At 66.9% G+C, this 110,541-nt stretch carries 111 protein-coding genes, 1 tRNA gene and 2 pseudogenes (1 of these 114 only partly in view); 61 read left to right on the top strand and 53 right to left on the bottom strand.

The genetic code is table 11. The features are described from left to right. The 8 genes from OVY01_RS21550 to budC form a co-directional block, all read left to right on the top strand. Positions 1-896, top strand: partial view of a hypothetical protein gene (locus OVY01_RS21550; protein WP_267849657.1) — the end only. It extends 1,678 nt beyond the left edge of the window; the window shows 896 of its 2,574 coding nt (coding positions 1,679-2,574); the start codon falls outside the window, past its left edge; it ends in the stop codon at positions 894-896. Between the two features lie 120 nt (positions 897-1,016). Continuing rightward, on the top strand, positions 1,017-1,517 hold the full coding sequence (locus tag OVY01_RS21545) for a hypothetical protein (protein WP_267849656.1): 501 nt from the start codon (positions 1,017-1,019) through the stop codon (positions 1,515-1,517). Beyond that, the gene (locus OVY01_RS21540; protein WP_267849655.1) at positions 1,495-1,914 is read left to right on the top strand and encodes a hypothetical protein; all 420 of its coding nucleotides are present in this window, start codon (positions 1,495-1,497) and stop codon (positions 1,912-1,914) included. The genes OVY01_RS21545 and OVY01_RS21540 overlap by 23 nt, the downstream gene beginning before the upstream one ends. After that, positions 1,911-2,168 carry a DUF7940 domain-containing protein gene (locus tag OVY01_RS21535; RefSeq protein ID WP_267849654.1) on the top strand — a complete coding sequence of 86 codons (258 nt, stop codon included), beginning with the start codon at positions 1,911-1,913 and terminating at the stop codon, positions 2,166-2,168. Before OVY01_RS21540 ends, OVY01_RS21535 begins: the two co-directional genes overlap by 4 nt. Next, positions 2,165-2,647: a glycoside hydrolase family 24 protein gene (locus OVY01_RS21530; RefSeq protein ID WP_267849653.1), complete on the top strand. Its 483-nt coding sequence runs from the start codon at positions 2,165-2,167 to the stop codon at positions 2,645-2,647. Before OVY01_RS21535 ends, OVY01_RS21530 begins: the two co-directional genes overlap by 4 nt. A 109-nt stretch (positions 2,648-2,756) precedes the next feature. Beyond that, complete coding sequence (locus tag OVY01_RS21525; RefSeq protein ID WP_267849652.1) at positions 2,757-3,146, top strand: hypothetical protein; 390 nt, start codon at positions 2,757-2,759, stop codon at positions 3,144-3,146. Then, complete coding sequence (locus OVY01_RS21520) at positions 3,109-5,814, top strand: hypothetical protein (protein WP_267849651.1); 2,706 nt, start codon at positions 3,109-3,111, stop codon at positions 5,812-5,814. The genes OVY01_RS21525 and OVY01_RS21520 overlap by 38 nt, the downstream gene beginning before the upstream one ends. A 568-nt stretch (positions 5,815-6,382) precedes the next feature. After that, positions 6,383-7,147, top strand: a complete 765-nt coding sequence (budC, locus tag OVY01_RS21515) for a meso-2,3-butanediol dehydrogenase (protein ID WP_267849650.1) — start codon at positions 6,383-6,385, stop codon at positions 7,145-7,147. Positions 7,148-7,315: 168 nt separating this feature from the next. Here budC and OVY01_RS21510 read toward each other — a convergent pair whose 3' ends face one another. The 4 genes from OVY01_RS21510 to OVY01_RS21495 all read right to left on the bottom strand — a co-directional run bounded on the left by OVY01_RS21510 (position 7,316) and on the right by OVY01_RS21495 (position 12,020). Beyond that, positions 7,316-8,623, bottom strand: a complete 1,308-nt coding sequence (locus tag OVY01_RS21510) for an aspartate carbamoyltransferase (protein WP_267849649.1) — start codon at positions 8,621-8,623, stop codon at positions 7,316-7,318. An 89-nt stretch (positions 8,624-8,712) separates the two neighbouring features. Then, entirely contained in the window at positions 8,713-9,831 is a 1,119-nt protein-coding gene (locus OVY01_RS21505) for an NAD(P)/FAD-dependent oxidoreductase (protein WP_267849648.1), read from the bottom strand. A gap of 6 nt (positions 9,832-9,837) precedes the next feature. After that, positions 9,838-10,533 (bottom strand): thiamine phosphate synthase, encoded by a 696-nt coding sequence (locus tag OVY01_RS21500; RefSeq protein ID WP_267849647.1) that lies wholly within the window; start codon positions 10,531-10,533, stop codon positions 9,838-9,840. Between the two features lie 29 nt (positions 10,534-10,562). Then, complete coding sequence (locus OVY01_RS21495; protein ID WP_267849646.1) at positions 10,563-12,020, bottom strand: FAD-binding oxidoreductase; 1,458 nt, start codon at positions 12,018-12,020, stop codon at positions 10,563-10,565. 208 nt (positions 12,021-12,228) lie between these two features. On the opposite strand from OVY01_RS21495, the gene OVY01_RS21490 reads away from it, so the two are divergent. Then, positions 12,229-12,816 carry a DUF4337 domain-containing protein gene (locus OVY01_RS21490; RefSeq protein WP_267849645.1) on the top strand — a complete coding sequence of 196 codons (588 nt, stop codon included), beginning with the start codon at positions 12,229-12,231 and terminating at the stop codon, positions 12,814-12,816. Positions 12,817-12,886: 70 nt separating this feature from the next. Then, positions 12,887-13,633: an SDR family oxidoreductase gene (locus OVY01_RS21485; protein ID WP_267849644.1), complete on the top strand. Its 747-nt coding sequence runs from the start codon at positions 12,887-12,889 to the stop codon at positions 13,631-13,633. Here OVY01_RS21485 and OVY01_RS21480 read toward each other — a convergent pair whose 3' ends face one another. Both OVY01_RS21480 and OVY01_RS21475 read right to left on the bottom strand, forming a co-directional pair. After that, complete coding sequence (locus tag OVY01_RS21480) at positions 13,634-14,221, bottom strand: lipocalin family protein (RefSeq protein WP_267849643.1); 588 nt, start codon at positions 14,219-14,221, stop codon at positions 13,634-13,636. A gap of 104 nt (positions 14,222-14,325) precedes the next feature. Beyond that, a complete protein-coding gene (locus OVY01_RS21475; RefSeq protein WP_267849642.1) occupies positions 14,326-14,952 on the bottom strand; it encodes a 3'-5' exonuclease family protein in 627 nt (208 codons plus the stop codon). A gap of 730 nt (positions 14,953-15,682) precedes the next feature. Between OVY01_RS21475 and OVY01_RS21470 the strand changes: the two genes are divergently transcribed. Next, positions 15,683-16,465, top strand: a complete 783-nt coding sequence (locus OVY01_RS21470) for a septal ring lytic transglycosylase RlpA family protein (RefSeq protein ID WP_267849641.1) — start codon at positions 15,683-15,685, stop codon at positions 16,463-16,465. Positions 16,466-16,526: 61 nt separating this feature from the next. Here the strand turns inward: OVY01_RS21470 and rsmI are convergent, their stop codons facing one another. Then, the gene (rsmI, locus tag OVY01_RS21465) at positions 16,527-17,462 is read right to left on the bottom strand and encodes a 16S rRNA (cytidine(1402)-2'-O)-methyltransferase (protein WP_267849640.1); all 936 of its coding nucleotides are present in this window, start codon (positions 17,460-17,462) and stop codon (positions 16,527-16,529) included. Between the two features lie 82 nt (positions 17,463-17,544). Beyond that, the gene (locus OVY01_RS21460; protein WP_267849639.1) at positions 17,545-17,892 is read right to left on the bottom strand and encodes a hypothetical protein; all 348 of its coding nucleotides are present in this window, start codon (positions 17,890-17,892) and stop codon (positions 17,545-17,547) included. Between OVY01_RS21460 and OVY01_RS23375 the strand changes: the two genes are divergently transcribed. The 5 genes from OVY01_RS23375 to OVY01_RS21435 all read left to right on the top strand — a co-directional run bounded on the left by OVY01_RS23375 (position 17,774) and on the right by OVY01_RS21435 (position 20,389). Continuing rightward, on the top strand, positions 17,774-18,268 hold the full coding sequence (locus OVY01_RS23375) for a YraN family protein (RefSeq protein WP_432422295.1): 495 nt from the start codon (positions 17,774-17,776) through the stop codon (positions 18,266-18,268). The genes OVY01_RS21460 and OVY01_RS23375 overlap by 119 nt on opposite strands. Before the next feature lie 142 nt (positions 18,269-18,410). Then, positions 18,411-18,998: a phosphoheptose isomerase gene (locus tag OVY01_RS21450; RefSeq protein WP_267849637.1), complete on the top strand. Its 588-nt coding sequence runs from the start codon at positions 18,411-18,413 to the stop codon at positions 18,996-18,998. A 19-nt stretch (positions 18,999-19,017) separates the two neighbouring features. Further along, positions 19,018-19,866, top strand: a complete 849-nt coding sequence (locus OVY01_RS21445) for a BON domain-containing protein (protein WP_267849636.1) — start codon at positions 19,018-19,020, stop codon at positions 19,864-19,866. Between the two features lie 38 nt (positions 19,867-19,904). Beyond that, positions 19,905-20,258, top strand: a complete 354-nt coding sequence (locus tag OVY01_RS21440; protein WP_267849635.1) for a c-type cytochrome — start codon at positions 19,905-19,907, stop codon at positions 20,256-20,258. A 55-nt stretch (positions 20,259-20,313) separates the two neighbouring features. Then, positions 20,314-20,389 (top strand) — tRNA-Ala (locus OVY01_RS21435). Positions 20,390-20,775: 386 nt separating this feature from the next. On the opposite strand, the gene OVY01_RS21430 is transcribed toward OVY01_RS21435, so the two are convergent. The 3 genes from OVY01_RS21430 to OVY01_RS21420 form a co-directional block, all read right to left on the bottom strand. Continuing rightward, positions 20,776-21,582 (bottom strand): DUF6216 family protein, encoded by an 807-nt coding sequence (locus tag OVY01_RS21430; protein WP_267849634.1) that lies wholly within the window; start codon positions 21,580-21,582, stop codon positions 20,776-20,778. 195 nt (positions 21,583-21,777) lie between these two features. Beyond that, positions 21,778-22,416, bottom strand: coding sequence for an RES domain-containing protein (locus OVY01_RS21425; RefSeq protein ID WP_267849633.1), 639 nt, complete (start codon positions 22,414-22,416; stop codon positions 21,778-21,780). Between the two features lie 17 nt (positions 22,417-22,433). Then, positions 22,434-23,063 (bottom strand): hypothetical protein, encoded by a 630-nt coding sequence (locus OVY01_RS21420; RefSeq protein WP_267849632.1) that lies wholly within the window; start codon positions 23,061-23,063, stop codon positions 22,434-22,436. 165 nt (positions 23,064-23,228) lie between these two features. Here OVY01_RS21420 and OVY01_RS21415 point away from each other — a divergent pair, with 165 nt between their 5' ends. Both OVY01_RS21415 and OVY01_RS21410 read left to right on the top strand, forming a co-directional pair. Next, the gene (locus tag OVY01_RS21415; RefSeq protein WP_267849631.1) at positions 23,229-24,710 is read left to right on the top strand and encodes an MFS transporter; all 1,482 of its coding nucleotides are present in this window, start codon (positions 23,229-23,231) and stop codon (positions 24,708-24,710) included. Between the two features lie 121 nt (positions 24,711-24,831). Then, positions 24,832-25,887, top strand: a complete 1,056-nt coding sequence (locus tag OVY01_RS21410) for a phytoene/squalene synthase family protein (protein ID WP_267849630.1) — start codon at positions 24,832-24,834, stop codon at positions 25,885-25,887. 84 nt (positions 25,888-25,971) lie between these two features. Here OVY01_RS21410 and OVY01_RS21405 read toward each other — a convergent pair whose 3' ends face one another. Both OVY01_RS21405 and OVY01_RS21400 read right to left on the bottom strand, forming a co-directional pair. Further along, complete coding sequence (locus OVY01_RS21405) at positions 25,972-27,123, bottom strand: epoxide hydrolase family protein (RefSeq protein ID WP_267849629.1); 1,152 nt, start codon at positions 27,121-27,123, stop codon at positions 25,972-25,974. 22 nt (positions 27,124-27,145) lie between these two features. Further along, positions 27,146-28,186, bottom strand: coding sequence for an NAD(P)-dependent alcohol dehydrogenase (locus OVY01_RS21400; protein ID WP_267849628.1), 1,041 nt, complete (start codon positions 28,184-28,186; stop codon positions 27,146-27,148). A 151-nt stretch (positions 28,187-28,337) separates the two neighbouring features. On the opposite strand from OVY01_RS21400, the pseudogene OVY01_RS21395 reads away from it, so the two are divergent. Together OVY01_RS21395 and OVY01_RS21390 are read left to right on the top strand one after the other, a co-directional pair. Continuing rightward, positions 28,338-29,574 (top strand): annotated as a pseudogene (locus OVY01_RS21395) (DUF2252 domain-containing protein). Further along, a complete protein-coding gene (locus OVY01_RS21390) occupies positions 29,571-29,963 on the top strand; it encodes a DoxX family protein (protein ID WP_267849627.1) in 393 nt (130 codons plus the stop codon). The pseudogene OVY01_RS21395 and the gene OVY01_RS21390 overlap by 4 nt, the downstream one beginning before the upstream one ends. 147 nt (positions 29,964-30,110) lie before the next feature. On the opposite strand, the gene OVY01_RS21385 is transcribed toward OVY01_RS21390, so the two are convergent. Further along, the gene (locus tag OVY01_RS21385) at positions 30,111-30,419 is read right to left on the bottom strand and encodes a DUF4148 domain-containing protein (protein WP_267849626.1); all 309 of its coding nucleotides are present in this window, start codon (positions 30,417-30,419) and stop codon (positions 30,111-30,113) included. A gap of 262 nt (positions 30,420-30,681) precedes the next feature. Between OVY01_RS21385 and OVY01_RS21380 the strand changes: the two genes are divergently transcribed. Continuing rightward, on the top strand, positions 30,682-31,779 hold the full coding sequence (locus OVY01_RS21380; protein WP_267849625.1) for a malate/lactate/ureidoglycolate dehydrogenase: 1,098 nt from the start codon (positions 30,682-30,684) through the stop codon (positions 31,777-31,779). 6 nt (positions 31,780-31,785) lie between these two features. Here the strand turns inward: OVY01_RS21380 and OVY01_RS21375 are convergent, their stop codons facing one another. Next, a complete protein-coding gene (locus OVY01_RS21375; protein ID WP_267849624.1) occupies positions 31,786-33,387 on the bottom strand; it encodes a methyl-accepting chemotaxis protein in 1,602 nt (533 codons plus the stop codon). 282 nt (positions 33,388-33,669) lie between these two features. On the opposite strand from OVY01_RS21375, the gene OVY01_RS21370 reads away from it, so the two are divergent. Next, positions 33,670-34,302 carry a glutathione S-transferase family protein gene (locus OVY01_RS21370; protein ID WP_267849623.1) on the top strand — a complete coding sequence of 211 codons (633 nt, stop codon included), beginning with the start codon at positions 33,670-33,672 and terminating at the stop codon, positions 34,300-34,302. A 103-nt stretch (positions 34,303-34,405) separates the two neighbouring features. Then, the gene (locus OVY01_RS21365; protein WP_267849622.1) at positions 34,406-34,867 is read left to right on the top strand and encodes a GNAT family N-acetyltransferase; all 462 of its coding nucleotides are present in this window, start codon (positions 34,406-34,408) and stop codon (positions 34,865-34,867) included. 3 nt (positions 34,868-34,870) lie between these two features. On the opposite strand, the gene ltaE is transcribed toward OVY01_RS21365, so the two are convergent. From ltaE to OVY01_RS21350, 3 genes are read right to left on the bottom strand one after another with little or no spacing between them, the layout of a single operon-like run. Next, on the bottom strand, positions 34,871-35,911 hold the full coding sequence (gene ltaE / locus OVY01_RS21360) for a low-specificity L-threonine aldolase (protein WP_267849621.1): 1,041 nt from the start codon (positions 35,909-35,911) through the stop codon (positions 34,871-34,873). Positions 35,912-35,934: 23 nt separating this feature from the next. After that, positions 35,935-37,161 (bottom strand): multidrug effflux MFS transporter, encoded by a 1,227-nt coding sequence (locus OVY01_RS21355; RefSeq protein WP_267849620.1) that lies wholly within the window; start codon positions 37,159-37,161, stop codon positions 35,935-35,937. After that, the gene (locus tag OVY01_RS21350; RefSeq protein ID WP_267849619.1) at positions 37,158-37,637 is read right to left on the bottom strand and encodes a MarR family winged helix-turn-helix transcriptional regulator; all 480 of its coding nucleotides are present in this window, start codon (positions 37,635-37,637) and stop codon (positions 37,158-37,160) included. Before OVY01_RS21350 ends, OVY01_RS21355 begins: the two co-directional genes overlap by 4 nt. A 318-nt stretch (positions 37,638-37,955) precedes the next feature. Between OVY01_RS21350 and OVY01_RS21345 the strand changes: the two genes are divergently transcribed. From OVY01_RS21345 to OVY01_RS21335, 3 genes are all read left to right on the top strand, one after another. Further along, a complete protein-coding gene (locus OVY01_RS21345) occupies positions 37,956-38,681 on the top strand; it encodes a gluconate 2-dehydrogenase subunit 3 family protein (RefSeq protein WP_267849618.1) in 726 nt (241 codons plus the stop codon). Between the two features lie 182 nt (positions 38,682-38,863). Further along, positions 38,864-40,630, top strand: a complete 1,767-nt coding sequence (locus OVY01_RS21340; RefSeq protein ID WP_267849617.1) for a GMC family oxidoreductase — start codon at positions 38,864-38,866, stop codon at positions 40,628-40,630. Between the two features lie 12 nt (positions 40,631-40,642). Beyond that, complete coding sequence (locus tag OVY01_RS21335; protein ID WP_267849616.1) at positions 40,643-42,100, top strand: c-type cytochrome; 1,458 nt, start codon at positions 40,643-40,645, stop codon at positions 42,098-42,100. Positions 42,101-42,184: 84 nt separating this feature from the next. On the opposite strand, the gene OVY01_RS21330 is transcribed toward OVY01_RS21335, so the two are convergent. Then, positions 42,185-43,657 (bottom strand): aminotransferase-like domain-containing protein, encoded by a 1,473-nt coding sequence (locus OVY01_RS21330; RefSeq protein ID WP_267849615.1) that lies wholly within the window; start codon positions 43,655-43,657, stop codon positions 42,185-42,187. 199 nt (positions 43,658-43,856) lie between these two features. Here OVY01_RS21330 and OVY01_RS21325 point away from each other — a divergent pair, with 199 nt between their 5' ends. Then, on the top strand, positions 43,857-44,246 hold the full coding sequence (locus OVY01_RS21325; protein WP_267849614.1) for a hypothetical protein: 390 nt from the start codon (positions 43,857-43,859) through the stop codon (positions 44,244-44,246). 1 nt (position 44,247) lies between these two features. Here OVY01_RS21325 and OVY01_RS21320 read toward each other — a convergent pair whose 3' ends face one another. After that, positions 44,248-44,685, bottom strand: coding sequence for a GNAT family N-acetyltransferase (locus tag OVY01_RS21320; protein WP_267849613.1), 438 nt, complete (start codon positions 44,683-44,685; stop codon positions 44,248-44,250). Positions 44,686-44,760: 75 nt separating this feature from the next. On the opposite strand from OVY01_RS21320, the gene OVY01_RS21315 reads away from it, so the two are divergent. Continuing rightward, positions 44,761-45,429 (top strand): HAD-IA family hydrolase, encoded by a 669-nt coding sequence (locus OVY01_RS21315; protein ID WP_267849612.1) that lies wholly within the window; start codon positions 44,761-44,763, stop codon positions 45,427-45,429. Between the two features lie 61 nt (positions 45,430-45,490). Further along, on the top strand, positions 45,491-46,369 hold the full coding sequence (locus OVY01_RS21310; RefSeq protein ID WP_267849664.1) for an NAD(P)-dependent oxidoreductase: 879 nt from the start codon (positions 45,491-45,493) through the stop codon (positions 46,367-46,369). 47 nt (positions 46,370-46,416) lie between these two features. On the opposite strand, the gene OVY01_RS21300 is transcribed toward OVY01_RS21310, so the two are convergent. After that, positions 46,417-47,517 carry a methyl-accepting chemotaxis protein gene (locus tag OVY01_RS21300; protein ID WP_284700964.1) on the bottom strand — a complete coding sequence of 367 codons (1,101 nt, stop codon included), beginning with the start codon at positions 47,515-47,517 and terminating at the stop codon, positions 46,417-46,419. A gap of 393 nt (positions 47,518-47,910) precedes the next feature. Between OVY01_RS21300 and OVY01_RS21295 the strand changes: the two genes are divergently transcribed. The 5 genes from OVY01_RS21295 to OVY01_RS21275 all read left to right on the top strand — a co-directional run bounded on the left by OVY01_RS21295 (position 47,911) and on the right by OVY01_RS21275 (position 50,540). Continuing rightward, entirely contained in the window at positions 47,911-48,627 is a 717-nt protein-coding gene (locus OVY01_RS21295; RefSeq protein WP_267849611.1) for a hypothetical protein, read from the top strand. A 219-nt stretch (positions 48,628-48,846) separates the two neighbouring features. Further along, complete coding sequence (locus tag OVY01_RS21290; protein WP_432422293.1) at positions 48,847-49,155, top strand: CsbD family protein; 309 nt, start codon at positions 48,847-48,849, stop codon at positions 49,153-49,155. A gap of 196 nt (positions 49,156-49,351) precedes the next feature. After that, on the top strand, positions 49,352-49,603 hold the full coding sequence (locus OVY01_RS21285) for an AbrB/MazE/SpoVT family DNA-binding domain-containing protein (protein ID WP_267849610.1): 252 nt from the start codon (positions 49,352-49,354) through the stop codon (positions 49,601-49,603). Continuing rightward, the gene (locus OVY01_RS21280) at positions 49,600-49,998 is read left to right on the top strand and encodes a type II toxin-antitoxin system VapC family toxin (RefSeq protein ID WP_267849609.1); all 399 of its coding nucleotides are present in this window, start codon (positions 49,600-49,602) and stop codon (positions 49,996-49,998) included. The genes OVY01_RS21285 and OVY01_RS21280 overlap by 4 nt, the downstream gene beginning before the upstream one ends. Before the next feature lie 56 nt (positions 49,999-50,054). Further along, positions 50,055-50,540: a LysR substrate-binding domain-containing protein gene (locus OVY01_RS21275; RefSeq protein WP_349293547.1), complete on the top strand. Its 486-nt coding sequence runs from the start codon at positions 50,055-50,057 to the stop codon at positions 50,538-50,540. 7 nt (positions 50,541-50,547) lie between these two features. On the opposite strand, the gene rbsD is transcribed toward OVY01_RS21275, so the two are convergent. From rbsD to OVY01_RS21235, 8 genes are all read right to left on the bottom strand, one after another. Then, a complete protein-coding gene (gene rbsD, locus OVY01_RS21270) occupies positions 50,548-50,946 on the bottom strand; it encodes a D-ribose pyranase (protein WP_267849608.1) in 399 nt (132 codons plus the stop codon). Next, on the bottom strand, positions 50,943-51,944 hold the full coding sequence (rbsK, locus tag OVY01_RS21265) for a ribokinase (protein ID WP_432422292.1): 1,002 nt from the start codon (positions 51,942-51,944) through the stop codon (positions 50,943-50,945). Before rbsK ends, rbsD begins: the two co-directional genes overlap by 4 nt. Continuing rightward, entirely contained in the window at positions 51,941-52,951 is a 1,011-nt protein-coding gene (locus tag OVY01_RS21260) for a LacI family DNA-binding transcriptional regulator (RefSeq protein ID WP_267849606.1), read from the bottom strand. Before OVY01_RS21260 ends, rbsK begins: the two co-directional genes overlap by 4 nt. A gap of 55 nt (positions 52,952-53,006) precedes the next feature. Continuing rightward, the gene (locus OVY01_RS21255; RefSeq protein ID WP_267849605.1) at positions 53,007-54,047 is read right to left on the bottom strand and encodes an ABC transporter permease; all 1,041 of its coding nucleotides are present in this window, start codon (positions 54,045-54,047) and stop codon (positions 53,007-53,009) included. After that, positions 54,044-55,684 (bottom strand): sugar ABC transporter ATP-binding protein, encoded by a 1,641-nt coding sequence (locus tag OVY01_RS21250; RefSeq protein WP_267849604.1) that lies wholly within the window; start codon positions 55,682-55,684, stop codon positions 54,044-54,046. The genes OVY01_RS21255 and OVY01_RS21250 overlap by 4 nt, the downstream gene beginning before the upstream one ends. Continuing rightward, positions 55,681-56,640: a sugar ABC transporter substrate-binding protein gene (locus OVY01_RS21245; protein WP_267849603.1), complete on the bottom strand. Its 960-nt coding sequence runs from the start codon at positions 56,638-56,640 to the stop codon at positions 55,681-55,683. The genes OVY01_RS21250 and OVY01_RS21245 overlap by 4 nt, the downstream gene beginning before the upstream one ends. Before the next feature lie 552 nt (positions 56,641-57,192). Next, the gene (locus OVY01_RS21240; protein ID WP_267849602.1) at positions 57,193-58,530 is read right to left on the bottom strand and encodes an MFS transporter; all 1,338 of its coding nucleotides are present in this window, start codon (positions 58,528-58,530) and stop codon (positions 57,193-57,195) included. A gap of 103 nt (positions 58,531-58,633) precedes the next feature. Then, a complete protein-coding gene (locus OVY01_RS21235) occupies positions 58,634-60,091 on the bottom strand; it encodes a sugar porter family MFS transporter (RefSeq protein WP_267849601.1) in 1,458 nt (485 codons plus the stop codon). Positions 60,092-60,531: 440 nt separating this feature from the next. Here OVY01_RS21235 and OVY01_RS21230 point away from each other — a divergent pair, with 440 nt between their 5' ends. Next, positions 60,532-61,236 carry a glutathione S-transferase family protein gene (locus OVY01_RS21230; RefSeq protein WP_267849600.1) on the top strand — a complete coding sequence of 235 codons (705 nt, stop codon included), beginning with the start codon at positions 60,532-60,534 and terminating at the stop codon, positions 61,234-61,236. A gap of 50 nt (positions 61,237-61,286) precedes the next feature. On the opposite strand, the gene OVY01_RS21225 is transcribed toward OVY01_RS21230, so the two are convergent. Then, positions 61,287-62,306: a hypothetical protein gene (locus tag OVY01_RS21225; protein WP_267849599.1), complete on the bottom strand. Its 1,020-nt coding sequence runs from the start codon at positions 62,304-62,306 to the stop codon at positions 61,287-61,289. 1 nt (position 62,307) lies between these two features. Further along, the gene (locus OVY01_RS21220; RefSeq protein WP_267849598.1) at positions 62,308-63,696 is read right to left on the bottom strand and encodes an MFS transporter; all 1,389 of its coding nucleotides are present in this window, start codon (positions 63,694-63,696) and stop codon (positions 62,308-62,310) included. Between the two features lie 113 nt (positions 63,697-63,809). Here OVY01_RS21220 and OVY01_RS21215 point away from each other — a divergent pair, with 113 nt between their 5' ends. The 5 genes and pseudogenes from OVY01_RS21215 to OVY01_RS21195 all read left to right on the top strand — a co-directional run bounded on the left by OVY01_RS21215 (position 63,810) and on the right by OVY01_RS21195 (position 70,522). After that, positions 63,810-64,769, top strand: coding sequence for a LysR substrate-binding domain-containing protein (locus OVY01_RS21215; RefSeq protein WP_267849597.1), 960 nt, complete (start codon positions 63,810-63,812; stop codon positions 64,767-64,769). A 97-nt stretch (positions 64,770-64,866) separates the two neighbouring features. Then, a complete protein-coding gene (locus OVY01_RS21210; RefSeq protein ID WP_267849596.1) occupies positions 64,867-67,080 on the top strand; it encodes a TonB-dependent siderophore receptor in 2,214 nt (737 codons plus the stop codon). Between the two features lie 9 nt (positions 67,081-67,089). Then, positions 67,090-67,650 (top strand): annotated as a pseudogene (pnuC, locus tag OVY01_RS21205) (nicotinamide riboside transporter PnuC); the annotation flags it as partial. A 369-nt stretch (positions 67,651-68,019) separates the two neighbouring features. Further along, positions 68,020-69,150 (top strand): phosphotransferase enzyme family protein, encoded by a 1,131-nt coding sequence (locus tag OVY01_RS21200; protein ID WP_432422294.1) that lies wholly within the window; start codon positions 68,020-68,022, stop codon positions 69,148-69,150. A 211-nt stretch (positions 69,151-69,361) separates the two neighbouring features. Next, a complete protein-coding gene (locus tag OVY01_RS21195; protein ID WP_267849595.1) occupies positions 69,362-70,522 on the top strand; it encodes a porin in 1,161 nt (386 codons plus the stop codon). 44 nt (positions 70,523-70,566) lie between these two features. Here OVY01_RS21195 and OVY01_RS21190 read toward each other — a convergent pair whose 3' ends face one another. Genes OVY01_RS21190 through OVY01_RS21175 form a run of 4 tightly spaced genes read right to left on the bottom strand, consistent with a single transcriptional unit; the run spans position 70,567 to position 74,665 of the window. Next, positions 70,567-71,718: a sulfate/molybdate ABC transporter ATP-binding protein gene (locus OVY01_RS21190; protein ID WP_267849594.1), complete on the bottom strand. Its 1,152-nt coding sequence runs from the start codon at positions 71,716-71,718 to the stop codon at positions 70,567-70,569. Next, positions 71,715-72,716, bottom strand: coding sequence for a sulfate ABC transporter permease subunit CysW (gene cysW, locus OVY01_RS21185; RefSeq protein ID WP_267849593.1), 1,002 nt, complete (start codon positions 72,714-72,716; stop codon positions 71,715-71,717). Before cysW ends, OVY01_RS21190 begins: the two co-directional genes overlap by 4 nt. Beyond that, positions 72,713-73,603, bottom strand: coding sequence for a sulfate ABC transporter permease subunit CysT (gene cysT, locus OVY01_RS21180; RefSeq protein WP_267849592.1), 891 nt, complete (start codon positions 73,601-73,603; stop codon positions 72,713-72,715). Before cysT ends, cysW begins: the two co-directional genes overlap by 4 nt. A gap of 27 nt (positions 73,604-73,630) precedes the next feature. Further along, the gene (locus OVY01_RS21175; protein ID WP_267849591.1) at positions 73,631-74,665 is read right to left on the bottom strand and encodes a sulfate ABC transporter substrate-binding protein; all 1,035 of its coding nucleotides are present in this window, start codon (positions 74,663-74,665) and stop codon (positions 73,631-73,633) included. 284 nt (positions 74,666-74,949) lie between these two features. Between OVY01_RS21175 and OVY01_RS21170 the strand changes: the two genes are divergently transcribed. After that, positions 74,950-75,510: a YggT family protein gene (locus OVY01_RS21170; protein WP_267849590.1), complete on the top strand. Its 561-nt coding sequence runs from the start codon at positions 74,950-74,952 to the stop codon at positions 75,508-75,510. Positions 75,511-75,571: 61 nt separating this feature from the next. On the opposite strand, the gene OVY01_RS21165 is transcribed toward OVY01_RS21170, so the two are convergent. From OVY01_RS21165 to OVY01_RS21150, 4 genes are all read right to left on the bottom strand, one after another. Continuing rightward, positions 75,572-76,576, bottom strand: a complete 1,005-nt coding sequence (locus OVY01_RS21165) for a hypothetical protein (RefSeq protein ID WP_267849589.1) — start codon at positions 76,574-76,576, stop codon at positions 75,572-75,574. Then, entirely contained in the window at positions 76,573-77,466 is an 894-nt protein-coding gene (locus tag OVY01_RS21160; protein ID WP_267849588.1) for a glycosyl transferase, read from the bottom strand. The genes OVY01_RS21165 and OVY01_RS21160 overlap by 4 nt, the downstream gene beginning before the upstream one ends. Before the next feature lie 52 nt (positions 77,467-77,518). Beyond that, complete coding sequence (locus tag OVY01_RS21155; protein ID WP_267849587.1) at positions 77,519-79,249, bottom strand: Na+/H+ antiporter; 1,731 nt, start codon at positions 79,247-79,249, stop codon at positions 77,519-77,521. Positions 79,250-79,466: 217 nt separating this feature from the next. Continuing rightward, positions 79,467-80,432 carry a glycosyltransferase family 9 protein gene (locus OVY01_RS21150; RefSeq protein WP_267849586.1) on the bottom strand — a complete coding sequence of 322 codons (966 nt, stop codon included), beginning with the start codon at positions 80,430-80,432 and terminating at the stop codon, positions 79,467-79,469. A 392-nt stretch (positions 80,433-80,824) separates the two neighbouring features. Between OVY01_RS21150 and OVY01_RS21145 the strand changes: the two genes are divergently transcribed. After that, the gene (locus OVY01_RS21145; RefSeq protein ID WP_267849585.1) at positions 80,825-81,061 is read left to right on the top strand and encodes a hypothetical protein; all 237 of its coding nucleotides are present in this window, start codon (positions 80,825-80,827) and stop codon (positions 81,059-81,061) included. A gap of 45 nt (positions 81,062-81,106) precedes the next feature. Here OVY01_RS21145 and OVY01_RS21140 read toward each other — a convergent pair whose 3' ends face one another. The 3 genes from OVY01_RS21140 to OVY01_RS21130 all read right to left on the bottom strand — a co-directional run bounded on the left by OVY01_RS21140 (position 81,107) and on the right by OVY01_RS21130 (position 83,286). Further along, entirely contained in the window at positions 81,107-81,403 is a 297-nt protein-coding gene (locus OVY01_RS21140) for an acylphosphatase (RefSeq protein ID WP_267849584.1), read from the bottom strand. 68 nt (positions 81,404-81,471) lie between these two features. Continuing rightward, a complete protein-coding gene (locus OVY01_RS21135; RefSeq protein WP_267849583.1) occupies positions 81,472-82,449 on the bottom strand; it encodes a DnaJ C-terminal domain-containing protein in 978 nt (325 codons plus the stop codon). Positions 82,450-82,557: 108 nt separating this feature from the next. After that, complete coding sequence (locus OVY01_RS21130; protein WP_267849582.1) at positions 82,558-83,286, bottom strand: queuosine precursor transporter; 729 nt, start codon at positions 83,284-83,286, stop codon at positions 82,558-82,560. A gap of 201 nt (positions 83,287-83,487) precedes the next feature. On the opposite strand from OVY01_RS21130, the gene acuI reads away from it, so the two are divergent. After that, positions 83,488-84,513 (top strand): acrylyl-CoA reductase (NADPH), encoded by a 1,026-nt coding sequence (acuI, locus tag OVY01_RS21125; protein WP_267849581.1) that lies wholly within the window; start codon positions 83,488-83,490, stop codon positions 84,511-84,513. Here acuI and OVY01_RS21120 read toward each other — a convergent pair. Both OVY01_RS21120 and OVY01_RS21115 read right to left on the bottom strand, forming a co-directional pair. Continuing rightward, positions 84,502-86,853 (bottom strand): ATP-dependent DNA helicase, encoded by a 2,352-nt coding sequence (locus tag OVY01_RS21120; protein ID WP_267849580.1) that lies wholly within the window; start codon positions 86,851-86,853, stop codon positions 84,502-84,504. The genes acuI and OVY01_RS21120 overlap by 12 nt on opposite strands. Continuing rightward, complete coding sequence (locus tag OVY01_RS21115) at positions 86,850-87,098, bottom strand: hypothetical protein (RefSeq protein WP_267849579.1); 249 nt, start codon at positions 87,096-87,098, stop codon at positions 86,850-86,852. The genes OVY01_RS21120 and OVY01_RS21115 overlap by 4 nt, the downstream gene beginning before the upstream one ends. A gap of 31 nt (positions 87,099-87,129) precedes the next feature. Here OVY01_RS21115 and OVY01_RS21110 point away from each other — a divergent pair, with 31 nt between their 5' ends. Then, entirely contained in the window at positions 87,130-88,104 is a 975-nt protein-coding gene (locus OVY01_RS21110; protein WP_267849578.1) for a threo-3-hydroxy-L-aspartate ammonia-lyase, read from the top strand. A 130-nt stretch (positions 88,105-88,234) separates the two neighbouring features. Here OVY01_RS21110 and OVY01_RS21105 read toward each other — a convergent pair whose 3' ends face one another. Next, positions 88,235-89,095: an SDR family oxidoreductase gene (locus tag OVY01_RS21105; RefSeq protein WP_267849577.1), complete on the bottom strand. Its 861-nt coding sequence runs from the start codon at positions 89,093-89,095 to the stop codon at positions 88,235-88,237. A gap of 145 nt (positions 89,096-89,240) precedes the next feature. Continuing rightward, on the bottom strand, positions 89,241-90,755 hold the full coding sequence (locus OVY01_RS21100) for an aminotransferase-like domain-containing protein (RefSeq protein WP_349293546.1): 1,515 nt from the start codon (positions 90,753-90,755) through the stop codon (positions 89,241-89,243). Between the two features lie 234 nt (positions 90,756-90,989). Between OVY01_RS21100 and OVY01_RS21095 the strand changes: the two genes are divergently transcribed. The 9 genes from OVY01_RS21095 to OVY01_RS21055 all read left to right on the top strand — a co-directional run bounded on the left by OVY01_RS21095 (position 90,990) and on the right by OVY01_RS21055 (position 100,328). Further along, positions 90,990-91,472 carry an MSMEG_0572/Sll0783 family nitrogen starvation response protein gene (locus OVY01_RS21095; protein ID WP_267849576.1) on the top strand — a complete coding sequence of 161 codons (483 nt, stop codon included), beginning with the start codon at positions 90,990-90,992 and terminating at the stop codon, positions 91,470-91,472. A 7-nt stretch (positions 91,473-91,479) separates the two neighbouring features. Beyond that, on the top strand, positions 91,480-92,451 hold the full coding sequence (locus tag OVY01_RS21090; protein WP_267849575.1) for a Nit6803 family nitrilase: 972 nt from the start codon (positions 91,480-91,482) through the stop codon (positions 92,449-92,451). After that, on the top strand, positions 92,448-93,638 hold the full coding sequence (locus OVY01_RS21085) for an MSMEG_0568 family radical SAM protein (protein ID WP_267849574.1): 1,191 nt from the start codon (positions 92,448-92,450) through the stop codon (positions 93,636-93,638). Before OVY01_RS21090 ends, OVY01_RS21085 begins: the two co-directional genes overlap by 4 nt. Before the next feature lie 50 nt (positions 93,639-93,688). Further along, entirely contained in the window at positions 93,689-94,828 is a 1,140-nt protein-coding gene (locus OVY01_RS21080; RefSeq protein WP_267849660.1) for a sll0787 family AIR synthase-like protein, read from the top strand. Then, positions 94,825-96,144, top strand: coding sequence for an MSMEG_0565 family glycosyltransferase (locus OVY01_RS21075; protein ID WP_267849573.1), 1,320 nt, complete (start codon positions 94,825-94,827; stop codon positions 96,142-96,144). The genes OVY01_RS21080 and OVY01_RS21075 overlap by 4 nt, the downstream gene beginning before the upstream one ends. After that, complete coding sequence (locus OVY01_RS21070) at positions 96,137-96,421, top strand: MSMEG_0570 family nitrogen starvation response protein (RefSeq protein WP_267849572.1); 285 nt, start codon at positions 96,137-96,139, stop codon at positions 96,419-96,421. Before OVY01_RS21075 ends, OVY01_RS21070 begins: the two co-directional genes overlap by 8 nt. An 80-nt stretch (positions 96,422-96,501) precedes the next feature. Then, positions 96,502-97,818, top strand: coding sequence for an MSMEG_0569 family flavin-dependent oxidoreductase (locus tag OVY01_RS21065; protein ID WP_267849571.1), 1,317 nt, complete (start codon positions 96,502-96,504; stop codon positions 97,816-97,818). After that, positions 97,812-98,357 carry an MSMEG_0567/Sll0786 family nitrogen starvation N-acetyltransferase gene (locus tag OVY01_RS21060; protein ID WP_267849570.1) on the top strand — a complete coding sequence of 182 codons (546 nt, stop codon included), beginning with the start codon at positions 97,812-97,814 and terminating at the stop codon, positions 98,355-98,357. The genes OVY01_RS21065 and OVY01_RS21060 overlap by 7 nt, the downstream gene beginning before the upstream one ends. Before the next feature lie 6 nt (positions 98,358-98,363). After that, on the top strand, positions 98,364-100,328 hold the full coding sequence (locus OVY01_RS21055; RefSeq protein ID WP_267849569.1) for an AMP-binding protein: 1,965 nt from the start codon (positions 98,364-98,366) through the stop codon (positions 100,326-100,328). Here the strand turns inward: OVY01_RS21055 and OVY01_RS21050 are convergent. Then, positions 100,279-100,917, bottom strand: coding sequence for a peroxiredoxin (locus OVY01_RS21050; RefSeq protein WP_267849568.1), 639 nt, complete (start codon positions 100,915-100,917; stop codon positions 100,279-100,281). The two genes, OVY01_RS21055 and OVY01_RS21050, sit on opposite strands and share 50 nt — an antisense overlap. A gap of 350 nt (positions 100,918-101,267) precedes the next feature. Here OVY01_RS21050 and OVY01_RS21045 point away from each other — a divergent pair, with 350 nt between their 5' ends. Both OVY01_RS21045 and OVY01_RS21040 read left to right on the top strand, forming a co-directional pair. Continuing rightward, positions 101,268-101,447 carry a DUF6726 family protein gene (locus OVY01_RS21045; RefSeq protein ID WP_267849567.1) on the top strand — a complete coding sequence of 60 codons (180 nt, stop codon included), beginning with the start codon at positions 101,268-101,270 and terminating at the stop codon, positions 101,445-101,447. Between the two features lie 8 nt (positions 101,448-101,455). Then, the gene (locus OVY01_RS21040) at positions 101,456-102,184 is read left to right on the top strand and encodes a flagellar basal body L-ring protein FlgH (protein ID WP_267849566.1); all 729 of its coding nucleotides are present in this window, start codon (positions 101,456-101,458) and stop codon (positions 102,182-102,184) included. Between the two features lie 55 nt (positions 102,185-102,239). On the opposite strand, the gene OVY01_RS21035 is transcribed toward OVY01_RS21040, so the two are convergent. Continuing rightward, on the bottom strand, positions 102,240-102,971 hold the full coding sequence (locus OVY01_RS21035) for a response regulator (RefSeq protein WP_267849565.1): 732 nt from the start codon (positions 102,969-102,971) through the stop codon (positions 102,240-102,242). 191 nt (positions 102,972-103,162) lie between these two features. Between OVY01_RS21035 and OVY01_RS21030 the strand changes: the two genes are divergently transcribed. Beyond that, positions 103,163-103,882: a response regulator gene (locus OVY01_RS21030; RefSeq protein WP_267849564.1), complete on the top strand. Its 720-nt coding sequence runs from the start codon at positions 103,163-103,165 to the stop codon at positions 103,880-103,882. After that, positions 103,882-105,186, top strand: a complete 1,305-nt coding sequence (locus OVY01_RS21025; protein ID WP_267849563.1) for an ATP-binding protein — start codon at positions 103,882-103,884, stop codon at positions 105,184-105,186. Before OVY01_RS21030 ends, OVY01_RS21025 begins: the two co-directional genes overlap by 1 nt. Before the next feature lie 80 nt (positions 105,187-105,266). Here the strand turns inward: OVY01_RS21025 and OVY01_RS23200 are convergent, their stop codons facing one another. Next, on the bottom strand, positions 105,267-106,190 hold the full coding sequence (locus tag OVY01_RS23200; RefSeq protein ID WP_349293545.1) for a hypothetical protein: 924 nt from the start codon (positions 106,188-106,190) through the stop codon (positions 105,267-105,269). 164 nt (positions 106,191-106,354) lie between these two features. On the opposite strand from OVY01_RS23200, the gene aroQ reads away from it, so the two are divergent. Both aroQ and OVY01_RS21010 read left to right on the top strand, forming a co-directional pair. Beyond that, positions 106,355-106,795 carry a type II 3-dehydroquinate dehydratase gene (aroQ, locus tag OVY01_RS21015; protein WP_267849562.1) on the top strand — a complete coding sequence of 147 codons (441 nt, stop codon included), beginning with the start codon at positions 106,355-106,357 and terminating at the stop codon, positions 106,793-106,795. A gap of 17 nt (positions 106,796-106,812) precedes the next feature. Next, a complete protein-coding gene (locus OVY01_RS21010) occupies positions 106,813-107,493 on the top strand; it encodes a DUF6314 family protein (protein ID WP_267849561.1) in 681 nt (226 codons plus the stop codon). A 45-nt stretch (positions 107,494-107,538) separates the two neighbouring features. Here the strand turns inward: OVY01_RS21010 and OVY01_RS21005 are convergent, their stop codons facing one another. Beyond that, positions 107,539-107,718, bottom strand: a complete 180-nt coding sequence (locus tag OVY01_RS21005) for a hypothetical protein (protein WP_267849560.1) — start codon at positions 107,716-107,718, stop codon at positions 107,539-107,541. Between the two features lie 258 nt (positions 107,719-107,976). Beyond that, positions 107,977-108,246 (bottom strand): translation initiation factor IF-1, encoded by a 270-nt coding sequence (infA, locus tag OVY01_RS21000; RefSeq protein ID WP_267849559.1) that lies wholly within the window; start codon positions 108,244-108,246, stop codon positions 107,977-107,979. Between the two features lie 663 nt (positions 108,247-108,909). Here infA and OVY01_RS20995 point away from each other — a divergent pair. Next, positions 108,910-109,071, top strand: coding sequence for a hypothetical protein (locus tag OVY01_RS20995; protein WP_267849558.1), 162 nt, complete (start codon positions 108,910-108,912; stop codon positions 109,069-109,071). Positions 109,072-109,156: 85 nt separating this feature from the next. Here OVY01_RS20995 and OVY01_RS20990 read toward each other — a convergent pair whose 3' ends face one another. Together OVY01_RS20990 and OVY01_RS20985 are read right to left on the bottom strand one after the other, a co-directional pair. Beyond that, entirely contained in the window at positions 109,157-109,432 is a 276-nt protein-coding gene (locus OVY01_RS20990; protein ID WP_267849557.1) for a DUF6723 family protein, read from the bottom strand. A 10-nt stretch (positions 109,433-109,442) separates the two neighbouring features. Further along, the gene (locus OVY01_RS20985) at positions 109,443-109,727 is read right to left on the bottom strand and encodes a hypothetical protein (protein ID WP_267849556.1); all 285 of its coding nucleotides are present in this window, start codon (positions 109,725-109,727) and stop codon (positions 109,443-109,445) included. Positions 109,728-110,262: 535 nt separating this feature from the next. Here OVY01_RS20985 and OVY01_RS20980 point away from each other — a divergent pair. Beyond that, positions 110,263-110,541, top strand: a 279-nt coding sequence (locus tag OVY01_RS20980) for a transposase (RefSeq protein WP_267849555.1), incomplete at its 3' end; no start/stop codon positions are given.

Genomic DNA, 110,541 nt, shown 5'->3' with positions numbered 1-110,541 from the left:
CGTCTATGGGATTGGGTATCGCAGGAAATTGCTTGTCAGCAAATGGCGGCGGGTGGTCGATATACAATTCGAATTCGTCGTATCCCGGATCGGCGAAAATCGATACGTATCAGAACTGGTTGGCGGCCGGCGTCACACTTGTCATCCCAGAGAACATCTCTCGGATGGTCGGGAGTAACCCACTGATCATCGAGGTCACGAGCACCGGCAGTGCAACAAATGTCGCTCCCATGTCGCTATACATGTCGATTTCGGCAAACAATGTCGCGGATGGTCAGCAGGGTTTGTATTACTCGATTTACACGGCTGGGTCGTGCGGTGTTTATGTCTCGACGAGTGCGGCGAAGAATGACTATCTGGCGACTGGCGTTGGTACGGACGGCGGACTCACCTTCCAGCCCACGGTATTCAGCGGAAAGGTTTTCGCGAAGGGCGTGACCGTTACGGAAACGGGCGTCAATTGCAGCGCGACCGGTTCCAAGGTCTACATCATCGCCCCGATGGTGAATTTCGGGTCACTGGCGGAGTACAACCCGCATCAGCATCCAGCGTCGCTGGACCCGTTCTTCCTTGCGTCCGGCCTGCGCCAAGCCGGTCGCACATTCGTGACGACCACCGCCACCGGCGGCGCGACCACCGCGGTGACGATCGCCGATTTCCTGGTGGCGATCGATGCGACCGCGGCGGCGGGTACGGTCATGCTTCCTGCCACGCCTTTCGATGGGGAGGTGCATGTCATCAAGAAGGTCGACGCAACGGCCAACACGGTGACGGTCAATGGCAATGGGGTACTGATCGACGGTGCATCGACGTACGTGATCCCCGGCAGTGCGAGGGGGAGCGTTCGTCTGCAATATGTGGCGACCACGTCCACGCCGCATTGGTACGTCGTGTAGGAACGCTCCGCGGCCGGCTATTGCGTAGACGTATCGCAGCCGGCTGCCGGACGTTCCGTCTTTCAATGTTCACCCACCACCGCCCCCGGGCGGTTTTTTTTCGTCCACGCCCTGACCACCATGCGCAACCGAAACCGTGATGGCTTCGCCTACGATCCGCCGCTGCCGGGCCGGCTTGCCGCGCGGCACACCTTGCTCGCCGAAATCTACATGGGTTGGCAGATGATGACGCTCGGGTATAGCGGGCAGGCCAACGGCGACGGTACCGGCGTCCTGCATCAAGTCCTCGCGGGCATCGGCATCGACGACATCTGGGGATATTCCTTCATCGCCGTCGGGACCTTCATGTTGCAGTGCGCGTTGATCGAATTCCTGTGGGGGCGGCGCTGGGAAGACTACGCGATCTGGCGGCTCGCTGGCGCGCGTCGGTTATGCGCGCTGTGCGCGATGTTTCTCTGGATGATCGCGCTGTACCTGCAGGTCACCACGACCTTGAACATCTTCAAAAGCCTGGCGCTGATGGTCCCGCTTCATCTGGCGATGGCGTTCTACTTTTTTTACGAGACGACGCGTGTGCACTTTTTTATCGGAACGTGGCATGCCGCGCATCGTGCTCGCTGAACTGTTGGTGCTGTCTACGTTGTCCGCTTCGGCTTCGTACGCGGCGGTCACCGTGACGCCACCGGGCGAGACGACGAACGATGCCTTTATCAAATATGTCTGGGTGCTGTTGATCGCGGTGCTGGCCTGGGCGGCATCGTCGTTGCCGGTCCTGGCGGAGTGGGAGGGCGGCGGCGGGCGGCGACGCCTGGTGATCGCGCAAGGCATCCTGCAGGCGGTCTTCTTCGGCTTCGTCGCGTTCTGGGCGAGCGTCGGAGCGGGGCAAAACATCATGGCCAGCTATATCGCCGCGGCGAGCGCCGCGTACCTGGGCGAGCGGCATTTCGTGTTCGGTCGCAAGAACAAAACGGAGGGCGCCGACGTGCCCGACAAACATCCAGAACGAGGTGAACCATGACCCATATCAAGATTTCCCTGGTGAACGACTGGCGGCGGTTCTACACCTGGTCGTCGGTGCGGTTCTCCGCTGCTTTTGCCGTGCTCACGGTGGCGCTGGCGCATCTGCTGCCGACGCTCGCCGAGCATTGGCCGCAGTTGCTGCCGGCGCTGATGCACTGGTTCCCGTCGGCGGATCAAAGCGTGTGGCCGGCGCTGGGCGCGGTGGTGATGATCCTGGCGCGGGTGACGTCGATTCAGAAGGTGAATCCATGAATCCCAACCGCAGGGCGTTCCTGCTGATGATCCAGCGTGCGGAGGGAACGTCGACCTCGCCCGCGACACGCGCGGTGGGGTACGACGTGATCGTGACCGGCATCGATGGCAGGCCGGAAGTGTTCGACGATTTTTCGCGCCATCCGTTTGCCGGCGGACGCCCGGCCAAACAAGTGCGCCCGGGACTGTGGTCGACCGCGTCCGGCGCGTATCAGCAAAAGCTCGCCAACTGGCTGCATTACGCGCCGCTGCTGGCGCTGCCCGATTTCGGTCCTGCATCGCAGGATGCGATCGCGCTGCGGCAGATCGCGGAGTTCGGCGCGCTGGCGTTCGTCGACGCGGGCCGGATCGAGACCGCGATCGGCAAGGTCGCACCGCTCTGGGCAAGCCTGCCCGGGGCGGGTTATCGGCAACCCGAGCATTCGCTCGCGCAGGTCTGTGCGTTCTACGAGCAGGCCGGTGGTGTCGTAGGCGCCTGAGCGGCATTCCCCGATAGGTTTTTCCGCCGGCGCGCGCGATGCATGCCGGCGTTCACCCCTGCCTGTGCGGTTCGCACGGGCGTTTTTTTATCCCACAAGGAGCATGACCATGAACCTCACCACTATCTCGGCCGCGATCTCGAAGATCGAAGGCGTCGTGGAGAATCTCGACAAGATCAAGCAGTTCGTTTCCGAAGCCGTCTCGCTGGCGCAAACCACCGAGGCATCGGGCGCCACGAAGCTGGCCGGCGTGCTCGCGGCCGCGAAGACCTTCGTGGCGTCCCTGACGACGACCGCCGAGCTGGCGGAATCGGCCTGGACGGCGATCCATGCGGAGATCACCGCCTACATCAATGGCGTCGTCCAGTTGTGGCATTCGCTGGGTGTCTTCACGAGTGCGCCGGAGGGGGCAGCGGCCGCGGCTGCCGTGGCCGTACCGGCGCTCGCCGGCGTCGCGGCGGATGCGGCGCTCGCCACGGCGTCGACGACCTCGCCCTGAATCCGTTTGCAACGATCGGCGTCGAACGCCGATTGCAGCCAACCCGCGATTCTGGGCACCTTCCCGTTCTATCCGTTTACACATTCATCCCCTATCAAGGAAACATCACATCATGGCAACCACATCCAGCAACGATCCCGCAGCGTATCCGGTAGGTACGACGCCGACGGGCAGCGAAGAACTCTTGGTCAATCAGGCTGGCGCGCTGGTTTCCCTTACGACTTCACAAATTACCCAACTTGCATACAGTTCCGTCGCTTTGTGGAAGACGTATGACACCGTCGCGCAAATGAAGGCGGGAGCGGGTCCGCTCTATCCTCGCGTCAAATGGCGGGGCTACAACTACGTTGGAGATGGCGGCGGCGGCGAGGGGCTCTATACGGTGCCGGCCAGTGGCGTCACCTACACGGCGGACGAGGGGGCGATTTTCGCGACCGCGGCGGGCGGCTATGTGATTCGCGATATTCCCGCCGGCGACGTCCAAAGCACCTGGTTCGGCATGACGTCCGTCTCGGGGCCGGCCAATACTTCGCTCAATCCCACGACGAGCGCGGCCGGGCCCAATCCCTCGACGGACTTCTCCACCGCACTGCAGAATGCGTCGAACTTCGCGGCGGCGGCCGGGCGTGCGCTTCATATCGTCGGTCGTTCGGGTTCCTACCGACTGGCGAGCCCCGTGACATTCACGGGCGTGCGCCGCATCTATGGCGACGGCGCCACGCTGGACGCAAGGTTCGGTACCACGCTCAACTGGCAGCCGGCCACGACGACCGATATGGCCGCGGGCGTCGTGCTACCGGACGAAGGGCAAATTTTCGAAAAGATCCAGGTGATCACGACCGACGCCAACTGGCCTGTCTCGGTCACCTCGGCGACGCTGGTATCGGGCGGCCAATTGACGGTGCCGAGCGGTTTCGTCTGGCATACGGATGTGCTGCCGTATTCCGCGTTCAAGGCGGGACTCGCGGGGATCGCCGTCAACAACAAGTGCATTCTGCGCGATGTCACGACTCTTTACGGGAAATTCGGTGCGGTCTGCAATACGTCGACGGGGCACATCACCTTCGACAGCTGTTCGTTGCAAGGCGGGTGCGCGGGACGTTTCTGGCTCCAGAATGGGCAGGACCATTTCATCATCGCCGGCGGCGCCGACGGCAAATTCTGTTCGGAATTGCTGTCGGAGAACAACTTCGCCGGGTCGGTGTATCGCTACCACCAATATCACAGCCCGGTCGGCTGGTATCAGTGCAATTACTTCAATACCGGAAGCTACTCCGGCATGTACCTCGACGGTCACCAGTTGTCGGTGGAAGCGTTGAGCGAATCCTGGATAATGAATGCGCCGACCGCGATCAGTTCCTGTATCAATACGATCGCCGGCGGCGCTTATTACGGGATACCGGTGGGCACGTCGGCTTACGAATTGAGCAACCGCCTGCCGGATGAATTGTTCGCCAACAGTCTGCGCAATTACTATTCGCTGGGACGTCTGGGTGGACTGGGGTATTTCCGGTTGGGTAGCTTTCCCGTCGGCACGGTGCCGGTTACCGGAGCCGCGGGCACCTTCGCCGCTTCGATCTCCGGTTTTCCGGGCACGATAAACGGATCGGATTTCTCATGTTTCAATCGGTCCACTTTGGACCTCTCAAAAATCACGGGAAACACCCCCTATAACGAGTCGGTCGCTTTTGAACGCAACGTTCCGGTCCTGGCGGACCGGTCCGATGTCGCGATCAAGACACAAAGCCCCGCGCTCGGCAATTTGGTGGTCGGCACGAACGCGTATTCGGCGACGATGGGTCTGGGCGTGAACGGCAACTGTCTGGTCGCGAACGGTGGAGGTTACAGCCTGTACAACGGCACGTCTTCGTCGCCCGGGTCCGTGAAGATGGACACGTATCGGAATTGGCTGGCAGCAGGCGTGCAATTGGTCATACCGGAAGCGATCTCCCGGATGGTCGGCAACAATCCGCTGATCGTCGAGGTAACGAACGTCGGCACCAACAGCGCACCGGTCAATACGTCGATCTATATCCCGATCACGGCAAACAATGTCGCGGATGGTCAGCAGGGGCTTTACTGTTCCGTGTATGTGGCTGGGATGTGCGGTCCGATTTTGAGATCGAGCGCCCAGGTCGAATATTCAGCCCCGAATTTCGGGACACTGGGAAGTCTGACGTTCGCGCCGGTGTCGTGGGGAGGTAAAGTGCTGGCGCAAGGCGTGACGATCACTCAGTTCGGTGTCGACTGCAATTCGCCGGGGAAGGTTTACGTGATGTGCCCGATGGCCAACTTCGGTGCGCTGGCCGAGTTCAATCCTCATCCATTCCCTGCGCAGTTGCAACCGGTGAAACAGGTGCAGGGTCTGATGCAGCCCATCCGCAAGTTCGTTACCAGCCCGAGCGCCACGACGACGCTTGTCACGATCGCCGACTATGCGCTCAAGGTCGATACGACCGCGGCGCCCGGTACCGCGACGCTGCCGGCAATGCCCTATGACGGCGAGGTGCACGTGGTGAAACGCGCGGATGCTTCCGCCAACGCGCTGACGATCGTGGGGAATGGGAAGACGATCGACGGTTCGTCCACGCTGGTGCTGTCCGCCACTACCCGGCCTAGCGTGAAGTTGCAATACTTTGCGGCCGATGGCGACTGGTCGGTGGTATAGGTGCGGGGTTAGCTAGGTGTCGCCATGCCGTCCGGTTCTGGAGGCATGGCGATGCAAAATATCGTGCGTGAACCGTAACGGTGGCGCGTTTTTCACGCACCGGCATAGCGCGACGAGGTCCCGTGCTTCCATGACAAAAATGGCGCCGTCGAAGCCTGGTGCCCGTTCCCACGCCTTGTCACCGTGCTGCACGCGGCGCCCGCACCAACCCCCACTCCACCATGGTGACCTTCAACATCCGTGCGAATGCCGCACGCATCGCCACGGTCCTGCCGTTCGCCGCGACCGTGGCGCCACAGGGGGCGGTCCCTGTCCTCCCATCGACAACGGCGGGGGGCGCCGTCTCGACGACTGCATCATCGATCATCCGTTTTTCCTTTATGAGATTAACATCGCCCTTATTAAACATAGTGTTTAAATAAAAGTCAACATTCCGTTTCGAACAGAATTTCGAGACGGGTTTGCCGCCGCGGGAACGACCCTTGCAAGCTCTGCATACGTGGCCGCAAACGTCCGGCGCGCTGTCAGATCGTCCGGAGCCGCCCCGTCAAACAGGAGATTCGCTCATATGGAACGCTTCAACGGCAAGGTTGTGATCGTCACCGGCGCAGGCTCGGGCATCGGTGCCGCGACCGCGCGGATGTTCGCCGCGCAAGGCGCATCGGTGGTGCTCGTGGGCCGCTCGCGCGACAAGCTCGACAAGGTGGCGGCGTCGCTCGATCCCGAGCGCACGCTGCTGTGCGCCGCCGATGTGGCGCGTCAGGCCGATGTCGAAAAGGCGGTGGCCGATACGCTGGCACGCTTCGGCAAGCTCGACGTGCTGGTCAACAACGCGGGCGTCGCGACCACCGGCAAGATCACCGAGTCGTCGGTCGAGGACTGGCGCAAGGTGATGTCGACCGACGTCGATGGCGTGTTTTACGCGTGTCGTGCGGCGTTGCCCGCGCTGATCCGCTCGCAAGGCAATATCGTGAATGTCTCCTCCGTTTCGGGCCTGGGGGGCGACTGGGGCATGGGCATCTACAACGCGGCGAAGGGCGCGGTGACCAATTTCACGCGCGCGCTGGCCCTGGATCATGGCGCGGACGGCGTGCGCGTGAACGCCGTCTGTCCGACGATGACGATGACCGACATGACCGCGGACATGAAGGACGACAAGGCGCTGATGGCGAAGTTCGCGGAGCGCATTCCGCTCGGCCGCCCGGGACAGCCCGACGATATCGCGCTTGCGATTCTCTTCCTGGCGAGCGACGACGCGCGTTTCGTGACGGGCGTGAACCTGCCGGTGGACGGGGGGCTGTCCGCGTCGAACGGCCAGCCGAACCCAGCGTGACACAGCCGGCGTGACACAGCCGACATGACACAGCCGACATGGACACAGCCACCGTGACCGTCGAACACGAACGGGCTGACCGCGGGTCACCATGCGGCGGTCACAACCCAGTGGTTGCGACGCGGCTGTCGTGACGCGAACGGCCGGGATCCGGGTCCGGGCCGCCGATCAATCGATGCCGTGAAACACCGCGTCGTCCGGCCCCACATACGCCGGCGACTTCCAGCTCGCGTCGCGCATCGAATGCCGGACCTGATGCTCCACGCCCATCAGCGTCGCGAAGATCGCCATGCGCACCGGGATGCCGTTGTCGGTCTGGCGGAAGATCGCCAGCCGGGAATCATGGTTCAGGTCGGTGCTGAGGTCGTTGGCGCCCGGGCGCCCGTCGCGCGGCAGGGGATGCATGATGAGCGTCTCGGGTCCGCATACCGCGTCCACCAGCGCCTGGTTGATCTGGAATTCCGGCGTGTAGCCTTCGAACGATTCGTCCGCGAAACGCTCCTTCTGGATGCGCGTCGCGTAGACGACGTCGGCGCCTTGCAGGCCGGCGCGCAGATTCTCGGTTTGCACGACGACGTGGTTGTGACGCCCCAGTTGTTCGACGATATACGTCGGCATTTCGAGCGAGGGCGGCGAGATCAGCGTGAAGCGCAGGTTCCGGTACAGCGCGAGCAGTTTGCTCAGTGAATGCACGGTGCGGCCGTATTTGAGGTCGCCGACCAGTGCGATATGCGCGCCGTCGACGATCTTGCCGAGCCGCGAGAATTCGCGCTGGATCGTGTAGAGGTCGAGCAGGGCCTGGCTGGGATGTTCGCCGGGGCCGTCGCCGCCGTTGATGACGGGGATGTTGGTTGCCCGGGCGAATTCGGCGACTGACCCCTGCTCGGGATGGCGCACCACCAGGGCATCGACGTAACCGCTCAGGACACGGCTGGTGTCGTAGATCGACTCGCCCTTCGCCATCGAAGAGAAGGTGAAGCCGGTGGTGTCGCACACGGAGCCGCCGAGCCGGCAGAACGCGGCGCCGAAGCTCACGCGCGTGCGGGTACTGGCTTCGAAGAACAGGTTGCCGAGCACCGCGCCTTCGAGCACACGGCTGATTTTCTGGCGCCGGGCGATGGGCTGCATCATGTCGGCGACACGAAACAGGTCTTCGACCGCTTCCCGGCTGAACTGGTCGACGGAGAGCAACTGCGGACGCCCCTCGAACTGGATCGCGCCGCCATGCGCTGGCGCGGCGGGGTATGCGCTCTGCGTAGCGGCGGCGTCCGCCCCGGGGCCGGGCTGCCGCGCCATGATTTCCGCGACGAAGCGTTCGACGATTTCCGGCATGGTGCGCGATTCCTGGGATTCCTCGGGAAGCAGCCAGGTATCGAGGGCACGGCGCGTGATGCCGATGCGGCTGGCGAAGGCGTCGCGCGTCATGTTCAACCGCCGCATGGCGTCGCGCAGAAAGGTTTGCTGGGGGATGGTCATCGTTGCGCTCCGAAGGGATTTCTATACGCGATGCGTATACTAGCCCTTCTTTCGGCCGCGTCAATATTCCCGCTTCGATAACTTCCGGGTCAGCCCTGCCAGCACGCGACGACGTGATCGGCCAGCGCGAGCGAGGCGGTCAGGCCCGGCGATTCGATCCCGAAAAGATTGACGAGACCGGGGATGCCGTGCGCGCTGGGGCCGTCGATGCGGAAGTCCGTGGCGGGTGCGCCGGGGCCGGCGAGCTTGGGACGGATGCCGGCATAGGCCGGTTGCAGGGCGCCGTCGGGCAGGTCGGGCCAGTACCGGCGGATCGCGGCGTAGAAGCCGTCGGCGGCGCGTGGGTCGACGCTGTATTCGATGGCGTCGATCCATTCGACGTCGGGGCCGAAACGCGCCTGTCCGGCGAGATCGAGCGTGAGGTGCACGCCGAGTCCGCCGTCCTCCGGTACGGGATAGATGAGATGGCTGAAAGGCGGCTTGCGGGTGCAGGAAAAGTAGCGTCCCTTTGCGTAGAACGTGGGCGGAATGCAAGCCGGCGACAGACCGTCGATGGACGCCGCCATCCGTTGCGCATGCAGCCCGGCGCAGTTGAAGAGGGCGTGCGTATGCAAACGGGTGGGGGCTTGCCCGGGCGCGCTCGCGCTGCCGACTTCCAGCACCAGGCCGGTCGCATCCGGATGGGCCCGCAGCAGGGGCGCGTCGAGCGCCAGCGTGGCGCCATGGTTTTCCGCGTCGGCCAGCAGGCTGAGCATCAGCGCGTGGCTGTCGATGATGCCGGTGGTGGGAGAGCGCAGCGCCGCCGCGCAGGCCAGCACGGGCTCGTGCCGGCGCGCGGCGTCGGCATCGAGCCATTCGAGCGTATCGACGCCGCTGGCCAGGGCGTTGGCGGCGATCCGTTCGAGCCGGGGGATCTGCGCCGCATCGCTGGCGACGATCAGCTTGCCGCAGCGCCGGTGATCGATATGACGTGCCTGTGCGTAGGCGTAGAGGCGCGCGTTGCCGGCGATGCACAGGCGTGCCTTCAGGGAGTCGGGCGGATAGTAGAGGCCGGCATGGAGCACCTCGCTGTTGCGCGACCTGGTGCCCGTGCCGATGGCGCGTTCGGCTTCGAGTATCAGGACCTCGTGTCCGCGCGCGGCGAGCGCGGCGGCGACAGCCAGGCCGACGACGCCGGCTCCGATGACGACGGTTTCGACATGATCCATGGCGGCTTACCAGAGTCCGGAAATCGCGGCGATGCCGCGTGCGCCGCAGGACTGCGCGGTGGCGAGATGGGCGCGCGTCATGCCGCCCAATGCATAGACCGGCACGGGAGACGCGGCGACGAGTTCGGCGAAACGTACCCAGCCAAGCGGTGCCGCATCGGGATGGGTACGGGTCCGCAGGACCGGGGACAGCGTAATGAAATCCACGCCGATGCGCGCCGCCTGTCGCAACTCGGCGAGGGTGTGGCACGCGGCGGATACCACGCATGACGCCGCGACCGGCCGCCGCTCGCACGCCATCAGGCGGGCGCTGCTCAGATGGATGCCGTCGGCGCGGGCATGGTCGAGGGCGCTGGCGGAGCCCCCATCGGCGGCGTGGATGCCGTCGGCATGGCGGTCGCGGTCGGCTTCGCCGGTGGCGCAGGCGGTGGGGCCGTTCAGGATCAGCATCGCACCGCGGCCGTGGCAGACCTCCCGCGCCGCGGCCGCGAGTGCGTGATAACGCCCGGGAGAGAGGGATTTGGCGCGCAATTGCACGAGGTCGATACCGGTGCACAGCGCACGTTCCAGCCGTTCCAGAAAGGGCGCGAAGTCCGCGCGGCCGGCGACACCCGCCGCGCCGTTCGCGGCGTTCCCATCGTTCGTCTCGCCATGCCATTCCGGCGTGATCAAGTACAGATCGGACACGCTATCGATACGCATCGGCATTGCCTCGCGCGAGGTCCTTCGGCTTACAGCAATTTGCCGGGATTCATGATGCCGGCGGGGTCGAACACGCGCTTGATGTCGGCCATCAACCGGCGTTCGAGGGGACTCTTGAACTGCTGGAAATGGTGCCGTTTCAATTGGCCGATGCCATGCTCGGCGCTGATGCTGCCGTGGCAACGCGCGACCTCGTCGAGCACCGCATCGGTAACCGCGTGCTCGGCCTGGGCGTCGCGCGCGAAGAAATCCGCCGGCGTGCCGGCCGGACGCGACACGTTGTAGTGCAGATTGCCGTCGCCGAAATGACCGAAGACGAAAAGCCGGGCGCCGGGGAGCGCGGCGGCGACCCGCTCGCGCGCCGATTCCATGAAGGCGGGCAACGCTTCGATCGGGACCGAGATGTCGTGCTTCAGGTGCGGGCCATCCATTTTCTGGGCTTCGGAGATTTCCTCGCGCAGCCGCCACATCGATTCGAGCTGCGCCAGCGTGGTCGAGACCACGGCGTCGCTGCATAGCGCTGCCTCGAGCGCGGCTCCGATCACGGTTTCGACCAGGGCGTTGAGCGCGGCTTCGTCGACCGTGTCGGCGAGTTCGAGCAGCACATAGCCGGGGTGCGCGTCGGCGAACGGCAGACGCAGACCGTCGACATGGCGCAGGACGAGTTCGACGCATTCCTGGGTGAAGTACTCGAAGGCCTGCACGCGCTGTCCGCATTGCTCGAATACCAGCGCATACAGTTCCAGCGCCTGCTGCGGCGAGTCGACCGCGGCCAGCACCACGGTGCGCACGCCGTTGCGCGGAAAAAGCCGCAACGACGCGGCGGTGATGATGCCGAGGGTGCCTTCGGCACCGATCAGCAACTGTTTCAGGTCGTAACCGGTGTTGTCCTTGCGCAGTGTGCGCAGCCCTTCGAAGATCTCGCCGCTGGGCAGCACGGCCTCGATGCCGAGCACCAGTTCGCGGGTCATGCCGTAACGCACCACGTTGACGCCACCGGCGTTGGTCGACAGATTGCCGCCCAACTGGCACGAGCCCTCCGCGGCAAGACTGAGCGGCAGCAGGCGGTTGGCGTTTTCCGCCGCCTGCTGCAGGTCGGCGAGGATGCAGCCGGCCTCTGCGATCAGCACGTTCGACGTGGTGTCGACCTGGCGCACCGCATTCATCCGGTCCAGACAGAGCACCACGCCCAGCGGGTGCGCATCGTTGCGTTTCTCCGGCGTCGCGCCGCCGCACAGGCCGGTATTGCCGCCGCGCGGCACGACCGGCACGCCGGCGGCCGAGCACAGGCGCAGGCAGTGCGCCACCTGCTCGACCGTGCGCGGACGGACCACCGCCTGCGCATCGCCGTGATAGATGCCGCGCCAGTCGGTCAGCCAGGGTGCGATCTCGGCCGCCGACGTGGCGACGATATCGGTGCCAAGCGCATCGCGCAGCTGTTGCGCGAACGCGTGGGGGGCGCTCGGGGAGGAAGCGGAATCGGTCATTGCGTGGCGCGGGCGCGGAGGGAGGATGACATTCGATTGTACAGATCCCCGCGCGCAGGGCGTGGCGGCGACGAAACACCTGTGCCCATGCGACGGCGTGCGCGACAACGTGTAACACCGTGCGCCGGTTTTCCGCTGCATAATTTTGAGAATTTGGCGTCGCAACGTGGCACGCCTTTCTTCACGCACGCAAGGACCTCAGTCAACGATGTCGGACGAATACGAAATAGCGGGCCCGCACGAACATGCGCTGGAACATCCTGGCGGTCACGGCGGCGTGGAGAGCGACCCCTCGGCCGCCTGGATGGCGGTGATGACCGCGATTCTCGCGAGCGTGGGCGCGATCTGTTCGTACCAGAGCGGCGCGAACGAGAATCTGGCGCTGTACTACAAGAACGAGGCGGCGATTCGCAAGACCGAGGCGTCGAACCAGTGGGCGTACTACCAGGCGAAAGGCGAGAAGCAGAATCTCGCGGAACTGGGCGCCGCGCTGATGGTGGCGAATGCCGGGCAGGAGGCGAAATTCCAGGCCGATATCCAGAAATACCGCTCGCAGAAGGAGCCGATCCGCGCGCATGCGGAGGCGATCGAGAAACTCGTCGATCAGGACGACAAGGCCAGCGAAGCGCTGATGCATCAACATCACCGCTGGGCGCAATCGACCACACTCATTCAGATTTCGATCGGGCTGGCCGCGGTCGCGCTGCTGACGCGCCGCCGCTGGCTGCGTTTCCTGTCGATCGGCGTGGCATTGGGCGGCGTGGTGACCGCGGCGACGGCGTTCATGGGCGGGTGAGCCGTGCTATCGTGACCTCGCGCGCGATGTCGCGATGCGCCCGCCACCCCGGCATTCCAGGAGCCCACGCATGAGCAGGAAAACGATTCTGATCACCGGCGCGAGCCGTGGCATCGGCCGCGCGGCGGCGATCCAGGCCGGCGGGCGCGGCTGGTCGGTCGCGGTCAACTACGTCGGCAACCGGGATGCCGCGCAGGATGTGGTCGAGGCGGTGAAGGCGGCCGGTGGCGAGGCGATCGCGATCCAGGGCGACGTGGCGGTCGAGGCCGACGTGCTCGGCATGTTCGAGGAGGCCGCGCGGCTCGGACCGCTCGATGGCGTGGTCGTGAACGCCGGCATCGTGGCGCCGCCGCAGCCGCTGGTGGACATGAGCGTCGAGCGGTTGCGACGCATGTTCGACGTCAACGTGCTGGGCGCCTATCTGTGCGCGCGCGAGGCCGCGCGACGTCTGGTGCGCAGCCGGGGCGGGAAGGGCGGGTCGATCGTGCTGATCTCGTCGGTTGCCGCGTCGCTCGGCTCGCCGGGCGAGTACGTCGATTATGCCGGGTCGAAGGGCGCCGTCGACACCCTGACGAAGGGATTGGCGAAAGAACTGGGCGCCGAAGGCGTGCGTGTCAATGCCGTGCGTCCGGGATTGATCGACACCGACATCCACGCCAGCGGGCTGCAACCCGATCGTGCCTGGCGCCTGGGCGTCAATGCGCCGCTGGGCCGTCCCGGCACGGCGGACGAGGTTGCCGAGGCGATTCTCTGGCTGCTGAGCGACGCTTCCTCGTACGCCAGCGGTACCCTGCTGGACGTCTCCGGCGGGCGGTGATCAGCGCCCGTCGTCCTGAACGGTTTTCACGAGCTTGTCCGGGTCGAGCCCCAGTTCGCGTAGCCGGACGGCGATCTTGCGGTACGTCGCCGCGTCGAGTTGCGGTTCGCGCGACAGGATCCACAGGTATTTGCGACGCGGCTCGCTGACCACCGAATAGCGGTAGTCCGGGTCCAGCATCACCACCCAATACCGTCCCCAGACAAACGGCAGCCAACCGAGCCACGCAGGCGCGAAGCGCACCTGCAGCTTCGAACTCATCGGGGGCGGCATGACGTCCGGGCGTGCGATGCCGTGCACGTCGTTCACTGCGCCGTTGCGTTCCATGCAGCTGTTGACCACGTCGATCAGCCCGTCTGCGCGCCTGGCATAGACGGCGCGCACGTCGGCCACGCATTTGCGCTGAAAAAAGTTGGGATATTTCGCGATCTCGTACCAGGTTCCCGCATAGCGGTCGAGATCGAGTTGCGGCACCGGTTCGAGCGGCGTGCGCGCCGCTGCCGACGTCGCTGCCACCGCCGTGGCGATCACCGCCAGGCAGGCGACCGCGGAACCGGCCAGCCACCACTGCTTGGTATGCGATTTCATGCTGTTTCTCCTGTCGGATGGTGTCCGTTCTTGGGGGATTTTCACGACATTCCGATTCGCGACGGGCGTCTGGCCCGGTCTGCTTTCGAGACCGGACGCGCCCCTCAGCCGCGGAGGCCGCGGGGGGTGTCGAGCGCCTCGGACCGGGGCGGCGCGGCCGCGTCCCGCGCGGCGCGTTCGCGGCGCAGTTCGGCCAGCATGTTGCAGAACAGCGCGCCCTGCTCGATCGCGTCGTCCAGCGCCACGTGCGTGTGCGGCAGGTCGTCGAACCAGTGGCGCGGGAAGCGGGGTTTGATGTTCTTGCGGTAGGGCAGGCCGGTCATCGCGAACGCCAGCGTCTTGATGTCCAGCGCGGACCAGGAAAACGGGCAGCGGTCCACGAAGCGCATCATGTACCAGAACATGAAGGTGAAATCGAAGCCCGCCGGGAACGCCACGAACACCGGCTTGCCGGGCAACGCCTCCACCCAGTCCACGTACGCCGGCATGACGTCCTCCGCCTGTCGCAGATCCCGGCGGCAGGCGGCCCACGCGTCGGGCTGCGTCTTCCACCACGCGGCCTGCACCGGATGGGGTTCGGCCCCCGGCAGCGTTTCCAGGTTCGCCGAAAATGTCGCGATCAGTTGCTTGTCGGGCGTATAGGCGGCCGACGCGAAGCTCAACATCGAATGGGGGCCGGGGATCGGACCGTCGGCCTCGACATCGGTGCTGACAAAAATCTCTTCGCTCATCGGGACACGTCTCTGTTGTGGGAAAGGCACGCGCAGCGGCGTGCGGGGCATCGGTTCATTGTAACGATTGCCGCGCGATGCCGAGGAAAGGCGCGCTGCCCGGCCATGCGTGGGGCAAAAAACGGAACGGACAATTTCGGTAAAAAAGTTTGCGTATTTCAACAAAAGGTGGCAATTACCGGGAATTGGGTATAATCACCTCACACGCTGCGTGCGTGTTCAATATCGCCTGGCCTCCCGCCCGAACGAGCGGACGGTGAAGACAGGCAGTCAAGCAAGTAGTTGCCGGAGCATCGGCGACGATTTTCAGGCGACGGCGAAGCCGTTGCAGCACGTTCTGCTCAGGCGACCGCCTTCCGAAAGGCCATGCGGTGGTCGTCGCGCTGCCCCGAAGGCAGCCACCGGGCAGAGCCATGCGCCGCGTTCGATGTCGGCAGCGGTGCCGCACGGCCAAAAAGGCTGGCGGCGCTGCGCCGACACTCTGGGATGTCCAGTCGATGCGGCGTTTTGGAGTCTGGTGCCCCGACCGAAGCTGGTTGCGCCAGACGTGAAATTAACCGGGCGGAGATGGCCATAGAGCCGTCCCCCGTGAAACAGCAGGCAGCACGTACCGGGGCCGGCTTCGCTTTTGGCGAGGCTCGCCCCCGTTTTGCCCGCTATTTCGTGGTGCCGCCCTGAGCGTCATGTCGCTGTCCGGACCGGATGCTCAGCCATAGGTGAAGACACGTCTATGAACGCAAGATTTTTCCGACGGTTCGCGGTGGTATTCGCCACCCTGAGCGTCGCGGGTTGCGCGCTGCCGCCGCCCTCGACTGATTCACTCAGTCAATCCGGGCAGTCCGACGATAATTTGAGCACGAACCATGCCCAGATCGTCGCGAGCGATACGGGCGACGCCGCGCATCGGAAAGCAACGCTGCGGCAGTCGATCGCCGGCCTGCTGCATCCGTCATTGACGCTGGCCCGCGTGTGCATGCGCGCCACCCATCAGGACCGCGCCGCATGCAATTCGCCGGAAGCGCAGGCATCCGCCGCCGCGCTGCTGGCCGCCGCCGGGGAACCGCATCCGGCCGCCGGGAACGACGCCGATACGCTCAACGCCGATGCCCGGAACGGCCGCGCGGACGAGCAGCGCAGCGCGTCGGTCTCCGATAAGGCGCCCGATGTCTCGGATTTCCGGCAGGCAGGCAGCGCGTCGTGGTACGGCAATGGTTTTCATGGCCGCAAGACCGCCAGCGGCGAGCGCTACGACATGAACGAGATGACGGCTGCGCACCGCTTCCTGCCGCTGTTCAGCTATGTGCGCGTAACGAACGCGCTGAATCATCGCTCGGTGGTCGTCAAGATCAACGATCGGGGCCCCTTCCATAGCCGCCGCATCCTCGATCTGTCCTACGCCGCCGCGCAGGCGCTCGGCATGGGCCATCGCGGTACCGAACAGGTCAGCATCAAGGGCCTGTCGGCGAACGAAGCGCGTGCCGCATTCGCCGCGACGGTGCTGGCGTCGCAGTGATGCGAGCCGTCGCCCTACTGCGACAAGCACGGGACGCCAACGTCGCCCCACGGTTGACGGGTTAGGGGGCGGCGCTTCCTTCCGCGTTTTCCCCGTCCGCCGCCTCTTCGTCCGAATCATTTCCCGCCAGTTGCAACGCACGCGCATACAGCACGCCGCGCGATACTCCGCTGATGCGCGCCGCCACGCGCGCCGCGGCGCTGACCGGCAACTCGTCGAGCAGCGCGCGCAACAGCCCGTCATGCGCGGCGGCATCCCGCTCGCCGTCGCCCGGCGCCGGCGCGCCCTCGATCACCAGCACGAACTCCCCCCGGCGATGATTTGCGTCGCGCGCCAGCCATTCCGGCCCTTCGGCCAGGGTGGCGCGATGGATCGACTCGTGTAACTTCGTCAATTCGCGAGCGATCAGCACGCGCCGCGTGCCGCCCAGCGCATCGCGCGCCGCGCGCATCGTTTCCTCGATCCGGTGCGGGGCCTCGTACAGGACGATCGCGTGCGGGTGGCCGGCCAGCGCATCGAGCTGACCGGCGCGCTGCTTCGTCTTCGAGGCGAGAAAGCCGACGAAGGTGAAGGTCGACGCCCATGCGCCCGCCGCGCTGATGGCGGTGGTCACCGCGCTGGCGCCGGGTAGCGGCATGACGCCATAGCCCGCCGCCCGCGCGGCTTCCACCAGCCGGCCGCCGGGGTCCGAGATGCCGGGCGTGCCGGCGTCGGACACGAAAGCCACCCGCTCGCCCGCGGCCAGGAAGGCGACGATGCGTTCGGCCGCCTCGTTCTCGTTATGGTCGTGCGCGGCGATCATCGGCTTGGCGATGCCGTAACGGGACAGCAGCTGCGCGGTATTGCGCGTGTCCTCGGCGGCGAGCCGGTCGCACAGGCCCAGCAGGTGCAAGGCCCGTAGCGAAATATCGGCGACATTGCCGATCGGAGTCGCCACCATGTAGAGGGTGGCCGGGGGGTAGTGCTGCGACGAGGCGAGCGCAAGCGGATCGGTCAAGGCGGGGTCCTGGTGCGAAAGGGACGTCGCGGCGGCGTCCGGGGGGGGGGGCGGACGGCGCAGACGGTCGTCGTGGTCTGCGTCAAGGGGCGGCCGGCGCGGCTGAACGCGCGGGCGGCCGGCTGACGGGAGAGCATTGTCTCATGGGGAGCGCGATGGAAAAGGGCGGCGGCATGCAAAACCGGATCCCCGGGACACGGGTGTCGAGAAAGGCGGGTGCGACGCGGTCCGACGGAGCGTCCTGGGACGGATCGCCGCCCGGCGGTGCGCGGCCCGGCGGATTGCCGCCCAGCGGGTTGCCGCCCAGCGGGTTGCCGCCCAGCGGGTTGCCGCCCAGCGGATTGCTGTCCGGCGGGTTGCCGCCCAGCGGGTTGCCGCCCGACGCGTCGCGGCGTAGCAGATCGCCGCGCGACGCAATACGGCCAGGCACGCCGGCACGCACCGCGCCGCCGCTCGACAGGACCGCGCGTGGCGCGCTGTACGAGCGCCTGGCCTTGCGTCATCTCGTCGAGCAGGGCTGGCGCCGGCTCGGGCAGAACGTTCGGGCGGGCGGCGTCGAGATCGATCTGATCATGCGCGACCCGGCGGGAGTGGTCGTGTTCGTCGAGGTTCGGGCGCGCGGCAGCGCCCGCTACGGCGGCGCGGCGGCCAGCGTCGGTGCGCACAAGCGCGCGCGTTTACGGCGCGGCGCCGCCGTCTGGCTGATGCGCTGGCGTGGTCCCCCGCCGCCGTGCCGCTTCGATGTGCTGGCCTTCGAGCAGGGCCGGATCGTCTGGTTGCCGGACGCGTTCGGCATCGTCGATTGAACGGGAAGGACACGTGCGGCATCGAGCCAGCCGGCGCGCTCCAGGCCGGACGGTCGTTCGCGCCGGTGCGCGAGTACGGTACACTCCTGTTTCGCGTGCGGCGCAGGCCGGGCCTTGTCACGCATGAGGGAATGCCATCCGGATGTCGATCGAAAGTATTCAGAGACAGTTCAACGAAAGCGTTGCCGCGAAGCTCGAGGCGGTCGACACGCTCGCGCCGGCGGTTTGCGCCGCCATCGACACGATGTTTTCGGCGCTGATCGACAACCGCAAGGTGCTCGCGTGCGGCAATGGCGGGTCCGCCATGCTTGCGCAGTATTTCGCCGCGCAGCTGGTGAACCGCTACGAGCGCGACCGGCCCGCGCTGGCGGGCCTCGCGCTGACCAGCGACGGCGCGGTCCTGACGGCGATTTCGAACGACGTCGATTTCACGCAGATTTTTGCGAAGCAGGTGCAGGCGTTCGGCCATGCCGGCGACATCCTGCTGGCGATCAGCACCTCGGGCGACGCCGCCAATGTTGTCGCGGCGATCCAGGCCGCGCACGAGCGCGAGATGATCGTCATCGCGCTGACCGGCAAGGATGGCGGCCGGATGACCGAGGCGCTGTCCGATACCGATGTGCACATCGGCGTCCCGCACGAGCGCGCGACGCGTATTCACGAAGTACACCTGCTGACGATTCATTGCCTGTGCGACGGCATCGACACGATGCTGCTGGGCGAAAACTGACACTAGGAGTCAATGTCCGATGACGGTCACACGCGTCAAGAAAGGTCTGATCATGGCGGTTTGCGCCTTCGGCATCGCCGCCACGTTGCAGGGTTGCCCGCTGATCCTGCTGGGCGGCGCCGCCGCCGGTGGCGCGCTGATCGCGACCGACCGGCGCACCGTCGGCACGCAGACCGACGATCGCGAGATCCAGATTCGCGCCGCCGCGCAGTTGTCGAGCGATCTGCCCGATCAGGCGCACGTCGATGTCGCCGTCTTCAACCGCCGCGTGCTGATCGTCGGCGAGGTGCCGGACGCCGGCGCGAAGGAACTCGCCACGAAGATCGTGCGCAACGTCAGCAACGTCGAGAGCATCGTCAACGAACTCGCGATCCGCGGCGCGAACCCGGTCACCGGCCGTTCGAACGACAGCTTCATCACCAGCAAGGTGAAATCGTCCATCGTCGCGGAGAAGGATCTGTCGGCGAACTACTTCAAGGTTGTCACCGAGCGCGGCGTCGTGTATCTGATGGGGTTGGTCACGGTGGACGAAGGCAAGCGCGCGGCCGACATCGCCAGCCGGGTGCCCGGCGTCGTGCAGGTCGTGAAGGCGTATCAGTACATCGTGCCGGAAGGCGCCGGCGCGCCGAAAAAGCCGTTCATGGAAACCACTTCGGCCGACACGTCGGGCGACAGTACGCCGGCCAGTCCCCGGGGCAACGTCGCCGCGGCTGACAGCGGCGTGACCACGGGCGCGATCCCGTCGGACAACGTCAGCGCGCAGCCGCTGCAACAGCAGGCGCCGGCGCCGATCGGCAATGCCGCGTCCGCGCAGCCGGGCAATCCGAAAGCGGTGAAATCGGCGCGGACGACCACGACCCTGCAATAGGCAGGGCACGGGCGCACAGTGGAAAAACGAAAGGGTCTATGAAAATGAAGCGCTGGAGAGGGGTGCTCGCGGTAGCGGGCGCGGTCGTGGGCACCGTGGTATCGGTGCAGGCGCACGCGGCGGTGGATGCCGGGAAGGCGATGGCGCTGGCGAACAAGAATGCCTGCATGGGCTGCCACGCGGTGTCGCGCAAACTGGTGGGGCCGTCGTACAACGACGTCATGGCGCGCTACAAGAACGATGCAACGGCGGTGCCGAAACTGACGGCGAAGGTGCTGAAGGGCGGCGCCGGGGCATGGGGAATGATCCCGATGCCGTCGCATCCGGGCATGAGTCAGGCCGACGCGCAGACCGTGGTGGAATGGATCATGGCAGGCTCGCCGCAGAAGTAATGGGGGTTTTCCGCATCAGCAACGCGGAAAATTTTCATGCTAGAATGGTTTTCATGGGGGGGTAGCTCAGCTGGGAGAGCGTCGCGTTCGCAATGCGAAGGTCGGGAGTTCGATCCTCCTCTCCTCCACCAAGGGATGCAAAAAAACGTGCGGCGTCGAGAGGCGCCGCACGTTTTTTTCGACTGGCGAGACGCGTCTGGCGCCATATGGTATTCGATCTTCCATGGTGAGCAGATCAGAGCACCCCACGAGAATGTGGTCGGCAGTCGCCACTCTGGCTGCTCAATAGGCATCTGCGCATTCCTGCCGCGGCCGTGCTTTCGTTCCGAAAGATGGTATTGCTTTGACAACTTCTGCATTTTTCCATTGGTTAGCGTCTTCGAAACGGCTTTCTTGTGCACTTCGTTCGTCGAGCTGATATCGTCGATCACTGCTCAGGACGCCGTCCACTTCTGCAACCATCGAGGACAGGCCATCCTGTCAAGCTCGAAATACTACCGTAAAGGCTGTTGCTGAGTCAGCATACAGTCGATTGAATTTTTTCAACTCGATTGAGAAGTATTCTGGCACGCCGTGTAGACAAAATGGTTGTGTAGCCGATAAAACTCGTAATGAATAGGATAACGGAGATAGCGACGAGCGCGCGGCGTTGAATTTTGAGGCCTTCGTCGGCCGCTTTTTTGAACGATCCATCGGCTAAAGCGGGGCAAATCAAACCGATCTCGCGATCATTAAATCCCGTTGTGGACGAGGATGGTGTGACATGCTTGGCGCACGATGTCGCGCTGAATTTCCAGGTGTTTGGCAACTTGGATCTTACTTCGTAACCGTCAGTCAAAAAAGACGTATGGGATTCACGCATTGTTAAAAGCGTGGTACTGGAAGTCGTGGTAAAAAGCGTCATCGCACTTAGGCAATAGACAATGAATGTCGATGTAGCAGTTGCTGCGATTCGAGCTACAGTCATAGGGTGTAGAACCTTTTCCTCGGCAGGTTGCACCCATCGACACACTTTTCGCAACTCAGTGTCCGAGACACCGTATCGCTTCATCCAGGTGATGAGCTTACGTAGATCCGCTACAGAATGCGCATCGACGCCGTGTGTGACGCGAAACCGGTCGATATCATGATTTTCTCTTGAAAATCGCTGCAGTACGGGGTCGGAATATTCGCTATCTCCAAAAATAATCCTCCATATTTTAATTCGAATTAATCGCGTAGATTTTAGTCTAAACAATGCATAAATTAAAAATGATAATATAGATAATAATCCTAATAAAATTGGAATCATAGCGGCGACAAGATTTCCGGAAATATTATTCATGATTATTTTATATAGGTGAAATAGGCGTTGCGTTTCCAACGCCGGTGACTTGGTTGAGCGCGGGTAAGAGCAAGCGGCTCAGTGCCCATGATTGGCGTATTCACGGAAACCCCCCGCTGGCTCGAAGTCGCTATTGTCGAATGCCACCGCGTGGTGACGGATGGATAAGTACGTGGCATCGCTCACCACCGCCCCTCAACTCAAACCAATACCGAGCTGACGCAGCAACGTCACCACCTCGCCGCGACCGGGGTCGAGGGCCAGGGGCCGATCCTCGATCACATCGAACCGCGGCACCGGCAGCCGCTGTCCGAAAAGCATCACGCAGCGGTGCGCATCGTGCCGGCGTGAACCGTACGCGATCGCCTGGGCGGTCGGGCGTTGCCGATACGCCGCCCGTGCCCACGCGCGCGTCCTGGCATAGTGGGCGGGCAGGCTGTCGATCAACTGGCTCCGGCTGATCCGGAGTGCCGGCAGGTGGGGCGTATGAAAGCTCACGCACTCGAGCGCGCCGGAAAACGATAGCGTCGCGATACGATAGGACTGCAAACGGTCGATGTCGAACTGACCGGGCGGGTCCAGCGGGATGTCGTGCAGCACCGATTCGAGCATCGCGCATTCCGCCGCGCTGGCCGCGTAATAGGTGGGGATGGCCGAGCCGTCGTCGGCCTCGATCGGCGCGAACCGGGTATCGCCCCAGCCCTGCGAAAACGTCGTGGCCGTATTGGCGTGCGGGTGGGTCGAGTAGACGTGGTACCACCGCGGCACGTCTTCCGGTGTCAGTGAAATCGTCGTGAAGCGGGCGTTGGCATCAGGTGGGGGGATCGAGAACATCGGCGGCACCGGGAACGTCACGCGTCGTGGCGCCCATGCATCCGACGCGCCGCCGCCAGTACGTCATCGCGACGATCCAGCGCATCCTTGGGCGCGACCGGTTTCGTCCCTTCGACCACGTCGGCGATCCAGCCGTTCGGATAATGGAACCACGCGGCGATCTTCCACGTGTCGGCGACCTCGCCGATCGCCTGGAGAATGGGCTTGACGATGGGCAGGGGCTGGTACATTTCGTCGAACTGGTAGCGCGCGAAATATTCCTTGCCGTCGAAGCTCAGGGCGAACACGCGGCCCCGCCGCTTCCAGTCGCTTGCCGGGAAGGATTTGTTCGCCGGCGGCGACGCTTGCAGGCTGTTGATCGTGTCGGCGGTGAGCCATTCGCCGTCATCGAACACGGCGCGCATGGTCTTTTGCCGTAGCGCGCGTTCGTCGATCAATCCCCCGTTCGGCTGGGTCAGCCCGCTGATCAGCTTCGCCAGTTCGTCGGCACGAGGCAGCACGCCGACGTTGATGTCGGTGCCCAGTGCGTGGATGGCCTGCTCCACCCCGGACTGCAGGGACGCCGCCAACGCGGGATTCAGGCCGCTCGGCAGCGGCACCGTCAGGAAAAGAGGCGGGAGCGGCTGGCGTTCCTTTGCTTTGATCACGATGGATGCCGGTTATTTGCCTATATTGCCAACAATATAGTGTGGGGAGGCAATGTTGGCAAGCGTGGCGCGATTTCTCATTCGTCAAATAACAAAAATGCATTTGGCTTGCCGCACCCATCTCAGTAACATCGCGCGATTCTCCTCGATACGCCCCTAGCCCCAATGTCCTCTTCCCTTGCGCCCAACCGCGCGGACTCCGGCCACAACGCCGCCGCTCCCGACCCTCGTCCCACCATCGCCAACGCCGCGGACGTGTCCCACCTCGTCAATCACGGCGCGGCCACGGGCAGCGACGCGCGCGTCGTCGTCGCGATCGCCCTGGGCGGCGTGTTCCTCGACGCCTACGATCTCGGCGCGCTGGCGTTCGGCGTCAAGGACATCAACCGCGAATTCGGCCTGACGCCCACCGGCATAGGCTTCATCGCGTCGGCGATTACGTTCGGGGCGATCGTCGGCGCCTTCATCGGCGGTTATCTGACGGACCGGATCGGGCGCTACCGGGTCTTCATGGCCGACATGTTCTTTTTCGTGATCGCGGCCATCGCCTGCGCGCTCGCGCCGAACGCCTGGGTGCTGGGCGGCGCGCGCTTCGTGATGGGTCTGGGGGTGGGCATCGACCTGCCGGTGGCGATGGCGTTCCTCGCGGAGTTCTCGCGGTTGCAGGGGCGGGGCAACAAGGCGTCGCGGGTGGCGATGTGGTGCCCCACCTGGTACGCGGCGATCAGCGTGTCCTATCTGCTGGTGCTGGGTCTGTACTTCACGCTGCCGGCCACGCACGCGGGCTGGCTGTGGCGCCTGCTGCTGGGCTTCGGTGCGGTGCCGGCGGTGGTGATCATCGCGGTGCGCAGCCGCTATATGAGCGAGTCGCCGGTCTGGGCGGCGAACCAGGGCGATCTGGACGGCGCGGCGGCGATCCTGAGACGCTCGTACGGGCTCGATGTGCGGGTGGACGCCACGGCGGCGGGACGCCTGCGCGCGGTGACGCCCAGGCGGGCGACCTGGGGTAACTACGGCGCGCTGTTCCAGGGCGTGTATCGCCGCCGCACGATACTGGCGACGATGATGTCGGTGGCGTCGCCGTTCGCGTACAACGCGGTGGCGTTCGGCCTGCCGGTGATCATTTCGAGTTTCCTGGCGCAGTCGATGCTGACGACGATCCTCTGCTCGCTGGCGCTCAATCTGTGTTTCGCCTTCGTCGGCGGATTGGTGTCGGTGCGTATCGTGCCGCGGGTGGGCGCGTGGAAGCTGACGGTGTTCGGCTATGTGCTGCAGTTCGTGGCGCTGGTGGGACTGGCGCTGGTGGGCCGGCCGCATAGCGGCGTGGAGGTGGCGATCGCGGTGTCGATGCTGGCGGCCTTCCTGCTGGGGCAGGGCGTGGGGCCGGGCTCGCACACGATGACGTATGCGTCGCTCAGCTATCCGACGTCGCTGCGCGGCGTGGGGGTGGGGCTGAACCAGACGATCACGCGCGCCAGTTCGACGGTGTCGCTGTTCCTGTTCCCGGTGCTGGCCGCGGCGCTGGCGACCAAGGTGTTCTGGGTGATCGCGGTGGCGCCGCTGGCGGGACTGCTGATCCTGCTGGCGATCCGCTGGGAGCCGTCGGGGTACGACGTGGACGCGGAGGATTACGTCGGGCGGCGATGAAAGCGGCATCGATGGATGCCGCCGACGTCCTGCCGGAGGGTGGCATCCCTCCGCGTGACGGCCGCGCCGGCGTTTGCCGGATACAATCCGGCGATGCCTTTTCTCCGGATGCGATTTTCCCATGCACAAGCCTGACCGGGCCTTCCTCCTCGGCCCGCTGCTGAAAAGCGTGTCGCGTTCCTTTTACCTGACGCTGCGCGTGCTGCCCGCCGGCATGCGCGATCCGGTCGGCCTGGCCTATCTGCTGGCGCGCGCCGCGGACACGGTGGCCGACACGTCGCTGATCGCGCCCGAGCAACGCCTGACCCTGCTGCTGGCCTTGCGGGACCAGGTCAATGGCGCCGCGCCGGAGCCGGCGCTGATGCGGCGCATGACCGAGGAGATCGCCGGTCAGCAGGCGCTGGTCGACGAAAAAGCGCTGCTGGAATCGTTGGGGCCGGCGCTGGCGTTGCTCGCGCGGATGCGCGAACCCGACCGCGCGGCGGTACGCGAGATCGTCTCGACCCTGACCGAGGGCATGGAGTTCGACCTGCGTACCTTTCCCGACGAGCGCTCGGGACGAATCGCCGCGCTGGACGATGCCGCGGCGCTGGACCGCTACACCTATCTGGTGGCGGGTTGCGTCGGCGAATTCTGGACGAGGATGACCTATGCGCATCTGCCGGGCACGCTCGCGGGCGACGCCGCGACGATGCTGGCGCGTGGCGTACGGTTCGGCAAGGCGCTACAGATGACGAACGTGTTGCGGGATTGCGGCAAGGATCTGCGGATCGGCCGTTGCTATCTGCCGACGACGCTGCTGGCGGCATCCGGCTTGCATGCGCCGGATCTGCTGCTGCCGGACGCATCGCGGCGCGCGCGCGCGCTGCGGGCCGTCCTGGTGCGCACGACGCTCGATCATTTTCGCGAGGCGCTCGCCTACACGCTCGCGATTCCCGGTTCCGCGGTCCGCCTGCGGCTGGCCTGCCTGTGGCCGATCCTCATCGGCCTGGAGACGCTGCTGCTGCTGGTCGAGAATCCGCATTGGCTGGACCCTGCCCGGGTGTCGAAACTCCCGCGCGGCCGCGTGTACGGAATCATCGCCCGTTCGGTGCCGCTGGTGGCGGCGGACGGGTGGTTGCGCCGATGGGTCGAGGGGACGATGGGCCGGATCGAAGCCCGGCTGGAGGCGGGCTGAGGGACGGTCCGGGAAAGTCGCCCGGGAACACCGGCCACGCGCGGGTACGGGAGGCCGTCCGAGGTACCGGCTGGCCCGCGCCGTTCAACCGTGCGTCGCGATAAAGGCGCGCACATCGGCCAGCCAGCGCGCCGGTTCCTCGAGCGCGGCGAAATGGCCGCCGGCGGGCATGTCGGTCCAGCGCACGACGTTATAGGTTTTCTCGGCCTGCGAGCGGGGCGGCGGCGGAAAGGCGGGATCGGGAAACGCCGCGACGGCGGTCGGCGTGCCGATGCGCGCGCCGGCGGGCAGGGTGCCCGACCCTTCCCGGACCCGTCCGCGGTACAGCCACGTCGAGGTGACGAAGGACCGCGGCGCGAGGTACAGCATGATGTTGGTCAGCAGCAGGTCTTCGTCGAAACGGCGCCACAGGTCCGGGCTGCCGTCCGGGCGGCGCGGCACGTCGGACCAGACGCCGAACTTCTCCAGGATCCACGCGGCCAGGCCCACGGCACTGTCGGACATGGCGATGCCGAGTGTCTGCGGGCGCGTGCCCTGCAGGTGCGAATAGCCGCCCTCGGCCTCCGCGAGCGTGGCCCGGCGTTGCGCCCATGCGCGCTCCGCGGCCGTGTCCGGCTGGACGTCTGCGGCCTGCAGCAGGACCATGTTCAGATGCAGCGCAACGACGGCCTGCGGCTGATCGTACGCGAGCCAACTGCCGATGGTCGCGCCCCAGTCGCCGCCCTGCACGAGATAGCGCTCGGCGCGCGCACCCTCGCGCATCAACCGGTGCATGAGCGCAGCCGTCGCGCGCGGGCCGATCGGCCGCGCGGGGCGGCCGGAAAACGCATAGCCGGGCAGCGAGGGCACGATGACGTCGTGCCCATCCGCGACAAGCGGGCCGATCACTTGCGCGAACTCGATGAAGGAGCCGGGCCAGCCGTGGAGCAACAGGATCGGCGGTTTCGATCCGCGTGGTCCGTTCGATCCTGCGCCACGCGCGTGCACGTAATGCAGCGTCTGGCCGTCCAGATCGAGGGTGAACTGCGGCAGGCGGTTCAGCGCGCGTTCCTGTGCGCGCCAGTCGAACCGCGCGAGCCAGTAATCGGTCAGCCGGCGCAGGTCGGCAAGCCCGACGCCGGCGTCCCAGGCGCCGGCGTCGGGCAAGGCGTCCCAATCGAACGCGGCGACCTGCGCGCGGATTTCGTCCAGGCGGCCCTGCGGCACGTCGATCGCAAACGGTATCGGATCGCTCATCGTCATTTCCTCGCGTGTGCGTTCAAAGCGTCGTCATGTCGATGACGAAGCGGTAGCGCACGTCGCTTTTCAGGATGCGTTCGTAGGCCGTATTGATATCCTTGATGTCGATCTTCTCGATCTCGGCCACGATGTCGTGTTTCCCGCAGAAGTCGAGCATCTCCTGGGTTTCCTTGATCGAGCCGATCCCGGAACCGGCCAGGCTGCGGCGCCCGCCGATGACGGAAAACGCATGCACCGGCACCGGATGCTCGGGCACGCCGACCAGCACCATGGTGCCGTCGATTTTCAGCAGGTTCAGATAGGCGTTCCAGTCGATGACGCTGCCGACGGTGCAGATGATCAGATCGAATTTTCCGGCGAGGGCCGTGAAGGTCTGCGGGTCGCCGGTCGCGTAGTAGTGGTCCGCGCCGAGCTTGATTCCGTCGTCCCGCTTCGACAGCGTCTGGCTGAGCACGGTGATCTCCGCGCCCATCGCGTGGCCGAGCTTGACGCCCATGTGACCGAGTCCGCCCATGCCGACGATGGCGACCTGCTTGCCCGGGCCGGCGTTCCAGTGGCGCAATGGCGAGTACAGCGTGATGCCCGCGCACAGCAGGGGCGCGGCCGCGTCGAGCGGCAGGTTGTCGGGAAAGGCCAGGACATAGCCTTCCTTGACCACGATCGCGTCCGAGTAGCCGCCGTAGGTCGGCGTCCTGCCGTCCGCCTCGACATCGTTGTATGTCTGGATCAGGCCCGGCAGGTACTGTTCGAGATCGACGTCGCGGCTTGCGCAGGTCGTGCAGGAGTTGACGAAGCAGCCCACGCCGGCACGGTCGCCCGGTTTGAAGCGGGTGACGTTCGCCCCCACCGCGGTGACGATGCCGGCGACTTCGTGCCCCGGCACCATTGGGAATTTCGCATTGCCCCACTCGTTGCGTGCCTGGTGGATGTCGGAGTGACAGACTCCGCAGTACTTGACCGAGATGACGACGTCGTCCGCGTTCGGTTCGCGTCGCTCGAAGGAGAAGGGGCCGAGCGGACGGGTGGCGTCGGTCGCGGCATAGCCTTTGGCAGCTGCCATGGGAGTCTTCCTTTTTGAAATGCGGTGAGGGGACAGGGTCCTTATGATGATGCCCGATGCCGGGCCATCGCGCCGTATGCGCCGTTCTGCGTTCGTAGATCGCGCGCGTGGCACGAACGATGCGTCGCTCCGCCATTCCATCGGGGAAATCATGGTCAAAAAACTATCAATCGCGCAAATCGAAGAGGGGCTGCCGGGTGCCGACCGCCGTCAGCGCCTGCTGGTGGCCAAGCGCAACGCCAAGATGGCGCGCTCGTCCCACGCTTATGTCCGCGGCAATACCGCCAAATTCTACGAATGGCTCAACGAGATCAAGCGCGGCGCGCTTCCGGAGGGGCCGGCCATCTGGATCTGCGGCGATTGCCATACCGGAAATCTGGGACCGGTGGCCGATTCGCAGGGCAAGGTGGGAGATTCAGATCCGCGATCTGGATCAGACCGTCATCGGCAATCCGGCGCACGATCTGATTCGTCTCGGTTTATCGCTGGCGACGGCGGCGCGGGGTTCGAACCTGCCGGGTCTGACGACCATTCACATGATGGAAGCGCTGTCCCAGGGGTATCAGCAGGCGTTCAGGAAAAGCGCACGCGAGCGGCATGGGGAGGAAAAAAAGCCCGATGTCGTGAAAGTCGTGCTGAAGGAAGCGGTACGGCGTTCGTGGCGGCATCTCGCCGAAGAGCGCATCGACGGCATTCAGCCGACGATCCCGCTGGGCAAGCGTTTCTGGCCGTTGTCGAGGACGGAAATGGACGAGATCCAGGCGTTGTTCGAGAAAAACGCGATCTCGCAACTGGTGACGAGCCTGCGTGGCCGCGAGGACAACGGCGACGTCACGGTGCTCGATGCGGCGTACTGGGTGAAGGGATGCAGTTCGCTCGGTCGCCTGCGCTACGCGGTATTGCTGGATGTCGATGGCGGCACGGTGGAGGGCGATGACCTGTGCCTGGTGGACATCAAGGAGGGCACGACCGCGGCCGCCCCGCGGTACACGAAAGCGGCGATGCCGCGCGACAACGCGGAGCGGGTCGTCGAGGGCGCGCGGCATCTGTCGCCGTATCTGGGCAACCGGATGCGTGCCGCGCGTCTGCAGGGCCGTTCGGTGGTCATCCGGGAATTGCTGCCGCAGGACATCAAGCTCGAAATCGAGGAGATCGGACAGGCCGAGGCCATGAACGTCGCGTATTTCCTGGCGCAGGTGGTCGGCAAGGCGCACGCGCGGCAGATGGACGATGTGACGCGGCGGAGCTGGCACGCCCAGCTGAAACGCAACCGGTCGAAGACGCTCGACGCGCCGTCCTGGTTGTGGAACAGCATCGTCGACCTGGTCAGCAGCCACGAGAGCGGCTATCTCGAACATTGCCGGCGCTATGCGAAGGCCGCTGCATGAGAGGGGAATCGCTGGCCCGGCGCGCGGGGCGCGCCTTCGTCTTCCTGTGGTTCTTCCTCGGCGGCATCGGGCATTTCGCCATGACGCACGCGTTCGCGACGATCGTGCCGCCATCGATACCGCACCCCGTGGCGATGGTCTATGTGAGCGGCGTCTGCGAACTGCTCGGCGCGTTCGGCATCCTGCTCGCACCCACACGGCAACTGGCGGGGTGGGGATTGATCCTGCTGACCCTCGCCGTGACGCCGGCCAACGTATACATGTGGCAGCACGCGGCGTTGTTTCCCATGGTGCCGCCCTGGCTGCTATTGCTGCGCCTGCCGGTTCAGGTCGCACTGCTCGTCTGCATCTGGTGGAGCACCCGGCCGCGCGCGGCGCATCGCCGCTAGAAAGCCGTCGCTAGAACGGCGACGGGCCGGGAGCACCAACGCGATTATGCGCGCGTGCGTCCGGCCCGAAGCATTTCCGTCACGGTGGCGCGAGGCCCGAAACCGATATCCGAAAGCGGGATCCGGAACGGGCTCGCATCGCGATATTTACGGCTTGGTGACCGACTGCCAGTTGGCACCGCCCATCGAACCGCCGCGCGTGCCGGAGTACGAACTGCCCGATGCGGAACCGCCATACGACTGGTCGTTGCCGGGAATGTTGGCTTCCGCCTGCAACATGTTGTTCGGGTACTGGGTCTGGTCGCCGGCACGGGTGTAACCGGCTTGCGTGAACTGCACCAGGTTGGCGTTGACTTGCGAACGTGTGGTCACGTTATTATTGTCCTGGGCAGATGCAACGCCCGAAAGCGTGAGTGCCGCGACGGCGAATGCAGCGGGGATCAAAATCTTCTTCATGGCAAACCTCAATCGTGAGCGGTGGGGTGGAACGATGGTGGAATGGGAAAATCCAGCCATCCAAGCGGTGTGATGCGTGATGGGAAGGGGCCGGAGAAGAACCCGCGCCATCAACGGAAATAATTATAGTCCTTAACTATCGAAACTTTATACCGATAGTTTGCAATTTATTGTTCTTTCAAAAGCAACAATCGCATGGGGTTCGGGCGCTTGGCCTCTGCGCTTCACCCACGCATTCCAATTTTCTCGGAGACATACCTTCATGTCCGCAATCCCCGTTCCAGAGGTGCGCATTTCGGCCGACAAGCTGCATGTCTACGTCCGGCGGATCTTTGAAAGTGCCGGAAGCTTGGCCCGCGAGGCGGAACTCGTTGCCGATCACCTGATCGCCGCGAATCTCGCCGGACACGATTCACATGGCGTCGGCATGATTCCCCGGTACGTCGCGGCGCTGGGGCTGCAAGAGTTGCAACTCAACGCACACGCTCGCGTCGTTCGCGACTTCGGCGCGGTACTGACGGTGGAGGGCGGGCGCGGACTGGGTCAGGTGATCGCCCATGAGGCGATGGCGCACGGGATCGAACGGGCGCGGAAATTGGGCATCGCGGCCGTGGGACTGCGCGATTCCCACCATATCGGACGCATCGGCCATTGGGCCGAGCAATGCGCGCGCGCCGGCCTGGCGTCGTTTCACTTCGTCAATGTGGCGGGCGACGCGTTCGTCGCGCCGCTGGGCGGCATGGACCGGCGTTTTGGCACCAATCCCTTCTGCGCGGCGTTTCCGCGCGCGGGCCAGCCGCCGCTGGTGCTCGACTTCGCGACCTCCGGGATCGCTTTCGGCAAGACCCGCGTCGCCTACAACAAGGGGGAGACGGTCGGCCCCGGCAATCTGATCGACCACACGGGACGGCCGAGCATCGAGCCGAAGGTGATGCATGAACCCCCGTTCGGCGCGCTGCTGCCGTTTGGCGGACACAAGGGGTCGGGGCTGGCGGTGATGTGCGAGATCCTGGCGGGTGCGATGGCCGGCGGCGTCACCACGCACGAACGCACCCTGGTGACGGGCAGCGGCATCATCAACGGCATGATGTCGGTCATCGTCGATCCGCAAGCTTTCGACGCGCCGGATGCACAGGCCGAGACGGAAGCGTTCGTCGAGTGGATCCGGGCCACGCGGCTGGCCCCGGACGGCGACCCGATCCAGCTGCCCGGCGAACCCGAGCGGCGGCGGCAGACGGAGCGTGCCCTGCACGGCATTCCGGTGGATGCCACCACCTGGGAGCAGATCCGGTGCGCGGCACTGACGGCCGGCATGCCGCCGGAAGAGGTCGGGCGCCGTACCGTGGACTATGCGGACTGAGGCGCGTCAGGCGAGGCTGACGGTCTGGCCATAGCCTGACGTGGTGTGGCGCGCGGCCGTGCCGGGCAGCATGGCGGAGGCCTCGCGCAGCGTGAAGACGGCGACGGCGTCGCGTAACGAGTTGGCCTGGGATGCCAGCGATTGCGCCGCGGCCGATGCTTCCTCGACCAGGGCCGCGTTCTGCTGCGTGACCTCGTCCATCTGCGTGACCGCGACGTTGATCTGCTCGATGCCTTTGCTCTGCTCCTGGGAGGCGGACGAAATCTCGCCGACGATATCGGTGACGCGCTGCACGGAGCCGACGATCTCGGCGATGATCTGGCCCGCGTCGCGGACCTGGGCGGTGCCGGCATCGACGCGATCGGTGGACTGCGCGATCAGGCCCTTGATTTCCTTCGCGGCGCTGGCGCTGCGCTGCGCCAGCAGGCGAACTTCGGTGGCCACCACGGCGAAGCCGCGACCCTGTTCGCCGGCGCGCGCCGCTTCCACCGCGGCGTTGAGGGCGAGGATGTTGGTCTGGAACGCGATGCCGTCGATCACGGCGATGATGTCCGCGACCTTGCTGGAACTGTCGCTGATGCCGCGCATCGTTTCCACCACGTTGTTCATGACGGCCCCCCCGCGCGCGGCGGTGTCCGACGCGGTGTCGGTGAAGGTGGATGCCTGGCGCGCGTTATCCGCGTTCAGGCGGACCGTGGCGGTCAATTCCTCCATGCTGGCTGCGGTTTCTCCCAGCGACGCGGCCTGCTCCTCGGTGCGCGCGGCCAGATTCTGATTGCCCGAGGCGATTTGCGCGCTCGCGACCGCCACCCCCTCGGCGTTGCGCCGGACATTGCTGACCACTTGCGACAGGCTCCGCTGCATGTCCTGCAGCGCGCGCAGCAGATCGCCGATCTCGTCCTTGCCGCGCGTATCCAGTTCCGCCGAGAGATCGCCACGTGCCACCGCGCGGGCGCATTCGAGGGCCTTGCCGAGCGGACGCGAGATGGTGCGGCTGAAAAGGATGCCGCCGATCAGCGCCACCGCGGCGACCAGCAGCATCAGGCCGAGGCTGAGGCGGCTGGCCCAGCGCGCGTCGGCCGCCGCGCCGGCGGCCACCTCGGCGCTTTCGTCGGCGATCCGGGCCGCGGCCTGCGCGAGCAAGGCCGCCGGCTTGCGATCCACGCCGGCTACCGCGCGGTCTCCGGCGGTCGGGTCGAAGTCGGCCGCCTTGAAAGCCGCCAGTCCGGCCCGGTAACCGGTGCCCATGACGCTGTGGGCGGCGGCGAATTTCGCGATCAGGTCGCGACTGTCTCCCGCCGGCAGGCGGTCCTGCAAATCCGCGCTCAGCGCGTCGACGACCTTTTCCTGTTTCTCGAAAGCGGCCCAGTTCTTGTCGAGCGTGGCAGGGTCCTTGCCGCGCAGCAGAACGTCTTTCCATTCCTGCACCTGGCCCTTGAAGGCGACCAGCGTCGCGGATACCTTCCGCTCGTCGGCGGCGTGTTCCTGAACCGTCGTGCCGTAGATGGCGATCGCCCGGTCGAGCGCGAAGATGCCGTAAAGCGCGCCCGCGCACATCAGGAGCATGGCCAGGCCAAAGGCGAGCGGAATTTTGAGACTGAGTTTCATCGGGACACCTGTGAGCGACAGTGGAGCCGGATCGCATGCCGGACACGTGAAAAACATGAGACGAACGACTGTTTTAACGGCAGGAGTTCGACAGACTGAAGCCGCATCGTTGCCGATTTTTCACTATTTTTCATGTCCTGCGTCCGCGAGGCCCATTGCACCGCGTATGCGTGGCTTCGCCGGGCCGGGCCGGGTTCGGTTTGCGTCCGGCCGCGCACGTCGGTTGCCCGGCGCGGCACGGTACGTGCATCCGGTCCCCTACCATTCTGAAAGGAGCGCTTCATGCTGACCGTGCATCACTTGAACAACTCGCGCTCGCAGCGCATTCTCTGGTTGCTGGAAGAACTGGGGATGCCATACGACATCAGGCGCTATCAACGCGATCCCAAAACCAATCTGGCGCCTCCGGCGCTGAAACAGGTCAACGCGCTAGGCAAGTCGCCGGTACTTCAGGACGGCGAGCGGATCATCATCGAATCCGGTGCGATCATCGATTACCTCATCCGGCGGCACGGTGCGGGGCGCTTGCAGCCGGATATGTCGAGCGCGGCGTACGACGACTACGTGCAGTGGCTGCATTTCGCCGAGGGTTCGGCGATGCTGCCGCTGATGCTGGACCTGATGATCGGCCGCCTCGGCGACGCCGGCGCGCCGCTGCGCCCGCGCATCGACGACCAGCTCGCGACCTATCTGGGTTATATCGACAAGGCGCTGGCGGGACGCGACTACCTGCTGGGCACCGAGTTCAGCGGGGCGGACGTGCAGATGAGCTTTGTCGCCGAACTGGCGCACGCGCGCGACAAGCTTGGCGCCTGTCCCAACGTCACGGCATGGCTGACGCGCTTTCAGGCGCGCCCCGCGTACCAGGCGGCGCTGGTGAAGGGCGGCGAGGATTACAATTGCATTTTTCGCTGAGGCGGCTGGCGCGCCGCGCGCTGGAGGGCAGCGTGGGCGTGCGGCGGCGCGCGGGGTAGAGCGTCGCGACGATTCAGGTCGCGCGCCGTGCGGGAGAGGATGCTTGGAACAAACGATTCTGATTAGGCCGGTCGAAAGGCGGGATCTGGCGGCGTGGCGGGTGCTGTGGGACGGATATAACGCTTTCTACGGCCGCAGTGGAGAAACGGCATTGTCCGAGGAGACGGTGCTGACCACCTGGACGCGCTTTTTCGATGGCTATGAACCGGTACATTGCCTGATCGCCGAATCCGGCGGACGCGTCGTCGGGCTCGCGCACTACCTGTTTCATCGCAGCACGATCCGTATCGGACCGAGCTGTTATCTCCAGGATCTGTTCGTCGCCGACGCCGCGCGGGGCGCGGGGGCGGGCCGCGCCCTGCTGGAGGCCGCCAGCGCGCAGGCGAAGGCGGGCGGCGCCGTGCGCCTGTACTGGCAGACCCGGAATACCAATGCGGCCGCGATGCGGCTCTATGCATCGGTGGCGGACCCGTCCGACGCGGTGACCTATCGCAGGACGCTGTAGCGTTCAGGCCGGCGGCGAGACGGCAAAGAATGCGCCGGCCACCGACAGCGCCGCGCGCACCGCGTCCGCATCGACATCGAGATGCGTAACCCAGCGTTGCTGGGTGGCCCCGTAGGCCGACGAGACCGCGATGCCGTGGCGCGCCAGATGGTCGGCGAGCGGCAGGGCGATGTCGGCGGCGACGTTCGCGAAAACGATGTTCGTGTCGGGCGCGGTGACGGAGACGCCGGGAAACGCCGACAGGCCGTCGGCCAGCGCCCTGGCGTTCGCATGATCCTGCGCGAGCCGGCCGATGTGGTGGTCGAGCGCGTACAGGCCGGCCGCGGCAAGAATGCCCGCCTGGCGCATGCCGCCGCCGAGCATCTTGCGCAGACGCCGCGCTTTCGCCATCAGCGGCGCGGAACCCACCAGCACCGAGCCGACCGGCGCGCCCAGCCCCTTCGACAGACAGATCGACACGGTGTCGAACGGCCGCGCCACGGTCTCGACGGGCACGTCCAGTGACACTGCCGCGTTGAACGCGCGGGCGCCGTCCAGGTGGCAGGCCAGGCCGTGACGGCGTGCCAGCGCCGTCGCCGCATCGACATAGGCGAGCGACAGCACCCGGCCGCCGATGGTATTCTCCAGCGCCAGCAGGCGGGTGCGGGCGAAATGCGGATCGTCCGGCTTGACCGCCGTTTCGATGTCGGCGAGGCGCAGGGTGCCGTCGGGCTCGTGCGCGAGCGGTTGCGGCTGGATGCTGCCCAGCACCGCCGCACCGCCCGCTTCCCAACGATAGCAATGGGCATTCTGACCGACGATGTATTCGTCGCCGCGCTCGCAATGGCTCATCAGCGCGATCAGATTGGACTGCGTGCCGGAGGGCATGAAGACGGCGGCCTCCTTGCCGAGCATGTCGGCCAGCCGGTTCTGAAGCTGGTTGACGCTCGGGTCGTCGCCATAGACGTCGTCGCCGACCGCGGCGCGCTGCATGGCTTCGCGCATCGCGGGCACGGGACGGGTGACGGTGTCGCTGCGGAAGTCGTGGCGGATCGCGGCGGGCATGGCGGTTCCTTGAAAAAAGGCGGTTATGAAAAGAATGCGCGCTGGCGGACCCTGCGCTCCGCGCGCAGGCCGGCCAGGAAACTGACCTGACCGACGATGGCCGCGCCGCTCACCACCAGCGCGGCGGCCAGCACCGGGTTGCCGCCGAGGCCGGCGAGAAAGGTGCAGAGCGCGCCGACCGACATCTGCGCGAACCCATACAGGCCCGCCGCGGAACCGACGATGCTCGCCTGTACGCCGAGCGCCTTGCTCAACGCCGCCGGGCTGGACATGCCGGCGCCCAGCGCGAACAAAAACATGCAGCCGACCATCGCCGGCACCGTCAACCGACCGATGAGTACGATCAGCAGCAGCGTCAGGCCGCTGACGACGCTGATGGCGATGCCGATCAACAACAGCTTTTCGATGCCGACCGGACGCACCAGGCGGCGCGTCAGCGCGTTGCCCACCGACATGCCGGCGATCAGCAAACCCAGATGGATGCCTACTTCGTGCAGCGGGCGGTGCAGTTGCGTGGTGACGATGAACGGCGCCGCGGCGATGAAGGCGTAGATCGACGTCGTCGCGCAGCCGCCACCCAGCGCGTATCCCAGAAAGGAGCGCGAGCGCAGCAACAGACCGTAGTCGTGCAGCAGCACCGCCATGCTGAGGGTGCCGGTGGGCTTGCCGGTTTCCGGGATGAGGCGCCAGGTGAAGGCCAGCGTCACCGCGCCCAGTCCGGCGAGCAGCACGAAAATCGCGCGCCAGCCGGACAGGGCGACCAGGCCCGAGCCGAGCAGCGGCGCAAGCCCGGGCCCGATCATCATCATCAGATTCATCAACGCGAGGGCCCGCACGGCTTCGTCCGGCGGCGCGGTGTCGCGCACGATGGCCCGGCCGAGCGCCAGTCCCGCGCACCCGCCCAATGCCTGGAAGAGACGCGCGGCGATCAGCGTATGGATGCCGGACGCGCACGCCGCCACCAGGCCGGCGACCGTATACAGCGTCAGGCCGACGAGCAGCATCGGCCGCCGTCCCAGGCTGTCGGAGAGGGGCCCATAGACCAACTGGCCGGCGGCGAGCCCCATGATGTAGACGCTGATCGTCATCTGCATGGTGCCGCTGCCCACGCCGAGCGCCTGCGCGGCTTGCGGCAGCGCGGGCACGAACATGTGCATCGCCAGCGTGCCGCTGACGATGATCATGACCAGCAGCCATAACGGCGCATGGGGTGTGACGGGACCCCGCGGAGCCGAGGAGGAGACGCTCATGCGGGGGTGTCCCTTTCCGCGTCGGCCAGCGTGGCCGCGAGTTTGCCGAGCACCTCGAAGGCGCGCTCGAGCGCCGGCGCGGGCACGCAGGACAGCAAGGCGTCGCGGCCCGCGCCGATGCGCGCTTCGACCTGCGTCACCGTCGCCTGGCCCAGCGGCGTCAGCTGGATCGTCTTGGCGCGCCGGTCGGCGTTTTCCGCCCGTTCGACGAAGTTCGCGGCCTCCAGCCCGTCGAGGAGCCGTACCACCGATGAACTGTCGAGCGACAACGACGCGGCCAGATCCTTCTGCCGCATCGGCTGCGATGCGCGCGCCAGGTGCAGCAGGGGGAGCCACATCGCCTGGGTGAGACCCAGGGGGCGGAGTTGCCGGTCGATATTGCGCCGCCATTGACGGTTGATCTGCGCCATCAACGACATGAAGTCCTGACGGGCCTGCGCGTTGTGTGCGGTACGTGCGGTCGGGGGGGCGGTCATCGGCGGGATCGGTGGGCGGCGCGGGTCAGTTAGATGATATGCCAATTATAGGGATGCCATGCATTCCTGGCAACGCGGCGGCGCCGGTACCGCCGCGATGGAGGCGGGCGGGTGCGGCGGACCTGATCGCACGGATTGTTGCTTAACCGCACCAGTTGGTACTCTCCCGGATTGTGAATTCCTAAAACCCCACGGCGATTGTTGCTATCATCTCGACCGTTGAAAGTACCGCGCGCCGGCCCGAGCGCATCGGACGGATGCCGAACCGCATGGTACGCGCGTCCGAAAAACAAGCATGCTGTACCGACCCCACCTACCGTGTCCGCCCATACCAACGAAAAACGCCGCCATTTCCTCCGGCAATCCGCCGCGTTCATTCCCATCGTCAGTCTCGGGGGAACGGTGCTGCATTCGGCCTTCGCCGATCAGCCCAACGCGCCGCCGCTGGAAAGCTATGCACCGGTTTTCTTCGACGCAGCCGAATGGACCTTCATCAAGGCGGCCTGCGATCGGCTGATTCCCGCCAACGCCGACGGCCCCGGCGCGCTGGAAACCAATGTGCCGGTGTTCATCGACCTGGAATTGAAGGGCGGATTCGGCGCGGCGGAAGACTGGTACATGGAGGGTCCGTTCGATCCCCATGCACCCTCCGCGGCCGGCTACCAGTTGCCCTACACGCCGCGCGAGGTGTACCGCAAGGGCATCGCCGCGACGTCGAAATACTGTCAGCAGTCCCATCAGAAGGCGTTCGACGCGCTCGATGCGGCCGCGCGCGACCAGGTGCTCACGGCGCTCGAACACGACAAGATCGACTTCGCGCAATTCGGCGAACCGCAGATGAAGGCGTCGGCGTTCTTCTCGTTCCTGCTGCAAAACACCAAGGAAGGCTATCTCGCCGATCCGATCCATGGCGGCAATCGCGCGATGGGGTCGTGGAAGATGATCGGCTTCCCCGGCGCGCGCGCGAGCTATACCGAATGGATCGATCAGCACAACGTGCCCTATCCACTCGGACCCGTGGATCTCGCCGGCCGGCGCGGCTGATCCCGGCCGGACGTGCGCAACGGTCGTCGCGACCGGCCGCGCGCTCCGCGTCGCGCGGTTGCGTTTCTTTTCGACATTCTCCCGATAATCGGTAGCGGACGCCCACGGGCGGCGGGGGCGCGCTTTGCATATCGCATCGCGCGCGCCCTCCCGGCCCGTCACCCGCGGAAACAGGAAACATGATGGCTATCAACAAGGATCCGGTCGACGTCGTGATCGTCGGGCTCGGCTGGACCGGCTCGATCATGAGCATCGAACTGGCGAAAGCGGGACTGAAGGTCGTGGCGCTGGAGCGCGGCGACGATCGCACCAATGCGGACTTCGCCTACCCGAAAGCGGCCGATGAACTGCAGTTCGGCGTGCGGCACAAACTGATGCAGCGGCCGAAGCAGTCGGCGGTGACGGTACGGCAGAACATCGACCAGGTCGCGCTGCCAAACCGGGTGCTGGGCGCCTTCCTGCCCGGCGACGGCGTGGGCGGCGCGGGCCTGCACTGGACCGGGCAGTTGATGCGTCCCCGGCCGACCGATCTGGCGCTGGGCACGTTCGCCCGCGAGCACTACGCCAAGGGCCAACTGCCGGCGGACATGCAGATCCAGGATTTCGGCGTCACGTACGACGAACTCGAACCGCATTTCGATTTCTTCGAAAAGGTCTGCGGACTCTCGGGGCAGGCGGGCAATGTGCGCGGCAAGATCATCGACGGCGGCGACCCGTTCGAGGGCGCGCGTTCGAACCCCTATCCGCTGCCGCCGCTGGAGGACAGCCTCAGCAGCGCGATGTTCGAGAAGGCGGCCCGCAACCTGGGCTACCATCCGTTTCCGAATCCGTCCGCGGCGGTGTCGCGGCCCTGGACGAATCCGTACGGCATGCAGCTCGGGCCCTGCAACTACTGCGGCTTTTGCAGCTTCTACGCCTGCGTGAATTTTTCGAAGGCCTCGCCGCAGACGACGATTCTCGATGCGGTCAAGCTGCTGCCGAACTACGAATACCGGGTCAACAGCAATGTGATCCGCGTCGATCTGCATGACGACAAGAAAACCGCCAAGGGCGTGACGTATATCGATGCCGCCGGCCAGGAGGTGTTCCAGCCCGCGAAGATCGTCGTGCTGGCGTCGTTCGCGCTCAACAACGTGCGGCTGATGCTGCTCTCGGGCATCGGCAAACCCTATGACCCGGTGGCGAACACGGGCGTGGTCGGTCGCAACTATTCCTGGCAGATGGGCAGCGGCATGCATCTGTATTTCAAGGATCTCGAATTCAACCCCTTCGTGGCGGCGGGGACCACCGGCAAGATGTTCAACGACTTCTCGCCGGGGACCTTCGACAGCACCGCACTGGGTTTCATCGGCGGCGCCAAGCTGCACGGCTCGCAGCCCACCGGCTCGCCGATGAAGCATCCGCTGCCCAGCGGCACGCCGAAATGGGGCGCGGGCTGGAAGGCGTCGCTGAAGCAGAACTACGGTCACCACATGGCCTTGTCGATGAGCCTGACGAACATGTCGTATCGCGGCGTGTTCCTCGATCTCGATCCGACCTACAAGGACCCCTACGGCCAGCCGCTGCTGCGCATGACCTACGACTGGCAGCCGAACGAATTGAAAACCGCCCAGTTCATGGGCGAAAAGCTGCGGACGATCGCCAAGGAATTGAAGCCGGACGTGCTCGACGACACGGTGATCAAGCCGGACGCGCATTTCAAGACGACGGCCTATGTCTCGACGCACAACGTCGGCGGGGCCGTCATGGGGACCGACCCGGCGACATCGGCGCTGAACCGCTATCTGCAGAGCTGGGACGTGCACAACGTCTTCGTGCCGGGCGGCAATGCCTTCCCGCAGAATTTCCAGAACAATCCGACCGGCATGATCGGCGCGCTGACCTATTGGTCGGTCAAGGCGATCCTCGAACAATATCTGAAGAATCCCGGGCCGCTGGTCCAGGTATAAGCAAGGGATCACATGAAGCATAAAACGACGATGGGGTCCCGCGCGAGTGTGGTTGGCGGCGCGCTGCTGGGCATGCTGCTGGCGGTCTCCGCCGCGGGCGCGGCGACGGATGCGGCGCCGGCATCGGCCGCCGCGGCATCGGCCGCCGCGGCATCGGCCGCCGCAAGTTCGGCGTCGACTCCGACACCGGCTGCCGCCGCGAGCGGCGATCAGGCCGCCGTCGCGCGGGGCGCGTATCTGGCGCGCGCGGGCGACTGCATCGCGTGTCACACCGCCGTGCACGGCAAGCCGTTCGCCGGTGGCCTGGCGATCGAAAGTCCGCTGGGCACGATCTGGTCGACGAACATCACGCCGGATGCGCAGAATGGCATCGGCGCCTATACCGAAGCGCAATTCGGCGCCGCGCTGCGCGAAGGCAAGCGTGCTGACGGCAGCAATCTGTACCCGGCGATGCCGTATCCGTCGTACAGCAAGCTGACCGATGCCGATGTGCACGATCTGTACGTCTATTTCATGAAGGGCGTGGCGCCGGTCGCGCTCAAGCCGACGCCCACCCGCCTGCATTTCCCGTTCAACATGCGCTTCGGTCTGGGCATGTGGGACTGGGCCTTCATGCATCCGGGCGTGTTCCAGCCGGATCCGGCGCGCAGCGCCGAGGTGAATCGGGGCGCCTATCTGGTCGAGGGGCTCGGGCATTGCGGCAGTTGCCATACCGCCCGCGGCATCGCCATGCAGGAAAAAGCGCTCGACGATGGCAGCGCCGGCTATCTCGGCGGCACGAACCTGAACGACTGGTGGGCGCCGCAATTGCGTGGCGACGCCGGCGGGGCGGCCAGCGGCGGCGTGGCGAGCTGGTCCACCGACGAGATCGTCGATTACCTGGGATCGGGGCGCAATGTGCATGGCGCCGTCAACGGCGAGATGACGGCGGTCGTGCAGAACAGCACGTCGCACATGACGCCGGCCGACCGGCACGCCATCGCGGCCTACTTGAAGTCGCTGAAGGTCGACACGGCGACGGCGACGCCGGCGGTGGACGCCGCGGCGCGCGAGGCGACGCGCAAGACGCTGACGGCGGCCACGTCCCTGACGCTGGGGCAGCGGCTGTACCTCGACAACTGCGCGGGCTGCCACACCGTCACCGGCAACGGCGCGCCGCGGGTCTTCCCGGCGACGGCGGGCAATTCGCTGATCAATGCGCAGGACCCGACCGGTCTGATCCGCACCATCCTCGGCGGCGCGGTGACGCCTTCCACGCCGCTCGGGCCGGAACACCTGCCGATGCCGGGCTTCGCCTACCGGCTCTCGGACGACGAGGCCGCGCAACTCGCGACCTTCGTGCGCGCGGGCTGGGGCAACCGGGGCGGCGCGGTGACGGCGGCCCAGGTCGCCAAGGTGCGCGCGACCCTGCCGGCGCGGCAGGGCGGCGACGCGCAGCGCCACGCCGCGCAGAAAAGCACGGGCGAATGAGCGCGATGCGTCGGGCGTTCCTGTCGCAGGGACGCCCGGCGCGGGAATGGCTGCCCTGGAGAAGCGCTCGGCAGGTCCGACGGCTTATCCGTGACGCGCGAGCCGGCCGAGACGGCGCAGCGCGTCGTCGAGGTCGCGATCGAAGGGCTGGGCACAGCTCAGCCGCAGAAACGCATCGAAACGTCCCGAGTTCGAGAAGATCGTGCCCGGGGCGATGCGGATGCCTTCGCGCAGCGCCGCATGAAACAAGTGCTCCGATGAATGTCCGTCGGCGAGTTCGACCCACAGCAGCAAACCGGCCGGCGGCACACCCAGCCGCGTGCCGGCCGGAAAATGGCGCGCGATCGCGTCGGCGGTGGCGTCGCGCTGGACGCGCAGCCGCGCGCGCAGGCGATGCAGATGCCGGTCGTAGGCGCCGGAGCCGATGAACTCGGCCGCGACGCGCTGCGTCAGCACATCGCCGTGCCGGGTCTGGGCGTATTTCAGCATCCTGACGCGTGCGCTCCAGCGTCCCGCGTCCATCCAGCCCAGGCGCATGCCGGGCGCGAGGATCTTGTTCAGCGAGACGCAATAGATCACGCTGCCGTCGCGGTCCCAGGCCTTGACGGGTTGCACATGCTCCGCGTGTTCGAGCAATTCCCGGTACGGCTCGTCCTCGACGATGGCGATGCCATGGCGCCGGCACAGCGTGACGAGCCCGGCTTTGCGCGCATCGGGCATGACGCTGCCCAGCGGATTCTGCAGATGCGGCACGACCACCACCGCCTTGACGTTGCCGTACGCCGACAGCGCGGTATCGAGCGCCTCCAGCGAGATCCCGGTCGTGGGGCTTGTCGGAATCTCCAATGCGCGCAGCCCCAGGCTTTCCAGCAACTGAAGCAATCCGAAAAACGCCGGTGACTCGATCGCGATCGTGTCGCCGGACTGCGCCACCGCGCGTAATGCGAGGCTCATCGCCTCGACCGCGCCATTGGTCACGATGATGTCCTGCGGTGCGACCACCACCCCGCAGGACATGGCCCGGTGCGCCAGCGCCTGGCGAAAAGCGGGGCAATGGCCTTCGCCGCCGGTATCGGTGAGCAAGGTCGGATGGTGGCGCAATAGCTTGACGGCGAGCGCCTGTAGCGCGGCGCCGGGGTAGAGGCTGGCCGCCGCCGTCGCACCCCCGAGGTTCAGCGCATCGGGCGCGGCGTGGGCCCGTTCGATGACGCTGGAGATCCGTTCGTGCAGCCCGACATAGCGTGCCGCGGCCGGGGCGACGCGCATGTCCGGCTCGCTCGCGCCGGGCAGACGGGACGTCGGCGCCAATCGTACGAAATAGCCCGAGCGCGGCCGGGCTTCGAGCCAGCCTGCGTCCTCGAGATGGCGAAAGGTCTGCAGGGCCGTCGACAGACTGACATGGTGCTGGCGCATCAGCGCACGCACCGAGGGCATGCGTTCACCCGGCGCGAGCGTTCCGGTCCGGATGACGTGGCGATAGTGTTCGGCGAGTCGCTGGTACAGCGGCGCCCCCGTCATCGGCAGGCTGGCGCGGGAATCTTCTGCGGCGGAGTGCATGTGGCGGATCATGCCTGTATCGCACGGCGCGCGCCAGATACAGATGCGCGCGACCGCTACCGGAACAGCGTCCGGAAAAGCGATCTGTTGCGTCACAAAGCGACGCGATGTGTGTCTGTTGCGCCGCCGCCGTCGTCCTTACTCTAGAGTGCCAGGCGCGATGCGTGGCATGCGGCGCCACAGACAGAGGAAATCGACCATGCACGACGGCACATACCGCCTCCTTCCGGGCCAGATCCGGGGTTTTGGCCTGCGCCGGCAGACGCTTCTGCTGGCGCGGGACGGGCCGCTGCGGCTGACGTACCGCGACGCCGCGCTCGACTGGCTGCCGGGCGTCGTGACGCCCACGACGATCCTGCTGGACGAAGGCGCGGCGTACCGGATGCCGTGCGATGCCTGGGTCGACATTCGCACGGGTGCAGGCACGGGCATGGGTGGCGGCGCGAGTGGGCGGGCGAGTGGGGAGGCGGGCGCCGTGACGCTGGGCATCGCCTCGGCGGCCATGCCCGCCCTGCCGCGCAGGATGCTGGCGTGGGCCGCGCGGGCCATGCGCCGGCATCGCGCCGTAACCCGGAACGCGGGCCGATGACCTAGGCGTCCGCGCCCCCGTGCCGCGTCAGCGAGTAGCGGTGAATATCGGTGCGCAGTTGCCAGCCCTGGCTTTCCCAGTACGCCGCACCGGAGGGATTGCCGCGCAGCACGTCGATATGACATTTCTGGATGCCGAGCCGTTCGAGTTCGGACAGGCAACGGTCGACCAGCGCGTTCGCGATCCCGCGCCGCCGGAAGGCGGGCAGCACCGCCAGGTGCTGCAGATAGCCGCGCCGCCCGTCGTGGCCCGACATGACGCAGCCCGCCAACGCTCCCTCGCAATACGCAAGGAAGCTGAGATCCGGGTTGCGCGCGAGATAGCGGCCCGTCGCCTCGCGCGAATCCGCGTCGCGAAACGTTACGCCGGGCGTGCGCCGCAGCAGATCGATCAGGGCGTCGTAGTCGTCGAGGGACATCGTGCGCAGGGTCGGCGTCATCGTGCGTTCCAGGTGGGGGGCGAAGTCGAATGATAAGATCGAATCTCCTTCTCCATTGGCTTCCTTGGCCCGCTCATGCTTCTGACCCAGACCCAGATCCGCGTTTCCTGCTTCCTGTTCGACATGGACGGGACGCTGCTCGATTCCCATGCGCCGATGGTCCGGGCGTATACCGATTGGGCCGAGCGCCGTGGTCTCGACGTGGCGCGCGTGCTGCATGAATGCCAGGGGCGACGGGTGATCGATTCGGTGCGGGCGCTGGCGCCCCCGGGTACCGATATCGAGGCCGACGCCGCGGCACTGTCGCAACGCGAGCGCGACGACGTCGAGGGCGTGGTCGAAATTCCCGGCGCGGGGGCGTTTCTTGCGTCGCTGCCACCCGAGCGCTGGGCGGTGGTGACCTCGGCCGACCGGGTGCTGGCCCAGAATCGCCTGCGTGCCGCGGGGTTGCCGGTGCCGCCCCTGTTGATCACCGGGGACGATATCGTGCGCGGCAAGCCGGCGCCGGACGGTTTTCTGCAAGGCGCCCGCGCATTGAACGCGGCGCCCGGACAGGCCGCGGTTTTCGAAGATTCGACCGCGGGCATCCAGGCCGGGCTGGCTGCCGGCGCCCAGGTTGTCGCGATCGTGTCGACGCTGTCCACGGCGCAGATCGATGCACTGGGCCCGCGTGGCTATGTACACGACATGCGCGGCCTGAGCGTCGTGCCCGATGGCGACGCGTGGGTGATCCGGTTCGCCTAGCGCCGTTCCGCCGCGCGCACTGCGCGCGCTCCCCACACAGGTAATGACACAGGAAGACATCATGGATATCGGCTTCATAGGATTGGGCAGCATGGGCGCCGCGATGGCGATGAATGCCCTCAAGGCGGGCCATGCGGTGCGCGTCTGGAACCGCTCTCCCGGTCCGGCCCGGGCACTGGCCGAGGCCGGAGCGACGGTGGTGGCGACGGCCGCCGAGGCGTTCGCGGGCGACGCGGTGTTCTCGATGCTGGCCGACGATGCGGCGCTGCGTGCGGTACTGATCGACAGCGGACTGCTGAAGCAGGCGCCGCGGGGCACGATCCACGTCAATATGGCGACGATCTCCGTCGCGCTCGGCCAGGAGCTCGCCGCCCTGCATGCCGCGCAGGGGCTGGCCTACGTGGCCGCGCCGGTGCTGGGCCGCCCGGACGTGGCGGCGGCGGGCAAACTCAATATCGTGGCGGCGGGGCCGGACGAGGCCATCGCGCGCGTGCAGCCGGTGTTCGACGTCATCGGTCAGAAGACCTGGCGCGTGGGTACCGAGGCGTACAAGGCGAACGTGTTCAAGCTGGGCGCGAACTTCATGCTGGCCGCGGCGATCGAGACCACCGGCGAGGCGGCGGCGTTGATGTCGGGCCATGACATCGACCCGCATGCATTCCTGGACGTGATTTCGAATACCTTGTTCCCCGGTCCGGTCTACCAGGGCTACGGCCGGATGATCGCCGATCAGCGCTACGAGCCGGCGCTGTTCAAGGCGCGTCTCGGCCTGAAGGATGTGCGCCTGGCGCTGGCGGCGGCGGAAGCGGTGGACACGCCGTTGCCGGTGGCGAGCGTCGTGCGCGACAGTCTGATCGACGCGCTGGCGCATGGCGATGGCGACAAGGACTTCGCGGTGCTCGGCAAGGTGGCCGCCCGGCGCGCGGGTCGCGCGACCTGAGGCTGACATGCAGCGCGGCATGGGCAAGACGCCACGCCGCCTCGGGGTCAGTGGGAGGAGAGCGCTGTCTGGATGTGCACGATATTCCGGGTCGCTTCGGTGGTCCGCGTCGACAATTGGCGGATCTCCGAGGCGATAACCGAAAACCCGCGGCCGGCAGGACCCGCGCGTGCGGCCTCGACGGCTGCGTTCAGCGCGATCAGATTCGTCTGCCGGGCGATCATGTCGATCGTGCCGACGATCGTGGAAATGTCGCCGATGCTGCTTTCGAGCTGACGCTGATAGCTGGCCTGTTGCAGGCTCGCGGCTTCCGCGACCTTCATCGCGTGGATATCGCTTAACGCGCCGACCGCGCGCAGGGGATGGCCCTTCGCATCGCGCCGCGTCTGACCGCGTGCCCGGAACCAGCGGTATTCACCATCCTTGCAGCAACAGCGGTAATCGACATCGTACGGCGTGTTGCCGCTATGGTCCGTGAGGTGCGCGACGAATGCGTCGAGCGCCTTGTCCTTGTCGTCGGGGTGCAGGCGCGACGCCCACGCGTCGAGGACATTGGGAAACTCCGCTTCCGTCTCGAACCCCAGCAGACGCCGGAACTGCTGCGACCACCAGAACGCATTGCGCGGATTGATCGGATCGCCAGCCACGATTTCCAGATCCCATAGACCGTCGCTGAGCAATTCGCGCGACAGCTCGAAGCGGATCAGCGTCTTGTTCAGTTCTTCGTCGCGTTGCAGATGCGTATCGATGTTCGTCAGGGAACCCGCCACCTGAAGCGGCCGGCCCTCGGCGTCGCGCAGCGTTTCGCCGCGCGCCTCGAATGTGCGGTACTGGTTGTCGCTGCACTTCAGACGATAGGTCACGCGGTACGGCGTGCGGCCGCTGCGGTCGTTCAGATGCCGGGCGAACGCCGCCATCGTCGGACCGTGATCGTCGGGATGAAGCCGGCGCGACCAGCTGCCCAGCACATTCGGAAAATCCCTGTCGTTCTTGAAACCGAGAAGTGCCCGAAACTGATCGGACCACCAGAAGGGGTTGTTTTCGTTGCCCGGATCATCCTGGTTGACGACCATGTCCCATAAACCGTCGGTCGTGGCGCTGCGGACCAGGTCGAAACGGTTTTGGAGATGGGTAATTTCGTCATGCAAAACCTGTTTCTCTTGTTCGGCTCGTTCCCGCAACTCGCGCAACGCAGCGAGTTCGTCGGCATGGACGGACTGATGTTTATTTTTGAGAAACCACATGGCAATCGGTCGAATTGTTTATTGACCCTTCTTAACGACCGCTACCGTAAAACCTTGAGGACAACCAGTGCGTATGTGGCTAGACGATCCGGCAAAGTCGGGTTTCGCTGAAAACAGGTGGCCGGCGTGCCGCCATCGCTGTTCGAGATGGCATGATTCGGACCGTGGATCAAGCGCAGATCGCGTTGCGTCGCGTCTTATCGCGCCAGGCAGGTACGGAACGTGCTTGGAAAAGGGGTGTGCCCGGAACCGCCGCCGCGCGGTAATCGAATACTTAAAAACTGGACGTCGAAAATAATGCGCCTGCTCACTACCCAAGATGGACTCCCACGCGTGTCGTGGGGTGCCGTGATCGCCGGGGTCATTCTCTCGCTGATCGCCTACGTCATCCTCAGCGTCCTCGGCATGGCGGTCGGCGCCTCGCTGATCTCGCCTCTCACCCAGCAAAACCCCATGCACCACTTCGGCTTCGGCTCGGGCGTGTGGGTGATCGTCACGACCGTCATTGCCGTACTGGTGGGTTCGTACTTCGCGGGCCGTTGCGCGCCCGTGCTGGGATGGCTGCACGGCTTGCTGGCCTGGGCGGTGATGATCCTCGTCGTGGCTTTCGGCATGACGTCGTTGGTGGGCAGCGCGATCAGCGCCGCGGGCAGCGTGGCGGCAACGAGCGCCACGGTGGCATCGAACGACCCGTCGCTGACCAATAATTCGACGGCCGCATCGATCACGCAGCAGGTGCAGAGCGCAGTGGCCTCGGCCGCCTCGGAAGCTTCGAGCCCGCAGGCGGACCAGGACACGCGTCAGACGGCCGATACGGCGGCACGCAGCGTGGCACGTGCTTCGTGGTATTCGTTCGCGGCACTGATCGTGGGTCTGATCATCTCGATCGTCTCGGGCAGCATGGGCTTTCGTCACCAGCCCCCGTTCGAGGAAGGCGGTGGCGGTGCACTGAACGACACCGATCTGGCGAACGGCCGTGCCCGCACCGTCGCCACGGGCGATCGGATCCGTTGATCGATCCGCAGCATTGAATTCAAAACAGGTCTGAAGGAGAACAAAATGCCTTATTTCATCGGCTGGCTGCTCGGCGTACCGGTTATCGTCCTGGTGATCCTGTATTTCTTCCTGCACTGATCTCGCGATCGCGGCAGGCGGCAAGCGTAAGAACGATCGGCGGCGTGGGCCTGCGGGAGCTGCGTCGTCTTTTCAAAAAATTCCAAAAAGGAGCTTCGCATGGACAGCAAAACAGTAACGGGCATGGCGCAAAACGTGGCAGGCAAGGTGCAGGATACCGTGGGCAAGGTGCAGGACACCGTGGGTGACTTTGCGGGCGATGCGAGCACGCAGCTGGCCGGCAAGGCACGTCAGTTGAGTGGCAAGGCGCAGCAGCTGGGTGGCAAGGCGCAGGAAGTCTATGGTCAGGCGGCCGAACAGCTGCGCGGCACGACTGCCGAGAATCCCCTCGCGACGCTGGCCGTCGTGGGCCTGGCGGCATTCGCGCTGGGCATGCTGGTGGCGAAGGGCGGATCGGATCGTTATTGAAGTTGCGCCCGCCGCGCATGTGAGGCGATGCCGGAAACTCCGGTATCGAGGTCGGACCCGTTGCCTATGGCACGGGTCCGATTTTCATTTTGGCTGAGGACATGTTGCGGTTCCCCGTGGGGGCCGGTACCAGCTGGATTGCGGTAAATTCATTGTAAGGCTAAAATGCCTTACAATGAATTTTTCGGGGGAATCGATGGGTACATTGACCGTGACATCGAAAGGACAGGTTACCTTGCGTAAGGATGTTCTCGACCATCTGGGCGTTCGGGCAGGCCAGCGTATTTCGGTCGATAAGCTGCCCGATGGCAGGGTGGTGGTAAGCGCCGTACATGCCAGCGAGCCAATCAGTGCGGTTTTCAATCTCCTGAAAAGAGAGAACCGGCCCGCGCTGTCGATCGATGACATGAACGACGTGGCGGCGAAGGGCTGGGCCGGCGAGCGATGAAGATCACGGCCGACACGAACGTCCTTGTGCGCGCAATGATCGGCGACGACGAAGAGCAAAGCGCGCTTGCACAAGCGGAACTGGCGGCGGCCGACCTTGTCGCGATCGCACTGCCATCGCTATGCGAACTGGTATGGGTACTTTCAAGGGGTTACAAGGTTGCCTCCGATGAGATTGCCGAAGCCATTCGACGCCTAACCCAGGCCGCCAATGTCGTGGTGAATCTTCCCGCCGTCGAAGCCGGGCTTGCACTGCTGGATGCGGGAGGGGACTTCGCCGACGGCGTGATTGCGTATGAGGGGCGATGGCTGGGCGGTGAAGCGTTCGCGTCATTCGACAAGAAGGCGGTCATGCGCCTGGCAGCCCAGGGCAAGGCCGCGCGTCTTCTGGCATGAATGGGGCGGGCCGGGCCGCGGCGCGGGCTTGCGCGGCTGGAGCGCGCGCTTACCGGATGGCCGGTACGAACGGCAATGTCGCCGCGGGCCAGGTCAGCAGCGTCAGGACCCGCCTGACGGACACGATTTCGGCCGGCCACCCGCTGGCCGTCGTGGAGCGCGTGACGCTCGCCGAGGTTGTCCGACATGCCTTCCCGATGCTCGACATGGACGAGCATGTCCAGACGGCGAGCCGCTATTGGACGCAGCACGGGCTGACGCCGTCGATACGGTTCCAGAGCAAATCGATCGAGGGGATTCGCAGCATGGTGGCGCTGGGCAGCGGCGTGACGATTCTGTCGGACCTGGTCTACCGGTCGTGGTCGCTCGAAGGCGCGCGGATCGTCCGGCGGCCGCTCGCGGAAAACGTGCCGACGATGGATGTCGGCATCATCTGGTCGCGCCAGCGCGGCTGGCCGGCCGCGGCGCAGGCGCTGCGCGTTTCCTGCGCACGGCGCCGCGTGCCGGGGAGGCGCGCGGAAGCGCCCCGTCAGCGCGCCTGAGCGGTCATCAGAAAGTCACGCCGGCGACCAGCATCAGGTTCGCGTAGGGCGTGCATTCGCCCGTGCGCACGACCGCGCGCGCGCGGTGCGACAGTTGTTTCAGCGCCTCGTGCGAAACCTCCCGGCGCGTGCCGATCGCCTCGGCCGACAGACCTTCGAGCCAGGCATCGCCGCGCGCCAGCGTCTCGCTCGCGATCACATGCGATTCGACCTGCATTTCGGCGAGCAACACGCGCAGCGTCGTGGCGATGTCCGGCGTGCCGGGCGTGAGCGCCAGATCGATCACCTCGACCGCGGTGCCGTGCGGTGCGGGCATGCCGGCATCGGCGACCAGCACCATGTCGCCGTGGCCGAGCGTGGCGACCAGACGCGATAGCGCGGCGTTCAACAAGGGGGTTTTTTTCATGGTGCGGAGGTCTGCGGCGCGTCAGGCTGGATTTCGGAAAAATACGGGATCGACGGCTGGGCGCCTGCGCGGGTCACCGATAGGGCGGCGGCGGCCTGACCGAAGCGGACCGCTTCGTCGAGCGGCCGGCCCGCGGCCAGCGCCGCCGCGAAACCGCCGATGAAGGTGTCGCCGGCCGCCGTCGTATCGACCGCGGCGACCCGGCGCGCGGGATAGTGGGTGCCGCGCGTGTCGTCGTCGATGCCCTTGTTCCCCGCGGCGTCTGCGGGCGGCAGCAGGAACACCCCCTGGCCGCCGAGCGTGATCAGCACATGCCGCGCGCCCTGCTGCTGCAGCACCCGCGCCGCGCGCCGCGCGCTGTCCGGGGAGTCGACGGCGACGCCGGAGAGCGCCGCGGCCTCCACCTCGTTCGGCACCAGGAAATCGACGTTCTCGAGCCAGCCCTGCGGCAGCGGCCCGGTGACGGGGGCGGGATTCAATATGACCGTGCGTCCCAGCGCATGCGCGCGGCGCAGCGCGGCGAGCACCGTCGCTTCGGGCACCTCCAGCTGGCAGACCACCACGTCGGCCTGGGCGATCAGGTCGGCGTGCGCCTCCACCGCCGCGGTATCCAGCGCGCCGTTGCTGCCGGCGATGATGACGATGGTGTTCTGGCTGGCGTCGTCGACGACGATCAGCGCGACCCCGGTGGGGTGCGTCGCGTCGCGCCCGATGCGGCTGCAGTCGATCCCTTCGTCCTGCATCGCCTGGAGCAGTTGCGTGCCGTTGGCGTCCTGGCCGAGACGCCCGAGCATGCCGACCTGCGCGCCGAGCCGTGCCGCGGCGACGGCCTGATTCGCGCCCTTGCCGCCGGGCACCTGATCGAACGCGGTGCCGGCGAGCGTTTCGCCGGGCTGCGGCAGGCGCGGCGCGCGCACCACCAGATCCATATTGAGACTGCCTATGACGGCGACACGACCGGTTCGAGCTTCCACGGGGGTCCTTGCGAAAAGATTCATTGGAGGAGGGGGCGCCCGCACGACTCGCGCACCAGCAGGCGGGGTGCGACCGGCTGCTGACAGGGTGCGCCGGTCGTCACGCCGTTGATGCGGTCCAGCAAACGGCTGGCCGCGGTTTCGCCCAGACGCAGGATCGCCTGGCCGACCGTCGACAGCGCGGGGTAGACGTAGCGGCTCATCTCGATATCGTCGAACCCGACGATCGAGCAGTCCGCGGGCACCCGGATGCCACGCTCGGCGGCGGCGCGCAGCGCGCCGATGGCCATCAGGTCGTTGCCGGCGAAGATCGCGCTGGGCGCGAACGTGTCGAACAGCGTGCTGGCCGCCATCCGGCCGCCCGGGCTGGAAAAATCGGCTTCGACGATCGCGTTCTCCGCCACCGGCACGCCGTGCTCGGCCATCGCCCGCCGGAACCCCGCGACGCGGCTGGCGCTGATGCCGCCGGCGCTCGCCGAGCCGGCGATGCAGCCGACGCGGGTATGGCCCAGCGCCAGCAAATGACGGGTGGCGATCGCGCCGCCGGCTTCGTGATCGGTCTGCACGAGGTCCGCGGCAACGCCGGCGATCGGCCGGTCGATCATCACCACCGGCACGCCGGACTGACTCAGCGCCCGCGCCATCCGGACGTCGTCGCCGGCCGAGGCGACGATCAGGCCGTCGATGCGTTTTTCATGCAGCACGCGCAGATACGCGTATTGCGTGGCGATATCGTTGTCCGAATTGCAGAGGAACACGCAGTAGCCGTGGCGCCGCAGATGGCCCTCGATGCCACGCGCGATTTCCGCGAAGTAGGGGTTGGTATTGCTGGGCACGAGCAGACCGATGGTGGCCGTCGCGCGCGCCTTGAGCGAGCGCGCGACCGCCGACGGCACGAAATGCAGTTCGGCGATGGCCGCCAGCACCCGCTCGCGTTTCTCCGCGCGCACCGGGCGGGTGTTGTTCACGACATGCGACACGGTCGTGTACGACACACCGGCGAGCGCGGCGACGTCTCGGATCGTGGACATGGTCTCGGCCGGTGACGGGCGTGCGGACGTGGACGCGGGCGGGCGAACGCCGCGCTCAGGCGCGCCGTTTCGCGCGATGGCTGCGATAGGTGTCGAGCACCACCGCCACCACGATGACCGCGCCGGTGATGATGCGCTTGGTCGGTTCGTTGGCGCCGATCTGCGCGAGTCCGGCGGCCAGCACGGAGATGATCAACACGCCGAAGAAGGTGCTGATGACCGAACCGCGTCCGCCCATCAGGCTGGTGCCGCCGATCACCACCGCCGCGATCACCTGCAGCTCGCTGCCGGCGCCGGCGTTCGGGTCCGCCGCTTCCAGGCGCGACACCTGGAACAGCGCCGCGAGACCGGCGAGCGCGCCCATCAGCGAGAACACGATGACCTTGTAGGGGCGCGGGTCGATGCCGGCCAGGCGCACCGCTTCCTCGTTGGTGCCGATGCCGATCAGATAGCGGCCGAACACCGTGCGGGTCAGCACCAGCTGGGCGACGATCATGACGACCACCGCGATGATGAAGGCCGGCGAGATACCGAAGGCGATCGGATTGGCGAGCCAGTCGAACGCGTCGCCGATATAGGCGGTGCGCGAATTCGTCATCTGATACGCCAGTCCGCGCGCCATTTCCAGCACGCCCAGCGAGACGATGAACGAGGGAATCCGCCAGGCCACCGTGACGAAACCGGTCAGGCTGCCGGCGGCCGCCGCGATCGCGATGCCGGCCAGCGCAGCGGGCAGCGGGCTCCAGTGCCATTGCAGCGCCGCGACGCTGACGGCCGAGGCCGCGAGCGCCAGGACCGAGCCGACGGACAGATCGATGCCGGCGATGATCAGCACGAAGGTCATGCCCACGGCCATCACCACCAGATCGGGAATCTGGTTCGCGATCGTGATGAAGGTGTCGTAGGTCAGAAAGTGCGAACTGAGCGTGGAGAACAGGACGATCATCGCCAGTAGCGCGCCGGCGAGACCCAGATAGCTGTTCAGGCCCATGCGCGTGCCGGCGTTGACGGGCGGCGTGGCCAGGGTGCCGAGTGTCGTGTCGGCGTCGGGCGCGCTCGCGGGCTTGTCGACGCGCTTGTCAGCAGGAATCGTCATGGTGTGTCTCGTGTCGGTTGTGCGCCCCGGGATGCGGCTCGCGCATCGTGGGCGTCTTCTGTGTTTTGCGCGGTGGCATGGGTTGCGGGTACGGCATGCGCCGCGGTTTCCGCCGTGGTTTCCCCCGCGGTTTCCTTGTCATAGCCCGAGAACGCCGCCGCGAGCAGGCTGTCCTGGGTCCATTCCCCGCGCGCGAAGGTGCGGACCAGCTTGCCCGCGGACATCACGGCGATCCGGTCGCAGATCAGCATGAGTTCGCGCATGTCGCTCGACACCACCACCAGCGCCTTGCCGGCGCGCGCCTGGGCGCCCAGCAGCGCGTAGATATCGAACTTCGCGCCCACGTCGATGCCGCGCGTGGGTTCGTCGAACAGCATCACGTCGCAGTCGCGCTCCAGCCAGCGGCCGATCACCACCTTCTGCTGATTGCCGCCGGAGAGCTCGCCCACCGGCTGCGCCGGGCCCGAACAGCGCACGCTCATCGCATCGATCTGGCGTTTCGACAGCGCCTGTTCGAGGCCGCCGTCCACCATGCCGAAGCGCGAGACCTTCTCGAAATTGCTCAGCGACAGGTTCGACGCGACCGGCTGCGTGAGCAGCAGGCCCTCGCCCTTGCGGTCCTCGGTGATCAGCGCGATGCCCTGACGGACCGCGTCGACCGGCGAGCGGATCGTGCGCGGTTGCGGGGGCGTACCGATCGCGACCGTGCCGGCGTCCTTGCGGTCGGCGCCGAAGATCAGCCGCAGCAGTTCGGTGCGGCCCGAGCCGATCAGTCCGCTGATGCCGAAGATCTCGCCGCGCCGCACCTCGAAGGACACATCCTTCACCACGTCGCCGCGCGTCATGTGCTCGACGCGGAACATCGGCGCGCCGATATCGCGCTCGCCCAGATCGATGCGGTCGCCGATGTCGCGCCCCACCATCAGGGTCACCAGGCGGTCCGTCGTGTACTCGGCAATGGGGCCGACGCTGACCAGCTTGCCGTCGCGCAGCACCGCGATCCGGTTGGAAATGCGCGCCAGCTCTTCGAGCCGGTGCGAGATATAGATGATCGATACGCCATCGCGTTTCAGGCGCTCGACCTGCTCGAACAGCAGCTCGACCTCGCGCCCGGTGAGCATCGCGGTCGGCTCGTCGAGGATCAGCACGCGGCAGTCGCCGATCAGATTGCGGGCGATCTCGACCATCTGCTGATGGCCGATGCCGAGCGCCGCGACGGGCGTGTCCGGGTCCAGCGTGTCGAGCCCCACCCGCGCCATGGCCGCGACGGCGGCCTGGCGCAGGCGTTTGCGGGAAATCCAGCCCAGCCCCGTGGACGGCAGCTGGTTGAAGAACAGGTTCTCGGCGATCGTCAGCGTGGGCAGCAGGTTCAGCTCCTGCATCACCATGCGCACGCCCAGCGCCTCGGCCTTGCTGCGGCTGCCGGGCGCGAACGGCGCGCCGTTGAAGGTCATGGTGCCGTGCGTGGGCGTCTCCAGCCCGCCGATGATCTTCGACAACGTGCTCTTGCCGGCGCCGTTCTCGCCGGTCAGCGCGAGCACTTCACCGGCGAACAGCGTCAGGTCGACGCCCGCCAGCACCGGTGCGGCATAGGTCTTGCCGATACCGCTTACCTGCATGACGGGAGTCGACATCATTTGCGCGTCACCAGCTCGACCGGGGTTTCGACGATGTCGGCCAGTTCGTTCTGCTTCTTGTGATCGCGCAGCGCGGTCAGCGCGGTGGTGATGCCGAACACCGCCTGCTTCGCCGCGAACTGGTCGGCGGTGGCGAGCACGCGGCCGTCCTGCAGCATCGGCTTGATCGCGGCGATGTCGTCGTACCCGACGACCGTCACCTTGCCCGCGCGGCCCGCGGCGCGCACCGCCGACACCGCGCCGATCGCCATGTTGTCGTTGCCGCACAGCAGCGCCTTCAGGTTCGGATACTCGTTGAGCATCGCCGCCGAGACCGCGTTGCCCTTGTCGATTTCCCAGTCGCCCGATTGCAGCGACACGACCTTCACCTTCGCGGCGGCCATCGCGTCCTTGAAGCCGGCGGTGCGCTGCTGTGCGTTGGTGGTCGTCGAGACGCCTTCGACGATGCCGACCTCGTCGCCGGCCTTTAGGTTTTTCGCGAGGTAGTCGCCGACCAGCTTCGCGCCCTTGCGGTTGTCCGGGCCGACGAAGGGCACCTTGATGTTCTTCGACTTCAGCACGTCCTGGTCGAGCCGGTTGTCGATGTTGACGACGATGATGCCGGCGTCCACCGCTTTCTTGATCGCCGGCACCATGGCCTTCGAATCCGCCGGCGCGATCACGATCGCGTCGACCTTCGAGACGATCATCTGCTCGACGATGCGGATCTGCGCGCTGGTGTCGGTCTCGTTCTTGATGCCGTTCGAGATCAGATCGAAATCGGCCGAATGCGTCTTCTGGTAATCCTTCGCGCCGTCTTCCATCGTCAGGAAGAATTCGTTCGCGAGCGATTTCATGATCAGCGCGACGCGCGGCTTATGAGCGGCGGTCTGTGCCTGGGCGGTGAGGGGCAGCAGCGCGGCGGCGGCGAGGGCGACACCGGCAACCAGCACGCGACGACGGACGAGATGGGTCATTGCAACGTCTCCTGTTTGATTTTGGATGCGCCGCGGGCCGTCGCGCGAGATTGCGAGGCGGCACGCGGCGCCGGGCGTTCTGATCGCCGGGGCCACGGTCGGGGGTGGCGCTTCTGCCGGGCACCCCTCTCATCTGATGGGAAAATGCCCGCAAAATGCATCCGCAACCGTTTGCGGAACTGATAATCGTCTTTAGCGGCGCGTGCGTCAATACAGGGAAAACACTGCCCCGGGATGGATATCGATACCACCGCGGTATCGCGGAAGGATGCAGGCCACCGCGGAACGGCAGACGAAGATCCTGGCCGATCGGGCGAATCCAGCCGAGCAGGCGCATCGGCTGGGGCAGGCGCGAATCGGGGGCAGGCGCGAATCGGGAGCAGGCGCGAATCGGGGGCAGGCGCGAATCGAGGGCAGGCGAATCGAGGGCAGGCGAATCGAGGGCAGGCGAATCGAGGGCAGGCGCGAATCGAGGGCAGGCGAATCGAGGGCAGGCGAATTCAGCGAAGCGGACGGGGCCGACGAGTCAGGCGAATCGGGCAAGCGAATGCGTCAGGCGGAACCGTTCGGTCGTACCGCGGGCACGGCATCGTCCGCGCTGCCCGCGTGCCGTCGCGCGGCGGACGCGATGCACGCCGTCAGGCATCCGAGCGCGCCCATCGCCGCGCAGTAGGCGACGCCACTCCACGCGCTCCAGGGCGTCAGCGCGATCAGCAGCAGCGGCGTGGTGCTGGCCCACACGGCATACGCGGTGTTATAGGTCAGCGAAATGCCCGACACGCGCAGCGCGGGCGGAAACAGCCCCACCATCGCCGCGGGCACGACGCCGACGATCCCGCAACTCAGTCCGGCCAGCGCATAGGCGGCGCCAGGCCAGGGCCAGTGGTGGATCAGGCTCGCGTACAGCACGCCGATGCCCAGCGGCATCAGCGCGCTGTACAGCGCGACGGCCCGCCAGGCGCCGATGCGGTCGCCCACGCGCCCGCCCAGCACGCAGCCGATGTTGAGAAAGACGATCGCGATGCCGCTCATGCCGAAGGCGCGGCTCGCGGACATGCCGAAGCGCTGCTGCAGGAGCGTGGGCGTCACCACCACCAATGTCACGACCGCCGCGGTCAGCACGCCGGTGAGGATCACCGCCGGCAGCAGGGCGGCCCGGTGATCGCGCAGCACCGCCAGAACCGGATAGGGCATGGCATCCCGCCGGCGTGCGTGCAATGCCGTGAACACGGGCGTTTCGCTGAGCCAGCGGCGCAGCCAGACGCCGAGCATGCCGAAGACGCCGCCGAGCAGGAAGGGAATGCGCCATGCGTAGTCGACGATCTCGGCCGGCGTAAAGACGCGGGCCAGCCAGGCGGCGGTCAGGGCGCCCAGCAAATAGCCGAGGGTCAGGCCGGCCTGCAGAATGCCCAGCACGGTACCGCGCCGCGCGAGCGGCGCGTGCTCCGCGACGAAGACCCAGGCGCCGGGCACCTCGCCGCCGACCGCGGCGCCCTGCACGATGCGCAGCGCCAGCAGCAGCAGGGGCGCGGCGGCGCCGATGCCGCGGTAGGTCGGCATGACGCCGATCGCCAGGCAGGGCACGGCCATCATCAGGATGCTCAGGCCGAACATCTTCTTGCGTCCGCCCCGGTCGGCGTAATGCGCCATGACGATGCCGCCCAGCGGCCGCGCCAGATAGCCCGCGGCGAAGATGCCGAAGGTCTGGACGAGGCGCAACCAGTCGGGCGTGTGCGGTGGAAAGAAGACCTGGCTCAGCGTCGTCGCGAAAAACGCGAAGACGATGAAATCGTAGATTTCGAGCGAGCCGCCCAGCGCCGCCAGTCCGAGGGTGCGGTAATCCGCGCGCGACAGGCGCGGCGCGGGGAAGGGTTCGGCGTTGATCGACACGATTGACCGGATGGCGGTTGGCGAGGGTGACCCTGCCGCACGCGTTCACGCGCTGCGTGCGGCTCCAGGCGGCATCATACGGATTCGTGCGCGATCCGGGAAATCACGCGGCCTCGCCGCGAAATTGCGCCTCGATTTCCTCGAGCGAGCGTCCCCGGGTTTCGGGCACGAAACGCAGGACGAACAGGAATGCGGCCACCCCCATCGCGGAGAAGATGAAGAAGGTCGAGGAGATGCCCACCCATTTGACCACCACCGGAAACGACAGGCCGATCACGAAATTCTCCAGCCACAGCGCGCAGGTGGCCACGCCCATCGCGAAACCGCGGATCGACAGCGGAAAGATCTCCGACAGCATGACCCAGACGATCGGTGAGATCGTGCCCTGCACGAAGGCCAGGAACAGACCCATCGCCGCGAGGATGCTGAACGCACGCAGCGTCGACGGCGGCAGGGCCAGCGACAGCACGCCGATCAGCAACAGCGCGCAGGTCGAGCCGGTGAGCCCCACCAGCAGCAGCGGACGACGTCCCACGCGGTTCAGCAGGCGCATGCCGACGAGCGCCGCGGCGACCGCGATCACGCCGTTCGAGATGTTGGCGATCAATGCGCCGTTACGGCCGAAACCGGATTCGGTCAGGATCTGCGTGCCGTAGTACATGATCGAATTGACGCCGGTGATCTGCTGCACGATCGCCAGGCCGACGCCGACGCCGAAGATGCGGCGCACCCACGGCGTCGACAGCGATTGCCAGCCGGCATGCTCGCGACGGCCGTCCTGTTCGACCGCTTTCTTGATTTCCGCGAGTTCGACGCGGGCGCGGCTCAGGGTGCGGACCTTGCGCAGCGTGGCGAGCGCGTCGTCGAAACGCCCCTGGGCGGCGAGCCAGCGGGGGCTTTGCGGCAGGAATTGCATGCCGATCCACAACGCCAGCGCGGGCAGCGTCGCGATCACGAGCATCCAGCGCCAGATGCCGGGCTGGTGACCGAAGAAATTGCCGAGCGCGGCATTCGACGTGAACGCCACCAGTTGCCCGGTCACGATCATCAACTCGTTCTGGTTGACCACGCTGCCCCGCCGCGACGACGGCGCCATCTCGGAAAGGTAGGTGGGTACGGCGACGGACGCGCCGCCGACGGCGATGCCGAGGACGAAGCGCGACAGCACCATCACCGTGGTGTTCGGCGCAAAGGTGCAGGCGAGGGTGCCCGCCATGAAAAGCACCGCCAGCAGGATGATGGTGTTGCGGCGTCCGCGGCTGTCCACCAGCTGTCCGCCGAGCACCGCGCCGAGCGCCGCGCCCAGCAGCAGCGAACTGGCGACCAGGCCCTCGGTGAAGGGCGTGAGGCCCAGATCGTCGCTCATGTAGATGAGCGCGCCGTTGATCACGCCGGTGTCGTAACCGAACAGCAGGCCGCCGAAGGTGGAAACCAGCGCGACGCGCCGCAGGAACTTGTGCGCGCGGCGTCGGCCGGCTCGGTCTTTTTTGGCCTGTTCCGCCCGGTTGGCGGCGTCGGATGCGATATACCCGGCGGGTTTTTTATTAACTTGCGTTTGCATAGTGCTCTTGTTCGCCGGGCAAGGCCGGCGATCTGATCCTCCTTCGAGGTGGACGGAACGAACCGTGTTGAAATGGCGCGGATGCGATGGCGCCCGATGGCGACGGGGCGCGTCGGGCAGTGGCGCAGGCGGGGCAGGGTATCGGCGACGTATCGGGCTCGCCGGTACCGTGCCCGGGGGGAGGCACGCATGGCCTGACCCACGGCCGAACACGAGGCCGGCAAGGCCGGTGGGGCGCCGGCCGGGAGACGCCGCGCCGGGCTGGCATCGCAGGCCGGGCGGATCATGCGCGAATCGGACGCTATCTTACAAGAGATTGTGTTTCGCTACCGAACCCGTCGCGCCGGGCGGCCTGTAGGCGCCGCATGGTATCGCGCGAGCCGGCATACGGGGCAGGCATCCCGGTTGCTATCGAAAGGGTTTCCGTGCGAGAAATGATCATGACCGAAAAAATGCAGTTGTTTACGTCCCCGTCCGCTTTTCCGAATCCGCAGCGCCTGCGCCTCTTCATCCATGAAAAGGGGATCGCCGATCAATTCGAGGAAACGATTCTCGACATGGCGCCCGGCGGCGACCAGCGCAAGTGGCCGCACCTCAAACGCAATCCCTGGGGAGAAACGCCGACGTTGCGGCTCGAAGACGGTAGCCATCTCTCGGAAACCGCCGGCGTCATCCGTTACCTGGATCAACGGTTCCCGGGCCGAAAGGTGATGGGCGAATCCGCGCTTGAACAGGGCCTTGACACGATGTGGGAAAACCGCATCTGGACCCATGTGCTGTACCGCATCGTCACGATGTTCCACGTGATGCATCAGGGTCTGGGACCGAAGCTCGAACTCACCAGCAATCCGCAGTGGGGCGAGCATTGCCGCAAGGAAGCGCTCGCGCATGCGGCCCTGGTCGACCGGCATCTGTCCGACGGAAGGGAATGGCTGCTGGGCGGCGCGGCGCCGACATTCGCCGACATCACGCTCTGCGTGGCGATCGCCTTCTCGAAATTCCCGGCGAACAATACGCCGCTCGACGAGCGCTTCGAGCATCTGGACGCGATCTGGAAGCGCTGGCAGCAGCGCGACAGCTTCAGGCAGGCCTATGCCGACGGCGGCAGCGGACTGGACGAACTGGCGCATCTGAAAAAGGGCTGAGCGAAAGGCCTGAGCGCGCGCCGCATGCGATCTCCCTGCGGGCCCCGCCGTCAGTCCCCCGCTCCTGTCGAGACCGTTCCCAGAGCCGCCAACCGGTCGGCTTCGACCGTTACGCCGAACAGCGCCAGAATGCCCGGCGCGCTGCCCAGCATCGCATCGCCGTCGTGGCCGACGCCGGGAATCTCGCGGCAGACATGACGGTTGCCTGGAAACAGACGCCGCAGGTAGGCCACGTACGCGCGGCCCCGGGCCAACCGGTGCGGGCCCTGCGCCGCCGCGGCGCAGGAGCGGTCGAGCGCCTGGTGCGCGGGGTCGTCGTCGTTTCCGCCCAGCAGGTACGTCACGTCGCTTTGTGCATAGGCCCGCGCGAGCACGGTGAAGTCCGCCCGCGCGGCATAGCGCGGCGGGCGCCGCACGCCGTATTTCCAATCGTCGACCCCCGGACAGGCGTCGCCCCCGCGACCTGCCGGAAACGGCCGGAAGGCGTCGAAATAGACGTATGACGAGGGATTCGCGATCACATACCGCACAGCCAGGCCCTGCGCCCGGCAGGCTGCCGCCGCGCGGCCGACGATCGCGTAGCGATGCGCGACCTGCGCGCCCCCCGAATGGCCGGCGACGACGATCTCCCGCAAGGCCGGATGCCGCCCCGGCTCCAGGCACCGGGCCAGCAGCGCGTCGAGCACGTCGAAGGAACTGAGCGACGTGGGGCCACGCGCATCGTCGCCGCCCATCCAGGCAGTCCATTCCCAGTGCAGCACGTCAGCGGTGAGACCATGCGCGGCGATATCCGCGCTTGCCAGGAATTGCGGCACGAGCAACAAAGTGCCGTCGGCGCACGGACCCGCCGCGTCCAGCGCCCGTTGCGCCGAAGCGAGATAGGCATCGGCATCGCGCAATCGGCCATGCAGGACGATCACGATGCGCGTGACGTCGCCGCGTGCCGTCGACCGGTAGAACGGTGCGACCGCGTCGCCGTGCGGCGTGGCGATGCGCAGGCGCTCGGGGCCGATGGCACGCACCGGGTATTCATTGCGCGCGCGCGGCGCGGCGGCGGGAACCAGGGTCATGTCAGTCCAGGGGCAGGGCGTGCGGGTCGCGTCGCAGCCGGCGTCCGGAACGGGTCAGACCCACCAGCAGCAGGGACACGACGCCGGCGAACACGAGATAGTAGGCAGGGACGAAATTCGAGCCCGTCACAGTGATCAGCGTCGACACCGTCAGCGGTGCGAGACCGCCGAACAGCGTCACCGCGACGTTGTACGCCAGCGCGACGCCGGTCGAACGGGTGGCGGTGGGAAAGAGTTGCGTGAGCATGCCCGGATGCGGCCCGGACATCAGGCTGAGCACCACCGTCGCCATCATCTGCGCGGCGAACACCCGTTCCGGGGTGGGATGGGCCAGTACCCACAGAAAGAGCGGATAGGCGGCCAGCACCCAGACCGTCACCACCGGGAAGAACAGCCGGTACGCGCCGAAGCGGTCGGCCAGCTTGCCGGCGAGGGGATACCCCGCCAGACTGACCAGCCCGGACGCCGCGGTGCCCAGCAGCGCGTTCTTCAAGGGCAGATGCAACTGCCGCTCGATATACGAGGGCATGAAGGTATGCCACAGATAATTGGTGGCGGCGCCGACGATGATCACGCCCATCGCGCACAGCACCGCGTCGCCGCGTTCGCGCAGAAAGCGCCCGAGCGATGCGCGGGGCGCCTGCGTCCGATGGCCCTGCTGGTCGCGCAGCGCGACGAATTCGGGCGATTCCGCCACCTTGTGCCGGATGTAGAAACCCACCGGCCCGACCACCGCGCCGAGCAGGAAGGGAATGCGCCAGCCCCAGCTTTCCAGCGCGGCCCGATCGAGATGCGTCGTGAGGAAGTAGGCGAAGCCCGAGGACAGCACCAGCGCGATCGCCTGCGAGGTCATCTGGAAGCTGCCGTAGAACATCTTCTTGCCGCGCGGCGCGTATTCCGACAGCATGGCGGCGGCCGTCGCGAATTCGCCGCCCACCGACAAGCCCTGCAGCACGCGCGCCAGCAGCACCAGCAGCGGCGCCGCGATGCCGATGCTGCGGTAGGAGGGCGTCACGCCCATCAGCACCGTGCTGAGCGCCATCAGCAGGATCAGCATCGATAGCGTTTTGCGCCGTCCCACCCGGTCCGCGTAGGCGCCGATCGCGATGCCACCCAGCGGGCGCACGATGAATCCGACGGCGAAAGTCGCGAAGGTCAGCGAGGTGGACAGGAAGGGATTGCCCAGCGGAAAGAACACGTGCGCGATGATCTTGGCGAAATAGGCGTAGATCAGGAAATCGAACCATTCGAGCCCGTTGCCGATCACCGAGGCGATGACCGCGCGCCGCACCTGCGCGCCGCCGAGGACGATGGGCGGGGGCGACGCCGCGCCGTCGGCGCCCGCAGGGCTGGCCGGATCCGCGTGGGCCGAACGAAGCATTGTCTGCATGTGTCTCCCGCCATCATGGTTTATTGGTTTGGATACAGATTACGAAGCGCATCGGTAAATGTAAAATACATCTCGGCGCGTGCTGCCATACGTAAAAAATATAAGGAACGGCGATGGAACTGCGGCATCTGCGGTATTTCCTGACGGTGGCGGACGAGCGCCAGTTCACGCGTGCGGCGGCGCGCCTGCATATCCAGCAGCCGCCGTTGTCGCAGCAGATCCAGGAACTCGAAGCCGAGCTGGGTTTCGCGGTGTTCCGGCGCCTGCCGCGCGGCGTCGAGCTGACGCCGGCGGGGGCGGCCTTCGCCGAGACCGCGCGCGCGGTTTTCGTGCAGCTGGAGGAGGGCGGCAAGAGCGCGCGCCGGATCGCGAACGGCGATATCGGACGGGTAAGGATCGCGCTGACCAGTTCGGCGGCCTTTCATCCGCTCGCGCCGGCGGCGATCCGCGCGTTCCGGACCGCCCATCCGGACATCGTCATCGAACTGAACGAGATCAACGCCGCCGAGATCATCGAGGCGATGAGCCGCGGCAGGATCGACGCGGCGATGCTGCGCAAACCGAACGAAACTCCCGGCGAACTGCGGTTCGACCTGTTGCACGAGGAGCGCATGGTGCTGGTGCTGCCCGTGGGGCACCGGCTGGCGCATCGGCGCGGCATGCGTGCCGGCGCCGGGGGCACGGAGGACGTCGCGCCGATCGCACTGGCCGCGCTGGCCGACGAATCCTTCATCTTCGTGCGGCGCCCGGGCGCGCCGGGCATGTATGCGGATTTCGTTCGTGCCTGCGAGGCCCGGGGTTTCACGCCGGTGATGCGGCACGAGGTGCCGCGCATGCTGACCGCCATCAATCTGGTCGCGACGGGCGCGGGCGTGACCGTGGTGCCGGCGTCGATGCAGCGCTATCACCAGGAAAGCGTGGTCTACTGCCCGGTGGCCGAGGATCAGGCGTTCACCGCGCCCCTGCACCTGGTGACGCAACACGAGGCGGTGAACCCGGCGGCGTGCCGTTTCGCGCGGACCGTGACGGATTTCGCGGCCACCTGGAATGCCCCGACCCCACCTCTGCCGTAGCGCGCGCGGCCGTGCGACGCGCAAACGAATTGTCGGAACCGCGCGCGGCGGCTACCATGCGGCGCAGGCAACGGTTTGCCGGGATGCGACCCACACCATGACCCACCCTCTTTTCAAGTATCACGCTGTCGGCACGCTCACGCTGGCCGCGGCCCTGTGCGCCACGCCCGCGCTGGCGGCCGACGCCGATGCTCCGGTCGCGCCGGCGTCCCGGGACGACGTCGTCCTGCCGACGATCTCGGTGACGGGGGAGGGCGCCGGGCACTACCGCGCGCGGCAGGCGTCGGTGGCCGGCTTCGACGAGGCGCCGCTGCTCGACACCCCGGCGTCGGTCACCGTCGTGACGCAGGAGCAGATCGCCGACCAGCACGCGAAACGGCTCAGCGACATCGTGCGCAACGATGCATCGGTCGGCAATGCCTACGCGCCGGTCGGCTATTACGAGGGTTTCACGATCCGCGGTTTTCCGATCGATCTCGCCAGCGCCATCAAGATCAACAACCTCACGGCGTCCGGCGAGCAGACCTTCGGGCTGGAGAACAAGGCGCGCGTCGAGATCCTGAAAGGTCTGGCCGGCATCGAAAGCGGCGTCGTCGCGCCCGGCGGCGTGATCAATTTCGTGACCAAACGCCCGGAGAACGTGCAGAGCGTGACCACCGAGGTCGACAGCCGCGGCTCGACGCTGGCGTCGTTCGATATCGGCCGGCGTTTCGGCGACCAGCAGCAGTTCGGCTTTCGCATCAACGCCGCGAAGGAAAACGTCCACTCGTACGTGGACGGCGCGAACGGCCGGCGCGACTTCGGCTCGATCGCGCTCGACTGGAACATCACGCCGCGCGCGAGCCTGCAGTTCGACGCCGAGTTCCAGCAACTGGTGCAGCGCTCGTCGTCCGGCTATCAGTTGCTGGGCGGCACGACCGTGCCCTCGGCCGCCTCCGCGTCGAAACTGCTGGGCGTGCAGCCCTGGTCCAAGCCCACCACCACCGATGCATTGAACCTCGACGCGCGCTTCGACTACCAGTTCAGCGACGCCTGGCAGGGGACCGTCGCCGCGAGCCGCAGCCGGACGATGATCGACGACAACGTCGCGTTCGCTTACGGCTGCTATTACGCGGCGAGTTGCGCGAGCGCTGCCGGCAACCCGTTGGCGCCGTATTTCTTCGGCGCCAACGGCGACTTCGATCTCTACGATTTCCGCAGTCCCGGCGAATACCGGCGCAACGACGAAGTGCGGGGCGTGCTCTCCGGCAAGTTCGCGACCGGGCCGATCCGGCACGAGTTGACCCTGGGCGCGGACATTCAGCGGCGCGTCGTGCATCTGTCCGACGCGGTCTACGATTATGTGGGCAGTGAAAACATCTACGGCGACGATATCGCGTTCGCGCCGTCGCCGGATCAGGCCAGCGCGTCCTATCCGCAACTCGACGCCTGGCAGTACGCGGTTTTCGCGACCGATCGCCTCATTCTGAACGACCGCTGGCAGGTGCTGGCGGGCGTGCGCGAGGTCCTGCTGCGCCAGAAAAGCTGGACCGCGATCGACGGCGACGCCCTGCACACCGACCGCACCAAGCTGTTGCCGCAAGTGGCGCTGGTCTACAAGCCGATCGCGCCGGTCTCGCTGTATGCGTCGTACAGCCAGGCGCTGTCGCTGGGCGACCAGGCACCCGTGCGCGCCACCAACGCCTATGCGTTTCTGCCGCCGTACACGTCGCGGCAGATCGAGGTGGGCGCGAAATACGACTGGCACGACCGGATCAGCTTCACGGCGGCCCTGTTCACGATCAGCAAGCCCTTCGAGTACGCGCAGCCGGACGACAGCGCCAATGGCTATACCTATGTGCAGCGCGGCACCGAGCGGCACGACGGCATCGAGCTGGGCGCGACGGGACGCGCCACCGAACGCCTGACGCTGACGGCCAGCATCGCCGCGATCCGCGCCCGCGCCGAGGACACCGGCACGGCGTCCTACGAAGGGCATCAGGTGATCAACGTGCCGAATCTGCGCGCGGCGTTCTACGGCGAGTACGCGGTGCCCGGCGTGACCGGGTTCGATCTGCTGGGCGGCGTCAACTTCAGCGGCACCAAGCCCGCGAACGAGGAGGACACGGTGCGCGTGCCGGCCTATTTCGTGTTCAACCTGGGCGCGCGCTACACGACGAAAATCGGTGGCCACAAAACGGTCGTTCGACTATCGGTTGATAATCTGTTCAACAAATACTACTGGCAGGACAGCGGCGAGCAGCAGGGTGATGCCTATCTGTTCCTGGGCGCGCCCCGCACCGCGCGCCTGTCGCTGACCTACGATTTTTAAGATCGAACGATGTCCCCTATCGAGATAGTCGGCGTGCTGGTCAGCGCGCTGGCGATTGCCCTGACCGCCCGTCGCAAGATGGCCTGCTGGCCTGTCGGGCTGGTGTCCGTCGCCTTGTACGGCTGGATCTTCTACGATGCCCGCCTGTATTCGGACATGCTGCTGCAGGGTGCGTTCGCCGTCATGCAGCTCTACGGCTGGTGGCGCTGGATGACGCCGGGCGGCGCCGATGCGCGGCGGGGCGAGCCGGCTTCGGGACGGATTCAGGCCGCGTCCTGGCGCACGCTGCTGCCGGGGCTGGTCGCGGGCGCCGTCGGCAGCGTCCTGCTGGGCGGCGTCATGGCCCGTTACACCGATGCCGCGCTGCCCTGGGTGGACGCGACGCTGTCCGCCTTCAGTCTGGTCGCCCAGTACTGGACGGCGCGCAAGTACATCGCTTCGTGGGGACTGTGGACGGTGGTGGATTGTTTTTATGTCGGCCTGTTCCTGTTCAAGGATCTGTATCCGACTTCCGCGCTGTACGCCTTCTTCGTTTTTCTCGCGCTCACCGGCTGGCGCGACTGGCGTCGCGCGCTGACGCGGCAGGACGCCGAGCGGGGGGCGGATACGGCGACCGATGCAGCAGCCGACGCAGCGGCGGCCCGGACGAACGCGACCGCTCTTTCCGGGAGGGATGCCATCGCGTCGGGCCTGCTGGAAGATGGCGCGGCGAGCACCATCGTGGCGGCAACGGCCGGCTTCGGGGCGGGCTTCGCATCCCGCTCCGAGTCCCGCTTCGCGTCCCGCTCCGAAGCCGACTCGAGCGCTCCGGCGCCGGCGCCGCAGCGGGCGGCGGTGCCCGCCGAGGCTGCCGCGCCCGCTGCGCCGGGCGAAGGTGCCGCGCCGCGCCAGTCGTCTTCCGTCGCGGCCCCCGGCGATGGCCCGACCGGGCAATTCGGCGTGCACGGCGAACAGGTCGAGCGCGACTGGCCGCTGATGACCGTCGACGAAGTGGCCCGCGTGCTCGCGTCCTATCCGATCGAGGGCACGGTCGCCAACCTGTCCTGGCATAGCCCGCGGCCGTTCGCCGCCGCCGTGCTGGCGACGCTGAGCGACGGCCGCATGCTGTTCGTCAAGCGCCACGACGCGCGGCTACGCGACGCCACGGCGCTGGCCGAGGAGCACCGTTTCATCGGGCACCTGGGCGGGCGCGGCATTCCCGTGGCCGAAGTGCTGTCCGACCGGCGCGGCCGCACCGCGCTCGCGATCGGCGCCTGGGTCTACGAGGTGCACCGCAGCGCCGATGGCCTCGACGCCTACCGCTGCGTGATGTCGTGGGAGCCGTTCAAGGCGATGTCGCATGCCTACGCCGCCGGCCGCGCGCTGGCGCGCCTGCATCGCGCCAGCGCGGGTTTTCCGGCGCCGGCGCGCCCGCCCCGGCTGCTGTTGTCGAGTTTCGGGGTGATCGGCGCGCCGGATCTCCTGGACGCGGCCCAGGCGTGGATCGAAGCGCAGCCGCTGCTGGCGAGCGCCCTGGCGCGGCGTCCGTGGCGCCATGACCTGGCAACCGTGATCGGCCCGTACCATGCGCGCCTGGCGCCGCTGCTGCCATCGCTGGCGCCGCTCTGGACGCATGGCGACTGGCATGCGTCGAATCTGCTGTGGAGCCCGGAGGGCGAGCCCGCCAAGGTGCGTTCGGTGCTCGACTTCGGCCTCGCCGATCGCACCTGCGCGGTCTACGACCTCGCGCTCGCGATCGAGCGCAACACCATCGAGTGGCTGGTCGAACCCGCCCGGCGTCGCGTGCATGCCGGCCAGATCGACGCGCTGCTCGACGGCTATGCGTCGGTCGCGCCGCTCGACGCGGCCGACTACCGCGCGCTGGTGGCGCTGCTGCCGATCGTCCACACCGAATTCGCTCTTTCCGAGGTCGCCTATTTCGACGGCATCCTCGATCTGCCGGCCGAGGCCGAGGCGGCCTACTCGTCCTATCTGCTCGGGCATGCACAGTGGTTCGGCGAACCCGCGGGCCGGGCCCTGCTCACGCAGCTCAACCGGCGCGGCCACGCGCTGGACGCGCCGGGCCGTTGAGACCGCCGGTCACGGGCGTCGGCGCCGCCGCCCGGGCGCTCCGGCAAGCCGGCCCGAGATCGGCAGGATGACGACCGTCGAAGCCCGCAGGCACCGTACCGCGTGAGCGGGTCGAAATAAATACTATAACGATTGCGGTATACCCTACGGAAAATTGGCGGCCGACCATCGGTGATATCGATTCCTTCCCCTCGAGGAGCTGCATGGCGCCATGAAAAAGTCCCTACTCACCCTTGCGCTGGGCAGCGCATTTGCCATCCCGGCGCACGCACAGAGCAGTGTCACGCTGTACGGTCTCATCGATACGGGGCTGATCTACGCCAGCAACCAGCAAGGTCACAACAGCTGGCAGGAGACCTCCAGCGCGACGCAGAACACCGTGTTCGGCCTGAAGGGGACCGAGGATCTGGGCGCGGGGCTGAAGGCCGTTTTCAAGCTCGAGCAAGGATTCCTGCTGAACAACGGCACCCAGGCGTTCTCGGGCGACGGGTTCGGCTCGCAGGCGTGGGTGGGTCTGGAAAGCGATCGCTACGGCACGGTGACGCTGGGTCGCCAGTACGACGTGATGAACGATCTGGTCGGCCCGTTGACGGCCGAAGTGAACACCTGGGGCGGCAGCCTGGCCGCGCATCCTTTCGAGAACGACAATCTCGCGGCGAATTCCGTGGTGATCGACAACATGGTGAAATACGTCAGCCCGATCTATCACGGGCTGACCGTCGAATCGATGTACGCGTTCAGCAACAAGGCAGGAGCGTTCGCCACCAACCGGTCGTATGGCTTCGCGGCATCCTATGCGATGGGCCCCCTCAATCTCGCGGCGGGATACCTGCAGTTCAACAACGCGGGCGCGGGCACGGGTGCGGCGCCGACTTCCGATTACAGCGCCAATTTCCTGGCCGAGCGTCAGCGCGTGTGGTCGGTCGCGGGTAGCTACACCTTCGGTTCCGCGCTGGTCGGCGTGGCATGGAGCCATACGCAGATGGACAACCTCGGCGGCGTGTTCTCGTTCGGCACCGGCACCTACCTCGGCGCGGCCGACGACGCGTCGGGCAGCCTCAACGGCTCGCTGCGGATGGACAACTTCGAAATCAACGGCAAGTACGGACTGACCGAGGCCTGGAGCGTATCGGGCGCGTACACCTTCACCGACGGCGCCTACAACGGTTCGTCGCCGAAGTGGCACACGGGGATGCTGCAGACCGCTTATGCACTGAGCAAGCGCACGGACGTCTATCTGGAAAGCGTCTACCAGATCGTGCACGGCGCGCCCGAGGGTTCCGTGCTGTCTCACGCGATGATCAATACGCTGGGACCGTCTTCCTCTAACTCGCAACTGGCCGTGATGGTGGGTTTGCGCCACGCATTCTGAACCAGGACGTGCTGGCGCGCCGCGGCGGCCAGCGTGATCGCGCCTCAGGCGTGCTGCGGCCCGGTTTCGGTGAGATCGGTGTCGAGCGCCACGTCGCCGACGAACACCCGCGCGCGCCGGGGCGACAGCACCAGCGCCTCGCCCTCGTGCAGCTGCATCGCCAGGAACACGCGCGCCGGCAGCTGCGCCTCGATGATCGCGTCGCCGCTCGCGATGTCGGCCGGCAGGCCGGTGGTGATGGCCGCGTCGCTGAGCAGTTCGAGCTTGGCCGTCGGGCCGACCACCACCGCGCGGCTGAAGCGCACATTGATGCCGTGCAGTCCCGGCGCGGGCCGGGCGATGTCGAAATCGTGCGGGCGCACGAAGGCGGTCGCCGCGGCGGGCGCGGCACCCGGATGCGGCGGGGCTTCGAGCGTGTCCAGCGCGTAGTCGCCGATCAGGATGCGGCCGTTCTCGCTGCGGCCCTGGAAGCGGTTCGCGTCGCCCAGGAAGCCGTAGACGAAGGGGCTCGCCGGGCGTTCCCACACCTCGCGCGGCGAGCCGCTTTGTTCGATCTGCCCGCGGTTGATCACCACCACCCGGTCCGCCACCTCCAGCGCCTCTTCCTGATCGTGCGTGACGAAGATGCTGGTCACGTCGAGATCTTCGTGCAGGCGTCGCAGCCAGCGACGCAGTTCCTTGCGCACCTTGGCGTCGAGCGCGCCGAACGGTTCGTCGAGCAGCAGCACCTTCGGCTCGACGGCGAGCGCCCGCGCGAGCGCGATGCGCTGACGCTGGCCGCCGGACAGCTGCGAGGGATAGCGGTCCGCCAGCCAGTCGAGCTGCACCAGCTTGAGCAGCGCGTGCACCTTCTCGCGGATCTCGGCCTTCGACGGCCGCTCGCCGCGCGGCTTGATCTTCAGGCCGAAGGCGACATTGTCGAATACCGTCATGTGGCGGAACAGCGCATAGTGCTGGAACACGAAGCCCACCTGGCGCTCGCGCACGTGGACATCGGTGCTGTCCTCGCCGGCGAACAGGATCTGACCGCTGTCCGGCGCTTCCAGGCCGGCGATGATGCGCAGCAGCGTGGTCTTGCCGCAGCCCGAAGGGCCCAGCAACGCGATCAACTCGCCCGATTCGATATGCAGGCTGACGTCGTTGAGCGCCTGGAAGTCGCCGAAGCGCTTGTTGATGTGCTGAACTTCGATGCTCATGGCTGTTCTCGTTTAGGGTCCACGCGCGGGTTCGGGCGCGGATCCGGCAGTGGACGCATCGGCGCATTCATCGAAGTGAAGCCGAGCGGCGACGGCAGGTCGTCGTCGCTCGGCCGTTCGCTGGGCAGCTCGGCGGTGCGCCGCAGTTCGCGCTCGTGCCGCCACTCCGCCACCGATTTGATCAGCAGCGTCAGCAGGGCGAGCAGCGCGAGCAGCGAGGCGACCGCGAAGCCCGCCTGGATCTGGAACTGGTTGTAGAGGATCTCGACCTGCAACGGGATCGTGTTGGTCTCGCCGCGCAGATGGCCCGAGACCACCGACACGGCGCCGAACTCCCCCATCGCCCGCGCGTTGCACAGGATCACGCCGTACAGCAGACCCCAGCGGATGTTGGGCAGGGTCACGTGCCAGAAGGTCTGCCAGCCGCTCGCGCCCAGCACGATGGCGGCCTGTTCCTCGTCGCTGCCCTGCGCCTGCATCAGCGGGATCAGTTCGCGCGCCACCAGCGGCAACGTCACGAAGGCGGTGGCGATGACGATGCCCGGCACCGCGAAAATGATGCGGATGTTGTGGTCCATCAGCCAGGGGCCGATCCAGCCCTGCGCGCCCAGCACCAGCACGTAGGAGAGACCGGCGACCACCGGTGAGATCGAGAAGGGCAGGTCGATCAGCGTGGTCAGCACCGCCTTGCCGCGAAACTCGAACTTGGCGATCGCCCAGGCCGCGGCCACGCCGAACACGACGTTCATCGGCACGCTGATCGCGGCGGTCAGCAGCGTCAGCTTGATCGCCGACCAGGCGTCCGGGTCGGTCAGGGCATCGGTATAGGCACTCAGGCCCTTGCGCAGCGCCTCGACGAAGACGGTGGCGAGGGGCAGCACCAGGAACAGCAATACGAACAGCAGCGCGATGCCGATCAGCGTGTAGCGCACCCATCGCGCCTCGCTGGTTCCGGAGCCGGCACGCGCCGACGCGCGCGAGGAGGCGGCGGTTCTCATGCGGATGCTCCGGAGCGCAGGCGCCGCTGCCAGGCCTGCAGGCCGTTGATCAGCAGCAGGAGTACGAAGGACGTCACCATCAGCACGACGGCGACCGCCGACGCGCCCGCGTAGTCGAACTGTTCGAGCTTGACGAGGATGAGCAGCGGCGTGATCTCCGAGACCATCGGCATATTGCCGGCGATGAAGACCACCGAACCGTATTCGCCGACCGCGCGCGCGAAAGCCATCGCGAAACCGGTCAGCAGCGCCGGCGAGATCGCCGGCAGGATCACCCGGGTGAAGATCTGCAGCCGGGTGGCGCCCAGGCTTGCCGCGGCTTCCTCGAGTTCCGCCTCGGTGTCCTCCAGCACCGGCTGGACGGTGCGCACCACGAAGGGCAGGCTGATGAAGGTCAGCGCGACGACGATGCCGGCGGGCGTGTAGGCGAGCTTGATGCCGAGCGGTTCCAGATACTGGCCGACCCAGCCGTTGCCGGCGAGGATCGCCGTCAGCGCGATGCCTGCGACGGCGGTCGGCAGCGCGAATGGCAAGTCGACCAGCGCGTCGACCAGGCGCTTGCCGGGAAATTTGTAGCGCACCAGTACCCAGGCGATCAACAGGCCGAACACCAGGTTGATCAACGCCGCGATGAACGAACAGCCGAACGTGACGCGGTAGGTGGCCAGCACCCGGGGCGAGGCGACCGCGGTGACGAATTCGGCCCAGCTCAACCCGGCCGCCTTGATGAACAGCGCCGACAGCGGCACGAACACCATCAGGCACAGGTAGAACAGGCTATAGCCGAGCGTCAGGCCGAAGCCCGGCAACACCCGCCGCTTTCTCCGCGTCCCGCCCGGGGCACGTTCGCCCGGGGCGCGTTCGCCCGGGGCGCGCCCGTCTTCCATCCTTGCTCCGCTCGTCCCCATCCTTCTTTAGCCTTTGGTATAGATCTGATCGAAGGTGCCGCCATCGGCGAAATGGATCGCGTCGGCCTTGGCCCAGCCGCCGAACGCGCCGTCGATCGTCACCAGATTGATTGTCGGAAACTGCTTTGCGTACTTCGCCTTCGCCGCCGCGCCCACCGGACGGTAGAAATTGCGGCCGATCACGTCCTGCGCCGGGTCCGAATACAGATAGGACAGATAGGCTTCGGCGACGGCGCGCGTGCCCTTGCGGTCGACGTTCCTGTCGACCACCGCCACCGTCGGCTCGCACAGGATGCTGACGCTGGGCGCGATGATGTCGAACTTGTCGTGTCCGAACTCGTTCGACGCGAGGAACGCATCATTCTCCCACGAGATCAGCACATCGCCGACGCCGCGCTGCGCGAAGGTGATCGTCGATCCCCGTGCGCCGGAATCGAGCAGCGGCACGTTCTTGAACAGCTTGCCGATGAAATCCTTCGCGCCGGCGTCGCCGCCGAAATGCCGGCGGCCGTATTCCCAGGCGGCCAGATAGTTCCAGCGCGCGCCGGCGGAGGTCTTCGGGTTCGGCGTGATGACCGAGACGCCCGGCTTGACCAGATCGCCCCAGTCCTTGATGCCCTTCGGATTGCCCTTCTTGACCAGCAGCACGATGGTCGAGGTGTACGGCGCCGAGTTGTTCGGCAGGCGTTTCTGCCAGTCCGGCTTGATCAGGCCGCCATGCTTGACGAGCGCGTCGACGTCCGGCGCGAGACCCAGGGTCACCACGTCGGCGTCCACGCCGTCGATCACCGTGCGCGCCTGCTTGCCGGAACCGCCGTGCGACTGACGCACCGTGACGCTCTGCCCGGTCTTCTGTTTCCAGTACGCGGCGAACACCTTGTTGTATTGCTCATACAGTTCGCGCGTCGGATCGTAGGATACGTTGAGCAGTTCCACCGGCTTGGGATCGGCTGCCCAGGCGCTGCCGAGGCGGGCCGCGCCGGTGCCGGCGAGCGCCGCCGCCAGCAGTCGTTTCGTGAATTCGCGTCTGTTATTCGTCATGGTGCTCTCTCGATCCCGGGTTTCCAGCGGGCAATTATAGGGATGCCGCTCCCCCGAGATGGGGCCAAAAGCACCGAAATGGACGACTTTTTCGTAATGTGTTTATGCCCTGCGGTGTGCCTCTCGGTGTGCCTCGCGGATCGCCCGTGGGTCGCCCGTGGGTCGTGGCGGCGCCACACCGGCGGGCGCCGGCCGGGCGGAGTTGCGGAAAAGCGCGGCGGCCATGAGACAATCGCGGAGATCGGTCCCGCCGCGGACCGGCCTTTCGTATCCCAGGAGTCAGAATGTTCGGCGATATCGCCCGTTTTTTGCTCGACATCGTTTTCACGCTGTTCGGCGCCGCGCTGATCCTGCGGGCCTGGATGCAGGCCGTGCGCCTGCCGCCGCGCAACCCTTTCTCGCAGGGCGTGTTTCAGGTCACCGACTGGCTCGTCGTGCCGTTGCGCCGCGTGCTGCCGGGCCGCGGCGGCGTCGACTGGGCCAGCCTGGTGGGTGCCTGGCTGACGGCCGTAGTGTATCTGGTGCTGGTCGTGACCGTCGCCGGGGGCGAACCAGCGTCGTTGTTCCCGATGGTGCTCGTCATCGCCCTGCTCACCGTCCTGAAATGGGCGGTCAACCTGCTCATGTGGGCGACGTTGCTGATGGGGTTGCTCTCGTGGATCAACCCGCGCGCGCCCTCGCTGGCGTTGCTGAGCGTGCTGACCGCACCTTTCCTGAACCCGATCCGGCGCGTGATGCCGCTGATCGGCGGCATGGATCTGTCGCCGCTGGTGCTCTTCGTCCTGACGCAGATTGCGCTGATGATCATCGGGCGGATCGGCTTTGGCGTGTTCGGCACGCTCTAGACGCGCTTCGTCGTCGCTCGTTCCGGTACGTGTTCCGGTACTCGCTCCGGTACGCTCCGGATCAGCCCAGCAGCATGCGCCAGTCCGTCTTGGGAAAGATGTCCTCGCCCAGCGCGCTGACCGGGGACAGGTTGCGCACCGACACGCCCCGCTTGCGCAACAGGCGCGCGGCCTGCCGAAACGAGGGTTCGATCTCGGTGGCCAGCTGCTTGTGAAGCGTGGTCGGCATGGCGGCGTGTTGCGTTTCGTAGAAGCGGGGTTCGTTGACGGCGTTGCCCAGGTCGACGCCATGCAGAAAGATGCGCGCGTACCCCAGCCAGTTGAGGATCTGCAGCGCCTCGTAGGCGACCGTGCCGCCGGGGAAGATGCCGTTGCGGATTTCCTGGCTGAAGCCCAGGCCGAGGGAGAGGTCGAACACCGTCAGGCCGTCGTCGGGGCGGGAAGCGATGCGCTCCATCGGCACGGTGGGCTGCAATGCCGGGCGGCCGGCGCGTTCAAACAGGAAAAAGCGGCAGCGGATCGTGTCTTCGCGAAAGTGCTGCAGAATGTGCCACAGGCAAAGCGGCGTGGTGAACAGCACCAGATCGCGGCCGACGATGTCCGCGACCATGTCCATCCTGCCGCGCACGAAGCGGGTATCGGTGATGCAGTAATACGCGAACGACACGTTCGTTTCGTGGGTGTCCAGGGCCACCGCACCGTTGACGCCGATCACGTGCGAGAGGTGCAGGGCAGCGTAGTCGATGGTCCGTATCGACGGGCCGCAGGCGATGATATGGGCCGTCCTGTCGGCGCGTCCGGCCTGGCGCTGATGCGCGATATCGGCGTTCGCCAGGGGAATGTCGCGCCGGCCGAGCGAAAAACGCGCGATGCGGCCCGCGGCGTCCCGGCCGATGGTCACGTGCGGCCACAACCGTTCGTTGTGACGTTCATCGCGCGGACGTGTCGCGCGGAACCACTGCTTCGTCAGCGTGCTGTACGCATATCGCGCGGCGCGGGCCAGCCGGGGGCGAGGTGTCGCCGGCGAGGGCCGGGCGGTGGGGTCGGATGCGCGGGAATGGGTCACATTCGGTTCTCGCTTTCCTGCGCTGGCCTGAGCAGGCGGCTCAACCGCGACCAGATCGAGCGGCGCCGCGTGCGGCGGTTGCCTTGATAGGATGCCTGGCTGGCCTTGACCATCGGGCCGAAACGTACGGGCACGCGATAGCGGTCGAGCGTGAAACCGGCGGCGAGCGCATCGCGATGATAGCGGTCGAACAACGCCTGCAGGTCTTTGCGCGGATGCGGCAACACACGCCCGTCGAACCAATGGCGCTGACCCTCGGCGGCCAGCCGCGGCATCGCGTGGGGATGCGAAAGCTGCGTACCCATGTCCGAATAGTGCAATAGCCGGATCTGTTCGATCGGCTTGTCCTCGCCGTCGATATTGTTGTCATCCGAGTCCAGGGGCTGGATGGATTCCGGGTGCTGACTGAAGCGCCGGATCAGGCTGGCGTGCGCGTCGGGCGTGCGCTTGAGGTCGTCCAGCGGCGGCAGCAGATCGCGCGCCGCGGCGCAGTCCCACACCATCACGCAGAAGCGCCAACTGTTTTTTCGGCCCTTGGCCATCACGGCCTTGCCGGGTTCGAACGGCCGATTCCAGAGTTCGGCGACGTCGCGTAGCGCGAGGATGTCGGCATCCATGTAGATGGCGCGGCCCGTGAAATTGCAGAGCGCCGGAATCGCCCAGCGAAAACCGGAGAAGGGCGTGGCCCACTGTTCGGTGCGCCAGCCGCCGTTTTCGGGGTGCGCCGGGTCCGCATACCACGGGCTTGCCGGGTCGCGCGACAGCTGCATCCAGTGAATCTCGACCGGCATCGAGGCATGCTGGCGAAGACTGTATTCAAGCACCATCATCTGCTCGAGATCGCAGTCGTTGGGATCGCAGCCGACAAAGATCTGGATGGCTTCTGCCATGAGGCGCTCCCGTTGCTCGGTGATGAAGGCGAATGCCCCATGATAACGCGCGTCAGCCGCCGGCGTGATGTTGTCCCCCCCGCGTGAGCACCGCCGATTCGGCCAGATCGGTCTCGCGCAGCAGGCGTGTGAGCGTCTCGTCGTTGATGGCGTTCGATGCCTGCATCCGGAAAAACGCCTCGCGCTCGGCGCGCAGGGCGGCGATATGGAAGCGCCAGGTAAGGGCATCGGCGCGGCGCGCCCGCTCGCGCAGGCTTTCGTCGTCCTCGGGGTTCTCGCCGAGCAGGTGCAGGGGGCGTTTGTAGATTTGGGTGACCTGCTTGGCGATATCGGCCGCGAGCGTGTCCTGATTCTGGACATCGTCCTCGGCGCTGTCGCTTGCCCCGGTGCCGGGAGCGCGTCCCTCGTTCTGGATGCGCTCGTACTCCCGCTCGATCGCCTTGAGTGCGGCCTTGCCGGCGGACGCACGCGCCGCGCGCTCCTCGCGACGCTCGCTTTCCCGGCCCAGGTCCTTGTTGCGGCCCAGCACCAGCGGCAGACCCAGCGTCGCGACCACCAGCGAACAAATGATGACGCCGGCCGCCAGGAAGACGATCGAATCGCGCCCCGGAAACGGCGAGCCGTCGCCCATCGTCAGCGGCACCGACAGCACGCCGGCCAGCGTGATCGCGCCGCGCACGCCGGCCAGCGACGTGATCGCCGCAATCCGCAGACCCGGCAGCGCGTTGGCCTTGCCCTGGCGCGCCACACGGCGGCTGGAGATCCAGCGCAGCAGCCATACCCAGACCATGCGCAGCACGAACATCGCCAGGAAGATCGCCACCACGTGGAGGATCAGCGCGCCGAGTTCGCCATTGTGCATGCGGTGCGCGTCGATCAGCGCGCGACCGATGATCGACGGAAACTGCAACCCCAGCAGGATGAAGACGAAGCCGTTGAAGATCATTTCGATCATCGCCCAGACGCTGGCGCCCCGCATCCGGGTCGCGACGCTTTCGCTGCCGAGATCGGTCGTGAAATTCATGGCCATGCCCGCCGCGACGGCCGCCAGGATGCCCGACAGACCGATATGCTCGGCCAGCAGATAGGCGGCGAACGGCAACAGCAGGATCAGGATGATCTGTATGCCCGGGTCGTCGTCCTCGGACAGACGCGCGATTTTCTGGCGCAGCCAGTTGAACGGCCAGGTGAGGGCGACGCCGAGCGCGATGCCGCCTACGGCGATCAGGACGAAGCTGAGCGAGGCGCTCCAGAACGAGAAGGTGCCCGTGAGCGCCGCGGCCACCGCGAACTTGAAAGCGACCAGGCCCGAGGCGTCGTTGAGCAGCGCTTCGCCTTCGAGGATGTGCTTGAGTTGCAGCGGCATGCGTCCGCGCGGCACGATGCCCGACAGGGCGACGGCGTCGGTGGGGGAAAGCACGGCGGCCAGCGCGAACGATACCGCCAGCGGGATCGAGGGAATCAGCCAGTGGACGAAATAGCCCAGGCCTGCGATCGTGAAGAACACCAGGCCGAGCGCCAGCATCAGGATCGGCCGGCGGTAGTGGAAGAGTTCGCGTTTCGGCATGCGCCAGCCGTCGGCGAACAGCAGCGGCGGGATGAACAGCAACAGGAAAACTTCCGGCACGAAGGTGATATGCAGACCCAACCGCGGCGAGGCGAGCAGCGCGCCGATCGCGATCTGGATCAGCGGCAGCGGAATCGCGAAAGGCACGAGGCGCGCTGCGGTCCCGGAAAGCGCGACGGCCAGCAGCAGGATGAGAACGGTGAAGACAGTTTGCATTGTGGGGCGGCGGGAGGCTCTTGAAGAGGAAAAGCGCGAGGGAAAAGTCCGCGTTATTGTGACGGAATGCATGGCGCCGTGCCGAATGAGGCAGCCCGCGCGGTCGATGCGGTATCAGATGCCGCGGCTCGGGAATGCGGGGGAGAAGCACGCAGCGGGAAGCGTGAAGGCGCAGCGCCAGGCAGGAAGTACGCGACGCCGCGCGCGCGAGGCAGGTTCAGCCCGCGTGGCGGACATCGGCCAGCGGATCGGAGCGCTCCGCGTCGGTTCGCCCCTGCAGCCGCAGCGCGCCGCAGTCGCGACGCAGCGCGTCGAACGCCGCCATGACGCGGGCGGTCGACAGCAGGTACTTCCAATACTTCTCTTTCAGGTAGCGGCTGGGCATCAGTGACGGCGCGACGACGGTGCGCGACGGCGCCCAGCCCGGACGCCAGCGCTGCGCGATGCGGCGGCGCATCGCCAGCGAGATGGTCGGCACGCCCAGGTTCGACGCGAGATGACCTATCCCGGAATCATTGCCGATGACCCAGCCGGACTCGGCGATGCGCGCCGCCACCTCGCCCAGGCTGCCGTAGGCCGACGGCGCGAAGCCATAGCGGGCCAGCCACTTCCATTGCGCGATCGCCTCCGGCGGCAGCAGGAATTCCGGTTCGAAACCGAGCGTGCGCAGCCACAGCGCCAGTTTGACGAAGCGCATGGGTAACCAGCTCTTTTGCATGTCGCTGGCGACCGGATGAATGATGACGCGGTCCATCGTGATCCGCGACGTGAGTCCCGGGGGGGCGGTCAGGCCGTTGTCGCGCACCACCTTCGTCAGGCCGAAATGCTTCTGGCAGAGCTCGGTCTGGATGTCGACCATGTTCTTGACCTGCCGGTAGACGGGCCAGTCGTCCATGACGACGATGTTCGGATGGGACGCGTCCGGCGCCAGTACCTTGTCCGCGTGGTAGGCATGCAGTACCACGTCGTAGGCGATCAACCGGGGAAGGGCTTCGGCGCGCGGAAGCGCCGGTTCGATATCGAAGCCAGGAAACCACGCCCGCAACGCGTAAATTTGCGCACTGAAAACCTTGACGCGGTAACCATTGCGCACGAGATTGTTGACGACCACCATCGACAGCAACGCGTCCCCCAGGCGGGGCGACATCACGAACGCAAAGGATTGTTCAGGCCTGAAATTCATTGGGCGAATGCCCTTGCGATGGGACGCGCAGGAGCCACTCCGGGGACGGTGGCCGCGGCATCGTGGTCTCTTGTCATCGTTACTCTCCCCAGTGCGTGGAATCCGTCGGGCGGCGATCCGTCGGGCACCGTCCGATTATAGAGTTCTACGCCCCGCCTCACAATCTCGTAATAGTGCCTAGGCACGAAAGGTCGTTACGTTTCGATGCGAAATCGGTGCCCGGCACGAACGCGCATGCTCCCCCGCGGAGGGTAATAATATACATTCAATCTCGAATGTTTGCGATTGGAGATCACCCCGAGCAGGATCTTCAGACTTGGCGCGATATATGCTTTACTAAAAGCGAAGCAGGCTTTTCAGTCGAACTGCCGCTCAGCCCTATGGAGACATTCATGAAACGATTTGCAGCAGCAGGACTCTTTTCGATCGCGGCGATTTTCGCGGCCAACGCTCAGGCGGCGGGTTGCATGTCGGGCGCGGCGGTGGGCGGCGTGGGCGGTCATTTCGCCGGGCACCACGCGCTGCTGGGCGCGGCCGGCGGCTGTGCGATCGGTCACCACATGGCGAAGAAGCGCCAGCGCCAGGCAGCGGCGAATGCCCAGCGGCCGGCTCCCGCACCGGGACAGTAAGCGTTTCGCCGGGGCGTCGGGCCACGTGCCATCGCGACGCCCCGTTCACCGTTGTTCGAAATGACCAAAACGCCGGTCGTCCGGTTCACGCTGGCAGTCCAGCGTGGCGACCCGGGCGGCGGGCGGTCCCCGTCGCATCCATTCCAGCATCAAGTCAATCTGATCGGGCGAGCCCTGCACGATCGCCTCGACCGTTCCGTCCTCGACATTGCGTACCCATCCCCGTACGCCGATCATGTGCGCCTGGCGCACCGCCGCGGCGCGGTAGCCCACGCCCTGGACGCGGCCGTGCACGCGGATGGAATGGGTCTCGAGCGAGGAATCGTGCGAAGAAACGGACATGGCGGACAGGATGAACGTGAAAGCGTTTCATTCTACGATGGCCGCCGCCGCCGTGCGTCGTGCGGTTCTCAGACGGTCCAGTGCGCGCGCGGGTCGAACTTGATCGCCTTTTCCATTGCCAGGTAAGCGTTGCGCGCGTCGCTGCTGGTCGATGGCGGCAATGCGATCTGCAACTGGACGTACAGATCGCCGGGCGGCGTGCCCGGAATCCCCTTGCCCTTGAGGCGCAGCTTGCGTCCGGCCGGTGAGTCCGGCGGAATCGTCATCTGCACCGAGCCATCCGGCGTCGGCACGGAGACGGTGGCGCCCAGTGCCGCTTCCCACGGCGCCAGCGGCAGATCGAGCGAGACGTCGCGGCCTTCGACGCGATAGATCCGGTGCGGCGCGAAGGCGATCTCGAGAAACAGATCGCCCGCCGGGCCCTGGCCGGTGCCGGGCGCCCCCTGGCCGCTCAGCCGCATCTTCTGGCCCTCGCGCACGCCTTTCGGGATCCGCACGTCGAGCGTGCGTTCCTGCGTGCTCGAACGGCCCTGCCCGTCGACGACCGGCACGCGCAGCGTGATCGTGCGCTGCGCGCCGCGATAGCTGTCCTCCAGGTCGACGACCACCTTCGCGTGGTGGTCCTGGCCGGCGGCGTTCATCGGCCGGCGGCCGCCGAAACCGGCGCCGCCGCCGCGGCGGCCACCGCCGCTGCCGCCGAACATCGTTTCGAAGAAATCGCTGAAGTCGCCCTGCGCGGCGCCCCCCCCACCGCCTCCGCCGCCCGCGCCACGGCCGAATTCATAGCCCTCGTTCCAGTTCGGCGGGGGCTGGAAGTCCTGCCCATTGCGCCAGTTGCTGCCCATCCGGTCGTAGGCCGCGCGCTTCTCGGGGTCCTTCAGCACTTGGTAGGCTTCGCCGAGTTCCTTGAAGCGGTCCTCGGCATCCGCCGCTTTGTTGACGTCGGGATGGTACTTGCGTGCCAGCTTGCGATAGGCACCCTTGATATCGTCCTGGGTCGCGCTGCGCTGCAAGCCGAGGATATCGTAATAATCCTTGTATTTCATGGCGTCTGCTGAATGATTCCGATTCGATGAGGACGTGCGGCGGGAAATGCGTTCGCTATTCTAGAGGGTGTTATACACTTTTACCGGTCCGCGGACAGCGCGCGTGCGTCAGAGTTTGAGCCGGAACGGGGTGAAGTCGGTGCCGCGATCGTAGTGATCCCGCCGCTCCGCGCGCTTGAGCCTGCCCACGATCCAGTACGTCAGCGGCGTCGCGACGATTTCCCACGCGGTTTTCACCAGATATTGCACCAGCGCGACATGCAGGATCTGTGCGGTCGGCCAGATTGCGTAGAAAGCCAGCATGTAGAACAGCGTCGAATCGATCGCCTCGCCGACCGCGGTCGAGGCGATCGCGCGAAACCACAGATGCCGGCCCGCGCTCCAGATCTTCAGCTTGGCCAGCACCACGGCATTGCTCAGGCTGCCGGCCCAGAACGCCAGGATCGAACCGAGGACGATGCGCGGGGTATTGCCGAAGACCGCGAGCAGATGGTCCTGATAGCCCGTCATGTAGGGGTCGCGTGCGGCGGGCAGCGCCACGACCACCGCGGACATGGCCGCCGCGAACAGCAGCGCGGCGAAGCCGGCCCATACCGCCCGGCGATCGTACGCATAGCCGTAGACCTCGGTGAGCACGTCGCCGAAGAAATACGAGATCGGGAAGAACAGCACGCCGGCGCTGTACGACACCTCGCCCAGCCAGGGCAGCCGGACGATCGCCACCTTGCCGGCGCCGATCAGATTCGACAGCAGCAGCACCACGACGAAGGCCGCGAGAATCAGATCGTAATAGCGGTAGGACGGCCGCGCGGCTGCGGCGGGGACGGTGGCTGGCATCGGTGGGGGCCTGGGCGGGGAGATTGGCAGAGAAATTGGGCAAACGCGCGGCAGGAGGGCGCGGGAGGGCGCGCAAAGGCGCATGAGCGCCGCGCGGATTTTCGGGATTTTGCCCGAAATCGTCCGGCTCGTGCTACCCGTGCGCGGACGGTGGCGGTGCCCGGGGGTATGCTGACGCATCGGCTTCCAGGAGACGCGGCGATGTTTCACGCCATTCTGATCGAAAAAAACGCGGCGTCGGGGCCGCATGCCGCCCTGCAGGCGCTCGACGACGAGCGCCTGCCCGACGGGGACGTCGTGGTACGCATCATGTACTCGACGCTGAACTACAAGGATGCGCTGGCGATTACCGGCAGAGGCGCCGTCGTGCGTCAGTTTCCGATGGTGCCCGGCATCGATTTCGCGGGCGTGGTGGAGCGCAGCGCGGACCCGCGCTACCAGGTGGACGACACGGTGCTGCTGACCGGCTGGGGCGTCGGCGAGACGCACTGGGGCGGTCTCGCGCAGCGCGCGCGCGTGCGGGGCGACTGGCTGCTGCCCTTGCCGGCGGGGCTCACCGCGCGGCAGTCGATGACCATCGGCACGGCCGGGTTCACGGCGATGCTGTCCGTGCTGGCCCTGCAACGGCATGGCGTGACGCCCGCGCACGGCGAGATCCTCGTGACCGGCGCGAGCGGGGGCGTGGGCAGCGTCGCGATCGCGTTGCTGGCGCAATGGGGATACCGGGCGGTGGCCGCCACCGGGCGTCTGCACGAGCACGACTATCTCCGGCGGCTGGGCGCCGTGGAGGTCGTCGACCGCGCGATGCTGGCCGCGCCGGGCAAGCCGCTGGCGAAGGAACGCTGGGCCGGCGTGATCGATAGCGTGGGCAGCCATACGCTGGCGAACGCCTGCGCGAGCACGCGGCAGGGCGGCATCGTCACCGCCTGCGGGCTGGCGCAGGGCATGGACTTTCCGGGCAGCGTCGCGCCCTTCATCCTGCGCGGCATCACGCTGGCGGGCATCAACAGCGTGTACCAGCCACGCGAGGCGCGGCTCGCCGCCTGGCGCGGGCTGGCCGAGGCCCTCGGCGACGACGCCGCGCTCGCGACGATGCGCGTCGACATCGGGCTGTCGGAGACGATCGCGGCCGCCACGCGCCTGCTCGACGGCGGCCTGCGCGGCCGCTGCGTGGTCGACGTCAGCCGCTGGGAAGTGCATGACGCCCCCCGGCGGTCAGCCGGGTGACCCTCGCCCCCGCCGCGCGACGCGCTCGACCTGCCACCAGTCCGGCAGCAGTTTGCGGACTTCGGCGCGCGCGAAGCGGTCGTCGAGCAGATACACGACGCCTTCGTCGGTGGGCGCGCGGATGACGCGGCCGGCGGCCTGCACGACCTTGCGAATGCCCGGATACAGGTAGGCGTAGTCATAGCCGTGCGCCGCGCCGAAGAGATCCGCCATGCGCAGGCGGATCTCTTCGTTGAACGGGCTCCACTGCGGCAGGCCGAGCGTGGCGATGAAGGCGCCGATCAGGCGATGGCCCGGCAGATCGATGCCTTCCGCGAAGGCGCCGCCCAGTACCGCGAAGCCGATCGCGCGGCTTTCATGGGTGAAATCCGCCAGGAAAGCGGCCTGATCCGCCTCGCTCATGCGCGGCGCTTGTTCGCGCACGGGGATGTCCGGGTAAGACGCGCGAAACAGCGCGATCGCCCGTTGCAGATAATCGTAGCTGCTGAAGAAGCTCAGATAGTTGCCCGGGCGCGCGCGGTACTGCCGGCCGATCACGTCCACCAGCGGTTGCAGCGAGCGGTCGCGATCCTGCCAGCGGGTCGAGATCGTCTCGACCACGCGGACCGACAACTGCTCGGGACGAAACGGCGAGGCGACGTCGATCCACACGCTGTCCGCCGGCAGACCCAGCGTATCGGCGTAGAACGCCCAGGGTGTGAGCGTCGCCGAGAACAGCGTGGTGCTGTGCGCAGTGGCAAAGCGCGGCGCGAGCAGCGGCGCCGGTACGATATTGCGCAGCGTCAGCACCGGCGCGGACGGTTTGCCGCCTGCGCGGGGCGCCGCCGGGGTCAGGCTGTCGGAGAAATAGCGTTTGTCGAACAGTTCGGCGATCCGCAGGAAATGCAGGGCGTCGAAGTGGAAGCGCAGCAGGTCGGGATCGACGCCGACGGGATGCTCGGTGCAGTAATCGGCGATGGCGGCGCTGGCTTCCTGGAGCGACGGCAGCAGACGGGCGTTCGCCGCGGGGAACAACGTACCGGCGGAGGGGGCGTCCAGGGTGCTTTCCGGGGTGCCCCCGGTCTCTGCCGCCAGCGCGTTCCAGGCGCGCGACACGCGGCCGAGCACTTTTTTCAGGGGCTCGGGGGCGATGCGGCGCAACAGCTTCAGCGCGACCGGGTCGAGCGTCGCGCTGTACATGCCGCGCGCCCGCTCCAGCAGATTGTGCGCTTCGTCGACCAGTACCGCGACCCGCCATTGATTGCCTTGCGCGAGCCCATGCAGCATCGCGTTCAGATCGAAATAGTAGTTGTAGTCGCCGGCGATGACATCGCTCCAGCGCACCATTTCCTGCCCCAAGTAGTAAGGGCAGACGTCGTGCGCGAGCGCGGTCTCGCGCAGCGTGCGCTGGTCGAGCACGCCGGCGCGCAGCGCGGCGTCGCGCGCGGCGGGCAGCCGGTCGTAGAATCCCCGCGCCAGCACGCAGGCCTCGCCATGGCAGGCGCTGCCGGGGTATTCGCAGGCTTTGTCACGCGCCACGAGTTCGATGATCCGTACCGACTTCCCATCGATGACGCGCATCGCCTCGAGCGCGAGCGCGCGGCCGGAGGTCTTCGCCGCCAGATAGAAGATCTTGTCGAGCGCCTGGCCCGGGCTGGCCTTCAGCACCGGGAACAGCGTGCCGACGGTCTTGCCGATGCCGGTGGGCGCCTGCGCCAGGACCCGCCGGCCGCCGATCGCGCCCCGGTAAACCGCTTCGGCGAGCTGGCGCTGACCGGGGCGGAAATCCGCATGCGGGAAGGCCAGCGCGGCCAGCGCCGCGTCGCGCGCGGCGCGGTGCGCGAGTTCCTGGCGCGCCCAGCCCAGGAAACGCTCGCAATGTATCTCGAAAAACGCCTGGAGCTGCGCCGCCGACCAGTCCTCGGTCAGCACCGTTTCCCGGCCGCTGCCGATATCGAAATAGACCAGCGCGAGCCGCACCGCGTCCAGCTGGCGCGTACGACAGAGCAGCGCGCCATAGATCTTCAGCTGCGCCCAGTGCAGGTGCCGGTGGTTCTCCCGCATCCGGGCCAGATCGCCGCGGGTGGTCTTGATTTCCTCGAGCTGGTTGCGCGCCGGATCGTAGCCGTCCGCACGGCCCCGTACCCGCAGCTCGCCGAACTCGCCGCACAGCGCGATTTCCGCCTCGTAGGACGCCGGCCGCCGCGCGCGCACCAGCGCGTGCCCGGCGATGCCTTCCTGGGCGGTCGGCGAGGGCGTGAAACGCAGGTCGAGGTCGCCCTGCTTGGCGGTGAACTCGCAGAGTGCGCGCACCGCGACCACGTACTGGCCGGGCGTTGCAGGCGGGCGGGGTGGCGTCATGACGACTGCTTCGTGAAGGAAGTCCGGGTCCGCGATCGGTCGGGCCGCGATCGGTCGGTCCGCGATCGGCCGGACACCGATCGTACCACTGCGTCCTGCATCTCGCCCTCGTCGCTCTTGCCGCCCTTGCCGCCCTTGTCGCCCTTGTCGCCCTTGTCGCCCTTGTCGCCGCACGGTGGCACGGCGGCACGGGTTGACGGGCCCGGGCGTTTCCAATAAAGATGAGCGCTATCGCCGCGCTCCATGCTTCTCTCTCTCTTTTCAGGACGTAACCGCATGCTCACGATTCCCACCTATGACGATGTCCTGGCGGCCGCCGGGCGGCTGGCAGGACAGGCGCACCGTACGCCGGTGCTGACGTCCGCCACCGCCGACGCGGCGCTCGGCGCGCAGCTATTCTTCAAGTGCGAGAATTTCCAGCGCATGGGCGCATTCAAGTTTCGCGGCGCGTTCAACGCGCTGTCGCGTTTCGACGCGGCACAGCGTCGCGCGGGCGTCGTCGCGTTTTCCTCGGGCAACCATGCGCAGGCGGTGGCGCTGTCGGCGCGGCTGCTGGGGATCGACGCTACCATTCTGATGCCGCATGACGCCCCCGCCGCGAAAGTCGCCGCCACCCGCGGCTACGGCGCGCAGATCGTGACCTACGACCGCTACCGGGAGGACCGCGACGCGCTGGGCCGGCAACTCGCCGAGGACAAGGGCATGACCCTGATCCCGCCGTACGATCACCCCGACGTGATCGCCGGACAGGGCACGGCGGCCAAGGAATTGTTCGACGAAGTCGGGGAGCTGGACGCGCTGTTCGTGTGCCTGGGCGGCGGGGGCCTGCTGGCGGGCTCGGCGTTGAGCGCGCGCGCGCTGTCGCCGCGCACGCGGGTCTACGGCGTCGAGCCGGAAGCCGGCAACGATGGCCAGCAGTCGTTTCGCAGCGGGGCGATCGTCCATATCGACACGCCGAAGACGCTCGCCGACGGCGCGCAGACCCAGCATCTCGGACAGATCACGTTCCCGATCATCCGGCAGAAGGTCGACGACATCCTGACCGTCAGCGACGCCGAACTGGTCGACGCGATGCGTTTTTTCGGCGAGCGCATGAAGATCGTCGTCGAGCCCACCGGCTGTCTGGGTTTCGCCGCCGCGCGTCAGGTGCGCGAGACGCTGCGAGGGCAGCGCGTCGGGGTGGTGATCAGCGGCGGCAACGTCGACATGGCGCGCTATGGGGCGCTCCTGTCGGGCGCCCTGACGGATTGATCAGCGGATTGATCCGCGGGTTGATCGGCACTTGACGCGTGCAGGGTGACGCGCGGCGCGCCGTCGCCTGCCGCTGCCCGGGACGTCGCACGCCTGCCGCTCACCGGTGCGACGCCCGCCCGGGGCTCGCTCAGATGATCGGTTTGCCGCCGGTTACCCCGATCGTCGCGCCGGAGATGTAGCTGGCCTCCGACGACGCCAGCATCACGTACGGCGGCGCCAGTTCGGCCGGCTGGCCGGGGCGTTTCATCGGCACTTCGGCGCCGAAGCTCTTCACCGCGTCCGCCGGCATCGTCGCCGTGATCAGCGGCGTCCAGACCGGGCCGGGCGCGACGCAGTTCGCACGGATGCCCTTTTCGGCCAGGAGCTGGGCGAGGCCCGCGGTGAAGTTCTGGATCGCGCCCTTGGTGGCGGCATAGGCCAGCAGCGTGGGCTTGGGTGTATCCGCGTTGACGGAGGTCGTGTTGATGATCGCGCTGCCGGCAGGCATGTGCGGCACCGCGGCCTTGGTGATGCGGAACATCGCACCGATATTCGTCGAGAACGTCTGGTCCCATTCGTCGTCGCTGATCGCGTCGATCGATGCGCGGCTCATCTGGAACGCGGCGTTGTTCACCAGGATGTCGATGCGGCCGAAGGCCTGCACCGCGGCGTCGACGATCGCGATGCAGTGCGCACGGTCCGTGATGTCGCCCGGCACCAGCACCGCCTTGCGGCCCGCTTCCTCGATCCAGCGCTGCGTGTCGCGCGCATCGTCGTGCTCGTCGAGATACGAGATGAGGACATCGGCGCCTTCGCGTGCGAACGCGATCGCGACCGCGCGGCCGATGCCGCTGTCGCCGCCGGTGATCACCGCGGCCTTGCCGGCGAGCCGGCCCGAGCCGCGATAGCTGGTCTCGCCGTGGTCGGGCTGCGGGTCCAGCGGCTGCGTGCGGCCCGGGACGGTGTCCTGATGCTGTTCGGGAAACGGGGGAAAGGGGCGGTTCGTCATGAAAATCCTTTTGCGTGAAGGGGAATGGGGCGCGTGAGCGCCCATGTCCGCTGCGTCGCAAATTGCGGACCGCGTGTCGCTGAAGCGCGCGTGGCCGGTCGCAGCGGTCGTCATGCCGCGTCGGGATATCGTCCCGCTTTCGTCCTTAGATGACCGCCGGCGCGACGTCGCGCGGCGCGGCCACGCGCTGCGCGACCAGCGTCAGCGCGCCGCCGATCTGTTCTCGCGTCAACGGGCCGCCCAGGCAGATGCGTACCGCCTCGGGCGGATGCGCGGACACCGCGAACGCCGGGCTGGCGACCACGCCGACGCCGCAGGCATTCATCTGCGCGGCGAAATCGGTGGCGATCCAGCCCTCGGGCAGGCGCAGCCAGACGTGGAACGCGTCGCGATGCACCCACGCCGCGCCCGCGGGCAGCACGCGCATCGCGATGCGCGCGCGGGCGGCGGTTTCCTTGCGGATGGCTGCGAGCATGATGTCGGCCGTGCCGTCGCCGATCCAGCGGCTGGCCAGCGCGGCGGTGATCGGCGAGGCCATCACCGTCGTCGCGCGCAGCGCCGACACCAGCCGCGCGCGCGCCGCCGCCGACGGCGCCACCATGTATCCCACCCGCAGACCCGCGCTCAGCGTTTTCGACAGGCCCGCTATGTAAATAGTGCGTTCCGGTGCAAATTCTGCGATCGGGGGCGGCGCATCGGCCTGGAGCAGGCCGTACGGGTCGTCCTCGATGATCGGGACGTCGTAGTGCCGCGCGACCTCGGCCAGCGCATGCCGGCGCGCGACGCTGGTGGTCAGCGTCGTCGGGTTGTTCAGCGTCGGCACGCAGTACAGCGCCTTCGGCGCGTATTGCGCGCATGCGCCGGCGAACGCGAGCGCATCGATGCCTTCGCTGTCGGTCGGCAGCCCGATCAGGCGGATGCCCAGTTGTTTCGCCAGCGCGCGCATGCCCGGGTAGGTCAGTTCCTCGCAGCAGATCGACGCGCCCGGCGGCGCCAGCGAGGTGAGCGCCGCGAGCAGTGCGCATTGCGCGCCGGGGACGACGATCACCAGCGCGGGATCGACCGCGAGGCCCCGGCGGCGCAGCCACAATTGCCCCGCTTCGCAATCGCGCGCCGAGCCGCCGAAATCCTGATAGCGCGTGAGGTGCGCGATTTCCCCGGCCAGCGCGATGCAGCCCGCGCGCATCGCGTCGTGCACGCGCGCGGAATCGGGCTCGGGCGGCATGTTCATCGTCATGTCGAGCACCGGTCCGGCGACCAGCGCGCGCGGTACGCTGGGCCGCCGCTGGCCGCTGACGAAGCTGCCCCGGCCCACGGTCGATTCGATCAGGCCGCGCCGCTGCGCTTCGACATACGCGCGCGCGACCGTCGTGAAATTCAGTCCCAGGCGCTCGGCCAGCTCCCGCTGCGGCGGCAGACGCTGGGCATGCGAGAGGCGCCCGAGCGCGATGTCGTCGCCGATCGCGTCGGCGATGGCGAGGTAAACGGGCTTGCGCTCGTTCTTGCGCAGGCGCGGCGTCCAGTGAGCATGGTCCATCGTCCCTCCCAGAAGGTATGCACCGTATTGCAGCAAACGAACCGTGCCGGGCAGGCCTGCACCGTGATGGCCCACGCCGGCGGCGACACCGCGCACCGCCCCGGGCAACTTGTATGGAGACATTGACCGGAGGGTTCGAAGGACCCCGAAACAGCCAGCGTTTCCCGCACCGCCGAACACCTTTCGCCATCGGCAAGCGCTGCGCCGATGCATCGATTGTATGGACCGTTCTGCATTCAATTCAAGCGGACAAATTAATTGATGGCATATGCGATGCATGGGAAAGCAGGTCCGGCACGCCGGCGATTTTCCGCCGATGTTCCGGTTCCGATCCTCCACCCTCCCCAGGAGACTGACATGCCCGCAGTGGACAAACCCGCACACAAGGCCGGTGATTTCTTTGTCGATTACGAAGAAAAGGTATTTGAAGACGTGAAGGCGGAACCCGGCGAAAAAGCGCTGGTGACCTTTCATACGGTGGCGTTCGAGGGTTCGATCGGCCTGGTGAACATGCTGCAGGCCACGCGTTTGCAGCGCAAGGGTTTCGAGACATCGATCCTGCTCTACGGCCCCGGCGTGACCCTGGGCATCCAGCGCGGTTTCCCGACGCTCGGCGACGAAGCCTTCCCGGGGCATCTCGCGGTGAACAAGCAGATCAAGAAATTCATGGAGGAAGGCGGCAAGGTCTACGCGTGCCGTTTCGCGCTGCAGGCGCTTTATGGCCATGGCGAACCCTCGCTGATCGAGGGCATCCGCCCGATCAGTCCGCTCGACGTGCTCGACATCGTGTTGCTGCACCGGCGCGACAACGCCTTCATCCTGGATACCTGGACGGTGTGAGGACGCGATGACGACACTCTCCAGCGCGCCGCGCATCGTACGCGCGGCGGCGGTCCAGATCGCCCCCGATCTGGACCGCCCCGATACGACCATCGACAAGGTGTGCGAAGCGATTCGAGCGGCTGCGGCGCAGGGCGTGCAGATCGTCGTCTTTCCGGAAACCTGCGTTCCGTATTACCCGTATTTCTCCTTCATCAAGCCGCCTTTCGCGATCGGCGCGGATCATCTGCGCCTCTACGGGCACGCGGTGACGGTGCCGGGGCCCGTCACCGACGCGGTGGCGGATGCCGCGCGCGCCGCCGGCATCGTGGTGGTGCTCGGCGTGAACGAGCGCGACCACGGCACGCTGTACAACACGCAGCTGGTATTCGACGCCGATGGCGCGCTGCGGCTCAAGCGGCGCAAGCTCACGCCCACGTATCACGAGCGCATGATCTGGGGACAGGGCGACGCGAGCGGACTGAAAGTGGTCGACACGGCGGTGGGCCGGGTGGGCGCGCTCGCCTGCTGGGAGCACTACAACCCCCTGGCGCGTTATGCGTTGATGACGCAGCACGAGGAAATCCACTGCGCGCAGTTTCCCGGCTCGCTGGTCGGGCAGATTTTCGCCGACCAGATGGCGGTGACGATCCGGCACCACGCGCTGGAATCGGGCTGCTTCGTCATCAATGCGACGGGCTGGCTGAGCGAGCCGCAGATCGCCTCGATCACCGCGGACCCGGCGCTGCAGAAACCGCTGCGCGGCGGCTGTTTCACCGCGATCGTCTCGCCCGAGGGCGTGCTGCTCGGCACGCCGCTTACCGAAGGCGAGGGCATGGTGATCGCGGATCTCGATATGTCACTGGTCACCAAGCGCAAGCGGATGATGGATTCCGTCGGCCATTACGCGCGACCCGAACTGCTGCGCCTGGCCATCGACGACCGTGCGCACGCGACGACGCAGTCCGTGCCGGTCGCGCCTTCCGGAGCCTGCCCATGATCGAACCGAATACCGCTCTCGCGAATTCCCTCGCCGCGCCCCATGCCTGCGGCGCGTCGCCCGACGCCGATGCGGGCCGCGCTGTCGCCGCCGATGCCGCGCTCGCCACCGAACTGCAGTCGCTCGGACTGCGGCTCGCGGATCCGGGCGCGGGCGCGCCGAGTCGCCGCGGCGGCGCCGGCCCGTCGGACCACAAGGCGGTGACCGTGGGCGGACGTACCGTGATGATCCCGGTGCATACGTCCGGTGCCTGGCAATCGCCGTTCGTGGCCGAGACGCCGCGAGCCGACGGCACCAGCCGCCTGATGCGCAACGGCATTCCGATCGCATCGATTGCCTTTCCGGCGCAGCCGCGCTTCTACCGGCTGCAGACCTTCGACGGCGTGCCGTATTCGCAGATCGCGACGCTGCACAGCGCCGACGTGCTGGCGACCACCATCCTGCAGACCTGCATCCGCTACGAGAGCCGGCGCAAGGCGTGCCAGTTCTGCGCGATCGGCCAGTCGCTCGCCGCCGGGCGGACGATCGCCCACAAGACGCCCGAGCAGCTCGCCGAGGTGGCGCGCGCGGCGGTGTTGCTCGACGGCGTGAAACACATGGTCATGACCACCGGCACGCCGAACGCCACCGATCGCGGCGCCGGCGTGCTGTGCGAGAGCGCCTTCGCGGTCAAGGCCGCGGTGGATCTGCCGATCCAGGGACAATGCGAGCCGCCCGATCGCGACGTCTGGTTCGAGCGGATGCATGCCGCCGGCATCGACGCGCTGGGCATGCACCTGGAGGCGGTGACGCCGGCGGTGCGCCAGCGCATCATGCCCGGCAAGGCGAGCGTGCCGATCGAGCGGTATATGGATGCATTCGCTGCGGCGGTCGCGGTGTTCGGCCGCGGTCAGGTCAGCACCTATATCCTCGCCGGACTGGGCGACACGACCGAGGCGATCCTGGCGATGAGCGAGCGGCTGATCGCGCTGGGCGTCTATCCCTTCGTGGTGCCGTTCGTGCCGATCTCGGGCACGCCGCTCGAAGACCATCCGGCGCCCGCGCCCGCCTTCATGCGCGGTCTCTATGCGCCGCTGTCGGCCATGCTGGCGGCGGCCGGTCTGGCATCGCGCGACATCAAGGCCGGCTGCGGCAAGTGCGGCGCCTGCTCGTCGCTGGCCGCGTTCGAACCCGGGGCGCCGGCATGACGGCGCATGTGCCTGGCGCGGCGCCCGCCGGCGCCGACCTGCGTTCTCCCATGCCGGCCCCCGCGTTCACCGACGCCGCCACGCTCGCCGCGCTGGCCCGGCAGGTGCGCGAGGCGCGCGGCGTGGCGCACAAACGCGATATCGCCGCCGTCGTGGACCGACTGGGCGCGGGCGGAGGATACCTGCCCGGGGCAACGGGCGATGTCGCAGGTTCGGACGGCCCCGGCCACGACGGCGCGATCGCGCCGGCCGTGCCGCTGGGTGACGACTGCGCGGCCTGGGCCGATGGCGATGGCTTTCTGCTGTTCGCCATCGAAGGCTTCGTCGACGCGTTCGTCGCCGCCGAGCCGCGCTTCGCCGGCTATTGCGGCGTGATGGTCAATGTCAGCGACATCTATGCGATGGGCGGGCGTCCGATCGCCGTGGTGGATGCCCTGTGGAGCCGGCCGGGCGACGCGGCGGCGCCGATCCTCGACGGACTCGCGCAGGCCGCGCGCGTCTACGGCGTGCCGATCGTGGGCGGTCACAGCAACCGGCGCTGTGACCGCGAGCAGCTCTCGGTCGCCATCCTGGGCCGCGCGACGCGCTTGTTGAGCAGCTTCGCGGCGCGCCCGGGCGAGCATCTGGTCGCGGTCATCGACCTGCGCGGGGGCTTCCACGAACCGTTTCCGTACTGGGACGCAAGCAGCGGCGCGCCCGCCGCGCGTTTGCGCGCCGATCTGGACATCCTGCCGCAACTGGCGGAGGCCGGTCTGTGCCGCGCGGCGAAAGACATCAGCATGGCCGGCATCGTCGGCACCGCGCTGATGTTCGCCGAGTGTTCCGGTGTGGGTCTCACGATCGATGTCGACGCGATACCCCGTCCGCCCACGGTGCCGCTCGCGCGCTGGATCGACCTCTTCCCGAGCTATGGTTTCCTGCTCGCGGTCGACGACGCGGCGCTGCCCGCGGTTCTCGCCGCGTTCGCGCAACGCGAACTGGCGGCGGCCGCGATCGGCCGCTTCGACGCGAGCCGCGCGGTGCGCCTGCGCGCCGGTGGCGCCGCTGTTGCCACCGGCACCGCCGCTGTTGCTGCGGCTGCCGCCGCTGCCGCCGCTGTTTCCCATGCGCAGGATGCCGATCAGGCGACCGTATGGGATTTTACGCAGGATGCGTTGATCGGCTGTGGGCCGCGCGCGGGCGGACGATGACGACGCGCCCGTTACGGATCTGCCTGCTCACGCATTCGACGCTGCCGCGCGGGGGCGTCGTGCACGCGCTCGAACTGGGCGACGCGCTCGCCGACGCCGGCCACTGCGTCAGCCTGTGCGCGCCGGACGCGGATCGGGCCGGGCTGTTCCGCGCTCCGCGCGCGGCGCATTGCCGTTTCGTCGCGGTGCCGGCGACGCCGGTGGACGGCCCGCTACCCGCGCTCGTCGAGCAGCGGATCGCCGACTGGCTGCGGTATTTCGACACGACGCCGGGCGCGCTGGAGCACGATATCTTCCACGCGCAGGATTCGATCAGCGCGAACGCGCTCGCGACCCTCGTCGAGCGTGGCCGGATCCGCGCCTATGTGCGCACAGTCCATCATCTGGATCGCTTCGCCGATGCGCGGCTCGACGCCTGGCAGACGCGTGGATTCGCCGCCGCGCGCCAGGTGCTGTGCGTGAGCGAAGGCTGGCGGCAGACGCTCCGGCGCGACCATGGCATCGACGCGGAGGTAGTGGGCAATGGCGTGGACCGGCGCCGCTTCTCGCCCCGGTCGAGCGCCGCGGACGCGGTACTCGCGCGGCGCCTCGGCATGGTCTGTCCGAATGTCATGAACGATCCGGGCGGCATGGGCGGTCTCGGCGGTCCGGACGCGGCGCCCCGGTTGCTATCGGTCGGCGGCGTGGAAGCGCGCAAGAACACGTTGACCGCGCTGGCGGCCTTCGTGCGCGTGCGCGAACGCTGGCCGCAAGCGCGGTGGTGGATCGCGGGCGGGGCCAGCCTGCTCGACCACGGTGCCTACGCGGCACGGTTTCGCGCCGCCGTCGCGGCGGCCGGTCTGACCCTCGGACCCGACGCGCCGATCGTGCCGCTGGGCCGCGTCGACGATGCGGCGATGCCGGCGTTGTTCCGGCTGGCCGACGCGCTGTTGTTCCCGTCGCTGACCGAAGGCTTCGGTCTGGTGGTGCTCGAGGCGCTCGCCAGCGGCACGCCGGCGGTGGTCTCGCGGATCGCGCCGTTTACCGAATATCTCGACGACGCGGCGGTCGAGTGGGCGCTGCCCGAGGACGCGGCGTCGATCGCCGCGGCGCTCGCCCGCGCGCTCGACGCCGCTCCGGCCCGCGCCGCCGCGCGACGCGAGGCGGGCTTCGCGGTCTGCGCGCGCTACGGCTGGCCGTGTTCCGCCCGCACGCATGTGCATCTGTATCGCGCATTCCGCGGCGCACTGCCCGCCGCGGCGGGTGCCGCTGATATCCCCGGCGATAGCGCGCGCGACGTCCCCGGTGATCTTTCCAAGGAGCTTCGCCATGCCTGAAATGCTGTTTCGCGTCCGCTGGCCCGATGCATCGGTCAGCGAGTGCTATTCCCCGTCGCTGGTGATCAAGGACTATCTCGCCGTCGGCGAGCGCTACCCGCTGGCGGTGTTCGTCGAAAAGTCGCGCACCGCGCTGACGATCGCCAGCGAGCGCGTGCGCGCCAAGTACGGCTTCGCCTGTTCCGCCGCCGCCGACCAGATGGCGCGTATCGACGCGCAGGCGGAACGCTTCCGCGCGCAACCGGACGCGGTCGTGACCGTCGAAGCTTTCCTCTGAGCGCACCGAGTCACGATGTGCTTTCACCGCCCCCGCGTGCGTTCGCGCCCGCGGCCCGCTCTTCTCCGGAACGTATCGTCATGCCGCTTTCCATCGCTGCCGCGTTCGCGCGGCCATCGTACCCGGTTGTCGTCATCGGCGCGGGGCAGGCCGGTCTGTCGATCAGCTATCTGCTCAAGCAGCAGGGCATCGCGCATCTGGTGATCGAACGCCGGCGCGTCGCTTTCGCCTGGCGCGAGCAACGCTGGGACAGTTTCTGCCTGGTGACGCCGAACTGGCAATGCACCTTGCCCGGCTTTCCCTACGATGGCGACGATCCCGAGGGCTTCATGAAGAAAGACGCGATCGTCGACTACCTCGAACGCTACCGGGCGCACTTCGACCCGCCGGTCGTCGAAGGCGTGGCGGTGCGGGAAGTCAGGGCGAACGCCACGGCGCGGGCCGGCCAACCTTGGGCCGGCCAACCGGGGGCTGGCCAGCCCGTGGAAGGCCGTTACATCGTCGACACGTCGCACGGCACGATCGCCACGGACCAGATCGTCGTTGCCACCGGCGGCTATCACCAGGCGATCCTGCCCGCGATGGCGCACGCGCTGCCGGCGTCGATCACGCAGGTGCATGCGATCGATTACCGCAACCCCGCTGCCTTGCCGCCCGGCGCGGTGCTGGTCGTCGGCACCGGGCAATCCGGCTGTCAGCTTGCCGAGGACCTGCATCTCGCCGGGCGCACCGTGCATCTGTGCGTGGGGGATGCGCCGCGTGTCGCGCGGCGTTATCGCGGCAAGGACGTGGTCGCCTGGCTCGATGAAATGGGCTATTACGACCTGCCGGTGGAACGACACCCGCTCGGCACCGGGGTGCGGGACAAAACCAACCACTACGTGACCGGGCGCGACGGCGGGCACGATATCGACCTGCGCCAGTTCGCCCGCGAGGGCATGCGGCTGTACGGCCGCCTGAACGACATCCGCGACGGCGTGGCGCAGTTCGACGCGCGTCTGGCGGAATACCTCGATGGCGCCGACGCCGTTTCCGAGAGCATCAAGACCAGCATCGACGCCTTCATCGCGCAACGCGGCATGGCCGCTCCCGAGGAGGCGCGCTATGTGCCGGTCTGGGAACCCGGCGCACCGGTGCGTGCGCTCGACCTGGCCAACAGCGGCATCACCGCGGTGATCTGGTGCGTGGGTTTTCGCAGCGACTACGACTGGCTGAAACTGCCGATCTTCGACGCGCGCGGCTATCCGCACCATGCGCGCGGCGTGACGCCGGCCACGGGGGTGTATTTCCTCGGTCTGCCCTGGCAGTACAGTTGGGGTTCCGGCCGGTTTTCCGGCGTCGCGCGCGATGCGCGGCATCTGCTCGAGGCGATCGCCGGGACGCCGACATCATGCTGATCGAACCGGTTGCCGATTACATCCACACCGAGTTCCGCGTCAAGTTCGCGCTGGGACAATGGGAGCGCGACCAGGCGTTCCGCCTGCGCCGCAGGGTGTTCTGCGTCGAGCAGCGTTTGTTCGACGATATCGACGGGGCAGGGGACCGGGACGCGATCGACGCGCGCGCGACGCCGATCGTCGCCTTCGCCTGCCTGGCCGGCATGCCCGAGCAGATCGCCGGCACGGTGCGGATCGACGAGCGCGAGCCGGGCGTCTGGCATGGCTCGCGACTGGCGATCCATCCGGCGTTTCGCGGCCACGCGGGGCTTGCCGCGGCCCTGATCCGGCTCGCGGTCACGAGCGCGCATGCGCGCGGCTGCACGCGGTTCCTCGCCCAGGTGCAGAGCCAGAACGCCCGCTTGTTCCGGCGGCTGCACTGGCGCACGCTGAACGAGATCAGCGTGCATGGCCGGCCCCATCACCTGATGCAGGCCGATCTCGCGCACTACCCGCCGTTCGCGCGGGGCGCGGACGGCGTGGTCACGCGCGGGCGATGAACCGCGATGGAACGCACCCTCTATCAGCAATCCATCGACGACCCCGCCGCGTTCTGGGCCGCGGAGGCGACGCGCATCGACTGGCATCGCCCGCCGACGCGCATTCTCGATGCGAGCGATCCGGAAATGCCGCGCTGGTTCGTCGGCGGCGAAACCAATCTCTGTCACAACGCGGTCGACCGGCATCTGGCGACGCGGGCCGCGCAGCCGGCATTGATCCATGTCTGCGGCGCGAGCGGGACCGAGGCGCGTTTTTCGTACCGGCAACTGCACGACGAGGTCAACGCCATGGCCGCGGTGCTGCGCGGGCGCGGCGTGCGGCGCGGCGACACCGTGCTGCTGTACATGCCGGTGATGCCCGAGACGGTGTTCGCGATGCTGGCCTGCGCGCGTCTGGGCGCGATCCACGTGGTGGTGTTCGCGGGCTTCCCGGCCCGGGCGCTGGCCGAGCGGATCGACGACAGCCGGCCGAAGGCGATCGTCACCGCGCAAGCGGGCGCGTCCCAGGAGCGTGACGTCGGCCTCCTGCCGCTGGTCGACGCGGCCCTGCATCTCGCCCGGCATCGGCCGCGCACGGTGCTATACGTCGAGCGGGGCGAGGGCGCACCGTTCCCGGCGCCCGCCTTTTCGCCGTATGGCCCCGAAAGGGCCCGCGTCTGGGGATGCCGCATCGCATGCGTCTGGCTCGACAGCGCGGCGTCGTCGTACATCCTGCACACCTCCGGCACCACCGGCCAGCCGAAGGGCGTCGTGCGCGACACCGGCGGGCATGCGGTGGCACTGGCCGCGTCGCTGCACCATCAGTTCGCGTTGCGCGCCGGCGACACCCTGTTCTCGACCGCGGACCTCGGCTGGGTCGTGGGTCACAGTTATGGCGTCTACGCGCCGCTGATCGGCGGCCTCACCACGGTGCTGTACTCCGGTGCGCCGAACCGGCCCGCGTCCGACATGCTGTGGCGCATCGCCGCCCGCCATCGTGTCAACGCCCTGCTGAGCGCGCCGACGGTCATGCGCGTGCTGCGCCACAGCGGCTGGGCGCTGTCGCGGCGGCACGATCTGTCGGCGCTGCGCGCGCTGTTTCTGGCTGGCGAGCCGCTCGACGCCGGCAGCGCGGCGCAGCTCGAGGCGGCGCTCGGCAAACCGGTCGTCGATCACTATTGGCAGACCGAGACCGGTTCGCCGATCGTGGCCGGTGCGGCGCCTGGCGGCGTTCCGCTGCCGCGCGCGCGTGCCCGTGCGGGCCTGCCCGCCGCGGGCTTTCGGCTCGAGGTGGTCGACGCGGACAGCGGCGAGCGTTGCGCGCCCGGCAGGCGCGGGGTGGTCGCCCTGGGCGCGCCGCTCCCGCCGGGCTGCCTGAAGGGACTGTGGGGCGACGCTGCGACGGGCGAGCGGTTGCGCGCCCGGTACTGGTCCGCGTTCCCGGGCTGCCGGCGCTATTCGACCGCCGACTGGGGCATCGCCGACGCCGACGGCCGCGTCAGCCTGCTGGGCCGCTGCGACGATACGCTCAATGTCGCCGGCCAGCGGCTCGGCACGCGGGAAATAGAGGAGGTGTTGCGGGCCGATCCCGACATCGCCGACGTCGCGGTGGTCGGGATCGCCGACGCCCTGCGGGGCCAGGTGCCGGTGGCGTTCATCGTGCGGGAGGGAGCCGCGGAGCGCGGCGGGGGAGGCCGGGGCGACGGGCGCGAAGGGGGCGACGGGGGCGACGCAGGTCCCGAGTGCGACGAACGGGTGCTGGCCGCGCGTTTGAGCGCGCGCGTGGTGGCTGCGCTCGGCAAGGCCGCGCGGCCGCGCCGGCTGATCTTCGTCGACGCCTTTCCTCGTACCCGTTCGGGCAAGGTATTGAGGCGGCTCATGCAGGGGCAAATCGGGCAGGGGCAAATCGGGCAGGAGCAGGTCCCCGCCCCTGCCGATGCCGCTACTTGTTCGGCTGCGGCGTCAGACGCAGATAAGGGCGTTCGGCGGTGAAGCCCTTGGGGAATTTCTGCTGCAGTTCGGCCTCGTCCTTGATCGATGTCGGAATGATGACATCGTCGCCGTCCCGCCAGTTGCCGGGCGTCGCCACGCTGTAGCCGTCGGTGAGCTGCAGCGCATCGATGACCCGCAGGATCTCGTCGAAATTGCGGCCGGTGCTCATCGGATAGGTCATCGACAGGCGCACCTTCTTTTTCGGGTCGATGATGAAGACCGTGCGCACCGTCGCGCTGCTCGACTGGTTCGGGTGGATCATCTCGTACAGCGTCGCGACCTTGCGGTCGTGATCGGCGAGGATCGGAAAACCCACCACGGTCTTTTGCGTGTCCTCGATATCCTTGATCCAGTCCACATGCGACTGCGCCGCGTCCACCGACAGCGCGATCGCCTTGACGTGGCGTTTGTCCAGTTCCGGTTTCAGCTTCGCCGTCAGACCCAGTTCCGTCGTGCACACGGGGGTGAAATCCGCCGGATGCGAGAACAGCAGGACCCACGAATCGCCCGCCCATTCGTGAAAGCGAATTTTGCCGATCGACGAATCCTGCTCGAAATCGGGGGCGGTATCGCCAAGAAAGATGGTCATGTCGGATTCCTTTGTCTGATGAACGAAGGGTTCCCCGGATCACATCGCCGCGACGCGGGAATGCGCGGGAAACTCGCCTGGGCGCCGCGTCGAAACACGGTTCGCAAAGCAGGATCGATAATCCTAGCAGATCGGATGGGCCGAAGCGGAGCGAGCAATTCGAATAAGTATTGCCGCGCGGGGACTGAGGGGATGAAAGAATTGGTAAGGATTTACGAAATCGACGTGATCCTTGTCTGATTCTCAGCGTCGAAAACAGGCATCATGCGATGCTGGTACGCAGACATCGATGCACCGGTATGGGAGTCTGCAGGCTTTGGCCCTCTCGTCGTCCTTTCGGCTCGAATCTCATGAACACAGTTTTGCGTTTTGGCGTCTGGATCGCCGCTGCCGGCGTCTTCCAGCTGGTCGGCGGCTGCGGCGTCGCCGCCCTGCCTTGCCGTCTGACTTCCGCAACCCTGAAAATCGTGCCGTTGGTGGGCCACGCGGCGGCGGTGCCGTTCGACGCCTGCTCGGCCGCGATCGACTGAGCGGGGATATGCGCTCCCCGATCCCTTTCCCCGCGTCGACGCGCTCGCGCCTGGCGTTGGCGCGCGCCGCGCGGCGGCTGAGCTGGACGGTGCTGGCCGGGGCAGGCCTGCTCGCCGGCTGTTCCAGTTCGAAGCCCGAGACCATCGTCAAGGTGCCGACCTATCCGCCGTTGATGGACCCGCAGACGGCAATGAACCAGTCGGGCGGCATCTACCAGACGGGCACCTCCATCGCGTTTTTCGAGACCCGGCGCGCCCGGCATGTCGGCGACATCCTGACGGTGAAATTGCAGGAAGCCCTCGTCACGGCGAACACCGCGACGACCGATGCGAGCCGCGCGAGCGATATCAGCGCGAAAGCCGCGGACCAGACCACCGGCACGGCCCAGCGTCTGGCGCGGCTGTTCAACGTCGGTTCGGCGGATACGTCGTTCAAGGGCAAGGCCAACGTCACCGGCAACGATTCGCTGACCGGCACCCTCACGGTGTCCGTGATCTCGACCCTGCCCAGCGGCAATCTGATGGTCGCCGGCGACAAGATGATCGCCACCAACAACGTCAACACCAAGATGCGTTTCTCCGGCATCGTCAATCCGATCGATATCGATCCGACCAACACCGTCGCGTCGAACCGGATCGCGAACGCGCGCATCGAAGAGACGGGTGCCGGTGTGCTGAGCGACGCGACGTCGCTGGGCTGGTTGCAGCGGCTGTTCCTGAACGTGCTGACCTTCTGATGCCGCCGCGGCCGCGGGCCGCCCGGTGGCCGCCCGCGCACCGTGCGGCCGCCGTTCAGCCGTCCAGGTGTTCGGCGGCGCCAAGCTCGCGGTCGGGCACGAAAATATATCCCTTGCCCCATACGGTCTGGATATAGCTGGGTTCCGACGGGTCGCTTTCGATGACCCGGCGCAGCCGCCAGATCGAGACGTCCAGGTTACGATCGCGCGCGCCATCCGACTGCCCGTGCAGCAGTTCGCTGAGGCGCGCGCGCTTCATGACCGTCATCGCATTGCGCACGAACACCTGCAGCGTCGCGAATTCGCTTTCGCACAACGGCAGGCGCTCGCCGTCACGGCGCAGTTCGCGCGCGGCGAAGTCGACTTCGAAGGGGCCGAAACGGTAAGGCGGCCGGCTTTCCGGCACGCCGGGGTTGATCGCCATGCGCCGGCGCAGGATCGTGCGGATGCGCGCGGCGAGTTCCTCGGGATCGAATGGCTTGGGCAGATAGTCGTCGGCGCCCAATTCCAGGCCGATGATGCGATCGATCACGTCGGAGCGCGCGCTCAGGAAAATGACCGGAATGTCGTCTCCGGATGCCCGCAGCTCGCGCAAGGCCGTGATACCGTCCATGTCGGGCATCATCACGTCGAGCACGACGATGGCCGGCCGCTCCATCTCCAGGCGCCGGCGCAATCCCAGCCCATGATGTAGCACCGAGACCGCGAACCCGTGTTTCTGCAGATATTCGCGAACCAGATCGCGGACGACCGCGTCATCATCGACGATAAGGACATGAGTGTTCATTCGCAGAATTCTAAAGGCACGCCGAAAGGTTTTGCGAAAGGTTTTCTTGCGGAGTCTTTCGCTGTGCGATGCCGGTGGCTGGTGTCCCGCCTTGTATTATATTGCCGGAGGGGAGACGCGCGTAAGGCCGCGTAATACTGCGGCATGCATGCCACGTTCCCGCGAAGGTCGAGCGCCCTTAAACTTTGGCCATGGAAACTTCCGTTCTGATTGTCGATGACGATCCCGCCGTGCGGGAACTGCTCGCGCGTTATCTGTCGCCGCGCGGCTATCACGTCTCCGCCCTGGAGGAGGGCGTCAGCCTGCGCGAGCGGCTGGCGCGCGACCGGCCGTCGCTGGTCGTACTCGACGTCATGATGCCCGGCGTCGACGGCCTGCGCATGCTGGCCGAGCTGCGCAGCGTCGGCGACGACATCCCGGTCATCATGGTGACGGCCCTGGGCAGCGTGAAGGACCGGGTGGCCGGTCTGGAGATGGGTGCCGACGACTATATCGTCAAGCCCTTCGAGCCGCGCGAGTTGATGGCGCGCATCGATACCGTGCTGCGGCGCGAAGCGTCGGGTGTGGCCGCGCCACCCGCGTCGGCCGAGGGTGGCGAAGTCTTCGATTTTGGCCGTTTCCGGTTCGACAGCATGACGCGCCGTCTGCTGTGCGAAGGCAAGCCGTTGCCCCTGCGCGACAGCGAGTTGGCATTGCTGAACGTCTTCGTCCGTCATCCATACCGCGTATTGGGCCGCGAATACCTGCATCACCTGTTGCGCGGCGAGTCGATAAGCTTTCGCGACCGGGGTTTCGACGTGCCGATCTGGCGGCTGCGCCGGGTCGTCGAGGACGATCCGTCCAATCCGCGGCACGTCCAGACCGTGCGCGGCAAGGGCTATGTGTTCGTACCGAACATCGATATCTCCTGATGTGGCTGCCGTCCATCCGCGGGCGTCCGCTCGATACCGTGTTCGGGCGCATGGCGGTTTTCGCGACGCTGGTGCTGTTTGCCGTGCAGGCGGCGTGGTTCACGGTGCTGACCATCCAGCGGCCGCGTCACGAGGGCGACGGCTATGCGCGCGGCCTGCTGCTGGTGTTGCAGACCGTGCACGACAACGCCGGCAACGGCATCCGGCTGCCCCCCGCGCTCAAGGTACGGCTGGTGCCGGGGACGGACGGGCACGTGCTGGGCGGGCCGGACGCCGGAGACATGACGCGCTTGATCGCGCGCCTGCGCGACGGCCTGCCGCCCGGCAGCCTGGTGAGCGTGGAAAGAAAAGACGATGTCCTGCACCTCTGGGTGCGCTATCCCGGCGTGGGCAACTGGATTGTCATGCCGCTCAATGCGCCGCCGCCGCCGCCGATCCTGATCGAAGCGGTCGCCATGCTCGTCGCCGCAGTGGTGCTGTCGCTGGGCGCCGCCTGGCAGATGCAGCGGCCGATGGCCGAGGTCGCGCAACTGGCCAGGCGTTTTGGCGGCGGCGAGCGGCCGGCCGCGATGGCGGAGAAGGGCCCGTTCGAGGTGCGCGAGCTGATCCATGCGGTCAATCAGATGATGCGGCGTATCGGCGAGAGCGAAGACGAAAAGTCATTGATGCTCGCCGGCATCGCGCATGACCTGAAGGCGCCGCTGACCCGCCTGAAGCTGCGCGCCAGCGTGCTCGACGACGCGGACAGCGAGCACTTCAGCCGCGATATCGACTCCCTCACGCACATCGTCCAGCAGTTTCTCGAATTTGCCGGTTCGGAACCCGCCGATGGCCCGCGAGTCACTGTCGACACCTTCCTGGCCCGGCAGTTCACGATACCGGAAAACGGCGAGCAGCCGCTTTTCATCCATGCGCTCGAGGCGGGTGCGCGGTTCGAATTGCCGCGTACGGTACTCGACAGGCTGGCGACCAACCTGGTCGACAACGCGCTCGAGCATGGCGAGCCGCCTGTGGAAATCCGCACCTATTGGCGCGGCGGCGACGCCGTGATGGAAGTTCGCGACCACGGCCCGGGCATTCCGGAAGCGTTGATCGAGGAGGCCAGCAAGCCGTTCGCGCGTCTGGATTCGGCGCGTAGCGGCGATGGGCATTGCGGGCTGGGGCTGGCGATCGTCGCGCGGCTGGCCCGCAAGACACAGGGACATTGCGAGATATCGAACGCGCCGGGCGGCGGCTTGTCGGTGCGCATCGTCATCCCCGTCGAAGCGCGTCCCGGCGCGATCCACGGCAGCCCGGCGACGTGAGGGGAGGGCGGCGGGCCCGCGCGTGATGTTCGCCAGGTCCGTTCCCCGGCACGGTGGCGTGAGCGCGGGCGTTTCGCCGTTCAGGGCGATCCGGCCGCGGTGTTCGCGCTGCCGTACGACGCGTTCGCGCGCGGCCGCGTGCCGGGGTTCAGTGGCCCGCTCGCGGGCGCATTCGCTCCGCCGCCGTACGTCCCGGTGCCAGACAGATCGGGCGGCGGCGGCAGCGCGCCCGGCAGGGACGTCGACGTCACGTGGGTCGGCATGTCGTCCACCGGCGTCACGAAAGCGGGGCCGGTTGCCGGTATCACATAGCCCGAGGTGCTCGGCTCGGGTGCCAGCGGCGGCACCGATGCCAATTGCGCCGACGGACCGACGACCATCTTTCGAATCAGGCTGGTGAGTTTGTTCGACGTCGCCGCAAAGCGGTCGACCGCGAGACCCTCGGTCTGGTAATGGGCGACGACCAGATCGTTGCCATGCACCAGGCGCAGGTCGATCGCCGAGAGGTAGCGGGTGTATTCGTCGCTGAAGGAGCGGTGACCCCAGTCGAGGGTCGCCTGATAGCTCAGGCGCGCCGGGCAGTCGGGCGGGGCGGTGCCGACGTTGTAGACGGTGGAATCGACGCCGAGCCGCCCCAGGGCGACGCGCATGGCCGGCACCAGATCCTCGACCGCCACGGTGTTGTTGAGCTCGATGCAGACCCGATTCGCCTGAATCGGGCGGCCGGTGACGTACGTCGGCGAAGAATACGACGAGGCGACGCTGAAACCCGCCTGCGTGACGGAGCCGACGGCGTCCGCGGCCGAGATCAGCGTCCAGGCGCAGCCCGGCAGCGCGAGCGTGGCGGCCAGCAACGCGAACAGTGCGATGCCCTGAGCGGGCGGTGTCGGAGAGGGCGGTGTCGGAGAGGGCGCCGCGCTGCGTTCCGGCAGGCCGTCGGCGCGCTTCGGCCAGCGGGCCGGACGACGGGCGAGGGTAGCGAAGCAGGCCGGGATGAGGCGCATGGCGGGTCGGCGTCCAGGACGAACGCGAGGCAAAGGGAGAATAGCGATGATCGCCGATCGTGCCTTTTGTAAAATGCCGAGCAACTTGCGCACTTCGCCAATCCTTACCAAATCTTTCCGTTTGGCCGCGCGGTACAATCCGTCGCACCTTCACCGATGCCATCATGAAAAAAATCTTCGTTTTCAACGGTCCGAATCTCAATCTGCTGGGTCGGCGCGAGCCCGCCGTGTACGGGCATGAAACGCTCGACGACCTCGAACGGCGGTGTCGCGACGAGGGTGCACGGCTGGGTGTGGAGGTCGATTGCCGGCAATCGAACCACGAGGGACAGCTCGTGGACTGGCTCCACGAGGCTGGGCAGGCGGTCCGAGCGGGCAGCGCGCTGGGCGTCGTGCTGAACGCCGCCGCCTACACGCATACGTCGGTCGCGCTGCACGATGCGATCAAGGGCGCGGCAGTGCCGGTGATCGAGCTGCATTTGTCTAACGTGCATGCGCGCGAGGCGTTTCGCCACCATTCGTATATCGCACCGGCCGCACGCGGCTGCATCGTCGGGCTGGGCATCAAGGGCTATCTGCTCGCGATCCAGGCATTGCTGGACTGAACGTGGAGTGCGGGAACATGACGGCGATCGATCGCGCAAGCATGGAAGAGGAGACGGAAGCGAAAACGGAAGCGGCGGCGGCAGTGCGGCGCTGCTTCGAACGGCTCGAAGGTCCGTGGCGGCTCGATCGGCGCATCCTGGACCGGCCGCGGGATATTCCGTGGGGAGCGGAATGTGACGCCGGATGTGAAGCCGGCCCTGGCGTGGCCGCTGCCACCGCCCCTGAATCCGCAAGCCGCCTCGCCGACATGCCTGCGATGCGCGCGCGTCTGCGCGGCGCGGCGCGGTTCCAGCGCCTGGACGGCGATACGCTGGCCTACACCGAGGAAGGGATGCTTGAGTTGGCGAGCGGCGTCCGCGTGCGCGCGGTGCGCCGTTACGTTTACCGATTGGCGGGAAGCGCGGTGCAGGTCGAATTCGCCGACGGCCCGGATAGAGGGCGTCGGTATCTGCGATTCGAGATCATGACCGAGGGGGAGCCGGATGCGCGTCGCGGCCGCGCGGGCCGCCCCGACTGGCAGGGGGTGGACCAGCATCTGTGTGGGCGCGACCTCTATCGGGCCGCCTACCGTTTTCATGGTTTCGGCGGTGCCGGTGCCGCACGCCGTATCGTCCAGCGGACCACTGTGGAGGGTCCGCGCAAGGCCTATGCGATCGTCACGCTGCTGCGCGCACCGGGTGACCCCATCGACGCGTGAGGGACGCGTCCCAGGCGACGCGCGCCGTCTGGAGCGAACGTCGCGTCAGTGTTCCTCGGCGTGTGCTCGTCCCTTCAGCGGTATGGCCTTGTAACGCCATTTGCCGGCGGTGTTGTCGAGCGTCAGGTCCTGCTGACGACGCACTTCGGCCCGGGCATCGTCCGCCACGGCATATTCGCTGCGACGATCGGACGGGACGCGACTGGGGCTGCGCTGGTAGGCCATAAGAACTCCTGTGAATGTCGTCGGCACGGGATTCGTGACGGGACGACGCACTGCATGAACGCGGTGGCGGAACGGTCGGGGACCCTGCCGCTGCCGGCTGCCCCGGCCAGTGCGGGGGCACGGGACCGAGGGTATTGCGTGTGACAGGCTTATGGGGTGCCGCCCGGCGCGACCCATGTCGCGACGGTCCGGATGGCACCGGCCACCACGCGCGCGGCCTTCCAGCGGAGCGGCCGCCGCGCAAGCGGCGAACGCGGATCAGCGGCGTCGACGCACCGGGGGACGCGCGCCGCCGGTCGGAGCGTTGCTGTCCTTGTGCCGGAAATTGATACGGCCCTTCGTCAGGTCGTACACCGACAGTTCGATCGTCACGCGGTCGCCCGCGAGGATCCGGATATGGTGCTTGCGCACGCGACCCGACGCATAGCAGCCAACTACCGCGCCGTTGTCGAGGGTGACGCGAAACCGGCTATCGGGGAGGACTTCCTCGACAAGACCGTCTACTTCGATGAGTTCTTCTTTTGCCATTGAGAGCGCCGAAAAATGAGTGGGAACAGTATGTCACTGCTTCGGTAATCGCGGCTATCGCCACCCTGCGCCGTTCCGGTCGGGAACGTATCGGACAGGACGTCGACAGCAAATCGCTGTACTGCGCGTCGTGGTGCGCGAGGGAGACCGGTGATTGACCGGCGGCCGACAGCCGGATGGCCGACGCTAAACGACGGAAAAACGACGGAAAAACGCCAAACGGGGCAGTCTGCTGACCGCCCGAAAAGAATACGCATGCCAAAGAGACGTCGCCGAAGGCGACCTGCCGGCTCCGGCGAAACAGCCCACGTGTGCCGGGCGCCATTCTGGCGCGGCTGCAGGTCAGAGAGTGAGGATGCTGCGCGGCGTCATGCCGCGGCATGCAAAGACAGATCGTCGACCGGAGGCGGCGCGACAGGAGATAAGAAAGCTTCTTGATCGCTATGTCCCATGCACTTACGCGTATAAGCGCGTTTATGATGCACCCATATTGCCCGGTTGGCTAGCGAAATCTTCGCGCCTCGGGCGCCGCGGCGCTTTTTTCGCGGGGCTGGGCCCATACGCCCTTGCAAGGTGTCGCGAAAAAGCATTGCGCGCAGGAGCACAAGAAGGCATCATTCTTCTTAATGATAATGATTCTCATTTGGAAAAAGGAGAAAAGCCATGCGTTCCAGCATCAATACGGACAGGGACGGCACTTCGTCGATGCGGCGTGCGTTCATGGCAGTGCTCGCCGTGTCGCTCACGCAGGGTGGATGGGGCGCCGCGGCGGGGAGCAAGTGGAACACCCTGCCACGGCATTCGACCCTGAAAACCGGTAACTGACGCAGCGCCGGTTTTTCCTGCGCGGGAGTGCGTCATGCCGCGTTTTCCGGTCGACCCTCCCGCGCCGTACGACGCGGCCCGTCGTTTATTCGGGGACGGCGATGTCGCCGTCGACCAGCTGCCAACCATACGCGTCGGCGAATTCTTTCGCTTCTGCGGGTTCGACGAACAACGGCATGTCCGCGCAGCCCTGGAACGGATAGATGACACGTTTGTCGCTGACCCGGACCACTTTGAGCGTGGGCACGGTGCCGCTCGACGTACGACGTGAGGACGCGGTGACGAGGTAGTTGTCGCGGGCGGGGTTCTTCCCTGTGGAGAGCATATCGTTGACGCCGTTCGGCGGGCTCGAGCTGTTCATGAACGCTGCCCTACAGACCGCTGACCGATTGCCCGGCGATCTTTCCATCGATCACCTGTTCGGCAAAGAGTGTCGACGCGCGACGCGCATCGCCCGCATCGGGAAACGGCGCGGCCGCGACGACGCGGAAGACCTTGCTGCCGGTCTGCACATCCTGGCTGTCGCGCTTGCAGATTTTCACCGAGGCGTCGAAGCCGGTCGAGTGCGAGCGCGAGCCATCCGGGCGACGGGGAACATGCGAATAGATCAGCGGGTAAATGTCGAATCCGCGGTAGCTTCTGATGGTGTCGTTCATGGTGTTTCGTCCTGATGCTTCTGCGTGTCGAGGCGGCAGGTGCCGCGTCGACCTTCTGCGTTATCGCCGTCCGGCCTTGCCTGGAAGCGGGATATCGGGGAGAGGGGTGCTGATTGGAATGCCGGGTCTGAAATCGACAACCCAGTCTAACACGCTGTTGCCGGCGCTGCGCAATGTTGATGCCAGGGACGTTTCGATGTCGGAAAGTTCGTGACCGCGAGGCATGGCTGATCCGCCGCGATAGGCGATGCATGTCGCAATGCGCCAGCCAGGCGCCATCGGAAAAGCCGCTTATGCAGGAAAAGAAATGCGGTGCGACGATCGGCGACGGTATCGCGCTGACATGAGGAAAAGTGGGGAATGAACGGGGGAATGAAAACAGAAGGGCGGACGCGGAGCGTAAAGCGAAGCATGCCGCGACGAGTATGTCGCGGCGCGTTCGTTGCGGGATCACACGGTTTCCGGATTCCGGTGCGGGGACTGTCATAAATTTTGTGTGCGGGGCTAACATATCGAAAAAGGACGATGTACAGCCATGGCACGCAAACCGAAGACACCGCCGCGGAAATTGCCCGCGATTCCCCAGGAGCTGATCGACCAGTTTGTAAAAGGCCCGATGACGGCCGAAGCCGTCCAGGATGCCGCGATGGCGTTCAAGAAGGCGCTGATCGAGCGGGCCCTGGGCGCTGAGATGGGCCACCACCTCGGTTACGCCACCGGCACGGAACGCCCGCCCGAGACCACGAACCAGCGCAACGGCCGCAGCGCCAAGACCGTGCTCACGGACGATGGCCCGTTGGCGTTGCAGATTCCG

The organism is Robbsia betulipollinis (assembly GCF_026624755.1).
In the GTDB taxonomy this organism is placed as follows: Bacteria; Pseudomonadota; Gammaproteobacteria; order Burkholderiales; family Burkholderiaceae; genus Robbsia; species Robbsia betulipollinis.
The sequence above is the reverse complement of the archived record's forward strand: the minus strand, read 5'-3'. Positions and strand labels throughout refer to the sequence as shown.

Excerpts from the sequence above, each read along its gene's own strand:
- OVY01_RS21545 (WP_267849656.1), top strand. The coding sequence starts at position 1,017 with ATGCGCAACCGAAACCGTGATGGCTTCGCCTACGATCCGCCGCTGCCG.
- OVY01_RS21540 (WP_267849655.1), top strand. The coding sequence starts at position 1,495 with ATGCCGCGCATCGTGCTCGCTGAACTGTTGGTGCTGTCTACGTTGTCC.
- OVY01_RS21535 (WP_267849654.1), top strand. The coding sequence starts at position 1,911 with ATGACCCATATCAAGATTTCCCTGGTGAACGACTGGCGGCGGTTCTAC.
- OVY01_RS21530 (WP_267849653.1), top strand. The coding sequence starts at position 2,165 with ATGAATCCCAACCGCAGGGCGTTCCTGCTGATGATCCAGCGTGCGGAG.
- OVY01_RS21525 (WP_267849652.1), top strand. The coding sequence starts at position 2,757 with ATGAACCTCACCACTATCTCGGCCGCGATCTCGAAGATCGAAGGCGTC.
- OVY01_RS21520 (WP_267849651.1), top strand. The coding sequence starts at position 3,109 with ATGCGGCGCTCGCCACGGCGTCGACGACCTCGCCCTGAATCCGTTTGC.
- budC (WP_267849650.1), top strand. The coding sequence starts at position 6,383 with ATGGAACGCTTCAACGGCAAGGTTGTGATCGTCACCGGCGCAGGCTCG.
- OVY01_RS21510 (WP_267849649.1), bottom strand. The coding sequence starts at position 8,623 with ATGACCATCCCCCAGCAAACCTTTCTGCGCGACGCCATGCGGCGGTTG.
- OVY01_RS21505 (WP_267849648.1), bottom strand. The coding sequence starts at position 9,831 with ATGGATCATGTCGAAACCGTCGTCATCGGAGCCGGCGTCGTCGGCCTG.
- OVY01_RS21500 (WP_267849647.1), bottom strand. The coding sequence starts at position 10,533 with ATGCGTATCGATAGCGTGTCCGATCTGTACTTGATCACGCCGGAATGG.
- OVY01_RS21495 (WP_267849646.1), bottom strand. The coding sequence starts at position 12,020 with ATGACCGATTCCGCTTCCTCCCCGAGCGCCCCCCACGCGTTCGCGCAA.
- OVY01_RS21490 (WP_267849645.1), top strand. The coding sequence starts at position 12,229 with ATGTCGGACGAATACGAAATAGCGGGCCCGCACGAACATGCGCTGGAA.
- OVY01_RS21485 (WP_267849644.1), top strand. The coding sequence starts at position 12,887 with ATGAGCAGGAAAACGATTCTGATCACCGGCGCGAGCCGTGGCATCGGC.
- OVY01_RS21480 (WP_267849643.1), bottom strand. The coding sequence starts at position 14,221 with ATGAAATCGCATACCAAGCAGTGGTGGCTGGCCGGTTCCGCGGTCGCC.
- OVY01_RS21475 (WP_267849642.1), bottom strand. The coding sequence starts at position 14,952 with ATGAGCGAAGAGATTTTTGTCAGCACCGATGTCGAGGCCGACGGTCCG.
- OVY01_RS21470 (WP_267849641.1), top strand. The coding sequence starts at position 15,683 with ATGAACGCAAGATTTTTCCGACGGTTCGCGGTGGTATTCGCCACCCTG.
- OVY01_RS21450 (WP_267849637.1), top strand. The coding sequence starts at position 18,411 with ATGTCGATCGAAAGTATTCAGAGACAGTTCAACGAAAGCGTTGCCGCG.
- OVY01_RS21445 (WP_267849636.1), top strand. The coding sequence starts at position 19,018 with ATGACGGTCACACGCGTCAAGAAAGGTCTGATCATGGCGGTTTGCGCC.
- OVY01_RS21440 (WP_267849635.1), top strand. The coding sequence starts at position 19,905 with ATGAAAATGAAGCGCTGGAGAGGGGTGCTCGCGGTAGCGGGCGCGGTC.
- OVY01_RS21430 (WP_267849634.1), bottom strand. The coding sequence starts at position 21,582 with ATGAATAATATTTCCGGAAATCTTGTCGCCGCTATGATTCCAATTTTA.
- OVY01_RS21425 (WP_267849633.1), bottom strand. The coding sequence starts at position 22,416 with ATGTTCTCGATCCCCCCACCTGATGCCAACGCCCGCTTCACGACGATT.
- OVY01_RS21415 (WP_267849631.1), top strand. The coding sequence starts at position 23,229 with ATGTCCTCTTCCCTTGCGCCCAACCGCGCGGACTCCGGCCACAACGCC.
- OVY01_RS21410 (WP_267849630.1), top strand. The coding sequence starts at position 24,832 with ATGCACAAGCCTGACCGGGCCTTCCTCCTCGGCCCGCTGCTGAAAAGC.
- OVY01_RS21405 (WP_267849629.1), bottom strand. The coding sequence starts at position 27,123 with ATGAGCGATCCGATACCGTTTGCGATCGACGTGCCGCAGGGCCGCCTG.
- OVY01_RS21400 (WP_267849628.1), bottom strand. The coding sequence starts at position 28,186 with ATGGCAGCTGCCAAAGGCTATGCCGCGACCGACGCCACCCGTCCGCTC.
- OVY01_RS21390 (WP_267849627.1), top strand. The coding sequence starts at position 29,571 with ATGAGAGGGGAATCGCTGGCCCGGCGCGCGGGGCGCGCCTTCGTCTTC.
- OVY01_RS21385 (WP_267849626.1), bottom strand. The coding sequence starts at position 30,419 with ATGAAGAAGATTTTGATCCCCGCTGCATTCGCCGTCGCGGCACTCACG.
- OVY01_RS21380 (WP_267849625.1), top strand. The coding sequence starts at position 30,682 with ATGTCCGCAATCCCCGTTCCAGAGGTGCGCATTTCGGCCGACAAGCTG.
- OVY01_RS21375 (WP_267849624.1), bottom strand. The coding sequence starts at position 33,387 with ATGAAACTCAGTCTCAAAATTCCGCTCGCCTTTGGCCTGGCCATGCTC.
- OVY01_RS21370 (WP_267849623.1), top strand. The coding sequence starts at position 33,670 with ATGCTGACCGTGCATCACTTGAACAACTCGCGCTCGCAGCGCATTCTC.
- ltaE (WP_267849621.1), bottom strand. The coding sequence starts at position 35,911 with ATGCCCGCCGCGATCCGCCACGACTTCCGCAGCGACACCGTCACCCGT.
- OVY01_RS21355 (WP_267849620.1), bottom strand. The coding sequence starts at position 37,161 with ATGAGCGTCTCCTCCTCGGCTCCGCGGGGTCCCGTCACACCCCATGCG.
- OVY01_RS21350 (WP_267849619.1), bottom strand. The coding sequence starts at position 37,637 with ATGACCGCCCCCCCGACCGCACGTACCGCACACAACGCGCAGGCCCGT.
- OVY01_RS21340 (WP_267849617.1), top strand. The coding sequence starts at position 38,864 with ATGGCTATCAACAAGGATCCGGTCGACGTCGTGATCGTCGGGCTCGGC.
- OVY01_RS21335 (WP_267849616.1), top strand. The coding sequence starts at position 40,643 with ATGAAGCATAAAACGACGATGGGGTCCCGCGCGAGTGTGGTTGGCGGC.
- OVY01_RS21330 (WP_267849615.1), bottom strand. The coding sequence starts at position 43,657 with ATGCACTCCGCCGCAGAAGATTCCCGCGCCAGCCTGCCGATGACGGGG.
- OVY01_RS21325 (WP_267849614.1), top strand. The coding sequence starts at position 43,857 with ATGCACGACGGCACATACCGCCTCCTTCCGGGCCAGATCCGGGGTTTT.
- OVY01_RS21320 (WP_267849613.1), bottom strand. The coding sequence starts at position 44,685 with ATGACGCCGACCCTGCGCACGATGTCCCTCGACGACTACGACGCCCTG.
- OVY01_RS21315 (WP_267849612.1), top strand. The coding sequence starts at position 44,761 with ATGCTTCTGACCCAGACCCAGATCCGCGTTTCCTGCTTCCTGTTCGAC.
- OVY01_RS21310 (WP_267849664.1), top strand. The coding sequence starts at position 45,491 with ATGGATATCGGCTTCATAGGATTGGGCAGCATGGGCGCCGCGATGGCG.
- OVY01_RS21295 (WP_267849611.1), top strand. The coding sequence starts at position 47,911 with ATGCGCCTGCTCACTACCCAAGATGGACTCCCACGCGTGTCGTGGGGT.
- OVY01_RS21290 (WP_432422293.1), top strand. The coding sequence starts at position 48,847 with ATGGACAGCAAAACAGTAACGGGCATGGCGCAAAACGTGGCAGGCAAG.
- OVY01_RS21285 (WP_267849610.1), top strand. The coding sequence starts at position 49,352 with ATGGGTACATTGACCGTGACATCGAAAGGACAGGTTACCTTGCGTAAG.
- OVY01_RS21280 (WP_267849609.1), top strand. The coding sequence starts at position 49,600 with ATGAAGATCACGGCCGACACGAACGTCCTTGTGCGCGCAATGATCGGC.
- OVY01_RS21275 (WP_349293547.1), top strand. The coding sequence starts at position 50,055 with ATGGCCGGTACGAACGGCAATGTCGCCGCGGGCCAGGTCAGCAGCGTC.
- rbsD (WP_267849608.1), bottom strand. The coding sequence starts at position 50,946 with ATGAAAAAAACCCCCTTGTTGAACGCCGCGCTATCGCGTCTGGTCGCC.
- rbsK (WP_432422292.1), bottom strand. The coding sequence starts at position 51,944 with ATGAATCTTTTCGCAAGGACCCCCGTGGAAGCTCGAACCGGTCGTGTC.
- OVY01_RS21260 (WP_267849606.1), bottom strand. The coding sequence starts at position 52,951 with ATGTCCACGATCCGAGACGTCGCCGCGCTCGCCGGTGTGTCGTACACG.
- OVY01_RS21255 (WP_267849605.1), bottom strand. The coding sequence starts at position 54,047 with ATGACGATTCCTGCTGACAAGCGCGTCGACAAGCCCGCGAGCGCGCCC.
- OVY01_RS21250 (WP_267849604.1), bottom strand. The coding sequence starts at position 55,684 with ATGATGTCGACTCCCGTCATGCAGGTAAGCGGTATCGGCAAGACCTAT.
- OVY01_RS21245 (WP_267849603.1), bottom strand. The coding sequence starts at position 56,640 with ATGACCCATCTCGTCCGTCGTCGCGTGCTGGTTGCCGGTGTCGCCCTC.
- OVY01_RS21235 (WP_267849601.1), bottom strand. The coding sequence starts at position 60,091 with ATGCAAACGCAAGTTAATAAAAAACCCGCCGGGTATATCGCATCCGAC.
- OVY01_RS21230 (WP_267849600.1), top strand. The coding sequence starts at position 60,532 with ATGACCGAAAAAATGCAGTTGTTTACGTCCCCGTCCGCTTTTCCGAAT.
- OVY01_RS21225 (WP_267849599.1), bottom strand. The coding sequence starts at position 62,306 with ATGACCCTGGTTCCCGCCGCCGCGCCGCGCGCGCGCAATGAATACCCG.
- OVY01_RS21220 (WP_267849598.1), bottom strand. The coding sequence starts at position 63,696 with ATGCAGACAATGCTTCGTTCGGCCCACGCGGATCCGGCCAGCCCTGCG.
- OVY01_RS21215 (WP_267849597.1), top strand. The coding sequence starts at position 63,810 with ATGGAACTGCGGCATCTGCGGTATTTCCTGACGGTGGCGGACGAGCGC.
- OVY01_RS21210 (WP_267849596.1), top strand. The coding sequence starts at position 64,867 with ATGACCCACCCTCTTTTCAAGTATCACGCTGTCGGCACGCTCACGCTG.
- OVY01_RS21195 (WP_267849595.1), top strand. The coding sequence starts at position 69,362 with ATGAAAAAGTCCCTACTCACCCTTGCGCTGGGCAGCGCATTTGCCATC.
- OVY01_RS21190 (WP_267849594.1), bottom strand. The coding sequence starts at position 71,718 with ATGAGCATCGAAGTTCAGCACATCAACAAGCGCTTCGGCGACTTCCAG.
- cysW (WP_267849593.1), bottom strand. The coding sequence starts at position 72,716 with ATGAGAACCGCCGCCTCCTCGCGCGCGTCGGCGCGTGCCGGCTCCGGA.
- cysT (WP_267849592.1), bottom strand. The coding sequence starts at position 73,603 with ATGGAAGACGGGCGCGCCCCGGGCGAACGCGCCCCGGGCGAACGTGCC.
- OVY01_RS21175 (WP_267849591.1), bottom strand. The coding sequence starts at position 74,665 with ATGACGAATAACAGACGCGAATTCACGAAACGACTGCTGGCGGCGGCG.
- OVY01_RS21170 (WP_267849590.1), top strand. The coding sequence starts at position 74,950 with ATGTTCGGCGATATCGCCCGTTTTTTGCTCGACATCGTTTTCACGCTG.
- OVY01_RS21160 (WP_267849588.1), bottom strand. The coding sequence starts at position 77,466 with ATGGCAGAAGCCATCCAGATCTTTGTCGGCTGCGATCCCAACGACTGC.
- OVY01_RS21155 (WP_267849587.1), bottom strand. The coding sequence starts at position 79,249 with ATGCAAACTGTCTTCACCGTTCTCATCCTGCTGCTGGCCGTCGCGCTT.
- OVY01_RS21150 (WP_267849586.1), bottom strand. The coding sequence starts at position 80,432 with ATGAATTTCAGGCCTGAACAATCCTTTGCGTTCGTGATGTCGCCCCGC.
- OVY01_RS21145 (WP_267849585.1), top strand. The coding sequence starts at position 80,825 with ATGAAACGATTTGCAGCAGCAGGACTCTTTTCGATCGCGGCGATTTTC.
- OVY01_RS21140 (WP_267849584.1), bottom strand. The coding sequence starts at position 81,403 with ATGTCCGTTTCTTCGCACGATTCCTCGCTCGAGACCCATTCCATCCGC.
- OVY01_RS21135 (WP_267849583.1), bottom strand. The coding sequence starts at position 82,449 with ATGAAATACAAGGATTATTACGATATCCTCGGCTTGCAGCGCAGCGCG.
- OVY01_RS21130 (WP_267849582.1), bottom strand. The coding sequence starts at position 83,286 with ATGCCAGCCACCGTCCCCGCCGCAGCCGCGCGGCCGTCCTACCGCTAT.
- acuI (WP_267849581.1), top strand. The coding sequence starts at position 83,488 with ATGTTTCACGCCATTCTGATCGAAAAAAACGCGGCGTCGGGGCCGCAT.
- OVY01_RS21120 (WP_267849580.1), bottom strand. The coding sequence starts at position 86,853 with ATGACGCCACCCCGCCCGCCTGCAACGCCCGGCCAGTACGTGGTCGCG.
- OVY01_RS21115 (WP_267849579.1), bottom strand. The coding sequence starts at position 87,098 with ATGGAGCGCGGCGATAGCGCTCATCTTTATTGGAAACGCCCGGGCCCG.
- OVY01_RS21110 (WP_267849578.1), top strand. The coding sequence starts at position 87,130 with ATGCTCACGATTCCCACCTATGACGATGTCCTGGCGGCCGCCGGGCGG.
- OVY01_RS21105 (WP_267849577.1), bottom strand. The coding sequence starts at position 89,095 with ATGACGAACCGCCCCTTTCCCCCGTTTCCCGAACAGCATCAGGACACC.
- OVY01_RS21100 (WP_349293546.1), bottom strand. The coding sequence starts at position 90,755 with ATGTCTCCATACAAGTTGCCCGGGGCGGTGCGCGGTGTCGCCGCCGGC.
- OVY01_RS21095 (WP_267849576.1), top strand. The coding sequence starts at position 90,990 with ATGCCCGCAGTGGACAAACCCGCACACAAGGCCGGTGATTTCTTTGTC.
- OVY01_RS21090 (WP_267849575.1), top strand. The coding sequence starts at position 91,480 with ATGACGACACTCTCCAGCGCGCCGCGCATCGTACGCGCGGCGGCGGTC.
- OVY01_RS21085 (WP_267849574.1), top strand. The coding sequence starts at position 92,448 with ATGATCGAACCGAATACCGCTCTCGCGAATTCCCTCGCCGCGCCCCAT.
- OVY01_RS21080 (WP_267849660.1), top strand. The coding sequence starts at position 93,689 with ATGCCGGCCCCCGCGTTCACCGACGCCGCCACGCTCGCCGCGCTGGCC.
- OVY01_RS21075 (WP_267849573.1), top strand. The coding sequence starts at position 94,825 with ATGACGACGCGCCCGTTACGGATCTGCCTGCTCACGCATTCGACGCTG.
- OVY01_RS21070 (WP_267849572.1), top strand. The coding sequence starts at position 96,137 with ATGCCTGAAATGCTGTTTCGCGTCCGCTGGCCCGATGCATCGGTCAGC.
- OVY01_RS21065 (WP_267849571.1), top strand. The coding sequence starts at position 96,502 with ATGCCGCTTTCCATCGCTGCCGCGTTCGCGCGGCCATCGTACCCGGTT.
- OVY01_RS21060 (WP_267849570.1), top strand. The coding sequence starts at position 97,812 with ATGCTGATCGAACCGGTTGCCGATTACATCCACACCGAGTTCCGCGTC.
- OVY01_RS21055 (WP_267849569.1), top strand. The coding sequence starts at position 98,364 with ATGGAACGCACCCTCTATCAGCAATCCATCGACGACCCCGCCGCGTTC.
- OVY01_RS21050 (WP_267849568.1), bottom strand. The coding sequence starts at position 100,917 with ATGACCATCTTTCTTGGCGATACCGCCCCCGATTTCGAGCAGGATTCG.
- OVY01_RS21045 (WP_267849567.1), top strand. The coding sequence starts at position 101,268 with ATGAACACAGTTTTGCGTTTTGGCGTCTGGATCGCCGCTGCCGGCGTC.
- OVY01_RS21040 (WP_267849566.1), top strand. The coding sequence starts at position 101,456 with ATGCGCTCCCCGATCCCTTTCCCCGCGTCGACGCGCTCGCGCCTGGCG.
- OVY01_RS21035 (WP_267849565.1), bottom strand. The coding sequence starts at position 102,971 with ATGAACACTCATGTCCTTATCGTCGATGATGACGCGGTCGTCCGCGAT.
- OVY01_RS21030 (WP_267849564.1), top strand. The coding sequence starts at position 103,163 with ATGGAAACTTCCGTTCTGATTGTCGATGACGATCCCGCCGTGCGGGAA.
- OVY01_RS21025 (WP_267849563.1), top strand. The coding sequence starts at position 103,882 with ATGTGGCTGCCGTCCATCCGCGGGCGTCCGCTCGATACCGTGTTCGGG.
- OVY01_RS23200 (WP_349293545.1), bottom strand. The coding sequence starts at position 106,190 with ATGCGCCTCATCCCGGCCTGCTTCGCTACCCTCGCCCGTCGTCCGGCC.
- aroQ (WP_267849562.1), top strand. The coding sequence starts at position 106,355 with ATGAAAAAAATCTTCGTTTTCAACGGTCCGAATCTCAATCTGCTGGGT.
- OVY01_RS21010 (WP_267849561.1), top strand. The coding sequence starts at position 106,813 with ATGACGGCGATCGATCGCGCAAGCATGGAAGAGGAGACGGAAGCGAAA.
- OVY01_RS21005 (WP_267849560.1), bottom strand. The coding sequence starts at position 107,718 with ATGGCCTACCAGCGCAGCCCCAGTCGCGTCCCGTCCGATCGTCGCAGC.
- infA (WP_267849559.1), bottom strand. The coding sequence starts at position 108,246 with ATGGCAAAAGAAGAACTCATCGAAGTAGACGGTCTTGTCGAGGAAGTC.
- OVY01_RS20995 (WP_267849558.1), top strand. The coding sequence starts at position 108,910 with ATGCGTTCCAGCATCAATACGGACAGGGACGGCACTTCGTCGATGCGG.
- OVY01_RS20990 (WP_267849557.1), bottom strand. The coding sequence starts at position 109,432 with ATGAACAGCTCGAGCCCGCCGAACGGCGTCAACGATATGCTCTCCACA.
- OVY01_RS20985 (WP_267849556.1), bottom strand. The coding sequence starts at position 109,727 with ATGAACGACACCATCAGAAGCTACCGCGGATTCGACATTTACCCGCTG.